Annotated in this window: 108 protein-coding genes and 1 tRNA gene (1 of these 109 running past the window's edge); 54 read left to right on the top strand and 55 right to left on the bottom strand. The window is 64.2% G+C overall.

What is annotated here, in order from left to right; translation table 11 throughout:
• The 7 genes from rsmA to IE097_RS14960 all read left to right on the top strand — a co-directional run.
• Positions 1–127 carry the final stretch of a 16S rRNA (adenine(1518)-N(6)/adenine(1519)-N(6))-dimethyltransferase RsmA gene (gene rsmA, locus IE097_RS14990; protein ID WP_189461664.1) on the top strand. Its footprint begins 662 nt before the window's first position, so 127 of the gene's 789 nt are visible here — the last part of the coding sequence; the start codon falls outside the window, past its left edge; its stop codon occupies positions 125–127.
• Between the two features lie 100 nt (positions 128–227).
• Positions 228–968, top strand: a complete 741-nt coding sequence (locus IE097_RS14985; protein WP_189461663.1) for an amino acid ABC transporter ATP-binding protein — start codon at positions 228–230, stop codon at positions 966–968.
• 152 nt (positions 969–1120) lie between these two features.
• On the top strand, positions 1121–2020 hold the full coding sequence (locus tag IE097_RS14980; RefSeq protein WP_189461662.1) for a glutamate/aspartate ABC transporter substrate-binding protein: 900 nt from the start codon (positions 1121–1123) through the stop codon (positions 2018–2020).
• 109 nt (positions 2021–2129) lie between these two features.
• Positions 2130–2876, top strand: coding sequence for an amino acid ABC transporter permease (locus IE097_RS14975; protein WP_189461661.1), 747 nt, complete (start codon positions 2130–2132; stop codon positions 2874–2876).
• Position 2877: 1 nt separating this feature from the next.
• Positions 2878–3543 carry an amino acid ABC transporter permease gene (locus tag IE097_RS14970; protein WP_189461660.1) on the top strand — a complete coding sequence of 222 codons (666 nt, stop codon included), beginning with the start codon at positions 2878–2880 and terminating at the stop codon, positions 3541–3543.
• A complete protein-coding gene (locus IE097_RS14965; protein ID WP_189461659.1) occupies positions 3540–4268 on the top strand; it encodes an amino acid ABC transporter ATP-binding protein in 729 nt (242 codons plus the stop codon). Before IE097_RS14970 ends, IE097_RS14965 begins: the two co-directional genes overlap by 4 nt.
• Positions 4269–4430: 162 nt before the next feature.
• The gene (locus IE097_RS14960) at positions 4431–4664 is read left to right on the top strand and encodes a hypothetical protein (protein WP_189461658.1); all 234 of its coding nucleotides are present in this window, start codon (positions 4431–4433) and stop codon (positions 4662–4664) included.
• Between the two features lie 46 nt (positions 4665–4710).
• Here the strand turns inward: IE097_RS14960 and IE097_RS14955 are convergent, their stop codons facing one another.
• The 5 genes from IE097_RS14955 to IE097_RS14935 all read right to left on the bottom strand — a co-directional run bounded on the left by IE097_RS14955 (position 4711) and on the right by IE097_RS14935 (position 12377).
• Positions 4711–7290, bottom strand: a complete 2580-nt coding sequence (locus IE097_RS14955) for a bifunctional diguanylate cyclase/phosphodiesterase (RefSeq protein WP_189461657.1) — start codon at positions 7288–7290, stop codon at positions 4711–4713.
• A gap of 43 nt (positions 7291–7333) precedes the next feature.
• A complete protein-coding gene (gene topA / locus IE097_RS14950; protein WP_189461656.1) occupies positions 7334–9622 on the bottom strand; it encodes a type I DNA topoisomerase in 2289 nt (762 codons plus the stop codon).
• A 63-nt stretch (positions 9623–9685) separates the two neighbouring features.
• The gene (locus tag IE097_RS14945; protein ID WP_189461655.1) at positions 9686–10138 is read right to left on the bottom strand and encodes a Smg family protein; all 453 of its coding nucleotides are present in this window, start codon (positions 10136–10138) and stop codon (positions 9686–9688) included.
• Between the two features lie 30 nt (positions 10139–10168).
• The gene (gene dprA, locus IE097_RS14940) at positions 10169–11260 is read right to left on the bottom strand and encodes a DNA-processing protein DprA (RefSeq protein ID WP_189461654.1); all 1092 of its coding nucleotides are present in this window, start codon (positions 11258–11260) and stop codon (positions 10169–10171) included.
• A 58-nt stretch (positions 11261–11318) separates the two neighbouring features.
• On the bottom strand, positions 11319–12377 hold the full coding sequence (locus IE097_RS14935) for a LysM peptidoglycan-binding domain-containing protein (protein WP_189461653.1): 1059 nt from the start codon (positions 12375–12377) through the stop codon (positions 11319–11321).
• A 132-nt stretch (positions 12378–12509) separates the two neighbouring features.
• On the opposite strand from IE097_RS14935, the gene def reads away from it, so the two are divergent.
• From def to IE097_RS14880, 11 genes are all read left to right on the top strand, one after another.
• Positions 12510–13013: a peptide deformylase gene (gene def / locus IE097_RS14930; protein WP_189461652.1), complete on the top strand. Its 504-nt coding sequence runs from the start codon at positions 12510–12512 to the stop codon at positions 13011–13013.
• Positions 13014–13022: 9 nt separating this feature from the next.
• Positions 13023–13949, top strand: a complete 927-nt coding sequence (gene fmt, locus IE097_RS14925; protein WP_189461651.1) for a methionyl-tRNA formyltransferase — start codon at positions 13023–13025, stop codon at positions 13947–13949.
• Between the two features lie 97 nt (positions 13950–14046).
• Positions 14047–14904, top strand: a complete 858-nt coding sequence (gene htpX / locus IE097_RS14920; RefSeq protein WP_189461650.1) for a zinc metalloprotease HtpX — start codon at positions 14047–14049, stop codon at positions 14902–14904.
• A 94-nt stretch (positions 14905–14998) separates the two neighbouring features.
• Positions 14999–16273 carry a 16S rRNA (cytosine(967)-C(5))-methyltransferase RsmB gene (gene rsmB, locus IE097_RS14915; protein ID WP_189461649.1) on the top strand — a complete coding sequence of 425 codons (1275 nt, stop codon included), beginning with the start codon at positions 14999–15001 and terminating at the stop codon, positions 16271–16273.
• Positions 16236–16844 carry a DUF4390 domain-containing protein gene (locus IE097_RS14910; RefSeq protein WP_189461648.1) on the top strand — a complete coding sequence of 203 codons (609 nt, stop codon included), beginning with the start codon at positions 16236–16238 and terminating at the stop codon, positions 16842–16844. The genes rsmB and IE097_RS14910 overlap by 38 nt, the downstream gene beginning before the upstream one ends.
• Positions 16841–18958 (top strand): sensor histidine kinase, encoded by a 2118-nt coding sequence (locus tag IE097_RS14905; RefSeq protein WP_189461647.1) that lies wholly within the window; start codon positions 16841–16843, stop codon positions 18956–18958. The genes IE097_RS14910 and IE097_RS14905 overlap by 4 nt, the downstream gene beginning before the upstream one ends.
• Positions 18951–20252, top strand: coding sequence for a sigma-54-dependent transcriptional regulator (locus tag IE097_RS14900; RefSeq protein ID WP_189461646.1), 1302 nt, complete (start codon positions 18951–18953; stop codon positions 20250–20252). Before IE097_RS14905 ends, IE097_RS14900 begins: the two co-directional genes overlap by 8 nt.
• 92 nt (positions 20253–20344) lie before the next feature.
• On the top strand, positions 20345–21721 hold the full coding sequence (gene trkA / locus IE097_RS14895; protein WP_189461645.1) for a Trk system potassium transporter TrkA: 1377 nt from the start codon (positions 20345–20347) through the stop codon (positions 21719–21721).
• A gap of 38 nt (positions 21722–21759) precedes the next feature.
• The gene (locus tag IE097_RS14890) at positions 21760–23247 is read left to right on the top strand and encodes a TrkH family potassium uptake protein (RefSeq protein ID WP_189461644.1); all 1488 of its coding nucleotides are present in this window, start codon (positions 21760–21762) and stop codon (positions 23245–23247) included.
• An 88-nt stretch (positions 23248–23335) separates the two neighbouring features.
• Positions 23336–23536, top strand: a complete 201-nt coding sequence (locus IE097_RS14885) for a hypothetical protein (protein WP_189461643.1) — start codon at positions 23336–23338, stop codon at positions 23534–23536.
• Positions 23537–23575: 39 nt separating this feature from the next.
• Positions 23576–24211, top strand: a complete 636-nt coding sequence (locus IE097_RS14880; RefSeq protein ID WP_189461642.1) for a LysE family translocator — start codon at positions 23576–23578, stop codon at positions 24209–24211.
• A gap of 33 nt (positions 24212–24244) precedes the next feature.
• Here the strand turns inward: IE097_RS14880 and IE097_RS14875 are convergent, their stop codons facing one another.
• Complete coding sequence (locus tag IE097_RS14875; protein WP_229797608.1) at positions 24245–25219, bottom strand: GGDEF domain-containing protein; 975 nt, start codon at positions 25217–25219, stop codon at positions 24245–24247.
• A 92-nt stretch (positions 25220–25311) separates the two neighbouring features.
• Here IE097_RS14875 and mpl point away from each other — a divergent pair, with 92 nt between their 5' ends.
• On the top strand, positions 25312–26685 hold the full coding sequence (mpl, locus tag IE097_RS14870) for a UDP-N-acetylmuramate:L-alanyl-gamma-D-glutamyl-meso-diaminopimelate ligase (protein WP_189461640.1): 1374 nt from the start codon (positions 25312–25314) through the stop codon (positions 26683–26685).
• A 69-nt stretch (positions 26686–26754) separates the two neighbouring features.
• Positions 26755–27453, top strand: coding sequence for a hypothetical protein (locus IE097_RS14865; protein WP_189461639.1), 699 nt, complete (start codon positions 26755–26757; stop codon positions 27451–27453).
• Between the two features lie 4 nt (positions 27454–27457).
• Here IE097_RS14865 and murB read toward each other — a convergent pair whose 3' ends face one another.
• The 6 genes from murB to ppc form a co-directional block, all read right to left on the bottom strand.
• On the bottom strand, positions 27458–28486 hold the full coding sequence (gene murB, locus IE097_RS14860) for a UDP-N-acetylmuramate dehydrogenase (RefSeq protein WP_189461638.1): 1029 nt from the start codon (positions 28484–28486) through the stop codon (positions 27458–27460).
• Between the two features lie 100 nt (positions 28487–28586).
• Entirely contained in the window at positions 28587–30194 is a 1608-nt protein-coding gene (locus IE097_RS14855; protein ID WP_189461808.1) for a carbohydrate-binding protein, read from the bottom strand.
• Positions 30195–30502: 308 nt separating this feature from the next.
• Positions 30503–32134: a chitinase gene (locus tag IE097_RS14850; RefSeq protein WP_189461637.1), complete on the bottom strand. Its 1632-nt coding sequence runs from the start codon at positions 32132–32134 to the stop codon at positions 30503–30505.
• A 113-nt stretch (positions 32135–32247) separates the two neighbouring features.
• On the bottom strand, positions 32248–34269 hold the full coding sequence (locus IE097_RS14845) for a glycosyl hydrolase family 18 protein (protein WP_189461636.1): 2022 nt from the start codon (positions 34267–34269) through the stop codon (positions 32248–32250).
• Positions 34270–34897: 628 nt separating this feature from the next.
• On the bottom strand, positions 34898–35386 hold the full coding sequence (locus IE097_RS14840; RefSeq protein ID WP_189461635.1) for a hypothetical protein: 489 nt from the start codon (positions 35384–35386) through the stop codon (positions 34898–34900).
• A 28-nt stretch (positions 35387–35414) separates the two neighbouring features.
• On the bottom strand, positions 35415–38177 hold the full coding sequence (gene ppc, locus IE097_RS14835) for a phosphoenolpyruvate carboxylase (RefSeq protein WP_189461634.1): 2763 nt from the start codon (positions 38175–38177) through the stop codon (positions 35415–35417).
• Positions 38178–38284: 107 nt separating this feature from the next.
• On the opposite strand from ppc, the gene IE097_RS14830 reads away from it, so the two are divergent.
• Complete coding sequence (locus IE097_RS14830) at positions 38285–39121, top strand: PhzF family phenazine biosynthesis protein (RefSeq protein WP_189461633.1); 837 nt, start codon at positions 38285–38287, stop codon at positions 39119–39121.
• Between the two features lie 116 nt (positions 39122–39237).
• On the opposite strand, the gene IE097_RS14825 is transcribed toward IE097_RS14830, so the two are convergent.
• From IE097_RS14825 to IE097_RS14795, 7 genes are all read right to left on the bottom strand, one after another.
• Complete coding sequence (locus tag IE097_RS14825) at positions 39238–40872, bottom strand: response regulator (protein WP_189461632.1); 1635 nt, start codon at positions 40870–40872, stop codon at positions 39238–39240.
• 10 nt (positions 40873–40882) lie between these two features.
• Complete coding sequence (locus tag IE097_RS14820) at positions 40883–43003, bottom strand: UvrD-helicase domain-containing protein (RefSeq protein ID WP_189461631.1); 2121 nt, start codon at positions 43001–43003, stop codon at positions 40883–40885.
• 119 nt (positions 43004–43122) lie between these two features.
• Complete coding sequence (locus tag IE097_RS14815; RefSeq protein ID WP_189461630.1) at positions 43123–43446, bottom strand: H-NS histone family protein; 324 nt, start codon at positions 43444–43446, stop codon at positions 43123–43125.
• Positions 43447–43573: 127 nt separating this feature from the next.
• On the bottom strand, positions 43574–44944 hold the full coding sequence (locus tag IE097_RS14810) for a TolC family outer membrane protein (RefSeq protein WP_189461629.1): 1371 nt from the start codon (positions 44942–44944) through the stop codon (positions 43574–43576).
• Between the two features lie 8 nt (positions 44945–44952).
• A complete protein-coding gene (locus IE097_RS14805; protein WP_189461628.1) occupies positions 44953–48060 on the bottom strand; it encodes an efflux RND transporter permease subunit in 3108 nt (1035 codons plus the stop codon).
• Positions 48057–49193, bottom strand: a complete 1137-nt coding sequence (locus tag IE097_RS14800) for an efflux RND transporter periplasmic adaptor subunit (protein ID WP_189461627.1) — start codon at positions 49191–49193, stop codon at positions 48057–48059. The genes IE097_RS14805 and IE097_RS14800 overlap by 4 nt, the downstream gene beginning before the upstream one ends.
• Positions 49186–49842 carry a TetR/AcrR family transcriptional regulator gene (locus tag IE097_RS14795; protein ID WP_189461626.1) on the bottom strand — a complete coding sequence of 219 codons (657 nt, stop codon included), beginning with the start codon at positions 49840–49842 and terminating at the stop codon, positions 49186–49188. The genes IE097_RS14800 and IE097_RS14795 overlap by 8 nt, the downstream gene beginning before the upstream one ends.
• Before the next feature lie 159 nt (positions 49843–50001).
• Between IE097_RS14795 and argB the strand changes: the two genes are divergently transcribed.
• The 3 genes from argB (at position 50002) to IE097_RS14780 (ending at position 52134) form a co-directional block, all read left to right on the top strand.
• Positions 50002–50880, top strand: a complete 879-nt coding sequence (gene argB / locus IE097_RS14790) for an acetylglutamate kinase (RefSeq protein ID WP_189461625.1) — start codon at positions 50002–50004, stop codon at positions 50878–50880.
• A gap of 138 nt (positions 50881–51018) precedes the next feature.
• Entirely contained in the window at positions 51019–51450 is a 432-nt protein-coding gene (locus tag IE097_RS14785; RefSeq protein WP_189461624.1) for a CBS domain-containing protein, read from the top strand.
• A gap of 30 nt (positions 51451–51480) precedes the next feature.
• Positions 51481–52134, top strand: coding sequence for a pyrimidine 5'-nucleotidase (locus IE097_RS14780; protein WP_229797607.1), 654 nt, complete (start codon positions 51481–51483; stop codon positions 52132–52134).
• A 52-nt stretch (positions 52135–52186) separates the two neighbouring features.
• On the opposite strand, the gene IE097_RS14775 is transcribed toward IE097_RS14780, so the two are convergent.
• The 9 genes from IE097_RS14775 to IE097_RS14735 form a co-directional block, all read right to left on the bottom strand.
• On the bottom strand, positions 52187–54076 hold the full coding sequence (locus IE097_RS14775; RefSeq protein ID WP_189461623.1) for a potassium transporter Kup: 1890 nt from the start codon (positions 54074–54076) through the stop codon (positions 52187–52189).
• Between the two features lie 43 nt (positions 54077–54119).
• Positions 54120–54689 (bottom strand): 1,6-anhydro-N-acetylmuramyl-L-alanine amidase AmpD, encoded by a 570-nt coding sequence (gene ampD, locus IE097_RS14770; RefSeq protein WP_189461622.1) that lies wholly within the window; start codon positions 54687–54689, stop codon positions 54120–54122.
• Positions 54686–56044: a sigma-54-dependent transcriptional regulator gene (locus IE097_RS14765; RefSeq protein WP_189461621.1), complete on the bottom strand. Its 1359-nt coding sequence runs from the start codon at positions 56042–56044 to the stop codon at positions 54686–54688. The genes ampD and IE097_RS14765 overlap by 4 nt, the downstream gene beginning before the upstream one ends.
• Positions 56025–57608 (bottom strand): sensor histidine kinase, encoded by a 1584-nt coding sequence (locus tag IE097_RS14760; RefSeq protein ID WP_189461620.1) that lies wholly within the window; start codon positions 57606–57608, stop codon positions 56025–56027. Before IE097_RS14760 ends, IE097_RS14765 begins: the two co-directional genes overlap by 20 nt.
• Before the next feature lie 38 nt (positions 57609–57646).
• Positions 57647–58147 carry an RNA pyrophosphohydrolase gene (locus IE097_RS14755; protein ID WP_189461619.1) on the bottom strand — a complete coding sequence of 167 codons (501 nt, stop codon included), beginning with the start codon at positions 58145–58147 and terminating at the stop codon, positions 57647–57649.
• 152 nt (positions 58148–58299) lie between these two features.
• A complete protein-coding gene (locus tag IE097_RS14750) occupies positions 58300–59088 on the bottom strand; it encodes a fused MFS/spermidine synthase (RefSeq protein WP_189461618.1) in 789 nt (262 codons plus the stop codon).
• Positions 59088–60032, bottom strand: a complete 945-nt coding sequence (gene ttcA / locus IE097_RS14745; RefSeq protein WP_189461617.1) for a tRNA 2-thiocytidine(32) synthetase TtcA — start codon at positions 60030–60032, stop codon at positions 59088–59090. Before ttcA ends, IE097_RS14750 begins: the two co-directional genes overlap by 1 nt.
• A 121-nt stretch (positions 60033–60153) precedes the next feature.
• Positions 60154–60588, bottom strand: coding sequence for a GNAT family N-acetyltransferase (locus tag IE097_RS14740; RefSeq protein WP_189461616.1), 435 nt, complete (start codon positions 60586–60588; stop codon positions 60154–60156).
• Between the two features lie 91 nt (positions 60589–60679).
• Entirely contained in the window at positions 60680–61420 is a 741-nt protein-coding gene (locus IE097_RS14735; protein WP_189461615.1) for a pteridine reductase, read from the bottom strand.
• Positions 61421–61501: 81 nt separating this feature from the next.
• On the opposite strand from IE097_RS14735, the gene IE097_RS14730 reads away from it, so the two are divergent.
• From IE097_RS14730 to IE097_RS14650, 17 genes are all read left to right on the top strand, one after another.
• Positions 61502–62680, top strand: a complete 1179-nt coding sequence (locus IE097_RS14730) for a class I SAM-dependent methyltransferase (protein ID WP_189461614.1) — start codon at positions 61502–61504, stop codon at positions 62678–62680.
• A 44-nt stretch (positions 62681–62724) separates the two neighbouring features.
• Positions 62725–62801: transfer RNA gene (locus IE097_RS14725), tRNA-Met, on the top strand.
• 232 nt (positions 62802–63033) lie between these two features.
• Positions 63034–63570 carry a YfaZ family outer membrane protein gene (locus IE097_RS14720; RefSeq protein WP_189461613.1) on the top strand — a complete coding sequence of 179 codons (537 nt, stop codon included), beginning with the start codon at positions 63034–63036 and terminating at the stop codon, positions 63568–63570.
• 100 nt (positions 63571–63670) lie between these two features.
• Entirely contained in the window at positions 63671–63937 is a 267-nt protein-coding gene (locus tag IE097_RS14715) for a GlsB/YeaQ/YmgE family stress response membrane protein (RefSeq protein ID WP_189461612.1), read from the top strand.
• 31 nt (positions 63938–63968) lie between these two features.
• Positions 63969–64181 (top strand): hypothetical protein, encoded by a 213-nt coding sequence (locus IE097_RS14710; RefSeq protein ID WP_189461611.1) that lies wholly within the window; start codon positions 63969–63971, stop codon positions 64179–64181.
• Between the two features lie 111 nt (positions 64182–64292).
• Positions 64293–64661, top strand: coding sequence for a hypothetical protein (locus IE097_RS14705; protein ID WP_189461610.1), 369 nt, complete (start codon positions 64293–64295; stop codon positions 64659–64661).
• A complete protein-coding gene (gene miaB, locus IE097_RS14700; protein ID WP_189461609.1) occupies positions 64658–66010 on the top strand; it encodes a tRNA (N6-isopentenyl adenosine(37)-C2)-methylthiotransferase MiaB in 1353 nt (450 codons plus the stop codon). Before IE097_RS14705 ends, miaB begins: the two co-directional genes overlap by 4 nt.
• 70 nt (positions 66011–66080) lie before the next feature.
• On the top strand, positions 66081–66380 hold the full coding sequence (locus IE097_RS14695; protein ID WP_189461608.1) for a hypothetical protein: 300 nt from the start codon (positions 66081–66083) through the stop codon (positions 66378–66380).
• A 16-nt stretch (positions 66381–66396) separates the two neighbouring features.
• A complete protein-coding gene (locus tag IE097_RS14690; protein ID WP_189461607.1) occupies positions 66397–67017 on the top strand; it encodes a UPF0149 family protein in 621 nt (206 codons plus the stop codon).
• A gap of 1 nt (position 67018) precedes the next feature.
• On the top strand, positions 67019–67441 hold the full coding sequence (locus IE097_RS14685; protein WP_189461606.1) for an EamA family transporter: 423 nt from the start codon (positions 67019–67021) through the stop codon (positions 67439–67441).
• A 25-nt stretch (positions 67442–67466) separates the two neighbouring features.
• Positions 67467–68483 (top strand): PhoH family protein, encoded by a 1017-nt coding sequence (locus IE097_RS14680; protein ID WP_189461605.1) that lies wholly within the window; start codon positions 67467–67469, stop codon positions 68481–68483.
• A gap of 41 nt (positions 68484–68524) precedes the next feature.
• Positions 68525–69304, top strand: a complete 780-nt coding sequence (locus IE097_RS14675) for a hypothetical protein (protein ID WP_189461604.1) — start codon at positions 68525–68527, stop codon at positions 69302–69304.
• A gap of 32 nt (positions 69305–69336) precedes the next feature.
• The gene (ybeY, locus tag IE097_RS14670) at positions 69337–69810 is read left to right on the top strand and encodes an rRNA maturation RNase YbeY (RefSeq protein ID WP_189461603.1); all 474 of its coding nucleotides are present in this window, start codon (positions 69337–69339) and stop codon (positions 69808–69810) included.
• Between the two features lie 8 nt (positions 69811–69818).
• The gene (locus IE097_RS14665; protein WP_189461602.1) at positions 69819–70676 is read left to right on the top strand and encodes a CorC family transporter; all 858 of its coding nucleotides are present in this window, start codon (positions 69819–69821) and stop codon (positions 70674–70676) included.
• Positions 70676–72160, top strand: coding sequence for an apolipoprotein N-acyltransferase (gene lnt, locus IE097_RS14660; protein ID WP_229797606.1), 1485 nt, complete (start codon positions 70676–70678; stop codon positions 72158–72160). Before IE097_RS14665 ends, lnt begins: the two co-directional genes overlap by 1 nt.
• 361 nt (positions 72161–72521) lie before the next feature.
• A complete protein-coding gene (locus tag IE097_RS14655) occupies positions 72522–73859 on the top strand; it encodes a sigma-54 dependent transcriptional regulator (protein WP_189461601.1) in 1338 nt (445 codons plus the stop codon).
• Positions 73860–73932: 73 nt separating this feature from the next.
• The gene (locus IE097_RS14650; RefSeq protein WP_189461600.1) at positions 73933–75414 is read left to right on the top strand and encodes a hypothetical protein; all 1482 of its coding nucleotides are present in this window, start codon (positions 73933–73935) and stop codon (positions 75412–75414) included.
• A gap of 66 nt (positions 75415–75480) precedes the next feature.
• On the opposite strand, the gene IE097_RS14645 is transcribed toward IE097_RS14650, so the two are convergent.
• The 9 genes from IE097_RS14645 to IE097_RS14605 all read right to left on the bottom strand — a co-directional run bounded on the left by IE097_RS14645 (position 75481) and on the right by IE097_RS14605 (position 81046).
• Positions 75481–76164, bottom strand: a complete 684-nt coding sequence (locus IE097_RS14645; protein ID WP_189461599.1) for a hypothetical protein — start codon at positions 76162–76164, stop codon at positions 75481–75483.
• 156 nt (positions 76165–76320) lie between these two features.
• The gene (locus tag IE097_RS14640) at positions 76321–77022 is read right to left on the bottom strand and encodes a C39 family peptidase (RefSeq protein ID WP_189461598.1); all 702 of its coding nucleotides are present in this window, start codon (positions 77020–77022) and stop codon (positions 76321–76323) included.
• A 44-nt stretch (positions 77023–77066) separates the two neighbouring features.
• Complete coding sequence (locus tag IE097_RS14635) at positions 77067–77450, bottom strand: carbon storage regulator (protein WP_189461597.1); 384 nt, start codon at positions 77448–77450, stop codon at positions 77067–77069.
• Between the two features lie 89 nt (positions 77451–77539).
• A complete protein-coding gene (locus IE097_RS14630; protein ID WP_189461596.1) occupies positions 77540–77821 on the bottom strand; it encodes a hypothetical protein in 282 nt (93 codons plus the stop codon).
• 146 nt (positions 77822–77967) lie between these two features.
• Positions 77968–78762 (bottom strand): hypothetical protein, encoded by a 795-nt coding sequence (locus IE097_RS14625; protein WP_189461595.1) that lies wholly within the window; start codon positions 78760–78762, stop codon positions 77968–77970.
• Between the two features lie 400 nt (positions 78763–79162).
• Positions 79163–79723 carry an RDD family protein gene (locus IE097_RS14620; protein ID WP_189461594.1) on the bottom strand — a complete coding sequence of 187 codons (561 nt, stop codon included), beginning with the start codon at positions 79721–79723 and terminating at the stop codon, positions 79163–79165.
• 1 nt (position 79724) lies between these two features.
• Positions 79725–80111, bottom strand: a complete 387-nt coding sequence (locus tag IE097_RS14615; protein WP_189461593.1) for a DUF3106 domain-containing protein — start codon at positions 80109–80111, stop codon at positions 79725–79727.
• Entirely contained in the window at positions 80090–80461 is a 372-nt protein-coding gene (locus IE097_RS14610; RefSeq protein ID WP_189461592.1) for a DUF3619 family protein, read from the bottom strand. The genes IE097_RS14615 and IE097_RS14610 overlap by 22 nt, the downstream gene beginning before the upstream one ends.
• Positions 80462–80476: 15 nt before the next feature.
• The gene (locus tag IE097_RS14605; RefSeq protein ID WP_189461797.1) at positions 80477–81046 is read right to left on the bottom strand and encodes an RNA polymerase sigma factor; all 570 of its coding nucleotides are present in this window, start codon (positions 81044–81046) and stop codon (positions 80477–80479) included.
• Positions 81047–81471: 425 nt separating this feature from the next.
• Here IE097_RS14605 and ilvB point away from each other — a divergent pair, with 425 nt between their 5' ends.
• From ilvB to ilvC, 3 genes are all read left to right on the top strand, one after another.
• Complete coding sequence (ilvB, locus tag IE097_RS14600) at positions 81472–83238, top strand: biosynthetic-type acetolactate synthase large subunit (protein ID WP_189461591.1); 1767 nt, start codon at positions 81472–81474, stop codon at positions 83236–83238.
• Between the two features lie 12 nt (positions 83239–83250).
• Entirely contained in the window at positions 83251–83742 is a 492-nt protein-coding gene (ilvN, locus tag IE097_RS14595) for an acetolactate synthase small subunit (protein ID WP_189461590.1), read from the top strand.
• Between the two features lie 80 nt (positions 83743–83822).
• The gene (ilvC, locus tag IE097_RS14590) at positions 83823–84839 is read left to right on the top strand and encodes a ketol-acid reductoisomerase (RefSeq protein ID WP_189461796.1); all 1017 of its coding nucleotides are present in this window, start codon (positions 83823–83825) and stop codon (positions 84837–84839) included.
• An 89-nt stretch (positions 84840–84928) separates the two neighbouring features.
• Here the strand turns inward: ilvC and IE097_RS14585 are convergent, their stop codons facing one another.
• The gene (locus tag IE097_RS14585) at positions 84929–85891 is read right to left on the bottom strand and encodes a hypothetical protein (RefSeq protein WP_189461589.1); all 963 of its coding nucleotides are present in this window, start codon (positions 85889–85891) and stop codon (positions 84929–84931) included.
• Positions 85892–86392: 501 nt separating this feature from the next.
• On the opposite strand from IE097_RS14585, the gene bcaP reads away from it, so the two are divergent.
• The 3 genes from bcaP (at position 86393) to IE097_RS14570 (ending at position 90750) form a co-directional block, all read left to right on the top strand.
• Complete coding sequence (bcaP, locus tag IE097_RS14580; RefSeq protein ID WP_189461588.1) at positions 86393–87790, top strand: branched-chain amino acid transporter BcaP; 1398 nt, start codon at positions 86393–86395, stop codon at positions 87788–87790.
• Between the two features lie 209 nt (positions 87791–87999).
• On the top strand, positions 88000–89316 hold the full coding sequence (locus IE097_RS14575) for a transporter (RefSeq protein WP_189461587.1): 1317 nt from the start codon (positions 88000–88002) through the stop codon (positions 89314–89316).
• A 33-nt stretch (positions 89317–89349) separates the two neighbouring features.
• Positions 89350–90750, top strand: a complete 1401-nt coding sequence (locus IE097_RS14570; RefSeq protein WP_189461586.1) for a sigma-54 dependent transcriptional regulator — start codon at positions 89350–89352, stop codon at positions 90748–90750.
• 13 nt (positions 90751–90763) lie between these two features.
• Here the strand turns inward: IE097_RS14570 and IE097_RS14565 are convergent, their stop codons facing one another.
• The 3 genes from IE097_RS14565 to IE097_RS14555 are packed head-to-tail and all read right to left on the bottom strand — an operon-like array spanning position 90764 to position 93106.
• Entirely contained in the window at positions 90764–91456 is a 693-nt protein-coding gene (locus tag IE097_RS14565) for a hypothetical protein (protein WP_189461585.1), read from the bottom strand.
• A gap of 27 nt (positions 91457–91483) precedes the next feature.
• Complete coding sequence (locus IE097_RS14560; RefSeq protein WP_189461584.1) at positions 91484–92164, bottom strand: C39 family peptidase; 681 nt, start codon at positions 92162–92164, stop codon at positions 91484–91486.
• 54 nt (positions 92165–92218) lie between these two features.
• Positions 92219–93106: a FapB/FapC family functional amyloid domain-containing protein gene (locus IE097_RS14555; RefSeq protein WP_189461583.1), complete on the bottom strand. Its 888-nt coding sequence runs from the start codon at positions 93104–93106 to the stop codon at positions 92219–92221.
• 580 nt (positions 93107–93686) lie between these two features.
• On the opposite strand from IE097_RS14555, the gene IE097_RS14550 reads away from it, so the two are divergent.
• Positions 93687–94436, top strand: coding sequence for a pentapeptide repeat-containing protein (locus IE097_RS14550; RefSeq protein WP_189461582.1), 750 nt, complete (start codon positions 93687–93689; stop codon positions 94434–94436).
• 89 nt (positions 94437–94525) lie between these two features.
• Here the strand turns inward: IE097_RS14550 and IE097_RS14545 are convergent, their stop codons facing one another.
• The 4 genes from IE097_RS14545 to asd all read right to left on the bottom strand — a co-directional run bounded on the left by IE097_RS14545 (position 94526) and on the right by asd (position 97759).
• A complete protein-coding gene (locus IE097_RS14545) occupies positions 94526–95410 on the bottom strand; it encodes a FapB/FapC family functional amyloid domain-containing protein (protein WP_189461581.1) in 885 nt (294 codons plus the stop codon).
• A 69-nt stretch (positions 95411–95479) separates the two neighbouring features.
• On the bottom strand, positions 95480–96100 hold the full coding sequence (locus IE097_RS14540) for a FapB/FapC family functional amyloid domain-containing protein (RefSeq protein WP_189461580.1): 621 nt from the start codon (positions 96098–96100) through the stop codon (positions 95480–95482).
• 27 nt (positions 96101–96127) lie between these two features.
• Positions 96128–96580 carry a FapA family amyloid fibril periplasmic chaperone gene (locus tag IE097_RS14535; RefSeq protein ID WP_189461579.1) on the bottom strand — a complete coding sequence of 151 codons (453 nt, stop codon included), beginning with the start codon at positions 96578–96580 and terminating at the stop codon, positions 96128–96130.
• A 330-nt stretch (positions 96581–96910) separates the two neighbouring features.
• Positions 96911–97759 carry an archaetidylserine decarboxylase gene (gene asd / locus IE097_RS14530; RefSeq protein WP_189461578.1) on the bottom strand — a complete coding sequence of 283 codons (849 nt, stop codon included), beginning with the start codon at positions 97757–97759 and terminating at the stop codon, positions 96911–96913.
• A gap of 162 nt (positions 97760–97921) precedes the next feature.
• Here asd and pssA point away from each other — a divergent pair, with 162 nt between their 5' ends.
• A complete protein-coding gene (gene pssA, locus IE097_RS14525) occupies positions 97922–98686 on the top strand; it encodes a CDP-diacylglycerol--serine O-phosphatidyltransferase (protein ID WP_229797605.1) in 765 nt (254 codons plus the stop codon).
• A gap of 131 nt (positions 98687–98817) precedes the next feature.
• Positions 98818–100617, top strand: coding sequence for a 2-isopropylmalate synthase (locus IE097_RS14520; protein ID WP_189461576.1), 1800 nt, complete (start codon positions 98818–98820; stop codon positions 100615–100617).
• Between the two features lie 233 nt (positions 100618–100850).
• Here IE097_RS14520 and ppk2 read toward each other — a convergent pair whose 3' ends face one another.
• The 3 genes from ppk2 to wrbA all read right to left on the bottom strand — a co-directional run bounded on the left by ppk2 (position 100851) and on the right by wrbA (position 102786).
• Complete coding sequence (gene ppk2, locus IE097_RS14515) at positions 100851–101666, bottom strand: polyphosphate kinase 2 (protein ID WP_189461575.1); 816 nt, start codon at positions 101664–101666, stop codon at positions 100851–100853.
• 146 nt (positions 101667–101812) lie between these two features.
• Positions 101813–102190 carry a DUF2069 domain-containing protein gene (locus IE097_RS14510; RefSeq protein ID WP_189461574.1) on the bottom strand — a complete coding sequence of 126 codons (378 nt, stop codon included), beginning with the start codon at positions 102188–102190 and terminating at the stop codon, positions 101813–101815.
• Complete coding sequence (gene wrbA, locus IE097_RS14505) at positions 102187–102786, bottom strand: NAD(P)H:quinone oxidoreductase (RefSeq protein WP_189461573.1); 600 nt, start codon at positions 102784–102786, stop codon at positions 102187–102189. Before wrbA ends, IE097_RS14510 begins: the two co-directional genes overlap by 4 nt.
• Before the next feature lie 59 nt (positions 102787–102845).
• On the opposite strand from wrbA, the gene IE097_RS14500 reads away from it, so the two are divergent.
• Complete coding sequence (locus IE097_RS14500; protein ID WP_189461572.1) at positions 102846–104042, top strand: YihY family inner membrane protein; 1197 nt, start codon at positions 102846–102848, stop codon at positions 104040–104042.
• A 48-nt stretch (positions 104043–104090) separates the two neighbouring features.
• Here IE097_RS14500 and aroB read toward each other — a convergent pair whose 3' ends face one another.
• From aroB to IE097_RS14465, 7 genes are read right to left on the bottom strand one after another with little or no spacing between them, the layout of a single operon-like run.
• Entirely contained in the window at positions 104091–105173 is a 1083-nt protein-coding gene (gene aroB, locus IE097_RS14495) for a 3-dehydroquinate synthase (protein WP_189461571.1), read from the bottom strand.
• On the bottom strand, positions 105166–105702 hold the full coding sequence (locus IE097_RS14490) for a shikimate kinase (protein ID WP_189461570.1): 537 nt from the start codon (positions 105700–105702) through the stop codon (positions 105166–105168). Before IE097_RS14490 ends, aroB begins: the two co-directional genes overlap by 8 nt.
• A gap of 49 nt (positions 105703–105751) precedes the next feature.
• A complete protein-coding gene (locus IE097_RS14485) occupies positions 105752–107818 on the bottom strand; it encodes a type IV pilus secretin PilQ (protein WP_189461569.1) in 2067 nt (688 codons plus the stop codon).
• On the bottom strand, positions 107815–108339 hold the full coding sequence (locus IE097_RS14480; RefSeq protein ID WP_189461568.1) for a pilus assembly protein PilP: 525 nt from the start codon (positions 108337–108339) through the stop codon (positions 107815–107817). The genes IE097_RS14485 and IE097_RS14480 overlap by 4 nt, the downstream gene beginning before the upstream one ends.
• A 14-nt stretch (positions 108340–108353) precedes the next feature.
• Positions 108354–108986, bottom strand: a complete 633-nt coding sequence (locus IE097_RS14475; protein WP_189461567.1) for a type IV pilus inner membrane component PilO — start codon at positions 108984–108986, stop codon at positions 108354–108356.
• A gap of 10 nt (positions 108987–108996) precedes the next feature.
• Positions 108997–109587 (bottom strand): PilN domain-containing protein, encoded by a 591-nt coding sequence (locus IE097_RS14470; RefSeq protein ID WP_189461566.1) that lies wholly within the window; start codon positions 109585–109587, stop codon positions 108997–108999.
• Entirely contained in the window at positions 109584–110660 is a 1077-nt protein-coding gene (locus tag IE097_RS14465; RefSeq protein WP_229797604.1) for a pilus assembly protein PilM, read from the bottom strand. The genes IE097_RS14470 and IE097_RS14465 overlap by 4 nt, the downstream gene beginning before the upstream one ends.
• A gap of 168 nt (positions 110661–110828) precedes the next feature.
• Between IE097_RS14465 and IE097_RS14460 the strand changes: the two genes are divergently transcribed.
• From IE097_RS14460 to IE097_RS14450, 3 genes are read left to right on the top strand one after another with little or no spacing between them, the layout of a single operon-like run.
• Positions 110829–113141, top strand: a complete 2313-nt coding sequence (locus IE097_RS14460) for a penicillin-binding protein 1A (RefSeq protein ID WP_189461565.1) — start codon at positions 110829–110831, stop codon at positions 113139–113141.
• Between the two features lie 10 nt (positions 113142–113151).
• Positions 113152–113757: a nucleotidyltransferase family protein gene (locus tag IE097_RS14455; RefSeq protein WP_189461564.1), complete on the top strand. Its 606-nt coding sequence runs from the start codon at positions 113152–113154 to the stop codon at positions 113755–113757.
• Positions 113758–113760: 3 nt separating this feature from the next.
• Positions 113761–115194: an NAD(P)H-hydrate dehydratase gene (locus tag IE097_RS14450; RefSeq protein WP_189461563.1), complete on the top strand. Its 1434-nt coding sequence runs from the start codon at positions 113761–113763 to the stop codon at positions 115192–115194.
• Positions 115195–115343 lie beyond the last annotated feature (149 nt).

Genomic DNA, 115343 nt, shown 5'->3' with positions numbered 1-115343 from the left:
CAACAACCTCAAGGGCATCGCCGACGACGCGCAGCTGGCCGCGGCCGGCATCGAGCCTGGCTGGCGCCCCGAGAACGTGAACGTCGGCCAGTACGTCGCGCTCGCCAACCTGCTGGCCGCCTGCTGATCGGCGGCCATCGATCGCAAAGTGCCAGCAATGCCCTTGCCCGCCGGGTCAGGGTGGTTACACAATTGCCAGCAAGAACCCCCTACCAGACAGCCTTTCCATGATCCGATTTTCCAGCGTCAACAAGTGGTACGGCCGCGATCACCATGTCCTCAAGAACATCAATCTCGAGGTCAAGCAGGGCGAAGTCGTCGTCGTCTGCGGCCCGTCCGGGTCGGGCAAGTCGACGCTGATCCGCACGATCAACCAGCTCGAGCCGATCAACGACGGCGAAATCAACGTCGGCGGCGTCATCGTCAACAACCCGAAGACCGACATCAACAAACTGCGCGCCGACGTCGGCTTCGTTTTCCAGCACTTCAACCTCTACCCGCATCTGTCGGTGCTCGACAACATCACGCTCGCACCGATGCAGGTCAAGAAAATGAGCCGCGAGGCTGCAGAACAGCTGGCCATGGAGCTGCTTGAACGCGTCGGACTCGCCAACAAGAAGCACGCCTATCCGGCCAACCTCTCCGGCGGCCAGCAACAGCGCGTCGCCATCGCGCGCGGCCTGGCGATGCAGCCCAAGGTCATGCTGTTCGACGAACCGACCTCGGCCCTCGATCCGGAAATGATCGGTGAAGTCCTCGCGGTCATGCAGCAACTGGCGGAGTCGGGCATGACGATGATGGTCGTCACCCACGAGATGGGCTTTGCCCGCGAAGTCGCCGACCGGGTGCTGTTTCTCGCCGAAGGCGAGATTCTCGAGGACACCACGCCGGAAGCCTTTTTCACCGCGCCGCAAACCGATCGGGCCAGACAGTTCCTGCGGCAGATACTGTCGCCAATGCACGGCTAAGGCCGGAAAAAGCCGCCTGCGGGCGGCTTTTTTCATGGGGAAATTTTCCCGTTCACCCAAGGTTGTAAGCCAGGGTTTTCACCAAGCGCAGCATTCCGGCGCGGCACCTATACTCGGTTTGTGTGAAAAAACACGCTATGGAGATTTCCCACATGAAGAAACTGCTGCCGTTGTGTTTGGCCATGTCCGCCGTTTTCGCCACCTCCGCCCAGGCCGAGGAGCTGACCGGTACGCTGAAGAAGATCAAGGAAACCGGCACCATCGTCATCGGCCACCGCGACTCGTCGATTCCGTTCTCCTACCTCGACGCCAGCCAGAAGCCGGTCGGTTACTCGATGGATCTGTCGGCCAAGATCGTCGATGCGGTGAAAAAAGAGCTGAAGATGCCGAGCCTTGTAGTCCGCTACAACCTCGTCACCTCGCAGACGCGGATTCCGCTGGTCCAGAACGGCACGGTTGACGTCGAGTGCGGCTCGACCACCAACAATCTCGAACGCCAGAAGCAGGTTGCCTTCTCGGTCGGCATCTTCGAGATCGGTACCCGCCTGCTGGTGAAGAAGACCTCGGGCATCAAGGACTTCGCCGACCTCGCCGGCAAGAACGTCGTCACTACCGCCGGCACCACGTCCGAGCGGCTCATCAAGAAGATGAACGACGAGAAGAAGCTCAACATGAACATCATCAGCGCCAAGGACCACGGCGAGTCCTTCCTGATGCTGGAGTCGGGCCGTGCGGTCGCGTTCATGATGGACGACGCACTGCTGGCCGGTGAAATGGCCAAGGCCAAGGCACCGAACGACTGGACCATCGTCGGCAAGCCGCAATCGTACGAAGTCTACGGCTGCATGCTGCGCAAGGACGACGCCCAGTTCAAGAAGCTGGTCGACACCGCGCTGAGCAACACCTACAAGTCCGGCGAAATCAACACCATCTACAAGCGCTGGTTCCAGAGCCCGGTCCCGCCGAAGGGCCTGAACCTGAACTTCCCGATGAGCGACGAGCTGCAGGAACTGATCGCCAAGCCGACCGACAAGTCCGCCGAGCAGATGTAAGCGCAGGTTGTACCGGAACGAAGCCGGCCGTGGCAAAACGCGGCCTGCCGATTGAATCGAGCAGGCCGTCGTTGCGGCCGGCTTCTTGTTTGATAGGGGGAACCCCGAGATGCATTACAACTGGGACTGGGGCGTATTTTTCCATTCCACCGGCATCGGCAGCGAAATCTATCTGGACTGGTTCGTCAAAGGCCTCGGATGGACGATCGCGCTGTCGCTGGCCGGCTGGGTGATCGCGCTGCTGCTGGGCACCGTGCTCGGCGTGATGCGCACGCTGCCGGGCAAGGTATTGCCCAGGATCGCAGCCGTCTACGTCGAAATTTTCCGCAACATTCCGCTGCTGGTGCAGCTGTTCGTCTGGTATTTCATCGTGCCCGACCTGTTGCCCGAAGGATTGCAGACCTGGTTCAAGCAGGACCTGAACCCGGCCACCAGCGCGTTCATCAGCGTGGTGCTCTGTCTGGGGCTGTTTACTGCTGCCCGCGTCTGTGAACAGGTCCGGACCGGCATCCAGGCACTGCCGAAAGGCCAGACCAACGCCGCCTACGCACTGGGCCTGCGCATACCGCAGATCTACAAGGAAGTGCTGCTGCCGCAGGCGTTCCGCATCATCATTCCGCCGCTCACCAGCGAATTCCTGAACATCTTCAAGAACTCGTCGGTCGCGTCGCTGATCGGCCTGATGGAGCTGCTGGCGCAGACCAAGCAGACGGCGGAGTTCACCGCCAACCTGTTCGAGGCATTCACGCTGGCAACGATCATCTATTTCGTGCTCAACATGGGCCTGATGCTGTTCATGCGCTGGGTTGAAAAGCGCGTGCGCGTGCCGGGACTGATCGCGCTGGGAGGCAAGTAAGATGGACTTCTCTTCGCTCGTCACGGCGATGCCCGGCTTGGTCTCCGGCATGATGCTGACGCTGAAGCTGCTGGTGCTCGCCATCGTCGGCGGCGTCGCCCTCGGTACGCTGCTGGCACTGGCACGGTTGTCGCACAACAAGCTGCTGTCGAACCTTGCCGGTTTCTACGTCAACTACTTCCGCTCGATTCCGCTGCTGCTGGTCATCACCTGGTTCTACTTCGTGGTGCCCTTCATCATCGGCTGGCTGACCGGCACCAACGAACCGATCGGTGCGTTCTACTCGTGTCTGGTCGCGTTCATGATGTTCGAAGCGGCGTACTACTGCGAAATCGTCCGCGCCGGCATCCAGTCGATCTCGCGTGGCCAGGTCAATGCCGCCTACGCACTGGGCATGACCTACAGCCAGACGATGCGGCTGGTGATCCTGCCGCAGGCCTTCCGCAAGATGACGCCGCTGCTGCTGCAGCAGTCGATCATCCTGTTCCAGGATACCTCGCTCGTGTATGCCGTCGGCCTGATGGACTTCCTGAACAGCGCACGTTCGGCCGGTGACATCGTCGGCGAGCTGCATCAGTTCCTGCTGTTTGCCGGTCTGGTTTATTTCATCATCAGTTTTGGCGCCTCCACCCTGGTGAAGCGCCTGCAAAAGAGGTTGACCGTATGATTTCGATCAAGAACGTCAGCAAGTGGTACGGCGACTTCCAAGTCCTGACCGATTGCACCACCGAAGTCAGCAAGGGCGAAGTCGTCGTGGTCTGCGGCCCGTCGGGCTCGGGCAAATCGACGCTGATCAAGTGCGTCAACGGGCTGGAACCGTTCCAGTCCGGCGACATCATCGTCGACGGCATCTCGGTCGGTTCGCCCAAGACCGACCTGCCCAAGCTGCGCTCGCGCGTCGGCATGGTGTTCCAGCACTTCGAACTGTTCCCGCACCTGTCGATTACGGACAACCTCGCACTGGCGCAGATCAAGGTCCTCGGTCGCAAGGAAGACGAAGCCAAGAAGAAGGGTCTGGCCCTGCTCGACCGTGTCGGCCTGTCGGCGCATGCAGCCAAGTTCCCGGGCCAGCTCTCGGGCGGCCAGCAGCAACGCGTAGCCATCGCCCGCGCGCTGGCGATGGACCCGATCGCGATGCTGTTCGACGAGCCGACCTCCGCCCTCGACCCGGAAATGATCAACGAAGTGCTCGACGTGATGGTGCAACTGGCTCACGAAGGCATGACGATGATGTGCGTGACCCACGAAATGGGTTTTGCGCGCAAGGTCGCCAACCGGGTGATCTTCATGGACAAGGGCGCCATCGTCGAAGACGCCAACAAGGACGAATTCTTCGGCAGCCCGCGCAGTGAGCGTGCCCAGGCTTTCCTGTCGAAAATCCTGCAGCATTGAGTCCGACGCACCGCAGCATCCAGGGCCGCCTTGCGCGGCCTTTTGTTTGCTCACCGCAAATTGATCAATTTGTTAATTGTTGCATTTACCAACATACATGCACGGCATAAGATGACTCCATCGACACCGGGAATCAACGTCCGGTGAAACAAGGAGAACACCATGCACACCACGTTCAAGCTTGCCGTTGCCACCAGCCTGCTCGCCCTTGCCCAGTTCGCCAGCGCCGGCGCCATGCCGATGCAGCAGAACGAGCAGTTGCACCCGGCCTGGCAACCGCAGGCTCACGCAACGGTACAATCCGCACCATCGAGCCGATCGATGTACGCCACTCATGGCCAGCTGCAGAACAAGCAGCTGCACGAACTGGCCGGTCCGGGCTCGATGGCCGGCTAAGCGCCATGCCGCACAAGAAAAAACCGGGCCTCGCCCGGTTTTCATTTCAGACCTTGTTGGCCAGCCCGAGTCGCATCCACAGCTCGGCGACACCGGCCGGAACCGGCTCGCTGAAGTGGAAGCCCTGCAGGTACTCGACCCCCAAGCCCTGCAGATAGCGCGCCGCGTCGAGGCTCTCGACGCCTTCCACCACCAGATCGAGCCCCAGCCCCTGGCCGAACTGGACGATGGCCTGCATCACCCGCCGCCCTGCTTCGGTATGCAAGCGCTGGGTGAAGGACACGTCGACCTTCAGTAGCTGCGCCTGCATCTCGTGCAACTGCGCCAGCGACGAATAGCCGGTCCCGAAGTCATCGATGGCAATCTGGAAACCCGCACTGGCCAGCTGGCGCAGATGCTTGAGCTGGCGGGCGTAGTCGTTGAGCGCTGCCGACTCGGTGATCTCGATGATCACGTCGTGGGGCCGCAACCGGTAGGCGGCAAGCCGCTCGACCAGCAGCGAGACGAACACCGGCGAGAACAGCTGGCTGCGCGAAATGTTCAGCATCAGCTTCTGCGCCAAACCGGCGTCGCGCCAGGCGCGCAGCTGCGGAAACGCCTGCTGCATCACCAGACTGGACAGCTCCTGGATCAGGCCGACCTTTTCGGCCATCGGCACGAACAGCTCGGGGCTGATCCAGCCGTTCTTGTCGTCCTGCCAGCGTGCCAGTGCCTCGACGGCAATCACGCTGCCGTCGCGCGCCGACACCACCGGCTGGTAGAACACGCCCAGCCGCTCGCTACGGATCGCCGCGGACAGCCGCGACTGCAGCGCCACGTGCTCGCGACCGAGCGCCTTCAGGTGCAGGATGTCGCCGTAGAAACAGACGTTGTTCCGCCCGGCATGCTTGGCGTGATACATCGTGTGGTCGGCCGCCGACAGCAGCTCTTCACCGGATTCGGCGTTGTCCGGAAACACTGCAAAGCCGCAACTCACCGACGGATGCGCCTCGAGTCCGTCAAGCATCACGGCCTCGCGCGCCGCGTTGCGCAGGCGTTCGGCCATCGCGCGGATCTGCTGCGGATCGGCCAGGTCGGGCATCAGCACGACGAATTCGTCGCCGCCCCAGCGCGCCAGCAGGTCCTGCTCCCGCAGCACCGCCGACAAGCGGGTCGCCAGACTGGCGAGCAACTGGTCGCCAACACGGTGGCCGAAGGCATCGTTGATCTGCTTGAAGTGGTCGAGGTCAATGAAGCCCAGCGCAACCTTGCGGTGCGTGTGTCTCGCGTGCGTGATCGCCTGCGCGAGCGCGTCGTCGAGCATCAGCCGGTTCGGCAGCCGGGTCAGGTCGTCGTACAGCGCCAGCCGGCTGATCTGCTGCTGGTTGAGCTGCATCTCGGTGACATCGCGCAACACCCCGCGCAGGGTCGCTGCGCGATCGGCCGCCGCAGGCAGCGGCAGCAGACAGGCCTCGACCCAGATCAGCTCGCCGCTCTCGCGGTACAGCCGGAAACGCAGCGTCGTCGACTCGGCATTGGCGCTGGCCAGTGCGGCCTGCACCGCCGCGAGGTCGTGATCATGAACCCAGTGCAGCAGTGGCGCGCCGAGATCGGCATCGAGTGCGCGCGGATCGAGTCCGCGCAGCCGCGCCCACGCCGCGCTGGCGCGGACCAGCAAACCGCCCCTGGACAGATCGATGACCGCCTCGCCCAGCACCTGCAGCGTGTCGCCCAGAGCCTGCTGCTGCAATGCACCGAGCCGGCTGGCGCTGACATCGCGCAACAGCACCAGTACGCTGCCTTGCGCAGGACGCATCCGCCCTTCGAACCAGACGGGTCCGTGCAGGCCATCCAGCCGGCATTCGACCGTTGCGGATGCACCACCCAGCACCGACGGCAGTTTTGCCGCCAGCAGCGTGGCCAGTTCGGGCGGCAGGACCTGCGCAGGCAACCGCCCTTCCAGCGCAGCCGCATGCGGTAGCACCGGATGGCCGGACCAGGCGCGCACGATGGTTCCTTGTGCCGAAAGCTCGAACACCATATCGTCGGTTGCGCCGACCAGGGCCGCCAGCCGGTCGCGCTCTGCACGCAAGGCGGCGTCGACGTCGACGCGCACCAGGCCCTGCGACAACTGGCGCCCGAGCATCGTCAGCAGCGTCAGTTCATCGTGACTGCGTACCCGCCCCTCGTCCTCGTCGAAAAAGGCCAGCAGGCCGAATGCTTCACCGCGATCGAGCAAGGGCAGCGTGACTATCCGGCGTGCGCCGATGCCGGCCAGCAGCATCTGCTCCGGCATCGGCAATTCGAGCAACGAACGCTGCAGCAACATGCCCACCGCCAGCGTATCGGCAAGCAGCGGATAGTCGGCCAGCGGCAGCGTCGCGAGCGGGATCAGCGACAGGCCGGCGCCTTTGGCCATCGTGCTCGCTTCGAGATGCACACGCGCACCGTGATGGCGGAACAGACAGACGAGATCGGACTGGCTGGCGTCGGCCAGCGCCTCGACCAGCGCATTCGGATCCGGCGCGTCGAAGCCGGCAAACTGTGCGACAACACGGTCGAAGGCGTCGAAATAGGCCTGCTGGCGGGCAAACGGCTCGGTCAGCGGAGAGCGGGCGGCCGGCGACCAATCGGAGGAACGGGGCATGGGGATTCCATTGAAACACCCGGCCTGGGCCGGGTGTCTGTCATCATTCCTTCGGAGCCGGCGGCTCGATCACTTCGGACCAGCCGCATTCCTTCTGCGGGCATTTCTTCTCGACACCGCGCCGCTTGGTCGTCTTGATCGTCAGCACCGGCCAGTGGCACTGCGGGCAGGCCTCGGCGATCGGCGGATCCCAGGTCGCGTAATTGCAGTCCGGATAGGTGCTGCACGAATAGAACAGCTTGCCGTAGCGGCTCTTCTTTTCCTTCAGCGTGCCCTTGTGGCACTGCGGGCACTCGACCCCGGTGTCCTTCGGCGGTTCCAGCGGCTCGATGTGCTTGCACTTCGGATAGGCCGAGCAACCGATGAACTTGCCGTAGCGGCCCATCTTGATGTGCAGCGGGCTGTCGCACTTCGGGCAAGTCCGGTCCGGCACCACTTCGGGCTCGACCGGTGCCGCATCGGCATCGTCACCGAGATTGCGGGTGTAGTCGCACTCGGGATACGTGGTGCAGCCGATGAAACGCCCGCGCTTGCCCAGCCGGATTGCCAGCTTGTTGCCGCACTTCGGGCAGTCTTCGTCGAGCTCTTCCTGCGTCACTTCCTTGCGCGACAGACTCTGCTTTTCTTCGACCGTGCTATGGAAGCGCTTCCAGAAATCGTCGAGTACCGGCACCCACTCGCGCGAACCGTTGGAGATTTCGTCGAGCTGGTCTTCGAGCTTGGCGGTGAAGTTGTAGTCGACGTACTGGGTGAAGTGGTCGGTCAGGAACTTGTTGACCACCTCGCCGGTGTCGGTCGGAATGAAGCGCTTCTTGTCGAGATCGACGTACTCGCGATCCTTCAGCGTCTTGATGATCGACGCATATGTCGACGGACGGCCGATGCCGAACTCTTCCAGCGCCTTCACCAGCGAGGCTTCGGAGTAGCGCGGCGGCGGCTGGGTAAAGTGCTGCTCGCCGGCGAGCTTGTCGACCGGCAATACCTCGCCTTCTTCGAGCGGCGGCAGGCGCGCTTCGTCCTCGTCGTCCTCGACGTCGTCCTGGTCTTCCTGGTACACGGCGATGAAGCCCGGGAACACCAGCGTCTGACCCGAGGCACGGAACACCGCCTGCGCGCCGACCTCGATGTCGACGCCGACGGTATCGAACTTGGCCGGCGTCATCTGGCACGCCAGCGTGCGTTTCCAGATCATCTGGTAGAGCTTGAACTGGTCCAGGCTGAGGAAGGCCTTGACCGAGTCGGGCGTGCGCGCGATCGACGTCGGTCGCACGGCCTCGTGCGCTTCCTGCGCGTTCTTGGACTTGTTCTTGTAGACGATGGCGTCCTTCGGCAGATAGTCCTTGTCGAAGTTGTCGCCGATGTAGCCGCGGATGTCTTCCAGCGCTTCGTTCGACAGCGCCACCGCGTCGGTACGCATATAGGTGATCAGACCGACGGTCTCGCCGCCGAGGTTGATCCCTTCGTACAGCTGCTGCGCGGTACGCATGACGCGATCGGTCGTCATGCCGAGCTTGCGCACGCCTTCCTGTTGCAGCGTCGACGTCGTGAACGGTGCAGCCGGACTGCGGGATTTCTTCTTCTTCTCGACCTTGGCGACCCGCGCGTCCGCGCCGTTCAGCGCCGCGAGGATGTCGGCCTGCGTCGCTTCGTCGGGAATGTCGAACTGCTCGAGCTTCTTGCCCTGCCACTGCGACAGCCGCGCACCGAACTTCTGCCGGCCCTTGTGGCTGTCGAGATGGATGGTCCAGTATTCCTGCGCGGTGAAGGCGCGGATTTCGATCTCGCGCTCGCAGATCAGCCGCAGTGCCGGACTCTGTACCCGGCCGGCCGACAGCCCCGAGCGCACCTTGCGCCACAACAGCGGCGACAGGTTGAAACCGACCAGATAGTCGAGCGCGCTGCGCGCCTGCTGCGCGTTGACGAGGTTGCTGTCGATGTCGCGCGGGTGTTCGATCGCGGCCTTGACCGCCGATTCGGTGATTTCGTGGAACACGACCCGCTTGAACGTCTTGGCCGGGTCCAGCAGCTTCTTGCCCTTGAGGATCTCCATGATGTGCCAGGAGATCGCTTCACCTTCGCGGTCCGGGTCGGATGCGAGGTAGACGTTGTCCGCCTCTTTCACCGCCGCACAGATCGCGTCGACGTGCTTCTTGTTCTTGTCGATCACCTGATACTTCATCTTGAAGTCGTGTTCGGTGTCGACCGAGCCGTCCTTGCGCACCAGACCGCGGACGTGACCGTAGGAGGCGAGGATCTGGAAATCCTTGCCGAGGTACTTTTGCAACGTCTTCGCCTTGGAGGGCGACTCGACGATCAACAGATTGGCGGGCATGGCGGCCGATGCTCAAAAAAGTGGCGGATATTAGACCCGGTGTGCCGGGGTGGCAAGCGAGGCTTAATGCAGCGTCGCGCCGTCGCGACCGAAGAGGATCTCCTCGATCAGGAGGTTAGACAGTTCATCGCGTTTGCGCCAGACGACCATCAGCACGATCAGTTTGAGCCGGTCGGCCTCGACTTCGCCCGATTCGTCGCGCAGGACGCGGTCGAGCACCAGCTCGCGCTCTTCCGGTGACAAGACCCGCGACGCTTCCAGCGAATGCCAGTAGACGATCGCATCGTCGCCGAGCTTGTTCGATTCGATCGGATGCAGCATCCGCGGCCCGTCGATCGACAGGGCGGCATAAGCACCAGCATCGAGCGTGGACAGTTCGGACAGCCAGGCCAGCGCCTCGCGGATTTCGTCGTCGTCGAAACCGGCACCGGACAGCCGGCGGGCCAGCTGCGACATGTCCGGTTCGCCGTCGGCGTCGTAGTACTGCTGAAAGAGGTAGGCGAGAACGTCGAGCATGCAATCCATCTGGGGCCGTTGCCGCACGATTCAAGCCAGCCGCTGGTAGCGGCCGCCCGGCAATGCTGCGACCCGGCCGGTCAATTCCAAGCCGAGCAGAATCGCGCACAGGCGCTCGACCGTCAAGCCGCTTCGTACCACCAGCGTGTCGAGATCGGCCGGATCGTGGCCGAGCGCATCGAGCACCGACGCATCGCTCTCCGGTACAGCGGCCGCCGGTACAGGGCGCACCGGTGGCGCAAGGCGGGCCTGCCAGTCGAGCTCGTCGAGCACGTCGTCGGCCGACTCGACCAGCTTGGCGCCATCCTTGATCAACCGGTGGCAGCCACGCGCCTGCGGCGAGTGGATCGAGCCGGGGATGGCAAACACCTCGCGCCCGAGCTCGACGGCCTGCTTTGCGGTAATCAGCGAGCCGCTGCCGAGTGCGGCCTCGACGACGAGTACGCCGTGCGACAGCGCCGCAATCAGGCGATTGCGACGCGGAAAATGCTCGGCTTTGGGCGGCGTACCGAGGGCAAACTCGGAAACGATCAAGCCCGCCTCGGCGATCCGGTGGGCCAGCGCGCGGTTGCTCGCCGGATAGACCCGGTCGAGTCCGGTACCGACAACGGCGATCGTGCTCCCGGCGCCGGCCAGCCCTCCTTCGTGCGCGGCGGCATCAATGCCTGCCGCCAGACCGCTGACAATGCCGAGCCCGGATGCCGACATCGCTTCGGCAAACGCACCGGCATTCGCCAGGCCTTGCGGCGTCGCGCCACGACTGCCGACAACGCCCAGCATCGGGCGCCCCAGCAGCTCGGCACGTCCTTTCAGATAAAGCAGCACCGGCGGATCCGGCAGGTCGAGCAGACGCTGCGGGTACGCCTGCTCGCCAAGCGTGACGATGGCAGCACCGGGCGCGTCCAGCCACGCCAGCGTCGCGTCGAGCTGTGGCGGGGATGCTGCAGCCGTCAGCCAGGCCGGCAGCACGCCGGACGGCAGGATCTCGCGCAATTCGGCCTCGGAGGCCCCCAGCGCCCGTGCCGGCTCGCCGAACGCGCGCAACAGTGCCAGTTGCCGGCGCGGGCCGACACCGGGCACGGCCGTGAAACGCAGCCAGTCAACGAGGTCAGGATCGGCCATCACGACTCCCAAATGAAACGGCCGCGCAATGCGCGGCCGTAGCGTCCATCACGCGTGCTCAGCTCGGCGATTTCACGTCGTCACCGACGTTGACCGGCAGGGTGCTGTCGAGCAGCAGTCCGTAGCTGAATTTCGGGAACACGCGGTAGACGAAGACATTACCGCTCTTTTCCGGCGGGGTGACACGATCCGGCTCGGCACTGCTTTCCTTGGCGATCGGCCGTTCACGCTTGTAGGTATTCAGCACGGTGCCGATGTCGACGCCGGCCTCGCTGCCGCGGTTGATCACCACCGTCGTGTACTGGCCGGCCTCGGCCACGCCGCCGTACGCCGATACCACTCGACCGCTCAGAGGCTGCAACGGCGCGTGCGGTGCGTAGTTGATGAACGGCACGTCGGTGGCACGGATCAGCCGGCTCCCGACGCCGATTTCCTCCCGGGTGCTGACGACACGCAGTGTCGCTACGTCGCCTTCCTTGTCCATGCGCACGTCACCAAGATAATCGACCTGGTAACCGATCACGCGCTTGCGGTCCGGATCGTCCGGATCGATCAGCGGCTGGCCCGGGCGGAAGGCCTGCCAGGTATCGCCCGCTTGTCCCTGGAGGTCGACGGCATAAATCCGGTCGCCACTGGCAAACATGACCCGCGAATCCGGCCCCGCAGCCACGCGCGGCGCCGCCTTGAACGCCTCGGGCTCGATCACCAGCGGCTTGTTCAGGAAGGGCTCGATCGCCGCGTACGGAATGCTCGGTGCGGCACCGTTTTCATCGATCTGGGTCGAACGGATTCGCGGCCCGACCTTGATCACGCCACGGTTGGCCACCTTGTCGCTCTTGAGCAGCTTCAGCCTCGGCGTATCGCCGGAACGGTCGAGGATGACCACGTCACCGGGGTAGATCCAGTGCGGGTTCTTGATCTCGTCCTTGTTCAGCTTCCAGATTTCGGGCCAGCGCCACGGCTGCTTGAGGAAATGACCCGAAATGGCCCACAGCGTATCGCCCTTGACCACCACATAGCGCTCCGGCGCGTCGTTCTGCAGCGCCAGCGTATCGGCGTGCGCCGAACCAATGCCGGCGCTGACGGCCAAAAGTAGCGATATAATCGTTTTACGCATGGTGGCGCTCGTCTCTGTTTAGTTTGAATCCGCCAACGGATTCTTTATTAAGCGATATGTAATGCCGGGCGATTGCCCTGAAAGCCAAACCCAATCGATTCTGCATACAAACTTTTTCAGCTGCAAGCAATCATGGCCATTCTGAATATTCTGCACTACCCGGATGAACGCCTGCATACCGTCGCCAAACCGGTCACCGTTTTTGACGAACATTTGCAACAGTTCGTCGCCGATATGGCCGAGACGATGTACGCGGCACCAGGCATCGGCCTTGCCGCAACGCAGGTCGACGTGCACCAGCGCATCGTCGTCATCGACCTGTCGGAAACCAAGGACGAATTGCTCGTCCTGATCAACCCGGAAATCACCGAGATGGACGGCAAGACACGCTACGAGGAAGGCTGCCTGTCGGTACCGGGGATTTACGAAGAAGTCGAACGTGCCGAGCGCATCAAGGTGCGGGCCCAGCGCGTAAATGGCGAGCAATTCGAATTCGATGCCGACGAGTTGCTGGCGATTTGCGTTCAGCACGAACTCGACCATCTGAACGGCAAGGTTTTCGTCGAAAAACTCTCCCGGCTCAAGCTCGACCGCATTATCCAGAAACTGAAAAAAAACCAGCGCAAGACGCTGTAACGGACCCGAATGAAGATCGCATTTGCCGGCACGCCGGACTTTGCCGCCAGCGCGCTGCGTGCGCTGATCGCCGCCGGCCACGAGGTCGTGCTGGTGCTGAGCCAGCCGGACCGCCCGTCCGGCCGGGGCATGAAACTCACGCCGTCGCCGGTCAAGCAGGTCGCGCTCGAGCACGACCTGCCGGTCTACCAGCCGGAAAAGCTGCGCACGCCGGAGCAGCAGGCACCGCTGCAGGATCTCGGCATCGACGTGATGGTCGTTGCCGCCTACGGCCTGATCCTGCCACAGGCAGTGCTCGACCTGCCGCGGCTGGGCTGCCTCAACATCCACGCCTCGTTGCTGCCGCGCTGGCGCGGCGCCGCGCCGATCCAGCGCGCCATCCTCGCCGGTGACACCGAAACCGGCATCACCATCATGCAGATGGACGCCGGACTCGATACCGGCGACATGCTCAGCGTCCACGTGACACCGATCGCCGCCGACGACAACGCGCATACGCTGCACGACAAGCTGGCCGTGCAAGGCGCCGATGCCATCGTCGCCGCGCTGGCCGACCTGCCGTCACTGCAGGCCGCACGCCGGGTACAGCCGCAGGACGGCGTCACCTACGCCGAGAAGCTGCAGAAGGACGAATCGCGCATCGACTGGCAACGGTCTGCAACCGAGCTTGACCGGATGATCCGCGCGTTCAACCCCTTTCCGTCGGCGCAGACGACGCTCGACGGTGCCGCGCTGAAAATCTGGGCCGCACACCCGGTCGACGCCCAAGGCGCCGCCGGTACGGTGCAGTCGGCCGACCGCCGCGGCATCGTCGTTGCCTGCGGTACCGGCGCGCTGGCGCTGACGACGCTGCAACTGGCCGGCGGCAAGCGGCTCGACGCGACCGCATTCCTCGCCGGCCGGCCGCTGACAGCGGGAATCGTACTCGGCGATTGAATTTTCCGCCGCCGCCGCAATCACATCTGCAGCAGGGCAGTACAGCCGCACCGTACTGCCCGTCACCACGCCCCTTACCTTTGCGAGACTTCACGATATGAACAATTGGCTCAAGACGACCATCCTGATGGCCGCCATCATGGCGCTGTTTGTTTTCATCGGCGGCCTCATCGGCGGCAAGAGCGGCATGATGATGGCGCTGCTGTTCGGCGGCGCGATGAACGTGTTCGCCTACTGGAATTCCGACAAGATGGTGCTGAAGATGTACAACGCCCATCAGGTCGATGCCCGGACCGCACCGGAACTCTACGGCATGGTGCAGGAGCTGGCGCAGCGCGCCGGCCTGCCGATGCCCAAGGTCTACGTGATCGACGAGGACCAGCCGAATGCCTTCGCCACCGGCCGCAATCCGGAAAACGCCGCCGTGGCCGCGACCACCGGCATCATGCGCGTGCTGTCGTACCGCGAACTGCGCGGCGTGATGGCGCATGAACTGGCGCACGTCCAGCACCGCGATATCCTGATCTCGACGATCTCGGCGACGATGGCCGGTGCCATCTCGGCGCTGGCCAACTTTGCGATGTTCTTCGGCGGGCGCGACGAAAACGGCCGTTCGATCAACCCGATCGTCGGCATCCTGCTGGCCATCCTCGCCCCGCTGGCGGCCAGCGTGATCCAGATGGCGATCTCGCGTTCGCGCGAATTCGCCGCCGACGCCGGTGGCGCCCGCATCAGCGGCGACCCGCAGGCACTGGCCGACGCGCTGCAAAAAATCGAGGCCTACGCCCGCGGCATTCCGATGCACGCCGCCGAAGCCCATCCGGAAACCGCGCAGATGATGATCATGAATCCGCTCACCGGCGGGGGCCTGTCCGACCTGTTCCGCACCCACCCGCAGACCGCGGACCGCGTCGCCCGGCTGAGCGCGATGGCCCGCGGCCAGCTGCCGTACTGATACCCCGCGCCGGATCGCGCGGCCGACGCCAGCCACCGACTGCATGGCGGCGCGTTCGGCCCGCGCTCCGGCGCCCCCCATAGCGGAACCCGATATGTACGCCACCCAGAAATACGCCACCCGCATCCTGACCGCCGTCCTCGGCGGCAAGACGCTGACCGATGCACTCGCCGAAGTCTGGCGTGCCGATCCCGAGCTCAAGCCGCAGCAGCGCGGCGCGATCCAGGACGTGAGTTACGGCGCATTGCGCCAGCTCGGCCTGCTCAACACCATGCTCGACACCCTGCTGTCCAAACCGGTACACGAAGTCGAACTGCGCGCCCTGCTGCTCGTCGGCATCTACCAGCTCAACTTCACCCGGGCCGCGCCGTACACCGTTGTCGATCACGCGGTGAAGGTCGCCGCACACACCGGCACCGGCCAGGGCAAAGGGCTCGTCAACGCCATCCTGCGCAATTTCCTGCGCCGCCGCGACGAACTGCTCAAGGACGCCCGGCGCACCGATGCCGGCCACTGGTCGCACCCGGACTGGTGGATTGCGGCGATGCGCAAGGCTTACCCGAGTGCGTGGCGCAGCGTGCTGGAGCAGTCCAACCAGCATCCGCCGATGACCTTGCGCGTCAATCGTCGCCAGGGTGACGTCGATAGCTATCTGGCCGAACTGGCCGCCGTCGGCCTCGAAGCCCGCGCGCTCGACGACACGGCGATCCTGCTCGCGCATCCGGTCGGCGTCGACAAACTGCCCGGCTTTTTCGACGGCCGCGTGTCGGTACAGGACTGGGGCGCACAACATGCCGCGCGGCTGCTCGACGCCCAGCCCGGCATGCGCGTACTCGACGCCTGCGCCGCACCGGGCGGCAAGACCGGCCACCTGCTCGAGCTCGCCGACCTCGAGCTGACCGCGATCGACGTCGACGGCCAACGACTGGCGCGCGTCGATGACAACCTCAGGCGTCTCGGCCTCAAGGCCACGCTCAGGGCCGGCGATGCGGCGGTGCCAAAGATCTGGTGGGACGGTAAGCCGTTCGATCGCATTCTGGCCGACGTGCCGTGCTCGGCCACCGGCGTCGCCCGCCGCCACCCCGACATCAAGTGGTTGCGTCGATACAACGACTTTGTTACTTTTTCACAACAACAGCGGCAGATGCTCGACGCGCTCTGGCCGCTCTTGGCGCCTGGCGGCAAACTCGTCTACGCTACTTGCTCGATTTTTCCGGCCGAGAACGGCGCACAGGCCGACGCCTTTGCGGCTCGCCATCCGGATGCCGAGCGACTGCCGCTGAGCGAAGGCCTTCCCGTCGATGGCCAGCTGTTGCCGACCCCCGAGCACGATGGCTTCTACTACGCGCTTTTCCGCAAACGTCCTTAATGTCGTCTTCGCGCTGCTGATGTGGCTCGCTGCCGGCGCCGTGCTCGGCGAAGGCAGCAACATCCGCGCCCAATCCGCCGGCGCGAACTACGGCAACAACCGGATCGAACTGTCGGCGCGGTTTGCGGTGTCGCTCAATCCGACGCTGGAAAGCGCCCTGACCAACGGCGTCTCGCTGCCCTTCGTTTACGAATTCCAGCTGACCCGGCCACGCGGCTATGCGCTGTACCGCCAGGTTGCCGACTGGTTCTCGCCGACCGCCGAGCTCGGCTACCGGCTGTCCTACCACGCGATCTCGCGCCAGTACCGGCTGCACCTCGGCAGCTATTACCGCAGTTTTGCCACGCTCGACGACGCGCTGTCCGCGCTCGGTGTCGTCAAGGGCTGGGGCGTACTCGCCGACACATCGATCGCCGACGACAAGAGCGACTTCGCCGGCCGAGTGCGGCTGCGCCTCGACCTGTCGCAGATGCCCAAACCGTTCCAACTGTCGACGCTCGGTCAGGGCGACTGGAAACTCGAATCGGCGTGGATCGATGTCGTCCCGAGCCGTGACGAGGCGCGCGAATGAGGCGGCTGCTGCTGATCCTCGCGTCGATCGCGACGATCCTCGTCTTCCTGCTCGCAACCGCATCGGGCAACACCTCGGCGTTCTCGCAGTACTACTCCGAGCTGCTGACGCTGAACGGCATCCTGCTGTTCGGCCTGATCGTCGTTGTCGGTGCCCGCCTGTGGCAGCTGATCAAGCGGGTACGCGCCAAGGTATTCGGCTCGCGGCTGACGCTGCGGCTGGTGCTGTCTTTCTCGCTGGTCGCGGTCCTGCCGGGCACGCTGGTCTACACCCTGTCGGTGCAGTTCCTCAACCGCTCGATCGAGAACTGGTTCAACGTCCGCGTCGACAACGCGCTCGACCGCGGCCTCAATCTCGGCCACAACGCCATCGATTACCAGCTGACCGACCTCGTCCGCAAGGCAAGGGTGATTTCGCTCGATGTCCACGACGAAACCGGCTCGGAACTGTTCTCGCGTCTGACCCGGCTGCGCGAACAGGTCGGCGTGCAGGAGATTTCGCTGTTCGACGAGCAGGGCAATACGGTGGCGCACATCGGCAACGAAAATGCCGGACTGTTCCCGAACCTGCCCGACAGGGCGCTGCTCAAACGCGCGCTGCGCGATCCGGTGCGGCAGATCGAATCGACCGCCGACCAGGGGCTGATGATGCGCACGCTGGTCGCGATGCACGGATCCGGCTTCGGCGAGCGCGCGCGCATCCTGCAACTGATGCAGCCGGTACCCAGACAGCTGGCCGACGACGCCGAACTCGTCGAAACCGTGCGTGCCGACTACAAGCAGCTGTCGCAGGCAAGGCAGGGACTCAAGCTCATTTTCAGCCTGACGCTGACGCTGGCACTGCTGATGGCACTGCTGGGCGCGCTGGCGCTGGCGATGTATCTGTCCGACAAGCTCTCGGCGCCGTTGTCGGTGCTTGCCGAAGCCACACGGGCGGTCGCATCGGGCGACCTGAGCCGGCGGCAGCCGGTGATCAGCCGCGACGAACTCGGCATCCTGACCCATTCGTTCAACCGGATGACCCGGCAACTGGCCGAAGCCCGCACCTCGCTCGAAAAACAGGAGGCGGCACAGGCCGCCGGCAAGGTCTATCTTGAAGGCATTCTCGGCTCGCTGTCGGCCGGCGTGCTGTCGTTCGACCGCGACTGGCAGCTGGCATCGAACAACCAGAGCGCCCTGCGCATCCTCGGCGTCGATCCGGTCCGCGTCGGCCCGATGCCGCTGCAAGACTGGCCGGAATGTTACCCGGCACTGGCCGGCTTCTGCGACGAGGTCGCGCGCGGCTTCGACAGCGACGAAGAACACTGGCAGCGCCAGGTCGAGATTGCCGACCAGAAGCGCGTCCTCAACGTTCGCGGCACGCACCTGATGCTCGGCGACGAGGACAGCGGCTATCTGGTCGTGTTCGACGATGTGACGGACCTGCTGTCGGCGCAACGCGATGCCGCCTGGGGCGAAGTCGCCCGCCGGCTGGCGCACGAGATCAAGAATCCGCTGACGCCGATCCAGCTGGCCGCCGAGCGGATGGAATTCAAACTGGCCGACAAGCTCGATACCGCCGGGGCCGAGCTGCTGTCGAAGAACACGCAGACCATCGTCAAGCAGGTGGCCGCCCTCAAACAGATGGTCGACGCGTTCCGCGACTACGCACGCAAGCCGACCGGCAAGAAAAAAACGCTGGATCTGCAGCAGCTGCTGGCCGAAGTGCTGGTACTGTACGAGGCGGCGCCGCTGACCCGCATCGACAACGCCCATGAACCGATGATGATCATGGGCGATGCGACCCAGTTGCGCCAGGTCATCCACAACCTGCTGCAAAACGCGCAGGATGCGATCGAGGCTTGCGAAACCCGGCAGATTTGCGTGAAAACCGAAAAAGCCGATAAATTTGTTCGACTAACAGTAGAAGACAGCGGTTCAGGCTTCCCCGGCGATTTGCTGCCGAGGATTTTCGAGCCCTACGTGACCACCAAACAGAAGGGCACGGGGCTCGGATTGGCCATCGTCAAGAAGCTCATCGAAGAGCATCATGGCCGGATCACGGCCGGAAACCGCGACAGCGGCGGCGCGTTCGTCAGGATCGAACTGCCGCTCACGGAGGAAACAAGTGGGTAGTCAGGATATTTTGGTCGTCGACGACGAGGTTGGCATTCGCGAACTCTTGTCCGAGATTCTGCAGGACGAAGGCTATAGCGTCGCCGTGGCGGAAAACGCCGAGGCAGCACGCAAGCTGAGGAACCAGGCGCAGCCGCGACTGGTGTTGCTCGACATCTGGATGCCGGATACCGACGGCGTGACACTGCTGAAGGAATGGGCACGCAACGGGCAACTGACCATGCCGGTGGTGATGATGTCGGGTCATGCGACCATCGACACCGCGGTCGAAGCCACGCGCATCGGTGCGCTCGACTTCCTCGAAAAGCCGATCGGCCTGCAGAAGCTGCTCGCGACGGTCAAGCGTGCGCTGTCGCAACCGGTCGAAGCCAGCAAGCCGCTGCCGACGCTGGCCCGCCTCGGCGAAGCCGAAGTCGTGCGCGAGCTCAACCGCGCACTCGATACGGCCCGCGGCCAGACCTCGCCGGTGCTGCTCGTCGGCGCGCCGGGCGTCGGTTTCGAAATCTGCGCCCGCTACCTTGCTGCGCCGAACCAGCCCTTTGTCGCGCCGCTGTCGAACGAAGACATCGCCATCGCACCGCTCGAGCTCGTCAACAAGGCGACCGGCGGCACGCTGTTCCTGCGCGATATCGCCTATCTCGACCGCCGCGCCCAGGCCGGGCTGCGCACCCTGCTCGGCAAGCTCGAAAAGCAGAAGGTCCGGCTCGTTTCGGCATCGAGCAAGCCGCTCGACCAGCTCGCCGGCCAGCTCGATCCGGAACTGCTGAATGCGCTGTCCCAACTGATCGTGCCGGTTCCGCGCCTCAAGGACCACCGCGAGGATATCGCCCGTCTGGCCGAAAACCTGCTGGCCGAAACGGTCAACACCAACAAGCTGGGGCCGCGCCGCTTCAGCCAGGCTGCGCTGCAGCTGCTGGCGCAACAGGACTGGCCGGGCAACCTCGACGAACTCGCCAACGTCGTCAAGAGCCTGGCGCTGACCAGCCGTGACGGCGAGATCGACATCACGCCGGTCTCGCGCATCCTGTCGCAGTTCGCGCCGGGTGGCGAAAGCGTCGTCGCGCTCCCGCAGACGGCACCACCGCCGCTGCCGATGCTCGACCTTGCCCTGCCCCTGCGTGAAGCGCGCGACCAGTTCGAGAAGTACTATCTCGAGCGCCACATCGAGCTGTCCGGCGGCAACATGAGTCGCGTCGCCGAGAAAATCGGCCTCGAGCGCACCCACCTGTACCGCAAGCTCAAGTCGCTCGGCATCCAGATGCCGAAGAAGAACCGGCCCGTCAGCGAAAGCTGAGCCCGGCGCAGCACGCATCGGGGTCGGGTAAACGCCCCTGAACCGAACGCAGCCGCTCGCGGCTGCGTTCGGCATTTCAGCCAAGGAAGAACGTGTCGAACATCCTCATCCTCGGAGCCGGTCGCGTCGGCGCCTCGGTCGCCGAACAGCTGGTGCAGGAGCACTACCACGTCACCATCGTCGACGAGCATGCCGCCAATCTCAAGGGGCTGCAGGACCGGCTCGACCTGCGCACCCTGGTCGGCAATGCCGCCAGCCCGGCGATCCTCGAAGCCGCCGGCGCACGCGATGCCGACCTGCTGCTCGCGGTGACACCGAGCGACGAGGTCAACATGGTCGCGTGCAAGATCGCCCACGAGCTCTTCAACGTGCCGACCCGGCTCGCCCGGGTACGCAATCCCGACATCCTCGCCCGGCCCGAACTGTTCGAGCACGGCGCGTTTGCCATCGATCACGTGATCACGCCGGCACAGATCGTCACCGACTATCTGGTCAGCCTGGTCGAGACGCCCGAAGCCCTGCAGGTCCTCGACTTCGCCGACGGCAAGGCGCAGATGGTCGTCGTCCGCGTCGAGGCCGATGCGCACATGGTCGGCAGGACGCTCTCCGGCCTGTGCCAGTTGCTGCCCAACGTCGACAGTCGTGTCGTCGGCATCTACCGTCGCAACCGTTACATCCGCCCCGACGGCGACAGCGTGCTCGAGGTCGGCGACGAGGTCTTCGTCCTTGCGGCCGGCCAGCACATGCGCAAGGTGATCCGCGAGCTGCACGGCGAGGAGCGCAAGATCCGCCGGATCATGATCGCCGGTGGCGGCAACGTCGGCTTCCGCCTGGCGCAGGCGCTGCAGCACGACTACCAGATCAAGCTGATCGAATCGAATCGCGAACGCGCCGCCTGGCTTGCCGAAGCACTGCCCGAGACCCTGGTCCTGTCCGGCGATGCGACCGACGAGACGCTGTTCGACGCCGAACAGATCGACCGCACCGACCTCTATCTGGCGCTGACCAGCGACGACGAGGACAACATCATGTCGGGCCTCCTGGCCAAGCAGATGGGCGCACGCAAGGTCATCGCCATCATCAACCGTTCCCGCTACGTCGGCCTCCTGCAAGGCAGCCGGATCGACGTCGCACTGTCGCCGGCGCAGGCGACGATCGGCTCGCTGCTGGCGCGGGTACGGCGCGGTGACATCGTCTCGGTGCACAGCCTGCGCCGCGGCGCGGCCGAAGCGCTGGAAATCATCGCCCACGGCAAGCGCGCGACGTCGCGCGTCGTCGGCCGGCGCATCGAGGAGTTGAACCTGCCCGCCGGGCTGTACATTGCCGCCGTGATCCGCGGCGACGAGGTGCTGATGGCGCACCACGACACGATGATCGAGGCCGAAGACCGCGTGATCGTCTTTGTCGACAAGAAGCGCGGCATCCGCGAGGTCGAGCAGCTGTTTGCCGTCAAGCTGGGGTTCCTCTGATGCGCCGCCGGACCCGGACCGCCCAGGGGCCGGCCCTGATGGCACTGCCCGCCGGCATTACCGCGGCGCTGCGCGTACTGCCGGTCGTCAACGTACTGGCCAAGATCGCGCTGCTGTTCTCGTTCACGATGCTGGTACCGATCGGTGCCTCGCTGTACTTCGGCGATGCCGCGCTGTGGCACTTCATCGACGCCTTGGCCGGACTGACGACGCTGAGTCTGATCACCATCGCGCTGACGCGGCGGTTCCGGCGCGAGTTGAAGGTAAGGGACGGCTTCGTTCTCGTCGTCGGCCTGTGGACACTGCTGCCGGCCGTGGCGATGGTGCCGCTGATTTTCCAGATGCCGGGCATCCGGCTGTCGGTCGCCTATTTCGAGGCGCTGTCGGCACTGACGACCACCGGCGCCACCGCGCTGTCCGGGCTCGAGCACCTGCCCGAGTCGATCAACCTCTGGCGCCACCAGCTCAACTGGATCGGCGGCCTCGGGATCATCGTGCTCGCGGTCGCCATCCTGCCGATGCTTGGCGTCGGCGGCATGCAGCTGTTCAAGGCCGAAACGCCGGGGCCGATCAAGGATGCCAAGCTCACCCCGCGCATCCGCGAAACCGCGCGCAACCTGTGGCTGATCTATGCGGCGCTGACCGTCGCCTGTGCGCTGATGCTGCGCTACGTCGGCGGCATGCGCTGGTTCGATGCGGTCTGCCATGCGCTGTCGGCGATGAGCCTCGGCGGCTTTTCGACCTATGACAACAGCGTCGGCCAGTTCGACTCGCCGGTGGTCGAGGCGATCCTGATCGGCTTCATGCTGATCGCCGCCACCAACTTCGCCACCCACTACCTTGCGCTGACCAACCGCAGCCTGAGGCAATACTGGCGCGATTCGGAATTCAAGGCGATGGTGCTGCTGCTGGGCTTCAGCACCCTCGGCCTCGCCGGCTATCTGGTCTGGCAGCATACCTATGCCGATTACCTGACCAGTCTGCGCATGGTGCTGTTCAACCTCGTGTCGATTTCCACCGGCAGCGGCTACGCCAGCACCGACTTCGGTCAATGGCCGATCTTCGTCCCGCTGTGGATGCTGTTCCTGTCCGGCGTCGCCGCGTGCTCCGGGTCGACCGGCGGCGGCATCAAGATGATCCGTACCATCATCCTCGTCCGCGGGGCCAGCCGGCAGTTCACCACGCTGCTGCATCCGAATGCGGTACGGCCCTTGCGCGTCAACGGCATGGGCATCCCCGACCCGGTGGTCTTCGCCGTACTCGGCTTCATCTTCCTGTACTTCATGAGCGCCGTGGTGCTGACCTTCGCGCTGCTCGCGACCGGGCTCGATTTCGTCTCGAGTTTTTCGGCGGTTCTGGCCTGCCTCAACAACGCGGGTCCCGGCCTCGGGGTGATCGGGCCTGCGTCGAACTACGGCGTACTCGAGGACGTCCAGTTGTGGCTGTGCTCGCTGGCGATGCTGCTCGGCCGGCTGGAGGTGTTTTCGGTGCTGGTACTGTTCACCCCGGCCTTCTGGCGCAACTGAGTGCATCCGATGCCGCATGCCGACCGTATGTGGTGACAGGGACGCAATGCGGCAGCCGCCGCAAGGCGGTTCCCTTCGGAGAACGACCATGCGCACCCTGAAGACACTGGCGGCAGCACTTGCACTGACCCTCGGCCTCGGCACGATCGCCTGGGCCGCTGACGATGGTTCGGACCACGGCAGCGGTCTCGCCCAGAGCAACTGGCTGCAGAAACAAGCTGGCCCCGGCAGCAATTCCGGCGGCGGCATGAGCGGAGGTGGCATGGGTGGTGGCATGGGCGGCCGCTAACGCCAACCGCGGTGACGGGGACGTCGATATACTCGCGGTATGGACGTCTTCATCACCGGCTTTCTGCTGTCGCTCTCGCTGTGTCTGGACATCGGCATCGTCAATGTGGCGATGATCGACTCGAGCCTCAAGCACGGCATGCGCTCCGGTCTGCTCGTCGGCCTCGGCTCCTGCTTCGGCGATCTGGTCTACGCGATTCTCTCGCTCGTCGGCATGAGCCTGCTGCTGCAGTTCAAGGCGGTGCAGTGGATCACCTGGCTGGTCGGCGGCACGCTGCTGCTCTGGCTGGCGGTGAAGATGGCACGCGAAGCGTGGCGCGCGGCCAGGCAGCCTGCGCAGGTGGCCGGGAGCGCCGTTCGGCCGCGTTCGCGCCAGCTGTTCAACCGCGGCCTGATGCTGGCGCTGGCATCCCCGTCGTCGATCCTGTGGTTCGCCGCGGTCGGTGGTGCACTGATCGCCAATGCCACCGACGGCAGCGCCGGATCGGCGGTGCGTTTCCTTTGCGGTTTCTTTGCCGGCGGTCTGGCCTGGAGCAGTTTCATCGTCGCAACGGCCCACCATGGCGGCAGGACGCTTGGCCCGCGCTTCATCCAGGGCTGCCACCTCGTTTCGGCGGCGCTGTATCTCTACTTTGCCGTACTGGTGCTCGGCAACGGCGCGCGCACGCTGCTCTAGCGCCGAATGTGGACGCCGATGGCACCAGACCGGTCAGGCAGAGGCGATCTCGGTCCGGCTCTTGCCGGCGTTCTTGGCCCGATACAGCGCCTCGTCGGCGCGCAGCAGCAAGGCACGGCCGTTTTCATCGGGCTGCAGTTCGGCAATGCCGGTCGAAAAGCTCACCTCGACACGCTGGCCCTTGTGCACGAACGGCGTACGGCCTGCGACCGTACGTAGCCGGTCGATGACATAGCTGGCGCCGTTGATGTCGGTATCGGCCAGCAGGATCAGGAACTCCTCGCCGCCGTAGCGGACCAGCAGGTCGCTTTCGCGCAGCACTACCCGAGTCAGGTTGGCGACATGGATCAGCACCTGATCGCCGATCAGATGGCCGTGCTGGTCGTTGATCTGCTTGAAGTCGTCGAGATCGAAAATCACCGCCGTCAGCCGCTGGCCGTTGCGTTGCGCCAGTTTCACCTCGCGCGCCAGATGATGGTCGAGCCCCTGGCGGTTGAACGTCCCGGTCAGCGCGTCCTGTTCAAGCATCTTGCGGTTGAACGCCAGATCCTGTTCGATGTGGCGCACCGAATCGCGGATCGACTGCAGGTCGCTGTGGGATGCCGATACGGTCGAATGGATCGAGTTCGTCGAATTGATGACGCGGTCGAGCAGATCCGCCAGCGTGCTGTGCGTTTCCTCGACGCTGGCCCGCCGTTCGACATGCGCGGCATGTGCGTGCTGCAGCCGGCCAAGGCTGACCAGCATCGCGCTGCGCTCGCCGTCGAGCGTGTCGATCAGTTGCTGCATCGCCTCGCTGGCTTCGCCCACCGCTTCGTCGACCTGGCACAGCACCTGCCAGGCCTGCTGCAAATCTTCCGGCGCCTTGGTCTGTGGCGACTTGATCGTGACGATCGCGTTGTAGAATTGCGCATAATTGTCCGGCGTCGGCGGCAAACCGCGCTCGGCCAGGCGTTTCAGCGCAATCCGGGCAACTTCGACCGGGCTCTCCGGCGAGGTCATGCTCATGTTCTTTTTGGCTTTTTTTGTTCAGGTGGGCGACGGAATTGTACGCGAACAGCCTCAAGTCGTGCCAACCGTCAATCCCCTTAGGGCTATCCATGCATATTCACATTCTGGGCATCTGCGGCACCTTCATGGGTGGCGTCGCCGCACTCGCGCGCGCCGCCGGTCACACGGTCACGGGATGCGATGCCGGCGTCTATCCGCCCATGTCCACCCAGCTCGAAGCGCTCGGCATCGCGCTGATCGAGGGCTGGGACGCCTCGCAACTGAGTCTGGGCGCCGACCTGTATGTCGTCGGCAACGTCGTCAAGCGCGGCAATCCGCTGATGGAAGCCATCCTCGACGCCGGCCTGCCCTACACCAGCGGCCCGGAATGGCTGCGCGACCACATCCTCGCCGACAAATGGGTCCTCGCCGTTGCCGGCACCCACGGCAAGACCACGACCAGCGGCATGCTCGCGTGGATCCTTGAAGATGCCGGCCTTGCACCGGGATTCCTGGTCGGCGGCGTGCCGGAGAACTTCGGCATCTCGGCCCGGCTGCCCGGCCGGCCGGCACAGGACCCGGCCAGCACCTCGCCGTTCTTCGTCATCGAAGCAGACGAATATGACACGGCGTTTTTCGACAAGCGCAGCAAGTTCGTCCATTACCGGCCGCGCACGGCGATCCTCAACAATCTGGAATTCGATCACGCGGACATCTTTGCCGATCTCGCCGCCATCGAGACGCAGTTCCATCATCTGGTGCGCACCGTTCCGGGCAACGGCCGGCTGATCGTCAACGGCCGCGAAGCCAGTCTGGACCGCGTCCTCGAACGCGGCTGCTGGACACCGGCCGAACGCTTCGGCGTCGACGCCGGCTGGGCGATCGGCGCCGTCCATGCCGACGGCTTCGACGTGCTGCTCGACGGTGAACTGCAGGGCCGGCTGGTCTGGTCACTGCTCGGCGAACACAATGCCCTGAACGCGCTCGCGGCCATCGCCGCGGCCCGCCATGTCGGCGTCACCCCCGACGTGGCGATCGATGCACTGTCGCGGTTCCGGAACGTCAAACGGCGGATGGAAATCAAGGGCGAAGCCGGCGGGGTCACCGTCTACGACGATTTCGCCCACCACCCCACCGCCATCGCGACCACCATTGCCGGCCTGCGCCACAAGGTCGGCAAGGCACGGATCCTGGCGGTGCTCGAGCCGCGCTCGAACACGATGAAGCTCGGCACGATGAAGGCCGCCCTGCCCGGCTCGCTCGCCGACGCCGATGCGGTGTTCTGCTACAACGCCAACCTCGGCTGGGATCCGGCCGAGGCACTGGCGCCACTCGGCGCCAAGGCGCGGACCTTCACCGATCTCGACGCCCTGGTTCGGGCTGTCGCGCTGGCCGCCAAGCCGGGCGATCAGGTGCTGGTGATGAGCAATGGCGGTTTCGGCGGCGTGCACGGCAAGCTGCTCGCGGCACTGGGCGGAGTGTGAACGGGTTCTCTTGTCATCGCCGGATCGGGCCACTTAAGCTCGGTCGATATGATGACAGGAGAAACATGCATGAAACGATGGCTCGCCCCGGTGGTGGCATTCGGTTTGCTGGCCAGTCCGTTTGCTGCCGCCGACGATGACGGTGCCCGCTACTGGAGCAGTGGCGGACGCGGCGAAGGCTATTGCGAAATCCGTCAGCGCGTCGACGACCGCGTGGTGCTCGAGCTGCGCGGCAATGACGTCCGCGTGCGCACGCTCGGCGGCGAGCACTTCCCGCTGGGACAGGTACGCTGTTCCGGCCCGCTGCCGGACAATCCCAGGGATTTTCGCGTCGAACTGCGCAGCGGTCGTGGTCACCTGACCCGCGCCGACCCGCCGAGCGGCCGTCGCCCGGCGCAGATCGAACTGTTCGACCCGCGCTCGAGCAACGCGCTCTACATCGTCGACATCCGCTGGCGCGACGATCGCTGGTCCGGAGATGACGATGACCACGACAGCAACAAGGTGGTCAAGCGTTGCCAGAGTGCGGTGCAGGACGAGTTTGCCCGCCGCAACTATGGCGACGGCAAGCTGCGCTTCCGCGGCCAGCCACAGCTCGACCGCAACGGCAATGAAGTGCGGGTGTTCGGCAGCGGCGAAGCGCGCAACCGCAACGACGAGCGCGACCTGCGCTACCAGTGCATGCTGGACCGGCGCTCGGGCCGGGTCCGCTCCGCCGACTACTGGTACGACGGCGGCGCGCTGCGTTCGGTCACGCCGCAGCGTTAGGCGCTTACCACCAGACCGGTTCGGGTTCGATCGGCACGCCGAAGCAGTCCCGGACGCCGGACTGGACCGCGGCGGTCAGCGCAGCCACATCGGCACGTTGCGCGCCGCCGTGGTTGACCAGGACCAGCGCCTGCTTCTCGTACATGCCGACCGGGCCGAGGCAGCGCCCCTTCCAGCCGGCCTGCTCGATCAGCCAGCCGGCCGCCAGCTTGTAGCAACCGTCCGGCATCGGATACGACACCAGCTTCGGATGCGCGGCAACGAGCGCGTCGCGCAGCACTGCCGGGACGATCGGGTTCTTGAAAAAGCTGCCGGCGTTGCCGATCACGGCCGGGTCGGGCAGCTTGCGCTGCCGGACGTTGATCACCGCCTGCGCCACGCCGGCCGGCGTACGCGGCAGACCGGCACCGACCAGCTCGGCTTCGATGTCGCCATAGCCGGTATGCAGCGCCGCGGCCTTGCTCAGCTTGAACACCACCTCGCCGATCAGCCAGCGACCGGCCTCTTCCTGCTTGAACACGCTGTCGCGGTAGGCAAAACGGCAATCGGCATGCGTGAACACCCGCGCACTGCCGTCGGCGAGCCGGTAGGCCGTCAGTTCGACCAAGGAGTCCTTGACCTCGACACCGTAGGCGCCGATGTTCTGTACCGGCGCGGCGCCGACGGACCCGGGAATCAGCGCCAGATTTTCGAGTCCGCCCCAGCCCTGCGCCAGCGTCCACATCACGAAGTCGTGCCAGACCTCGCCGGCACCGGCGGCAACGTAGACCGCATCGCCATCCTCGGCGAGCACGCGACGCCCCTGGATGCCGACCTGCAGGACCAGGCCGTCGACGACATCGGGCAGCACCAGATTGCTGCCGCCGCCGAGCACGTGTTTGGGCATTGCCGCCAGCAGCGTGTCACCGGCGATCCCGGCCAGTTGCGCCGGATCGGCGATCGTCAGCAGCCGGCTGGCGCGAGCCGGCAGGCGCAACGTGTTGTACGGGCTGAGGTCGACGTCGGTCCGGACGTCCGAACTGGAAATGGCCATGATGACTCCGCGAAAGCGCAATTATCGCCGATGCGGGGACGAGGCCAACAGATAAAAAAACCGGGGCCCTCAGGCCCCGGCTGCTCAGCGCATGTCCGGCTTAAAAGTTGCCGAAGATCCTGCTGAAGTCCCACTGCTGCTGCACGATGCCGCTGCACTGCCAGTTGGCGGCGGTGTTGCCGGCGCAGTTGCCGTTGTCACGGCCGAGCGACCAGAACGCCAGCCGGCCCATGCCCTGCTGCACGGCAAAGTCGCGCACCAGTTGCGCATCGGCCAGCGTGAACACCTCGGTCGGATTGTCGTTCTGGCCGATCATCGCCGTCGCACCGATCATCGCCCAGTACTGCGCATCGGTCTTGCCCGGCCACAGCGTCTTGAGCTGCGAGAACACGCCCTGCAGTGCCGACACCGAGCGCGCGCCCATCTGGTTGCCGGAGACACCGTCGTAGTAGTCCATGATCATCGGATTGACGATGGCCACCTCGACGCCGGCGTTTTTGGCCGACTGCAGCACGTACAGGTCGGCCGAAGCGAAGCCGGTCACCGGATGGACACCGAGCGTGAACGACACCGTCAGCGACTTGCCCCTGGCCTTGAAGTTGTCCTGCAGGATCTTCAAGGCGGCGCTGCGGCGGTCGACGACGGCCGGCTCGAGGTTGTTGTAGACGTCGCCCGCTTCCGGATCAAGGTCGAGATGGTCGACGCCGAACTTGTCGAGCTGCGCCTGATAGACCGCGGCAAGACTGGCGGCATCGCTGCAGCGGCGTGCGAGGTCGTTCGCGTTCCAGCCGCCGCTGGAGATGATCACGTCGCCGCCCAGTGCCCGCAGGCCCTGCACCTTGGACAGGATCGTGCCCTCGTCGGACGGCCAGGTGCCGGCGCAACCACCGTTCGAGTTGTAGAACGCCAGCGTGATGTATTTCTGTCCGGTGGCCTGCGACCAGCCGATCGGATCGAAGCTGCCGCTGACGTCGACATACGGTGCAAACCTGAACTTGCCCGAGACCGGGGTCGGGGTCGGGGTCGGGGTCGGGGTCGGGGTCGGGGTCGGCGTCGGGGTCGGGGTCGGCGTCGGCGTCGGCGTCGGCGTCGGGGTCGGGGTCGGGGTCGGGGTCGGGGTCGGGGTCGGCGTCGGCGTCGGCGTCGGCGTCGGCGTCGGCGTTACCGAACCGCAAGGACCGAGGTCTTTCCACGGGCCCCACTGATCGGCACCGGGCACGTCACTCGCACTGGCCCACCACTTTGCCTCCCAGTTCCTGCCCTTGTAGGAGACCGTGCCACTGCTCTGCCCTTGCCAGGCCGGATAGCACGATGTCGGTGCCGGCGTCGGTGCGGGGGTCGGGGTCGGGGTCGGGGTCGGGGTCGGGGTCGGGGTCGGGGTCGGGGTCGGGGTCGGGGTCGGCGTCGGCGTCGGCGTCGGCGTCGGCGTCGGCGTCGGCGTCGGCGTCGGCGTCGGCGTCGGCGTCGGCGTTGCACCAGTGTCGACACCCAGGTCCTGCCACAGGGTCGGTGTTGTCGACGGGGTCCAGCCCGCGCCGACATAGGCGGTATGCGTGGTCAGCGCCTTGTAGTCATGTCCCTGGTAGTAAACGATGGTACCGGCAGCGTAGGTATTGCCCTCGGTCCAGGCCGGATAGGCGGCATAAGCCTGCACCATCGCCAGTGCAGCCGGCATCGCCGCCAATGCAAAACGGTTGAAACGCAACATCGTGTTCACCCTCCTTTTTTGCGTGGGCAAGGCCGTACGACGTCGTCGCGGCAACGGCTGCGCGCGCCTGCACAGTCCGGAACGGCCATGCAGGATGAACGGCCGGACGGCCGCCCAGCAAACGGAAAAACGGAAACGCCATCGGATGCCGCAGGCCGGGACGACATCGAGTCCGGACACGGCCCCCTGACTTCAGCCGGAGCGCGTCACCGCCTGACGGCGGAAAACGGGCAGCGCGCGTGCCGGCACACGGATCCTTCAGGCAAAAAAAAACCGGCCACACACAGTGCGGCCGGTTTGACTGACGCTTACGGCAGCGCCTTCAGGGCAGCCTTGGCCGGCACCGAGAAGTTGTAACCGTCGTGCTTGTCCCAGTTGATCGACCAGGTCATCACGCCACGGTAGTCCGGCAGTGCGGCAGCCGGCTTGATCGTGTCGCAACCGATGATCTGGGTCAGGCAAGTCAGCGCATTCTTGACGGTTGCCGAGGTGACGAAACCGCGACCGGCCGACTGGCTGCCGCTCGGCACACCGAACGCCACCTGATCCGCACGCAGCCCCTTGAAGACGAACGAGCCGGTGCCGTAGTTCGTGGTGAAGCCGTTGATCAGCATCAGCGAACCACCGACCAGTGCATCGACGGTCCCTTCGTTCAGCGTACGGCCGTCGGTATAGGTGAAGCCGCCGTTGTTGTAGTACTGGACGTGGATCACGGTCAGGTCGTCACGCAGGCCGTCGATGATCGGCAGGTAGGCGCCCCAGATGCTGCCGTACGAGACGTAGCCACCCTGGACGTACGGGTGCTCCGGCGCCATCGACAGGTAGAAGTTCGAACCGACCTTGGCCTTCAGCTGCTTCACGGCCTTGACCAGGTTGGCCTGGATCGGTGCGCCGCTGGAAACGCCGCTGCCGCTTTCGAGGTCGAGGTCGATACCGTCGAGGCCGTACTTGGTGATGATGCCGTACAGGCTGTTGACGAAGTTGGTGACGTCGCTGTCGTTGTTCAGCGTCACCGAGCCGTCCTGACCGCCGAGCGACAGGATCACCTTCTTGCCCTTGGCACGCTTGGCGGCGATGTCGGCGATGAACTGCGCTTCGGTACCGGCAGCCGGATCCAGATGGAAGGCGACGGTGCCCGCGCCGGCGTTTTCGCCGAACGACAGAACGATCACGTCCCAGTCATCCGACACTTGGCTGATCGGGAAGGTCTTGCCCGACGGATTCTCGAAGTTGTGCCAGTAACCGACCAGGGCATGCTTGGGCAGCGAACCGGACGGGGTCGGGGTCGGAACAGGCGTCGGAGTCGGGGTCGGAACCGGCGTCGGAACCGGCGTCGGCGCCGGAGTCGGGGTCGGAACCGGCGTCGGAGCCGGGGTCGGCGCCGGAGTCGGGGTCGGAACCGGCGTCGGAGCCGGCGTCGGGGTCGGAGCCGGGGTCGGGCTCACCGGGCCGCAAACGCCCAGATCGTTCCACGGCTTGCCGTCACCGGTATTGCTCGACGGCACGTCGCCCTGTGTCCACCACTTGGCCGAATAGGTGTGGCCGTTGTAGCTGACGGTGGCGCCGCCGTTGTAGGCCGTGCCGGCAGCCCAGGCGGCGGCGGTGCAGCCTGCCGACGGGGTCGGAGCCGGCGTGGGTGCCGGCGTCGGAGCGGGCGTCGGCGCCGGTGTGGGAGCCGGCGTCGGCGCGGGCGTCGGAGCCGGGCTCGGCGTACCGGTGCTGGCACCGACCAGCTTCCACAGCGTCGGGCTGGCCGCCGGGTTCCAGTTCGCACCGACATAGGCGGTATGGGTCACCAGCGCCTGATAGTCGTTGCCGCTGTACGACACGTAGGTGCCGGCGGTATAGGTCTGGCCTTCCTGCCAGGCCGGATAAGCGGCGTAGGCATGCACGGCGAAGAGCGCAGCCGGAATGGCCGCGAGCGCAAAGCGATTGAACATTCACTTCTCCTCACTACTTTTTTCAGCACCCTGTGTCGGTGCCTGTAAAAAGGCCCCCCCGTGCAAACGGGAGGGCCCAGGGGTCACCTACTCATGCGAGTCGGCTCACAGACTTACTGGTTCATCTTGGCCATGGCCGAGGTCAGCTCGCCGTCGGTGGTATCGCCATCCGATTCCCACGCAAAGACGCCGCCCAGACCCTTGCTCTTGGCATAGTCGACCTTGTTCTGGATGTCGGTCGGGGTGTCGTAGCTCCACCAGTTGGTACCGTCGAACTTGTACGACTGCTTGGTCACCGGGTGGTAACGCAGCGTACCGGCAGCGTTCTTCAGCACCTTGTAGTCCTCGATACCGGCTTCGTACGTACCCTTGGCAGCACCGGTAGCGGTCTGGTACAGGCCGTCACCGTTCGGGCCGGCCTTCACACCGGTCCAGCCACGGCCGTAGAACGGGATGCCGAGGTGCAGCTTCTTCGCCGGGGCGCCTGCAGCCAGCAGCGCGTTGACAGCGCTGTCGGTGTTGTAGGTCGAACCCAGGCCCGGCTTGCCGGTCTTCGGATCAAGGTAGTTCGGGCTGGCCGGGTCGGCGTACAGATGCGCCTGGAAGTCGGTCGGACCCTGCGCAGCCCAAGCGCCGTTGTAGTCGTACGACATGATGTTGATCCAGTCCAGATACTGGCTGTACTGGGCCGGTTCGGTCATCGCGATCTTGTCGCTGCCTGCACCGATGGCGACGGTCAGCAGGTACTTCTTGCCGTTGGTCGTGCCGTAGGCGTCGAGCTGTTCACGGAACTCCTTGAGCAGCAAGGTGAAGTTCTGCTTGTCGGCATCGGACACGGTGTTGGTGCCCACGCCCTGAACGCCCGGGAATTCCCAGTCGATATCGATACCGTCGAACACGCCGGCGCCGGTGCCTGCACCACCCGAGTTCGAGCCCGAGTCGTACTTCAGGTTGCCCTTGATGTACTGGTCGATGCACGACGACACCAGTGCCTTGCGGCCTGCGTCGGTAGCTGCAGCTGCCGAGAACCACTTGGACCAGGTCCAGCCGCCCAGCGAAATCAGCGTCTTCAGTTGCGGGTTCTTCGCCTTCAGCTTCTTCAGCTGGTTGAAGTTGCCCTTCAGGCTACCGACACCATCGGCACCCCACGCATCGGCCACACCGTCGACCGACTCGGCAGCCGAGAAGCCCTTGTTGTAGGCCGCCCACGAGTCGCCGCCGTCGCCGTTGCCGGACTCGGTGCGGGTGATGCTGGCGTCGCACTTATAGGTACCGTCGGCTTGCTTGAAGATGTTGCCGAACGAGTAGTTCAGGAAGGTCAGTTTGGCAGCCTGGCCGCTGGTCTGGACGTTCTTCAGGAAGAAGGCGCGACCGTAGATCGACCATTCGGCGAAGTACGAACCCACTTGCTTGCTGCCGCTCGGGGTCGGAGCCGGGGTCGGAGCCGGGGTCGGAGCCGGGGTCGGAGCCGGGGTCGGTGCAGGCGTCGGAGCCGGGGTCGGGGTCGGAGCCGGGGTCGGTGCAGGCGTCGGTGCAGGCGTCGGTGCAGGCGTCGGTGCAGGCGTCGGTGCAGGCGTCGGTGCAGGCGTCGGAGCCGGGGTCGGCGTGCCGGTGGTGCAGGCGCCGAGGTCGGTCCACGGCTGGCCTTCGCCGGTGCTGCTCGACGGTACGTTGCCTTGCGTCCACCACTTGGCCTGATAGTTGCGGCCGTTGTAGCTCACCAGAGCGTTGCCGTTGTAGGCAGTGCTGGCGTTCCAGGCTGCGGCGGTGCAGCTGCCGGCCGGGGTCGGAGCCGGGGTCGGAGCAGGCGTCGGCGCCGGGGTCGGAGCCGGGGTCGGAGCCGGGGTCGGAGCCGGCGTCGGCGCCGGGGTCGGAGCAGGCGTCGGCGCCGGGGTCGGCGTGCCGGTGCTGGCGCCGATCAGCTTCCACAGCGTCGGGCTGGCAGCCGGGTTCCAGTTGGTACCGACATAGGCGGTATGGGTCACCAGCGCCTGATAGTCGTTACCGAGGTACGACACATAAGTGCCAGCGGTGTAGGTATTACCTTCGGCCCACGCCGGATATGCTGCATGAGCCTGGACAGCGAACAGCGCGGCCGGAATGGCTGCGAGGGCAAAGCGATTGAATTGCGACATTAGAAGCGTCTCCATCCTCTTATGATTTGGCGTTATTCACGCGCATCCACTGGTCATATCGATCGTCTTTATTGAGTCAGTTTTTTGTCAGACTTTTCGATATCACCAAGCTGCAAACGCTCACCTTGGGGTGTAGTCGCTTGCGGTGTGGTTCATTAGCGGGGAGCGGGGAACCAAAGTCAATATCCAAGCCGGGGGCCGTTTATCGGCCGGATAGACGTCATTTCGGGTGTGTAGTGGTTCGCTACCAGAACCGAGGACGACCTTCATGTTGCAACGCAATAATTTTGCCGAAACTTCACGAAATCCGCACATAACCTGCATATTCGCTTGCACTGCACCGCAACATGTGAAATATCTGATGTAGGTTTTTGATGCAGCACGATGTAGTTAGTCGCCAAGAAACTACAGACAACGTTGCAGGCACCACAGCATCGCCGTACCGTTTCCGGAACGCTTCGACGACGATGCAGACAATGTCACTGTCTCAAACCGTACAAACAAAAAACAAGCACGTAAGAGTTAGTGCAATGCGGGGAAAATCCACCGTGCTTCAGACGGTCTTGTCTGACGGACAAGCGGTAGAAACTGGTATTACACAGTGGATCGCAATGGCATCGCGCCATCGTCAAGGACGGTTACCCAGATCCCAGCGGGCGCAGTACCACTTGGTCTGGCGGTTGGCGAGACCGACCAGCACGCTGCCGGTGGCGGAGAGGAAGCGCGGATAAGGCCCGGGCAACGGTGTGAAGCGCATGCCGAGCCTGTCCTCGAGCCGAGCCCGGACGGCATCGACCGGCTGGGGGATCAGCGCCCCGACCATCAGCGCACCACTCTCGGGCGGATTGGTGAACACTTCTTTGGCCAGCACGCCAGCGAGGTCCGCGTTCTGTGCATCGAACCAGTCGGCCCCGCCCCAGCTGCGCAGCGGCTTGCCGAGATGGCGACGGAAGTAGTCCTGCCAGTAGCCGGTCGACCATTCACCGCGACACGACAGTGCCGCTTCGAGACGGTCACCGAAATGCGACGGCAGGGGCGCGCCCTTGGCCGCCAGCGCCGGCAGGCATGAAAAAACCGCCATGCACAGCGGGGCGACAAAACGCGCGAGCCGTGTCATGGCGGTTTTCGTTCCGGGCGGAAGCGCGTCAGCCGCTGTTGCGCAGGCCGGCAGCGATACCGTTGATGGTCAGGTGGACCGCGTGCTGCACGTCCTCGCTCTCGTCACCGGCGCGCAGGCGCTTGAGCAGCTCGACCTGCAGATGGTTGAGCGGATCGAGATACGGCAGGCGGTTGTCGAGGCTGCGCGACAGCATCGGATTGTCCGCCAGCAGCTCCTCGTGCTCGGTGATCGCCTTGACGACGTCGACCGCGCGCTGCCATTCGGCCTTGATCCGCCCGAAAATGCGGCGGGCCAGGTCCTGGTCGTTGACGAGTTCCGAGTAACGCGCGGCAATGGCGATGTCCGACTTCGCCAGCACCATTTCCATATTGGAAATCGTCGAGGTGAAGAACGGCCAGTCGCGGTACAGCTTGCGCAGCGTCTCGAGCCCCGGCTCGCCGGCGGTGTCGAGGTATTCGGTGACGGCGGTGCCGAAGCCGTACCAGCCCGGCAGCATCAGCCGGCACTGCGACCACGAGAACACCCACGGAATCGCGCGCAGGTCGCCGATCGAGTTGGTCGCCTTGCGGGCGGCCGGACGCGAACCGATGTTCAGGCTCGGGATTTCGCCGATCGGCGTGGCTTCGCGGAAGTAGGTGACGAAGTCCGGCGTCGCGAACACCAGATCGCGGTAGGCGCGGTAGGCGCGTGCCGACAGGTCGTCCATCAGCGCCAGCGCAGCCGGATCGTCGGTCTGCTCGCCATTGTGCTTCGGCAGGCTGGCTTCCAGCGTTGCCGACACGAGGATTTCGAGGTTGCGGCGACCGACTTCACGGTCGGCGTACTTGGCGGCAATCACTTCGCCCTGCTCGGTGATGCGGATCTGGCCCGCGACCGAACCGGCCGGCTGCGCCAGGATCGCATCATGTGCCGGACCGCCGCCACGGCCGACGGTACCGCCACGGCCATGGAACAGGCGCATCTTGAAACCGGCCGCATCGAAGACCTTGACCAGCGTCTGTTCGGCCTTGTAGAGCTCCCAGTTCGACGTCAGGTAGCCGCCGTCCTTGTTCGAGTCCGAATAGCCGAGCATCACTTCCTGCACGCCGTTGCGGCAGCCCAGCATCTGGCGCCACTGCGGAATCGCGAACAGCTCGGTCATGATCTCGCCGCAGATGCGCAGGTCGGGAATCGTTTCGAACAGCGGAATGATGTTGATCTTGGCTACCGTCGTCGGCGCCAGCTGCACCAGGCCGACTTCGTTCAGCAGCACCGCGACTTCGAGGATGTCCGACACCGACTCGCAGTTCGAGATGATGTAGTTCGGCAGCACCGCCTCGCCGTAGCGCGACTGGATTTCCTCGGCGGCACGGTAGATGTCGATTTCCTTCTGCGTCTCGGCCGTGTACTCGATGTACGGGCAGATCAGCGGACGCGGGCTGGCCAGTTCGCGCAGCAGCACGACGCGGCGGCTGGCCTCGTCGAGCTTCAGGTAGTCCTCGAGTCCGGCCTTTTCGAACAGCTCGGCGATCACCTTGTCGTGGATGCCCGAGTTCTGGCGCATGTCGACCGGCGCCAAATGGAAACCGAACACGCTGACCGCGCGCTGCAGCCGGCGCAGGCGGCCCTGGCTGAGCTTGGCCGCACCGTGCGCCTTGAGCGAGTTGGCGATCACCGACAGGTCGGCGGCCAGCTCCTGCGCGCACTTGTAGGGCTCGGCGCGCACCACGTCGTGCAGCGTCTGGTGGAAGGTGCCGATCTTGACCGCGGTTGCGAAAATCCGCGCACCGACATGCGACACCGCCAGCCGGTACGGTTCCTCGCCCTTGTGGGCGATGTCGTCGGGGCTCGCCTTGTCGGCCAGCTGCTGCAGCGTCGAATCGACCTGGACAAGGCGGGTCGACATCGAGAGCTCGCCTTCGAGCTTCTGGCACTGCTGATAGTAATAGTCGAGCGCAACGCCGGACTGACGCGACACGGCGTAGCGCATCACGTCGGCGGTCACGAACGGGTTGCCGTCGCGGTCGCCGCCGATCCAGCTGCCGACCTGGAGGAAGTTCGGCAGTTCGACCTTCTTGCCGGTCAGCGCCGCGAGCTTGTCCTCGAGGTCGAGGATCAGCCGCGGAACTTCATGCAGGAAGGAATTGCGGAAATACGTCGTGCCGTTCTCGATTTCGTCCTGCACGCGCAGCTTGACCGTGCGGATCTCGCGCGTCTGCCACAGCGTGATCAGCACGCGTTCGAGTGCGTCCTGATTCGCCTGCAGCTCCTCCGGCGTCATCGCATTGCGGTCGCGCTCGGCCAGCAGTTCACCGACGGCGCGGTGACATTCGAGGATGGTCTTGCGCTTCACCTCGGTCGGGTGCGCGGTCAGCACCGGCACGATGAGCGTTTCGTTCAGCAGCGAGAGGATTTCGGCCGGCTTGACGTCGCGCGCGCCGAGGCTCTCGATCGCCGCTGCGATGCTGCCGCGCTGCGGCGCGGAACCGGCGATCTTGTGCGCCCGGCGACGCCGATTGTGGTGCAGATCTTCTGCTATATTCGAAAGGTGGGAGAAAGAACTGAAGCCGCGGACCAAGGCCATCGCATCGGCCAGATCCAGCGCCGACAGTGCTCTCGCCAGCGCCTGACCGGCCGCCGGGTCATGCCCCTGTACGTATTTGAGCGCCAACTCGCGGATCGCTTCAATCTGCTCGGCGGCAGCGTTTCCGGTTTGTTCACGAATGGTATCGGCCAGCACGCGGGACAGGAGGTCCAAATCGCGCGCAAGCGGCAGGTCTTTCTCGGCAATCGGTTCTAGTACGGACATGGGCGGCTCGGCAGCGGCTATTTATAGGCAAAATGTTCCCCATTGTAGCAACAAGTCGCCGCAACAGAAGCCCTTAGCCACCGCTTTGCCCCATCGGAGCGCCTTCCTTGCAATACCATTTTTTCCTGATCAACGGTTTTGCCGAGCGCCGCGCCTCCGGCGCCCCTGTGGCGGTCTTCTTGGTCGATACCCTGCCCGACGAAGCGGTGATGCGGCAACTGGCCTACCAGTTGAACCAGCCCGAGGCGGTGTTCGTCACCGCCAACGGTGATGCGATCCGCAGTGTGGCGCCGCAGTTTGCACTGCCCTTCTCGGGACTGGCCCAACTCGCCGCCGCCGCCGTCCTGCACCAGCAGACCGGCCGCTGTCCGGACAGCCTGCCGGGACGCTACGGCCCGATCCGGCTTTCGCATGACGACCATACCTACTGGTTCCGGGCCTGGGCCAACCGCACGCAGCCGGCGGCGGCCGGCACGATGGAGCTCGCCAGCGCGCTCGGCGTCGACGCCAGGGACATCGCCGCACAGGCGCTGACGGTCGACACCGGACTGGCGCAACTGATGGTACCGCTGCGCTCGCGGCAAGCCGTACTGCAGGCTGCACCGCATCCGGCCTTGTTGGCGCAGGTCGCCGGCAACGGTCAGCATATCGCCCAGGCGGCGCTGTGGCACCGCGACGGCGACATCGTGATGCTGCGTTTTTTCAGCAGCGATTCGTTCAGCGTGTACGAGGACTTCGGCGCCGGTGGCGCCGTCGCCAATCTGGGCGGCTGGCTGCTGGCGACCGGCGACGACGCGCCCTGTCGGCTCAAGATCGAGCAGGGGCACACGATCCACCGTCCGAATACCCGGCTGTCGGTCCTGCATCTGCAGATCGGTACCGATCGGGCCATCGGCGTCGGGGGGCGGTTCTGGCTCGTCGGCGAAGGCAAGGTCGAGCTCTGAGCCGGCGTCACGCGGCAGCCTGAAACGGCAAGCAACCGCCCGACCCTGCAATGCCTGCAGGCGATTCAAAAAGTCGTTGCAAGGCAAGCGCGTGCCCGTCGTGTTGCACCTGCCGTTCAGGTTTCGCTACCGTGTCCGGCGTCGATACCGAAGCGGCGTTGCGTTCGCAGCCAGACTTCCTGCAGCTGCCGTGCACGGCCGTTGCCCGGCTCGATCCGCATCACCCGTTGCACGCAGGTCTGGGCAATCTGCATGTAGCCGGCATCCCAGCCCATCCGGTTGACGCAGGTCAGCAGCGCATTGGCGGCGTTGAGCAACACGCCGACATTGCCCGGCAGCCGGTCGAGCGCGGCAATGAAGCGTTCGGCCGCGCCGCGCAGATCCCCTTCCTGGGCGGCACGCACCGCCTCGTTGTTCAGCTCGACGATATCGCGCGCAGCTTCCTGGATCAGTGCCGCACCGGCTTCCGGACGGCCCATGTCGGCATAGAGCGTTTCGACGCCCGCGACGATTTCGGCATCGTCATGACGATTGCTCAGTGCCCGGCGTACCAGCTTCTCCGCATCGCCGCCATCTCCGAGTGCCACGCAGGCCTGCGCCGCCTCGAGCAGCGCGCCGGCCGGTGCGTCGTCACGTGCCGCCAGCCGCGTGGCCGCGCCGGCGATCAGCTTGCGTGCCTTGTCCTTTTCGCCACTGTGGATGAAGGTCGTTCCCTCGATCATCTCGGCCACCGCCTGCGCCACGTCGTCGCCGCGGAAATCGTGCATCAACTGCGCCGCAGTCCGTCGTGCCGCACCGATGTCGCCCTGCGCCAGCTGAACCCGGGCGAGTTCGCCGTACAGCGCCGGATCGCGCCAGAAGGACCCGCGGTTGAGCTGAACCGCCTGACTCAGCGCCGCCTGCGCGACGTCGAGCACGCCGTTGCGCTGCGCCAGACGCCCGCGGGCCCGCTGGCGACGGGCGACGAGCGGCGAGCGTGCCACCGCCTGTTCGAGTACCACTTGCGCGGCTTCGGTCTCGCCCTGCGCACTCAGGGTGCGGGCGAGCCCGTCGTAGGCATCCATCACCAGCTCGTGCTCGGTCTTGACCCGCTCGAACAGCAACCGCGCCTCGTCGTACTGCTTGAGTGCGAACAGCGATCGCGCCAGCCCCATCTGCGCCCACGGCCAGTCGCCGTCGGCAAGCTGTTCGCGGTAGAAGTCGCGCGCCATCGTGTGCTCGCCGAGCAACCCGAGCAGCCGGCCCTTGTGCCGCAGCAGGTCCGGCCGTTCGGCCGGCGTCGCGTTCGACAGCTCGGCATTGCAGGCGGCAATCGCCGCAAGGTAATCACCGGCCCGACTGGCGTCGTCGATCGCCCGCAACTGACGCTTGCGGGCAATGGCGCGCGCCAGACGCTGGAGCAGGTCGCTGCTGGAAAACGGCTTCAGCAGATAGGCATCCGGCGTCAGCTCGGCAGCACTCATCACCTGGGCCAGCCGCCGCTCGCCGGTCACGATCATGAACACGCACGAGGGCTTGAGCAGCTGCTGGGTCTGGCAGGCCTCGAAGAAATGCAGCCCGTCGAATGACTGGCCGAGGTCGTACTCGCACAGCACGATGTCGTACGGCGTCTGCTTGAGCTTGGTGAACGCGTCACCGGTCCGTGCCGCGTAATCGACATCGCCGGCACCGGCCTCGAGCAGGCCGCGCGCCAGCATGGCCCTCGCCTCGGAGGCCGGTTCGATCACGAGGGCACGGCTGGCTTGACTCATCGGCGGCAACTCAGTCGGTCAATGGTTCGAGTTTGGCATATGCAACGGCCAGCCACTTGACGCCGTGCTCGCGGAAATTGACCTGGACGTTGCCGCCCGCTCCACCTTCGTGATCCACGACAACGCCGATCCCGAACTTCGGGTGTTTCACGTTCATGCCGATCGCCAGTCCGTGATCCGGCGTGGACTTGCGCGCCGGCGCCGTTACGACGGCCGCCTGCGGCGCGTAGCCGCGGTTGAGGAAGTGCAGCAGGTCCTGCGGAATCTCGTTGAGAAAGCGGCTGGCGACCGCATAGCGGGTCTGGCCGTGCAGCATCCGGCTCTGCGCCAGCGTCAGGTACAGGCGTCGCCGCGCGCGCGTGATCGCCACATACATCAGCCGACGCTCCTCCTCCAGCCCCTTCGGGTCGCCGGCACTGTTGTCGTGCGGAAACAGGCCCTCCTCGATTCCGGTCAGGAACACCGAGTGAAACTCGAGCCCCTTGGCCGAGTGCACCGTCATCAGCTGGACCGCCGCCTCGCCGGCACCGGCCTCGCGCTCGCCGCCCTCGAGACTGGCATTGGCGAGGAAGGCCGCGATGTCGTTTTCGTCCTCGGTGACGAAGGCAGCTGCCGCGCTGACGAGTTCGCCGAGGTTGGCGAGGCGCTCCTCGCCGTCCTTGTCGTTGCGGTAGTGCTCGCCCAGACCCGACTGCTCGATCACCAGCGACACGAGTTCGGGCAGCGCCAGACCTTCGCCGTCACGCCGCATCGCATCGACCAGATGCACGAAGCGGCCGACCGCCGCCGCACTGCGGCCGGCGCCGCCGGAGCAGGCCGCCTGCCACAGGCTGGTACCAGTGACGCGCGCGGTTTCCTGCAGGGTTTCGATGGTGCGGTTGCCGATGCCCCGGGTCGGGAAATTGATGATGCGCAGCAAGGCGTTGTCGTCGTCGGCATTGGCGATCAATCGCAGATACGCCAGCGCATGCTTGACCTCCTGCCGCTCGTAAAAGCGCAAACCGCCATAGACGCGATACGGAACGCCGGCCTGCACCAGCGCATGCTCGATCGCGCGCGATTGCGCATTCGAGCGATACAGCACGGCAATTTCATCGGCCTCGATCCCGTCGCGGGTCAGCTGACCGATTTCATCGACGACAAAATCGGCTTCCTCGAAATCACTGGCGGCCTCGAAAACGCGAATCCGTTCGCCGCCGGCTTCCGAGGTCCACAAGGTCTTGCCCAGCCGCTCGCGGTTATTGGCGATGACGGCGTTGGCCGCATCGAGGATATTGCCGTGAGAGCGGTAATTCTGTTCGAGCCGGATCACGTGGCGGACCGCATAATCCTTCTGGAAGTCGAACATATTGCCGACATTGGCACCACGGAACGCATAGATCGACTGGTCGTCGTCGCCGACGGCGAAAATCGCGTTATCGGGGCCGGCCAGCAGCTTCAGCCAGGCGTATTGCAGCCGGTTGGTATCCTGGAATTCATCGACCAGAATCTGCCGGAATCGCGAGCGGTAATGTTCGCGTAAAGATGCATTGCGATCGAGCAGCTCGTAGCACGCCAGCAGCAATTCGGCAAAATCGACGACACCCTCGCGACGGCATTGCGTTTCGTACTCGGCGTAGATGGCCCGCAATGTGCGCGAGTAATCGTCCCATGCCTCGGCGACACCGGCGCGCAGGCCGTTTTCCTTCTGGCCGTTGATGTAGTTCTGCACCGTCTTGGGCGGGTAGCGCTCGTCGTCGATCGCCAGCGCCTTGAGCACGCGCTTGATTGCCGCAAGCTGGTCGGCCGAATCGAGGATCGCAAACGTCGCCGGGAGGCCCGCATCGCGATGGTGCAGGCGCAGCATGCGGTTGCACAGGCCGTGGAAGGTCCCGATCCACAGGCCGCGCGGGTTGAGCGGCAGCATGGCGGTCAGCCGCGCCAGCATTTCCTTGGCGGCCTTGTTGGTGAAGGTCACCGCCAGTACCCCGGCCGGACTCAGCTGGCCGGTCGACAGCAACCAGGCGATGCGCGTCGTCAGTACCCGGGTCTTGCCGCTGCCGGCACCGGCCAGGATCAGCGCATGCGCCATCGGCAGTTCGACCGCGGCGGCCTGTTCGGGGTTGAGGGACTCGGTCAGTGGATGCGCCATGAGAAAACAGCCCGGGCAAAACGGCGATTGTACCGGTTCTGCCGGCAACGCTCGAATGCCGCTGGACATGAAAAAAGGCAGCGCGAGGCTGCCTTATTCCAGAGCGTCCATCCGGAGGATCAGACGCGCAGATCGTCGAGCGATTTGCCGGCGGCGAGCCAGTCGATCGCCCATTGCGGCTTGCGGCCGCGGCCCGACCAGGTCTGGCTCGGGTCATTCGGATTGGCAAACTGCGGCTTGCCGGCAACGGCCACTTTCTTGCCGAGCTTTTTGGCAACTTCGACGCCAAGCACTTCGTTCAGCGAGAAACCCTTGGCGGCGGCCAGATTCTGGATTTCGACCAGCAGATCGTGCTTGTCGGTCACCTTGCGGTTTTCGATTTCGACGGCGATCTTCTTTTGCAGTTCATACAGCTGCGGCAGGCTGAAGCCGGACAGTTCCATCAGTCGCTCCTTGTTCGGGGGTGTAATGACGATATGTCATATTTCCCGATCAATTATGCACAGCCATTCCGGGCATTACAAGCAAACTGCGAATCCAATTCCGGCCACGCCATCAATAAGAATATGCTTATTGAGTTCCTGACAATCCATTTCGCAAGACCGGATTGGAATCCAGCCAGCGGTTGATATCCTGCAATTGCGCCTCGTCCAGCGCACCCACCGCCGCCGCCAGCTGCAAACGCGCGAAGAGATACTGATAACGCGTCACCACCAGATTGAAACGGGTCTGGTAATAATTCTGTTCGGCATTGAGTACGTCGACCGTGGTCCGCACACCGACATCGCGACCGAGTTTGGTCGATTCGAGCGACGATTTCGCGGAGACTTCGGCCTGTTCGAGCGCCCTCACCTGCGCGGCCCCGTTCTGCACGCCAAGGAAAGCCTGCTTGGTCGACTGCGCCGCATCGCGGCGCGTTGCCTCGAGGGTCTGGCGCTGCTGCTCTTCGAGCGCGATCGCTTCGCGGAACTGCGAGCTGCGGTTGCCGCCGGTGAACAGCGGGATCGACAGCTGAAGACCAATCAATCCGTTGCTGGTGCGGTCCGTGCCAGTGCCGCCCCTCGCCAGTCCGTCGCCGGCCCAGTCACTGCCGTAGCTGGCAACAAGGTCGAGCGTCGGCGCGGTCGATACCCGGTAGCGATCGATCTGGCGCGTGGCGATATCGAGGCCCAGCTTCTGGCCGGCGATGGCCAGACTGCCGGTGTCGGCCCGGACGAGCCAGTCGGCCATCGAGTTCGGTTGCGGTGGCGACGGTTCGAGCTGGGTCGAAATCTTCGCCAGCACGGTCGGATCCTGATTGGTCAGCTGGGTGAAGGCGTTGCGTTTGACCTCGAGATCGTTCTGCGCGTTGATCTCGGTTGCGATGATCGAGTCGTAGCGCGCCTGCGCTTCGTGCGTATCGGTAATCGTTGCAGTGCCGACCTCGAACGATTTCTTCGCTTGTGCCAGTTGCTGGGCGACGGCGGCCTTCTGTGCGGCCGAAAACCGCACCGCTTCTTCTGCCGCAATGACTTCGAAGTATGCCTTGGCGACGCGCAGGATCAAATCCTGCTCGGCCGAGCGAAACTGCACTTCAGCCTGATCGGCCTGCTTCTTCAACTGATCGCTGCCGACAAAGGCATCGGCGCGATAAATCGGTTGTGCTGCGGTGACCTTGAGCCCGTACTGATTGCCGTGCATATCGTAGTTCGGGTTCAGCAGCGTCGCCTGCCCGGCCTGGTAATCGGTCGATGCAACACCTGCATTGCCGCTCAACGTTACCTGCGGCAGCAGCAAGGCGTTACCCTGATTGGTTTTTTCACGCCCGGCGGTCAGTGCCGAACGCGATGCGGCGAACGCTGCGTCGTAGCCGCGCGCGGCACGCCAGGCATCCATCAGGTCGGTTGCGCCCGCCAGCGGCGCGACACCAAGCAGCGCCGCGGCCATCCATACTCGTTTCATCGTTATTCTCATTGTTGTGAGGTACCCAAGCCGGTCGCCGATTCCGGCGGTCCGATCCGGAACCACGCGGCATACAGCGCAGGCAGGAACAGCAGCGTCAGCACCGTGGCGACGAACAGACCGCCCATGATGGCGATCGCCATCGGTCCCCAGAAGGTATCGCGTGTCAGCGGAATCATCGCCAGGATGGCCGCCGCCGCGGTCAGCATGATCGGCCGGAAACGCCGTACGGCCGACTCGATGATGGCGGTCCACGCCGGATGACCATGGTGGATGTCCTGCTCGATCTGGTCCATCAGGATCACCGAATTGCGCATAATCATGCCAGACAGCGCGATCACGCCCAAAGTCGCGACGAAGCCGTACGGTGCCTGGAACAACAGCAGCGCGATCGCCACGCCGATCAGGCCGAGCGGGGCGGTCAGCAGCACCATGATCATCCGCTGGATGCTCTGCAGCTGGATCATCAGCAAGGTCATGACCACGATCAGCATCAGCGGCATCACCGCGCCGATCGAATCCTCGCCGATCTTCGACGCTTCGAGCGTGCCGCCGACCTCGATGTGGTAGCCGGCCGGCAGCCCTGCCTCGATTTTGGCGATCTCCGGTTGCAGCGCCTTGGCGATGTCGGGGGCCTGCGCACCGTTGACGTCGGCCCGCACCGACAGCGTCGGCACCCTGTTGCGGCGCCAGATCAGGCTTTCCTCGGCTTCGAGTACCACGTCGCCGAGCTGCGACAACGGCACGCTGCGGCCCGAGGCGAGCTTGACCGGCAGGTCGCGGATCGCCGTCAGCGAGGTGCGCTCGTTCGGCACCAGCCGGGCGACGACGTCGATCAGTTCGTTGTTCTCGCGATACTGCGTCGCCGTGACGCCGGACACCGCCAGTTGCAGGTACTGCGCCAGCTGTTGCGTCGTCAGCCCCGCTTCGCGCAGCTTGTCCTGATCGGCATGGATCCGCAGCACCTTGACCTTCTCGCCCCAGTCGAAGTGCACCTCGCGGGCGTGCGGATTGGCGCGCATGGCCGCGGCGACCCGCTCGCCGATCCGGCGCAGTTCGCCGACGTCCTCGCCGGACACGCGGAACTGCAGCGGGTAACCGACCGGCGGGCCGTTCTCGAGCCGGGTCACCCGGCCGCGGACCTGGGCGAAGTCGTTGGCGAACAGCGTGCTGACGAGCTTGAACACGTTCTCGCGCACCTTCTCGCCCTTGGTCATCACCGTCAGCTGGGCGAAGTTGAGGTTGGGCATCTGCTCGTCGAGCGGCAGGTAGTAGCGCGGCGAGCCGACGCCGACGTAAGTCGTGACGCTTTCGACGTCCGGGTCCTTCATCAGGATGGCCTCGAGCTTCTTCGCCTCGGCCTCGGTCGCCTGGTACGACGCCGCGTACGGCAGCCACAGGTCGACCATCAGCTCGGGCCGGCTCGATGCCGGGAAGAACTGCTTCGGGATCAGCGTGGCGAACACGACGATGGCGGCAATGAAGGCCGCCGCAGTCGCGGCGATCGTCGTCTTGCTCCAGGTGATGCACCACGTCACCAGCGCGCGGAACGACCGGTAGAAGCGGCCCTGATAGACGTCGTGGTCCTCGTGCTTCGGCGTTTCGGGCAGTAACCTGAAGCCGATGTAGGGCGTGAACACCACCGCGACGATCCACGACAGGATCAGCGCGATGCCGACGACGGCGAAGATCGAGAACGTGTACTCGCCGGCGTTGGACTTGGCGAGCCCGACCGGCAGGAAGCCGGCGGCGGTGATCAGCGTGCCGGTCAGCATCGGCATGGCCGTGCTGGTGTACGCGAAGGTCGCCGCGCGGAAACGGTCCCAGCCCTGTTCGAGCTTCAGCGCCATCATCTCGACCGCAATGATCGCATCGTCGACCAGCAGGCCGAGCGCGATCACCAGCGCGCCGAGCGAGATCCGCTGCAGGTCGATGCCGGCGGCGAACATGCCGAGGAAGGTCAGTGCCAGCACCAGCGGAATCGACAGCGCGACGACGATGCCGGTACGCCAGCCCAGACTCAGGAAGCTCACCGCCAGCACGATCAGCACCGCTTCGCCGAGCGAATGCATGAAGATCTTCACCGCGCCCTTCACCACCGCCGGCTGGTCCGACACGGCGTGGAACTCGACGCCGACCGGCAGGCTGGCCTTGACCTTGGCCAGCGTCGCGTCGATCTGCTCGCCCATGCGCAGCACGTCGCCGCCGTGTCGCATCGACACGCCGAGGCCGATCGCCGGCTGACCCTGATAGCGCATCTTCAGCGTCGGCGGGTCGATGGTCGCGCGGTAGACGCTGGCGATGTCGCCGAGGCGGAAGCGCTTGCCCTGCACGTCGACAACGGTGTCGCGCACCCTGGCCACGGCGTCGTAGTTGCCGGTGACGCGCACGAACACGCGCTCCTCCTGCCCTTCGACAACCCCGGCCGGGGTCAGTGCATTGGTCGCGGCCAGCACCTGGTTGATCTGGAACGGCGAGACGCCCAGCGCCGCGAGCTTGGCCGCCGAGTACTCGACGTAGATCTTCTGGTCCTGCGTGCCGATCAGCGTGACCTTGTTGACGTCCTTGATCCGCAGCAGCTCGGTGCGCACGTCCTCGACGTAGTCCTTCAGCTCCGGCATCGAAAAACCGTCGCTGGTGAACGCGTACAGATTGCCGTAGGTCTCGCCGAACTCGTCGTTGAAGAACGGTCCGACCACGCCCTGCGGCAGCGTCGCCTGGATGTCGCCGATGCGTTTCCTGACCTGGTACCACGCGTCGTCGACCGCCTTGCCGCGGATCGCCTCCTGCAGGCTGACGATGATCAGCGTCTCGCCGGCACGCGAATAGCTCTTGGTGTAGTCGACGGCGCCGATGCCCTGCAGCGCCTTTTCGAGCGGATCGGTCAGCTGCTTTTCGACTTCGCCGGCCGATGCGCCGGGCCAGAACCCCCGCACGACCATCGCCTTGAAGGTGAACTCGGGGTCCTCCTTCTGGCCGAGCTTGGTGTACGCGAGCACGCCGGCCAGCGACAGCACGATGATCAGGTACAGCACCAGCGACTGGTGCCGCAGCGCCCACGCCGACAGGTTGAAACGGCCGGCGTGCGTCGCCGGATCGAAATCCTGTTCGTTCATGCGCCGGCTCCCGTGTCAGCCGCCTTGCCGGCCGGCGTGGCCAGCGGTTTGACCGGCTGGCCTTCGCGCAACAGATGCACGCCGGCGGTGACGATGGTTTCACCGGCCTTGACGCCGGAGACCAGCACCGCGGTATCGGTCACCGTCAGCACCTTGACGGGCAAGGCGTGGACGCGGCCCGCCCTGGTATCGAGCCGCCAGACCTGCTGCTTGCCGGTTTCGCCGAACAGCGCCGTCAGCGGCAACCGGATCTGGCCGCCGGCAACCGCCGTATCGGGCGCCGCCAGCCGCACGCTGGCGGTCATGCCGAGGCCCAGTTGCGGCACCTGCTCGTCAAACACCACGCGGGCGGCATAGGTGCGCGCCTGCGGGTCGGCCGCGGCCGAAATCTCGCTGACGTGGCCGTTGAACTCCTTGCCCGGCAGCGCCCAGAGGCGGATCTTCACCTTGTCGCCGAGCCGGACCTTGCCGTGCAGGTTCTCCGGCACGTCGAGGCCGACTTCACGCACGCCGTCGCGCGCCAGCGTCACGATCGGCGTCCCGGCCGCCACCACCTGGCCGGGCTCGGCGCTGACGCGCGTCACCGCACCGTCGGCATCGGCCTGCAGCGTGGCATACGCGGCCTGATTGCTCGCCAGCTGCCTTTGGGCCTCGGCCTGCTTCAGCGATTCGCTGGCGGCGTCAAAGGTCGCCTTGCGCGTATCGACTTCGGCCTGACTGACGAACTTCTGCGCAAACAGTGCCTTGCTGCGCTCGTAGTCCATCTTCACCTTGACCAGCTGCGCACGGGCCGACGCCGCCTGTGCATCGGCGGCGGCCGCATTCAGTGCCGCATCCTGCGGATCGATCCGCGCGATCACGTCGCCCTTCTTCACCACCGCACCGATGTCGACGCGCCGCTCGATCACCTTGCCGCCGATGCGGAACCCCAGCGGGGTTTCGACATGAGCACGCACCGTGCCGGTCAGTTCGGCACCGGGCAGTGCCGCGTCGGCACCGGCAGTGACGACGCGGACCGGCCGGACTTCCTCCTGCGGTCTGGCGTCGTCCTTGCACGCCGCCAGCAGGGCGACAACGATCAGCGCGCTCGCCAGTCTGAGCGGGCGCGGCACGGGGGCGATACGGTCAAGCATGGTCGGAGACCTCGGAACGGGTTGAATCGGGATGCGGATACAGGCCGTGCAGCATCAGGTCGAGCAGGGTGTCGAGATAGCGGACCGGATCCAGCTGGGCGTGCCCGCACGGCATGTAGCGCGACAGCATGGCCATCACCACCGGTGCGCACAGCACGTGCAGGGCATACTCGACATCGATGGCGCGGAATTCGCCGCTGGCGATGCCCGCCTCGATCACCTGGCGGAAAATCGCTTCGCCACGCGCGACGAACTGCTCGTTGTACAGCTGTGCAACCTCGGGGAAGTTGCCGGCTTCGGCCACCATCAGCTTGGGCAAGGCCGACAGCCGCGTCTCGCCCATGCTCTGCCACCAGACGTGGACGACACAGCGCAACCGCTCGGACGCGCTGCCGGAAAACCCGTTGAACAGCGCTTCGGCCTCGTCGAGAGCCGGCAGCAGCAGCTCGCTGATCAGCGCCTTGAATATCTCTTCCTTGCCGGCGAAATACAGATAAGGCGTACCGCGGGTGACGCCGGCACGCTTGGCGATCTCGTCGATCCGCGTCGCGGCATAGCCCTTCTCGGCAAAGAGTTCGAGTGCCGCCTCGAGGATCTCGTGCGGCCGGGCCTCCTTGCGGCGCGACCAGCGCTTGGGACAGAGGTTCATGGCATCAGTAATAAATGAATATTCATTTAATTATTGAATGCCATCCGGGTAAAGGTCAATCCCGGCGCGGTACATGTTGTTGCGTAGACGAGGCGCCGGCGCCGGCGCCATTTTTGCTAGAATCGCCGACGTTATCGCACGCCCTTGCCAGGAGCCGTCATGCCCACGATTTCCCCGCTGGAAAAGGCCGAGATCCTCTCGGAAGCCCTCCCCTACATCCAGGCCTTTTTCGACAAGACCATCGTCATCAAGTACGGCGGCAACGCCATGATCGACGAAGAGCTCAAGGAAGGCTTCGCATCCGACGTGGTGCTGCTCAAGCTGGTCGGCATGAACCCGGTCGTCGTCCACGGCGGCGGTCCGCAGATCAACGAGCTGCTCGACCGCATCGGCAAGAAGGGCGAGTTCATCCAGGGCATGCGCGTCACCGACGCCGAAACCATGGACGTGGTCGAAATGGTGCTCGGCGGCCACGTGAACAAGGAAATCGTCTCGCTGATCAACAAGCACGGCGGCAAGGCCGTCGGCCTGACCGGTCAGGACGGCCACTTCATCAAGGCACACAAGCTCTACCTGAAGGACGACGCCGGTGCCGGCACCGTCGACATCGGTCAGGTCGGCGAGATCGAAAGCATCGACGCGACCATCGTGTCGCACCTCGACGCTGCCGACTTCATTCCGGTGATCGCACCGATCGGTGTCGACAGCAAGGGCGAGAGCTACAACATCAATGCCGACCTCGTCGCCGGCAAGCTGGCCGAAACGCTGAAGGCCGAAAAGCTGATCCTGATGACCAATACCCCCGGGGTACTCGACAAGCAGGGCCAGCTGCTGACCGGGCTGACCGCGACCAAGATCGACGCGCTGTTTGCCGACGGCACGATCTCGGGCGGCATGCTGCCGAAGATCTCGTCGGCGCTCGATGCCGCCAAGAACGGCGTCAACTCGGTGCACATCATCGACGGCCGCGTGAAACACGCCTTGCTGCTGGAAGTGCTGACCAGCCAGGGCGTCGGCACGATGATCCGCGCCAACTGAGCGGCGCAGTCGTCACCAGACCACGACCCCGGCACGCCGGGGTCGTTTCGCATGACCCGGTGGCTTGCAAGTCGACGGCGGCTGACTAGATTGGAATTGACCGCGGCAACAGCGGTTGACTCGACTTCAGGAGCCACGATGAAAAACGCCCGCCACATCCTCGCCGAAAAGAAGATTTCCGGCACACTCTCGATCGCGCCGGACGCGACCGTCTACCAGGCGCTGCAACTGCTCGCCGAAATGAATATCGGTGCCCTGCTGGTCATGGACGGCGATAAACTCGTCGGCATGTTTTCCGAGCGCGACTACGCGCGCAAGGTCGTGCTGATGGGCAAGACGTCGGCCGGCACACCGGTATCCGACATCATGACGCGCAAGCTCATCTGTGTGACGCCCAAGGCCACCGTCGACGAATGCATGGCGCTGATCACCGAAAAGCGCATCCGCCACCTGCCGGTCCTCGAGGACGACAAGGTGCTCGGCGTACTGTCGATCGGCGACCTCGTGCGCGAGACCATCGCCGACCAGCAGTTCACCATCGACCAGCTGGTCTACTACATCCACCGTTGATCCGACCCGGCGGCAGCCGGGTTTCTTCCGATGCCGCTACCCCGCAAACCGATCTGGCTGTTCGACCTCGACAACACGCTGCACGACGCCAACCGCCACGCCTTTCCGACCATCGATGCCGCGATGACCGGCTTCATCGCCGACGCGCTGCAGCTCTCCGAAAACGACGCCTCGGCATTGCGGCTTGCCTACTGGCACCGCTACGGCGCAACCCTGCTCGGGCTGATCCGCCATCACCCGCATGTCGATCCGCAACGCTTTCTGGCCCACAGCCACCCGCTCGACGTCCTCACCGGCCGCGTCCATCCCGTACCGGGGCTCAAGCGCACGCTGGCCAGGCTGCCAGGGCGCAAATACCTGTTCACCAACGGGCCGCATGACTACGCCGAAGCGATGCTGGCCGCGCTCGGCATCGACCGCTGTTTCGACGGCCTCTTCGCGATCGAATCGGCCGGCTACAGCCCCAAACCGCAGTTGCGCGGCTACCGGGCCCTGCTGCGGCAATGGCGGCTCGATCCGCGCCGCTGCATCCTGGTCGAGGACACGGCCGCCAATCTCCGGCCGGCGCGCCAACTCGGCATGGCCACCGTACTGATCCGCAAGGGCACGCCGCGCAGCAGCTGGGCCGACTGGCAGATTCCGCATCTCGCCGCGCTGGCCGATCGCTGGTCACGGCAGCGCTGAAACGGCAACGGCGACCCGCAGGTCGCCGTTGTCTCCGTCGATAGGGGCCCGGTCAGAGCTCGACCTGCGTTCCCATCTCCACCACGCGGTTCGGCGGAATCTTGAAGAATTGCGTGGCCCGGGTAGCGTTCCGGTTCATCAACGAGAAGATCTTGCGGCGCCAGAAGCTCATTGCCGGGTACTTCGCTTCGACGATGGTTTCGCGCGACAGGAAGAACGACGTCTGCATCGGATCGAAATGCAGTTCGGCCTGCAGTGCTTCGACCTGCGCCAGCACCTCGGGCACGCTCTGATCCTCCTTGAAGCCGTAAGTGGCGATGATCTGGAAGAAGGTATCGCCCAGGCGGCGCACGATCACGCGCTCGCGCTTCGACACGAACGGAATGTCGGCGGTCTTGATGCTCAGGAACACCACCTGCTCGTGCAGCACCTTGTTGTGCTTGAGGTTGTGCAGCAGCGCATGCGGCACCGAATCGGTACTCGCGGTCATGAACACCGCCACGCCCTCGACCCGGGTCGGCGGCGACGACTCGAGGCTTTCGACGAAGCCTTCGAGCGGCAGCTCGCCTGCGAGCAGGCGTTCGTACAGCAGCGCACGCCCGCGCTTCCACGTCATCATCAGCGTGAAGGCGACGAGACCGATCAGCAACGGGAACCAGCCGCCCTCGGCGATTTTCAGCACGTTGGCCGAGAACAGCAGCGAGTCGATCACCAGCAGCACGACCAGCGCGCCGCAGACCAGCCATTTGCGCCAGCCGCTGAAGATGTGGCCGAACACCGCAAAGGCGAGGATGGTCGTGATCAGCATCGTGCACACCACGGCAAAGCCGTAGGCCGACGCCAGCGCGCCGGAGGAGCGGAAGCCCAGCACCAGCAGGATCACCGCCACCAGCAGAAACCAGTTGATCCCCGGCATGTAGATCTGGCCCTTCTCGGTTTCCGAGGTGTGCTGGATGTCCATGCGCGGGCTGAAACCGAGGTGGACCGCCTGATTGGTCATCGAGTACGCGCCCGAGATCACCGCCTGCGACGCGATCACCGTCGCAATCGTGGCCAGCACCACCAGCGGCACCAGCCCCCAGCCCGGCGCGAGCAGGAAGAACGGATTCTTGATGGTGGTCGGATCGGCGAGCAGCAGCGCCCCCTGACCGAAGTAGTTCAGCGTCAGCGCCGGCAGCACCAGCGAGAACCACGCCCGGCTGATCGCCGGACGGCCGAAGTGGCCCATGTCGGCGTACAGCGCTTCGGCACCGGTCAGCGCCAGCACGACGGCGCCGAGCAGCACGAAGGCCTGCTTCGGATTGTCGACCACAAACTGCAGTGCGTAGTACGGATTCAACGCATGCAGCACCGTCGGGTTCTGGACGATCTGCCAGCCGCCGAGTACGCCGAGCACCGAAAACCACAGCAGCATCACCGGGCCGAACAGCTTGCCGACCGAGGCGGTGCCGTGGCGCTGCATCGCGAACAGGCCGACCAGCACGGCAATGGTGATCGGAATGATGTAGGGGTCGAAGGTGTGCGAGACGATGCCGATGCCCTCGAGCGCCGACAGCACCGAAATCGCCGGGGTGATCATGCTGTCGCCGTAGAACAGTGCCGCACCGAATATCCCCAGCGCGGTGAGGATCATCGCGCGGCGGCTGCCGGTTTTCATCTGCCGCAGTGCCAGCGCCAGCAAGGCGAGAATCCCGCCTTCGCCACGGTTGTCGGCACGCAGCACGATGATCACGTACTTGAGCGACACCACCAGCATCAGGCCCCAGAAGATCAGCGACAGCATGCCGAAGACGTTTTCGGCATTGATCGGCAACGGAATGTGGCCATTCAGGCATTCGCGCAATGTGTAGAGCGGACTGGTGCCGATATCGCCGTAAACGACGCCGAGCGCCGCAAGCATGAGACCGCTCTGCTTCGACTGCTCGTGTGTTGCACTACCCATGGAACACCCCTGGAAATTGGCCGCCGATTATAGCGCCGCCGCCTTACTCGGCAAGCAGGTCCGCCTTGAGCTGTGGCAAGGCTGCATGAATTCGCTGCCAGTCGAAATACGGTCCCGGATCGGTCTTGCGCAACGGTGCGATGTCGCAATGGCCGACCACCTCCCTCAAAGGATGGCGCAGCCGCAGTGCCGAAGCCAGCCGGATCAGCGCATCGTACTGAATGTCCTCGAACGGCACGAGGTCACTGCCTTCGAGCTCGACGCCGATCGACACGTCGTTGCAGCCGGGCCGGTCGCGCCACATCGAGACACCGGCATGCCAGGCACGCGCCACCGTCGGCACGAACTGCAGGAGCTCGCCGTTGCGGCGGATGAAGAAGTGGGCCGACACGCGCAGCGTCGCCAGCGCGTCGTAGCCCGGTGCGGCCAGTGGATCGATGCGGTTGGTAAACAGCCGCAGCACGTGGTCGCCACGAAAGCGGCCCGCCGGCAGGCTGATGTTGTGCACCACCAGCAGGGAAATCCCGATACCATCCGGCCGCGCATCGCAGTTCGGACTGGGCACGACCGTCGCCGCATCGCACCAGCCGGCTTCGTCGATCTGCCAGCTCATGCCTCGCCCTTGCCGGCCAGCCCGAGCCGGTCCATCCGGTAGCGCAGACTGCGGAAGGTCACGCCGAGCAGACGCGCCGCCTGGGTGCGGTTGCCGTTGGTCTTTTCGATGGTTTCAAGAATCGCCTGCTTCTCGAGCCGGTCCAGATAGCCCTGCAGGCCGCCTTCCGCCGCATCGCCCAGCGCGACATCGTCGCGGTCGAGCTGCAGATCGCACGGCGTGATCGTGGTGCCGTCGGACAGCGCCAGCGCGCGCTCGAGCATGTTTTCGAGTTCGCGCACGTTGCCCGGAAAGTGGTAACGCAACAGCGCTGCCAGTGCTTCGGCTGCAAACTCCGGCACCTCGACGCCGTTGTTCGACGCCAGCCGCGCCAGGATGTGCCGCGCCAGCAGCACGATGTCGTCGCCCATCTCCCGCAGCGGCGGCATTTTCAGCTCGATCACGTTGAGCCGGTAATAGAGGTCCAACCGGAATCGGCCCGCTTCGACGCAGTCGGCCAGATTCTGGTGCGTGGCCGAAATCAGTCGCACATCGACGGGTTCCTCGACCGTACTGCCGACCTTGCGGACCTTGCGCTCCTGGATCACGCGCAGCAGCTTGACCTGCATCGCCAGCGGCAGGTCGGCGACTTCGTCGAGGAACAGCGTGCCGCCGCTCGCGGCCTGGAAAAAGCCGTCGCGGTCGCTGTCGGCGCCGGTGAATGCCCCCTTGCGGTAACCGAAGAACTCGCTCTCGACCAGATTCTCCGGAATCGCACCGCAGTTGACCGCAATGAAGGGCTTGTCGGCCCGTGCCGACTCGCCGTGGATCAGCCGCGCCGCACGCTCCTTGCCGCTGCCCGACTCACCCGTCACGTAGACCGGTGCCTGGCTCCGGGCCAGCCTGGCAACCAGTTCGAGTACCTGACGGATCGCCGCCGATTCGCCCAGCAGCGGCCGCTCGCCATCGACCCGGACCGGCTCGGCCGGATCGTCGTCGAGCCGCAACGCGGATTTCACCAGCGTGCGCAGCTGGTCGAGCGACACCGGCTTGGCCAGATAGTCGAACGCGCCGGCCTTGAGCGCGGCGACGGCGTTGTCGGTACTGCCGTAAGCGGTGATCACTGCCGCCGGCACGTCCAGCCGCGCCGACTGGATGTGCCGGATCAGGTCCAGCCCCTCACCGTCGGGCATCCGCATGTCGGTCAGCAGCAGGTCGTAGTTGCGCGAATCGAGCAGTGCCCGCGCCGACGCGACATTGTTGGCCTTGTCGACGTCGAGGCCGAGTTTGACCAGCGTCAGTTCGAGCAGGTCGGCAAGATCGACCTCGTCGTCGACGACGAGGACGCGGCGATGGTTACGGGGTTTCCTGGCCATTGTTCATTCCGAACACGATACGAAAGCGCACACCGGCATCCGGCGGCTGCGGGACATACTCGAGCCGCGCCGCGTTGGCGGCGCAGATCTCGCGGGCAATATACAGCCCGAGCCCGGTGCCCTTGGACTCGGTGGTAAAAAACGGCTCGAACAGTTGCGTCAGCGCATCGCGCGCCACCGGCGGCCCGTCGTTGTCGACATTGAGCTGCCAGTGGCCGTCGTCGAGCACCACGCTGACGACCAGACTGTCCTGTCGCTTGCTGCAGTAGCGCCAGCCGTTGCGCAACAGGTTCCACAGCACCTGGTGCAGATGACCCGGATCGAAACGGATCGTGGCGTCGTCGGGGCAGACGATGATGATGGCGACGGCAATCTGTTCGGTCTGCCGGAACGCCTCGACGAAGGCCGACAGCCATGGTCCGAGCACCACGGGCCGCATGTCGACGCGGTCGCGGCGGTTGAGTTCGAGCACGTCCTTGACCATCCGCTCGAGCCGGCGGGTGTTGTCGCCGATGATGCGCGTCAGTTTCTGCATCAGCAGGTTGTCGCCGGCCTCTTCCTTGAGCAACTGGCCGGCATGACTGATCGCACCGAGTGGATTGCGGATCTCGTGTGCCAGATTCGCCGTCAGCCGGCCGAGCGCGGCAAGCTTGAGTTGCTGGGCTTCGCGCCGCAGCCGGTCCATGTCCTCGAGGTAAACGAGCACGCTGCCTTGCGGATCGGGACCGAGCGGTACGAAGCGGGGCCGCAAGGTCTTGTACGCCCCTTCCAGCTGCAGCAGGGCCGTCGGCGCAACCGGATCGCGGCGCCAGACCTTCAGCGCCTGCGCCAGCACCGGCAAGGCCCCGATCGCCTGACCGGCGACCAGCGGCACATCGATCAGCCGTTGCGCCTGGGCGTTGAACTGGCGCAGCTGGTCGTGCGCATCGACGACCATGACGCCGTCGGAGACGTCCTGCAGGATGCGCGCGTTGAGCTGGCCGAGATTCTCGAGGTCGACGCCGCGTTGCAGCGCCAGCGCCTCGCTTTCGCGCGCAAAACCGGCCAGCCGGTGTGCCAGCCAGGCGACCGCGAAGCACGCCACGCACAGCAGGGCCGGGACGAAGAAGTCGTCGGTTCCCGCCAGACCGAGCCAAAGCTGCAGAAGCTGTTCGCCGAGCAGCGCCAGACTGGCGATCGCGGCATGGAACAGCGTCATCCGGCCACGCGAAATCAGCCCGGCCGCAGCCAGATACGGCAGCAGCAGGATGCCCAGACCGCTCTTGATCCCGCCCAGAAGATGCATCAGCGCGACCAGGAACACGATGTCGGTCACCGCCTGCACCGACAGCTGGATCTGGAAGGCCGGACGGCGGCGGTAGATGCCGATGCCGAACAGCACCGAGAGCACCACATCGGTCAGCGCCAGACCGACGAAGGCATCGTAGCCCTCGCCCGAACGCGCCAGCCACGCGCGCCAGCTGATGCTGGCGAACAGCGCCAGCGCGGCCAGCAAGCGGAAGCCGTTGAACAGCGCCAGCGAGCGCCAGTGCGCTTCGGACGGAAAAACGCCGCGGCCGCTCATGCGGTCCGCGGCGTCGGCAGCCGTTTTGCCATGGTCATCTAGTGGGATATCCGCCGGGTCGATTCGCTGCTGCCGATGAAGCGCACCAGCTCGGACAACGCGGCCTCGTAGACGCCACGCTTGAAGTCGATCACGGCTTCCAGCGGCGACCAGTAGTCGCTCCAGCGCCAGGCATCGAACTCCGGATGCGTGGTCTTGCGCAGGCACACGTCGGAATCGCGGCCCACCAGCCGCAACAGGAACCAGATCTGCTTCTGGCCCTTGTAGGTTCCACGCCATTCGCGTCGAACCCAGTGGGTCGGCACATCGTACTTCAACCAGTCACGGGTACGGCCGAGGATCTGCACATGCTCGGGTGCGAGCCCCGTTTCCTCCATCAGTTCACGGAACATGGCCTCTTCCGGGGATTCGCCCTGCTTGATGCCGCCCTGCGGAAACTGCCAGGAATGCTCGCGCACGCGCTTGCCCCAGAACACCTGGTTTTGACGGTTGATGATGATGATGCCGACGTTCGGGCGATAGCCGTCACGGTCGAGCATAGTCTTACCTTTTAAACTTCTGTTACCACCGATTTTTCCACATCCGGCGTCCCTTGGGAACGCCCCCGGCATCGCAGACGGTCCGCGGGCAAGCAAACTCTGCGCCTGCCGGCTTGCGCCCCTGAAAAACGGCGGATGCGTTCCTTCCAGTATCAGACGAAAAGCTTGCGGTCGTTGTGCGGATTCAGCCGCGCCAGATCGGTGACGAACTCGCCAAATTCAAGGCCGTAAGCCGATTCGAGTCCGGCGGCACGCTGCGCCAGTTGCTCCCAGCGCGGCTCGCCCAGCCCCTTCCTGAAGCCGAAGGCGATGACGTTGCCTTTCTGCCGGGCCGGCAGCAGCAGCAAATGGCCGTCGAAGATGTCGGACAGCCGCTCGCAGTACTGCTGGAAACGCTTGTCGGAGCCCCAGAGATTGACCGCCAGCACACCGTCGTCGGTCAGCCGGTCGCGGCAGGCGGCGAAGAACTCGGTCGTTGCCAGCGGCGGCGCGATGCCGGTCGCCGAATACGCGTCCATGACGATGAAATCGCAGCTGTCTTCGCCCATGCCGACGAGGTGGGCCGCGCCGTCGCCTGCGATCACCTCGAGTCGTTCATCATCGGCGGGCAGGCCGAACATCGACCGCGCCACCGCGATCACCTGCGGGTGCAGTTCGATGCAGGTGATCCGCGTCTCGGGCAGCCTGGCGTACGCCCACTTGGCGATCGAGCCGCCACCGAGGCCGATCAGCAGCATGGTCTTCGGCACCGGCACGAACAGCAGCGCACCGAACACGCAGCGCGAGTACGCCAGTACCAGTTCGAGCGGATCGCTGATCCGCATCGCGCTCTGGGTATCGTCGTGACCGAAGTGCAGCTTGCGGACGCCGAACTCTTCGGAAATGTCGATCACCAGATCGTCGTCGGGCCGGCTGGAGAAACGCTTGGAGCGGAACAGCATCAATGGTCCCCGCAACCGCCAGCATCGGCCGGCTTGCTGGCGAGGATGTTGATCGTGTTCGGCTCGCTGAAGGTCTCGCGATCGAAGGCCTTGTCGCCGTCGGCACGCGCAACGCCGTCGGCCTTCGCGCCGACGAAGTCGTACAGACTGGTGTCGGCCAGATGGCTCGGCACGACGTTCTGGAGCGCACGGAACATCGACTCGATCCGCCCCGGGAAGCGCTTGTCCCAGTCGGCGATCATGTCGCCGACCACCGCACGCTGCAGGTTCGGCTGCGAACCGCAGAGATTGCACGGAATGATCGGGAAACCCTTGGCCTCGGAATAACGGACGATGTCCTTCTCGCGGCAGTACGCCAGCGGCCGGATCACCACGTGCTTGCCGTCGTCGGACACCAGCTTCGGCGGCATCGCCTTGAGCTTGCCGCCGTAGAACATGTTCAGGAACAGCGTTTCGAGGATGTCCTCGCGGTGGTGGCCCAGCGCGACCTTGCTCGCACCCAGTTCGTCGGCCACGCGGTAGAGGATGCCGCGACGCAGGCGCGAGCACAGGCTGCAGGTCGTCTTGCCCTCGGGCACCAGCTTCTTGACGATCGAGTACGTGTCTTCCTCGATGATGCGGTAATCGACGCCAATGCTTTTCAGGTAGTCGGGCAGCACGTGTTCTGGAAAGCCCGGCTGCTTCTGGTCGAGGTTGACCGCGACGATCGAAAAATCGATCGGTGCCGATCTCTGCAACCCGAGCAGGATGTCGAGCATCGTGTAGCTGTCCTTGCCTCCCGAAAGACAGACCATGATCTTGTCGCCCGGCTCGATCATGTTGAAATCGTTGATCGCGTCGCCGACGGCGTGGCGCAGCCACTTGGTCAGCTTGTTGACGTTGAGCTGGGCCTTCTTTTCGGCGTCGGCCACGGCAGTGGCTTCGGTGCTGGTGTGCTGGGTCATGATCCGAATGCCGACGGGGCGCATCGCGCCCCGTCGTAGATGATTGAATTGACGGCGATTTTACCGCACTCCGCCGGCTGCTGCGAGCGGCTGCGCCGTGCCATGCTGCCGCTCGGCCGGCTCAGCCGCCCTGCAGCGACTTCTTCATGAAAAAGTAGCGATGCCCGGGCGGATAGTCGTCGAGTTCGCCGAACACCGTGTAGCCCTGTTTTTCATAGAAGCCGCGCGCCTGGAAACTCGCCGTCTCCAGGCGGGCCAGACGGATGCCGGCCGCGCGGGCGTGGTCCTCCAGCGCCTGCATCACCCGGCCGCCCAGCCCCTGATGCCGCCGGCTATCGTCGACCCAGACGTTTTCGACGGTCAGACAATCCAGTCCGTAGTAACCCGTCGCGCCGGCAATCAACCGCCCCTCGTCATCGCGGATCACCGCGCTGGCCGGCGTAAACGAGTACGCACCGAGCACCGCCTCGTTGAACGCACGCAAGGTGGTCGCGATTTCGTCCGCCACCGCCTGCCGGTGTGCGTCGCCACCGAGCAATTCGACTTCGCCACTCATGAAGGGCCCCGTTTTTCAAAGCGGCCATGAAGCCACAAGCGGCCCGGCATGCCAATCGCATCGTGCGGCTACCGCCGTGACGGCCCTGCGCCTACAACACCACGCTGCGCCCGCCGTCGACCGGCAGCACCACGCCGGTCAGGTACGGTGCGTCGAGCAGGAAGGCGATCGCCTGCGCCAGATCGTCCGGCGTACCGGTGCGGCCCAGCGGAATCGTGCCCAGGATGCGCTCGCGTTCGGCCGCATCGAACACCTCGCCACCGTCGGGCCAGAGGTTGGCGCCAGGCGCGACGGCATTGACGCGGACCTTCGGCGCCAACTCCCGCGCCAGCCCACGCGTCATCGCCACCAGCCCGGCCTTGGCGACCGTATACAGCATCAGCCCCGGATGCGGCCGATCGGCATGGATGTCGGCAATGCTGACGATGCAGCCGCCGGTTTGCGCCAGCGCGGGCGCCGCCGCCTGCGCGAGGAACAACGGCGCTTTCAGGTTGGAACCGACCAGTTCGTCCCACGCCGTCTCGGTAAACCCCCCCACCGGGGTCGGATAGAACGCCGAGGCATTGTTGACCACCGCGTCAAGCCGGCCGAACGCGGTCAGCGCCGCGGCAACCAGCTCGGGCAGACGCGCCACGTCGAGCAGATCGAGCTGCACCGGCAACGCCGAACCGTCCCGCGCAGCATTCAGTTCGGTCGCCAGCGCCGTGGCCGCGGCGGCGTTGCTGCGGTAGTGGATCACCACCCGCCAGCCCCTTGCGTGCAGATACCGCACCAGCCCGGCACCGACGCGCCGGGCGGCACCGGTGATCAGCACCACCCTCTCCTGACTCATTGCCTCTCCCCGGGCACGGCGACGAGACGCCACCGCTGCCTTTACAATCATCGTTTGTCTTGCCGGAATTCTGCTGTCGTCATGAATACACCGCAACTCCCCGCCCCTGGCGCGGACGCCGCCGCCGCCAGCGCCGCACTGGTCGGGCGCATCCAGGAAGCCCTGCTCGCTGCCGGCGGCTGGCTGCCGTTCAGCGATTACATGCGGCTGGCGCTGTACAGCCCGGGGCTCGGCTACTACTCGGGCGGCGCAGCCAAGTTCGGTGCCGAGGGCGACTTCACCACCGCGCCGGAGCTGTCACCGCTGTTCGGCGCCTGCATCGCCGACACTGCCGCCGCAGTCCTCGCCGCGCTGGCCGAACAGGGCCGGCACGGTGACGTGCTCGAATTCGGCGCCGGCACCGGCAAACTCGCCGCCCAACTGCTGCTCGGCCTCGAACGACTCGGCCGGCTGCCGGCCCGCTACAGCGTCGTCGACCTGTCGGGCGAGCTGCGCGAACGCCAGCGCGCCACGATCGCCACCAGCGCACCGCATCTGCTCGACCGTGTCGAATGGCTCGATGCACTGCCCGAAACATTCACCGGTTTCGTCGTCGGCAACGAAGTCCTCGACGCGATGCCGTGCGCGCTCGTCCACCGCGACGCCGCCGGCCGGCTGTTCGAGCGTGGCGTCGTCCGGCAGGACGGCGCACTGGGCTGGCAGGACCGGCCGTTGACGGCGGGCCCGCTGCATGCGCTCGCCACTGCGCTCGAGCTGCCGAATGGCTACACCACCGAAATCCAGCCGGAAATGCACGCCTTTGTCCGCAGTGTCGCCGGCATGCTCTCGACCGGTGCGGTGCTGTGGCTCGACTACGGCTTTGCCCACGCCGAGTACTACCACCCGGAACGGCATATGGGCACGCTGATCGGCCACTACCGCCACCACACCGTGCACGACCCGTTCTTCTGGCCCGGCCTGACCGACCTGACCTGTCACGTCGACTTCTCGGCCGTCTACCGAGAGGCCGACGCCGCCGGCCTGGCGCTGGAAGGTTACGCGCCGCAGGCGCAGTACCTGCTCGGCGCCGGACTGCTGGACAAGCTCGCGGCGCTCGGCCCCGACCATCCCGGTTATCTGGCGCAGGTTGCTGCCGTGCAGAAACTCACCAGCCCGGCGGAAATGGGTGACCTGTTCAAGGCCATTGCCTTCAGCAAAGACCTGCCACTGGACGCGCTGTTGCCGGGCTTTGACGGTCGCGACGACTCGCACAAGCTTTAGCGCTTGACAGCCGTCGCCGATCACGCCATTATCTCGCCTCTCATGGCTATGTAGCTCAGTCGGTTAGAGCACAGCACTCATAATGCTGGGGTCACAGGTTCGAGTCCCGTCATAGCCACCAGATACGCTTCCAAGGGCAACCGAGGAAGTTCAGAAACCCCCGAAAGCTTTGGCTCTCGGGGGTTTTTGTTTTCCCCCTCCGCACATGCGGCAACGCGGCCATGACGCGGGCACAACTGGTTGCACACAACAACCTGAGTGATTTTTTACCAAGCGTAAATCCTCCCGCCCGGGGCGCTCGGGCCGCTCGCTACACTGGCCGCCCATTTGCCGACCAGCCCGGAGCAGCACGCATGAAAAAGCCACTTATCGCCGTCACCCTCGGCGCCGCCCTCGTCAGCGCCGGCGCATCGGCCGCCGGCATGTCGGTGATTGCGGGCGAGGACTACATCGCTGCGTCGGCCGACATCAACAAGGCCGGGCTGGGCTTCACCGCCGACTGGACCCACAACGACGACAAGGGCGATGCGGCAGGCATCGGCATCGGGGTTGGCGTACCGCTGGGCAAGGCGCTGCTGACGCTGGGCGGCAAGGTGATGTACCTCGACCCGCAGAACGCCACCACCGGCTACGCCGGCGCCATCGGCGGCGGCATCTCGGTGCCGCTCGGCGAGCGTTTCGTCGTCTACGGCGAAGGCTATTACTCGCCGGACTCGCTCTCCAACGGCATCCAGTCGTACACCGAAGCCAAGGCTGGCGTGCGCTTCAACATCACCAAGAACCTCGGTGCCGACGTCGGCTACAAGTACGTCAACATCGATTCGAAGGACGGCCAGCCTTCGGCCGAACTGGCCAACGGCGTCTACGCCGGCGTCGCCCTGAAGTTCTGACCCCGCGCCATCCCGGCCCGCCTCGGCGGGCCTTTTCGTTTGGTTGCCAGCCGACAACGGTCTACGCTGAAAGCACCACAACCAAACCGGAACGATCATCATGGGCTGGATCATTGCAATCATCGTCGGGGCGCTGATCGGCTGGCTTGCCAGCAAGGTCATGGGCACCGACTCGCAGCAGGGCGCGATCGCCAACATCATCGTCGGTATCGTCGGTTCGGCGCTGGGCCGCTGGGTCTTCGGCGACCTGCTCGGCATCGGTTCGGCCCAGTCGGCGGGCGGCTTCTCGCTGGCCGGCCTTGCATTCGGCATTCTCGGCGCGGTGGTGCTGATCTGGGTGCTCAAGCTGGTCGGCGTATTCAAGTAAGCCGGACCACACGGACCCTACAGGGCCTGCGATGAGCGACGTGCTGCCCTTCCCCGGGCACGAGCCGCGCCACCGGCTCAAGGTCCAGATCACGATCGAACTCGAGCTCACCTCGTCGCAGGACGCGACGGAGCTCGAGGACGCACTCACCGATCTGGACTACACGCTGGGCTTTGTCGACGAACACTACACCGACGACGAGTCGGTCTTCACCTGCAAGGTCCGCGTCGTCGAACACGGCTAGCGCGACGACTGTCGGACAAAGCCGGATTTCGGCCCGATCCGGCCCCGACCTGCTTTCAGATCAAGCACTTGCTTGATACCATACCCGGTTTACATCCTGCCGGTTGCCTCCATGCGCCTCGCTGCCCTGCTGCTCGTTGCCGTTGCCGGTTCGGCGTTTGCCCAGCGCATGCTGCCGCCCGCCGGCCAGCTCGGCGAACTCGAAGCCTACAGCCCGATGCAGAGCGTCAAGATCGACGGCGAGGTCTACCGCACCGCGCCGGGTCTGCGCATCTACAACGCCGCCGGTGCGCTGCTGGTCCCGCAACAGGTCCTGCAGATGCCCAAGGACTCGAAGGTCTGGTACCAGATCGAAAAGAGTACCGGCTTCGCCTGGCGCATCTGGTTCCTCGGCAACGAGGAATACGCCAACCTCAAACAGCGTTTCGAGAAGCCCAGCTTCGTGACCGCCACCGAACCTCAGTTAAGAACGCAAGAATGAGCAAGAAAGTATTCATCAAGACCTTCGGCTGCCAGATGAACGAGTACGACTCGGACAAGATGGTGGACCTCCTGAACGCCACCGACGGCCTGACCAAGACCGACTCCCCGGAAGACGCCGACGTCATCCTGTTCAACACCTGTAGCGTGCGCGAAAAGGCGCAGGAGAAGGTGTTCTCCGACCTCGGCCGGATCAAGGAGCTCAAGCTCAAGAACCCGAACCTCGTCATCGGCGTCGGCGGCTGTGTCGCGTCGCAGGAAGGCGAGGAAATCGTCAAGCGCGCACCGTACGTCGACGTCGTCTTCGGCCCGCAGACGCTGCACCGGCTGCCCGAGCTGATCGCGCAGAAACGCGCCACCGGCACCAGCCAGGTCGACATCAGCTTCCCCGAGATCGAAAAGTTCGACCACCTGCCGCCCGCGCAGGTCGACGGCGCCACGGCCTTCGTGTCGATCATGGAGGGCTGCTCGAAGTTCTGCTCGTTCTGCATCGTGCCGTACACGCGCGGCCAGGAAGTCAGCCGGCCGTTCGAGGACGTGCTCGCCGAAGTCGCCGGGCTGGCGCAGCAGGGCGTCAAGGAAGTGACGCTGCTGGGCCAGAACGTCAACGCCTATCGCGGCAAGGTGCTCGATGGTGACGACGACGAGATCGCCGATTTCGCCACCCTGCTCGAATACGTGCACGAAATCCCCGGTATCGAGCGCATCCGCTACACGACGAGCCACCCGCGCGAGATGACCCAGCGCATCGTCGACTGCTACCGCACGCTGCCCAAGCTGGTGTCGCACCTGCATCTGCCGGTGCAGGCCGGCTCGGACCGCACGCTGGTGAACATGAAGCGCGGCTACACCACACTCGAATACAAGAGTCTGGTGCGCAAGCTGCGCGAAGCGCGGCCGGACATCTGCCTGTCGAGCGACTTCATCGTCGGCTTCCCCGGCGAGACCGACGACGACTTCGAACGCACGATGAAGCTGATCGAGGACGTGCGTTTCGACGCCAGCTTCAGCTTCATCTACAGCATGCGCCCGGGCACGCCGGCCGCCGACCTGCCCGACGACGTGCCACAGGACGTGAAGACCAAACGGCTGATGCGCCTGCAAGCCCGCATCGAGGAGCTGGCGCAGGAAGTGAACCAGGCGATGGTCGGCACCGTACAGCGTGTGCTGATCGAAGGCATTTCGAAGAAGGACCCGAACGAGCTGGCCGGCCGCACCGACAACAACCGCATCGTCAACTTCGTCGGCCAGCCGCGGCTGATCGGCCAGTTTGCCGAGGTTTACGTGACCAAATCGTTCTCGCACAGCCTCAAGGGCGAGATCGTCACGCACGAGACCGCCGCCCTCTGATCAGGGTGCCGATCGAAGTCAGCATCCACGCAGGCTATGCTGCAGACAGTCTCCTTGATGGAGTATCGTCATGCACATCCGGCTGTGCGCGGTGCGCTTCCTCAAACGCCATCCGCTGGCCACGCTGGCGCTGATGGCCGTCAGCTTCATCGGTTTCGGCGCGGTGTCGGTCAATCTGGTAATGCTGCTGTCGGCCAATCTGAACCTGCTCTGGCAGCACGGCTGGCTGGCCGTGATGAATGGCGCAATCGAGCAACTGGCCGAACTGTTGCTCCACGGCGTGCTGGCCCTGTTGCTCTACCTTGTTTTCAAACTGTGCGAGAAACTGCTAGTCGAAAAACTCAGCAACACCTCGGACCCTCATTCCTAGCGAGCACTGCATCCGCATGAAATTCAAACCCGAACCGCCACTGTCCGACGCCGAACTCGACGAACTCGCGGCCTTTCTCGAGTCCGATGCCACCGGTGACGAGTGCATGGACCTGTCGATGCTGCACGGCTTCCTCACCGCCATCCGCGTCGGCCCGCGCGAACCCGAACCGGCTGCATGGCTGGCACAGGTCTGGGGCGAACAGGGACAGACGCCGAAGTTCGCATCGGCGGCACAACAGACCCGCATCGAGGACCTGATCCTGCGTTACTACAACCAGCTCGGCGACGAACTGGTCGGCGACATGCCGGCGTTCACACCGCTGGTCTACGTCGACGAGGAGACCGGCACCGACATCGTCCAGCAGTGGTGCTACGGTTTCATGCTCGGTACGGCCATGGCGCCCGAGGCGTGGCAACCGGCAATGGACGACGACGAAATCGCCCAGTTGCTGGCGCCGATCTTCGACTGTGCCGACGACGAAGCGCGCGAGGCGATGACGGCCGATGGCGACAACCTCGCCGAATTCGAACACGAGCTGGCCGCGGCGCTGCCGGACATCATTCCGGTGCTGCGCGCATTCTGGCTGGCTCGGCTCGAGGCCGCGGCGCCGCGCAGCGGCCACCGCCGCCACTGACATGCCGGGCTGGATCGGCTATGCGCTCGGTTCGGCCCTGTTCGCCGGCGTGGTCGCCGTGTCGGCCAAGGCCGGACTGGCACGCGTCAGCGGTGATCTGGCACTGGCAGTCCGGACTGCGGTGATCTTCGGTCTGGTGGCCGTCCACGCCACCACCTTCGGCTACTGGCGCGAAGCCGGACGGCTGTCCGGACGCGACTGGGCACTGCTGCTGTTTTCCGGGGCCGCGACCATGGCGTCGTGGCTGTGTTACTACCGTGCGGTCAAGCTCGGCCCGGTGTCCGGTGTCGCGCTGGTCGACAAATCCAGCGTGCTGATCACGCTGCTGCTGGCCTTCACCCTGCTCGGCGAGCCGCTGACGTGGCGCATTGCGCTGGGCGCCACGCTGATGATCGCCGGCTTTCTCGTCCTGACGCTCAAGTAGCGCCATCCAGCCTTCAGGAACCGCTTTGCATACCGACAAGATTTCCTTCCAGCCCGTCGACAACGCCCGCCTCGCCAACCTGTGCGGCGTGCTCGACGAGAACCTCAAGCAGATCGAAACCGCGCTCGACGTCAACATCGTCCGCCGCGACGCGCACTTCCGTGTCTCGGGCGAAGCACCGCAGGTGCGGACCGCGCTCGACGCGCTCGAATACTTCTACTTTCAGGCCACCGAAGCGCTGGACATCGACACGGTCCAGCTCGGCCTGATCGAAATGAGCCGCACGCCGGCCGACTTCCCGGCCGGCCCGGACGCGCCGCAACTGAAAACCCGCCGCGCCGACCTCAAGGGACGCACGCCGGGGCAAAACCTGTATCTGAAGGCAATTCAGGAGCACGACATCACCTTCGGCATCGGCCCTGCCGGCACCGGCAAGACCTATCTGGCGGTCGCCAGCGCCGTCGACGCGCTCGAACGCGATGCGGTCAAACGGCTGGTGCTGGTGCGTCCGGCCGTCGAAGCCGGCGAGAAGCTCGGCTTCCTGCCCGGCGATCTGGTGCAGAAGGTCGACCCCTATCTGCGGCCGCTGTACGACGCGCTGTACGACCTGATGGGCTTCGACAAGGTGACGCGGATGTTCGAAAAGGGCGTGATCGAGATCGCCCCGCTGGCCTTCATGCGCGGCCGCACGCTGAACCACTCGTTCGTGATCCTCGACGAAGCGCAGAACAGCTCGCCCGAGCAGATGAAGATGTTCCTGACCCGGATCGGCTTCGGCTCCAAGGCTGTGATCACCGGCGACCCGACCCAGACCGACCTGCCGAAGAACCAGAAGTCCGGTCTCGTCGACGCGCAGGACGTACTCAAGGGCGTACGCGGCATCGGCATCCACCACTTCACCAGCGCCGACGTCGTCCGCCATCCGCTGGTGCAAAAGATCGTCGATGCCTACGAGCGTGCCGCCAAGCAGCGCGAACAGGAAGCCGCGCAGAAGAAGGCCGAACGGGAAGCCGCTGCACGAAATAACGGCGTACAAGGGTGATCAGACCGGCCCTGAACCGTCGGGGCACACTGGCATTCCTGATGCTGGCGGCACTGGGTCTCGCACCGGTGTACGCGACGCCCTATGCCGGTGAAACGGTTGCGGTTCCGCATGCATTGCCGCTCGGGCAACATCTCCCCGACGACGCCATCGCTGCCGCGTCGGTTGCAGCCACCGGCTGTCGTCGCGTCAGCCTCAACGGCTACCCGACGCCACCATGCCTGTACGCCTACACCGCCGATCAGTCCCTGTACATGTGGTTCAATCCGGGGCAGACCAGCGAACACCGCCTGGCAATCACCTCCTGGTATGGTGAAAACCGGCTCGGCCCGCTTCGATTGTTCGCCGATCGTGCCGCCCAACTGAGCCTGACGACCACGGGAGTCCGGGGTACCGGCGTCCAACAGCGCCTGTGGCTGGTTTTCGACGCGAACGCGGGTCAGTGCAGGCCATTGCTGCTGGAAACGCTGTCTGCTCACCAGTGGGTCATGGCCGATGCCGATTACGAACTCCACGTTCTGCCCCACCTGCATCCGGGTCGAATCCCCCGCATCGAGATCGGCTATCAGCTGCATCGCGTACCGGTGGACGGCAAGCGCCGCAGCGTCATCAACCGCTGGCGCGACACCTTGGTGTGGACGCCCTCCCAACAGCGTTTTGCACTGGCCAGCCGCCACGGCCACCCCTACCTGCCTGCCACGGCCGAAATCGATGCCACACGTGCCCGGATCGGACCGCTTTCTTGTGATGACTTCGGCGTAAATGGCAAAGCCTGGGAAGCAACACCGATCATGGGTGTGCTTGACGGACTGCTTCCCTGAACTTCCACCCACTCTGACACTCGGAATCTGATATGAGCCGACGCCTGAAACTGGCGCTGCAAGTCGCTACCGACGCCACCGGCCTGCCCGGCAAGGCGCAACTGAAAACCTGGATCGAGGCCGCACTGCGCCCCGGCGTGAAGACGGCCGAAGTCACCGTGCGCGTTGTCGATACCGACGAGGGTCAGCAACTGAACCGCGACTACCGCGGCAAGGACTACGCGACCAATGTGCTGACCTTCACCTTCGACGACGACATGCCGGTGATCGAGGGCATGCCGCTGCTGGGCGATCTGGTGCTGTGCGCACCGGTCGTCGAGCGCGAGGCGCAGGAACAGGGAAAACCGCTCGAAGCGCACTATTGTCACCTGATCGTTCATGGCGCGTTGCATCTGCAGGGATACGACCACATCGACGAGACCGAGGCCGACGAAATGGAGGCGCTTGAAACGCAAATCGTCACAACGCTCGGGTATGATGACCCGTATCGTACCGACACGGAGTAGCAGCAAACATGGACGACCCCTCGTCCCCCAGTCACAAACCAAGCTGGCTGGAACGACTGACGCATTTCCTGCTGCGGGAACCTGAGAACCGCGGCGAACTCGTAGAAATTCTCCATTCGGCCTTCGAGCGCCACCTGCTCGACGCCGATGCACTCGGCATGATCGAAGGCGTGCTCAACGTCGGCGACATGCAGGTCCGCGACGTGATGGTGCCGCGCAGCCAGATGGACGTGATCGACATCAGCCAGCCGCCGGCCGCCTTCATCCCCTTCGTCATCGACACCGCGCACTCGCGCTTTCCGGTCATCGACGGCAACAAGGACCACGTCCTCGGCATCCTGCTCGCCAAGGATCTGCTGCGCTACTACGCCAGTGACGAGGACTTCGACGTCCGCGACATGCTGCGCCCTGCGGTGTTCATTCCCGAGGCCAAGCGGTTGAACGTGCTGCTCAAGGATTTCCGCAACAACCGCAACCACATGGCCATCGTGGTCGACGAATACGGCGGCGTCGCCGGTCTCGTGACGATCGAGGACGTGATGGAGCAGATCGTCGGCGATATTGAGGACGAATACGATTACGACGAAACCGAGGACAACATCGTCGTCGACCGTCGTGGCTACTGGCGCGTCAAGGGACTGACCGAGATCGCCGACCTCAACGACGAAATCGGCAGCCGTTTCTCCGATGCCGAATTCGATACCGTCGCCGGACTCGTTACCCAGCATTTCGGCCATGTCCCCAAGCGGGGTGAAGTCGTCGAGTTCGATGGCTTCCGTTTCCAGATCGTCCGCGCCGACAGCCGTCGCGTGCACTCGGTGCTGATCGAGAAGCGTCCGTTGCCGATCGAAGAAGATACCCGCTGATGCAAAAACCTGCCGGTCTGGTACTGCTGGCCGCCTTCGGGGCGGCCAGCGTGTTTTCGTTCGCACCGCTCTACCTCGGCGCGCTGATGCCACTGTCGCTGGCCGGCTGGCTCTGGGGCATCAGCCGTACGCGGACGGCGCGCGGTGCCCTGCTGGCCGGCTACGCCTGGGGACTCGGCTACTTTGTCGCCAACGTCTACTGGATCTACATCAGCCTGCACACTTTTGGCGGGATGCCGGGCTGGATGGCGGCAGGCTGCGTCGTGCTGTTCGGCGCCTATCTGGCGCTGTTTCCGGCGCTGGCTGCCTATCTGGGGCGGCGCCTGCCCTGTCCCGAACCGCTCCGTCTGCCGCTGTTGTTGCCGACATTGTTCTGCGCCACCGAATGGCTGCGCGGCACGCTGTTCACCGGCTTCCCGTGGGCCGAGATCGGCACGTCGCAGATTCCGGCGTGGCCGCTGGCCGGCTATGCACCGGTGCTGGGAAGCTATGGTGTCGGCTGGCTACTACAGGCCGGTACCGGCCTGCTGCTGGCGCAATGGCGTGCTCCGCTTCGTTGGGCAGCCGTGACGGCGCTCTGGCTGGCCGGCTGGGGACTGCTGCACGTCGAATGGACCACACCGGTCGGCCGGCCGGTCAACGTGAGCCTGGCGCAAAGCAATATCGCGCAGGACATGAAGTGGGACGCCGCGCATTACGTCGACAACCTTCGCGTCAACCTCCAGCAGGTCCAGCGGGCCAAGGGCGACATCATCGTGCTGCCCGAAACAGCGATTCCGGCCTTTCTGAGCGACGTACCGCCGTGGTACCTCGACACCCTGCGCAGTGCAGCCGGGCGCCGGGCGCTGGTGCTTGGCGTGCCGCTGCAGGGCAAGGCCGCCAACGAGTACTACAACGGCGCGATGGTGCTCACCGATCCGGGCCAGCCGGTTTACAAAAAACAGCACCTGGTGCCTTTCGGCGAGTTCGTTCCCGTGCCCTGGCTGTTCGGCTGGATGTACCGCTTCCTCGACATGCCGCTGTCGGGCTTCTCACGCGGCGCGGTCAAGCAGGCACCATTCGTCATCGGACCGACCCGCCTCGCGGCCAACATCTGCTACGAGGACGTCTTCGGAAGCGAAATCGCCCAAGCCCTGCCTGAAGCAACGATGCTGGTGAACTTCAGCAATCTGGCCTGGTTCGACGGCTCATGGGCCGCCGAACAGCAGTTGCAGATGTCCCAGGCACGCGCGCTGGAAACCGGCCGCTACATGCTGCGTTCGACCAACACCGGCGCCACCGCCATCGTCGATGCCCAAGGCCGGGTTCAGGCGAGGCTGCCGCAACGACAGCGCGCCATTCTGGAAGGACAAGCAGTCAACCGGACCGGACTGACGCCTTACGGTCGCTGGCAGAACACACCGATTCTGCTGATCTGGCTGCTGGTGACGTTGTCCTTGGTGTGCGCAGGAATTCGCCGCCAACACCCATCGAAATCTTTCTAGATAAGAAAGTATATTGCTTACCCGTTTGGCGTAATTTTTTTAGCCACCCCGCCGGCCTCCATCCGGGTTTTTTCGCAAACCACCAGACACACGGCAAGGCGGCCACACCCCCGCCTGCCGCTCGTCGCTCAGCCGGCAGAATCCAACGGCGCGTCCGGCTATTTCCTTGATTTAACAGGGTTGCTCACCCATTCTTGGGTACATCCAGTTAGCAATAAGCACCTGGAGTCGCATCGCAGTCCAGGCCGGCAATGACGGTGCATCGCCACACCGTGATTGCGGCATGCCAGCATGTCTCACCCCGCGAGGGCGATGAATAGCTTACATACTGCGTATGAAATCCGGGACAAGGGAGATCACGGTGAACTCGCGTGCCCTGCTGCTTTACAGCAGCGAGCCGGAACGCACTAGTCCGGCGCCGCTGCCCGACCTCATCCCCGGCTGGCAGTGGTCCATTGCAACGACCCCGGCCTGCGCCCACCAGCAGATCCACAACCACAATGTCCGGGTCGGCGTGATTCATCTGCCCCCCAGCCTCCCGGTCGCCTTCGACCAGCTTGAAACACTCACCGCCAGCCATCCGCAGATCGAATGGATCGTTGCCGCGTCCCCGGACGTGCTGAGCGAGACCGACGTCGGTCGCTTCATCGCCAGCACCTGCTTCGACTATCACACGCTGCCGGCCGATCCGGACCGGCTTGCAGTCACCCTCGGCCACGCCTGGGGGCGTGCGCAGATGCGCGAACGCTGCCGTGACACCAGCCGTCCCGGACAGTTCGGCATGGTCGGTGAGTCGGCGCCGATGCTTCGGCTGTACGGCAACCTGGAAAAAATCAGCAACAGCGATGCCCCGGTGCTGGTTCAGGGGGAAAGCGGCACCGGCAAGGAACTCGTTGCCCGGGCCATCCATCGTCATTCCTCCCGGGCGCAGCAACCCTATATTGCGGTGAACTGCGGCGCGATTCCGGTCAATCTGATCCAGTCGGAACTGTTCGGCTACGAGAAAGGCGCGTTTACCGGTGCCAACCAGCGCAAGATCGGCCTGATCGAATCGGCCAACGGCGGAACCGTCTTCCTCGACGAGATCGGCGATCTGCCGTTCGAGTCGCAGGTGATGCTGCTCCGCTTCCTTCAGGAACACTGCATCGAACGGGTGGGCGGACATACGCCGATCAACGTCGACGTCCGCGTGATCGCGGCGACGCACGTCAACCTCGAGCTGGCCGTTGCTGCGCGCAGCTTCCGTGAAGACCTGTTCTATCGTCTCAACGTCTTGCGCGTCACCGTCCCGCCGCTACGCGAGCGGCTAGAGGATGTCGACCTGTTGGCCGACTGGTGCTTCGAAGTCTTCGCCAGCGAAAAAAACGCTCACGTCCAGGGCTTCAGCCTGCGCGCCAAGCAGGCAATGTCACGCTACGGCTGGCCCGGCAACGTCCGCGAACTGATCAACCGGGTACGTCGCGCCATGGTCATGAGCGAAAGCCGGCTGATCACGGCGGAAGACCTGCTGCTCGATGCACCGAGCAGCGATACCCCCGCCAGCGCCTCGCTCGAAGAGGCGCGCGATCAGGTCGAACGCGACCTGATCGAGCATGCATTGCAGATCAACAAACAAAACATTACCGAAACCGCCCGCCAGCTCGGGCTGTCCCGCTCGACGCTCTACCGTTTGATCAACAAGCTCGAACTCAAACAGTAAGCCGGCCGGCGATGCCCCCGGGACTCGCCGGGGCAGGGTCTAGCCGCTTCGATCCTTTGGAGAGGAGAACACGATGCGTCATCGACTCAAACCCATCGCGCTGGCCGGCCTGACCGTCGGCCTGTCGCTGGCCGGGACCGGCTACGCGGCCGAGGCCACAGAGGCCGCCACACCGGATGCCACCGCCGCAGTGAGCGAAGCCGCGCCGGCCGTCGAAGCAGCGCCATCCGTTGCCGACGCGCCGCCTGCTGCACCGGTCGTCGATGCCGTACCGGTTGTCGACACCCAACCGCCGCCGGCACAGGTCGCCGAATCGGCCGTTCCGCAGCAGGTTCAGGCCGAGACCGCCGCCGAGCCCCCCCCCGCCGGCGACCCGATGCCGGCCGCCGAACCGGCCACAACCGCCGCCATCGCGCCCGAGCCGGCACCGGTGACTGAACCGGTGCCGCCGGTCCAGACCGCCGCCGAAGCCCCGGCAGTCGCGGCGACCGACACACCGGCCGAGGCACCACCGCCTGCACCGCAGGCCGCTGCCGCCGCCGAACCGCCGGTGACCAAGCCCTCGCAGCAACCGACCATGACACTGCAGGAGGCCGCGGAAATCCTCGCGCCTGGCGTACTGACGCCCAAGGGCACCTTCGTCCTGGACCCGTCGATCCAGTACTCGTACACCAACGGCAGTCGCGTGGCCCTGGTCGGCTACACGGTGATTCCTGCGGTCACGGTCGGGCTGATCGACATCCGCCAGGAAAACCGGTCCAGCTGGACCGCCGCGCTGACCGGCCGTTACGGCCTGACCAACCGGGCCGAAATCGAAGTACGCGTACCTTATGTCTATTCGTCCGACGAATCCCTCGATCGCCCCTTCCTGAGCGGATCGATCGACCCGGAAGTGTTCAACACCAAGGGCAACGGCATCAGTGACGTCGAACTGGCAATGCGTTATCAGCTCAACCAGCCGCCCGCGGGCAGCCCCTACTACGTCGCAGCGCTGCGGGCCAAGTCGGACACCGGCAAAGGCACGTTCGACGTGCCCTACGACATCAAGACCGGCCTGCCGACCGAACTGCCGACCGGTTCGGGCTTCTGGGGGCTGCAGGGCACGCTGTCGGCGATCGTACCGTCGGATCCGGCCGTGTTTTTCGGCAGCTTCAGCTACATGTGGAACATCAAGAGCAACGTCAACAAGATCATCGCCTATCGCGTGCCGGAAACCGACGGCACCGGTGCCATCCTGCCGAACCAGTTCACCATCAAGGAAGAACACATCGGCGAAGTCGACCCGGGTGATGTCTACGAGCTCGCCTTCGGCATGGGCTTCGGCATCAACGAACGAGCCTCGTTCAGCCTGGCCTACGATCACAGCTTCATCACCAAGACCAAGATCAATGGCGAGATTCCGACCGGCTCGACCAACGTGCAGGTCGGTATCCTGCAACTGGGCTGGTCGTACCGGATCAATGCCAGTACCACGGCCAACCTGACCTTGGGCGTCGGCACCACCGATTACTCACCGGACGTGCAGCTGAGCTTCCGCCTGCCGATCACCTTCTGACGCATGCCAAAGCAAAGGGGCCGGCAATCCGCCGGCCCCTTTTCATTGCAATGTCACGCCGTCCGATCAACGAATACCGCGAACCAGCCCGGTGTTCAACGATTCGAGCACCCGGTTGCCCAGCGCCTGGGTAAACGAACTGGTCGAGACGCTCACTACGGTGCTCGATTGAATCAGGCGGTTGTTCGCCGAGTTCTGGACCACCTGCACCGGCATCAGGTTGTTCGGCACGTTGATCAGCGTCACCGCAGTGGATGCCGGCGACGCAGGATTCGCGCCGACGCTGATCGCGGCACCACTGGGCAGCGGCACCACCACCTGCGCCACGCCAGCCGCCGAGGCACCCGAAGACGACGTTACCGGCAAGCCGCCGGCCGCCAGCGCGGTCGTCACCGATGCGGAAATGCCGTCCGCCGAGGGAACATTGCTCCATTTGAACGTCGTCGCAGCAAGCACCTGACCGTCGATGGAAATGGTCCGCTCGATGGCAAACGCCACCGACAGCCCGCTGCCGACGTCGGCGCCCGCACGGATTTCGGTCAGCCGGGACGGATCGATGCGGTCGGCGTCGGCCAGCACGATGCGGTCGGAATCCGCGGCCGAACCCGCAGGTACTGCGACCTCGGGTACGGCCGCGAGTGCGGTGCTGGCCGTCAGCGGCAAAGCGGCAGGATCGGGGCTCTGCAACGATGCCTGAGCGGGATCGACGCCGGCGGCAGGCACGGGTGCTTCGAGCTGCGGCAGGGCCATGGTCTGCCCGGTCTCCGGCGCGAATCCTTCGGCCCAGCCACATTGGGCTACAACGGTGAGGATGCAAAGTGTGGCGGTGCGGAGCCGGGTTGGTACATGTTTCATAAGGAGAACCCCATTGCGATGTACTGTGCCGAGGCCGCCCGACTTCGCGCGCTAGAAACGGAAGTCGTTGGGGCCTGGCAAATTCAGGCTGAAGTTCGCCAGATTGGGGTTGAACAGGCCCGTCGCTGCCGGACCCTTGGTCACTGCCCCCCAGTCGGCCACAGTGTTGAACCCTTTCTGTCCAACACTCTTGTTGTTGAGGATCAGAAACGCGATCTGTCCCCACATCTTTTCAAACGCCGGACGGGTATACGATCTCACCCCGACGGCCGGGTCACCGACGAGCACCCACTCGTCGGAAATGCCCTTGATCACCACGAAGTGCTTGTACCCCCCCAGGTCCAGCACCACGATGGCGGGAACACCGATGGCCGCAAGATCATCCAGTGACATCTTGAAGCCGTTCGCCTCGAATCCCTGGCTTTCCAGATACGCTTTCATGTCCGCCATCGAGAAGCCGTACTTCTGGATCAGCTCCTGATTGCCATGTGCGTACATCCCCTTGAACACTTGGGTCTCGTCGGTTGGAAAACCGTAGTGGTAATGCAGCAGCGTCGCCAACGCCGCCGATCCACAACTGAAGTCGTATTTCTGCCGCACCGTATTGAGAAAGGCCTTCTCCTTGAAGGTCGTCACGTTGACCTGATAGCTGTCGAACGGGCCGGCAACGACCTGCATCGGCGCCGCACAAACCGCTTGCCCGACGCCGCCAAGCGCCAGCCCGATCAAACCCGGCCAAGTCATCCACCGCATGAATGCCTCCGTCTCTCGCCGTCCCCACCGCTGACTATTGCTGCCTACTGCACCGCGACGTTCAGGATGGTCGAATTCTGGATCATCACCGAGTTGCCGGTGTTCTGGATCACCGTGCCGATCCCGTTCATCCCCGCCAGCGCACCGGCTCCGAGGGTGTTGGCGCCCGACGCCACGTTTTCCAGCGCACTGACCACACTGCCGGTCTGCGCTGCAATGTTGGCCGAAGTCATCGTTTCTTTCAGTTGCACGCCAGCGGTCCCGGCCGTGCCCTGCTGTGCGGCCAGATCGTCGACGACGGCGAAGGTCGCCGGCAGTACCAGCCTGTCCTGTGTGCCGGCCTGCAAACCGTCTTCTGGCGCAGCGGCCCAAGTGCTGCTTGCAGCCATCAGCACCCACAGTACCGCGATCGTAGTCGTTGCCTTCATCACAACCCCCGTGCTGCAAGGACTGCCACCCGAAGTGGTCGGCCCCGTTGTCCCGTTACAACCTCAGTACCCGCACATCCGCGGCGTGCCTAACGCGTCTGCAGCTGAATCTGGAGATTGGCGCCGACACTGATCTGTTGCTGGATCAGCGCGTTGTTGCCGGTGTTGGCCGACACCACGCCCAGACCGTTTATGTTGATGCCGCTGATGTCGGTATTGCCCGAGGTCATGACCGGAATGGCCAGTTGCGGCCCTGCGGCGACACCATTCGACGCGCTGACCGTCCCCAGCTGATTGACGTTGATCGAATTCGTATCGATATCGATCCGGTTGTTTTCCACTTTGGCCACCGGCGATTCGGCCATTGCCATGGCAGACACCAAGGCCAAGCAAAGTGCAAAGCTGCGCATTGAATCCTCCTGCCGGTCGGCAATCGCGCTGCGGCCATTGCCTTCGAGGTCAACCGGCCAGGGCCATCCGGCCCCGGCCGTACGCATGTCAACTCAAGCCATTGCCCTTACGGCAGGATGCTGGCGTTGATTTGCACGTTGTTTTGTTGCTGTTGCAGCGAACCGAGGCCGGCGTTGTTTTGCAGTGCGCCAACACCGTTCACCGAAACGCCCTGCAGGTTGGCTGCACCCGAGGTCAGCGACACGACCGACAGGCCGGCACCGGCACCACCTTCAGCATTGCTGCCAGCGCCACCGCCGACACCAGCGCCACCACCTGCGCCCAAGCCGAGCAGCGCGCCAAGGCCAACACCAACACCGGTACCGTTACCGCCGCCGGCGCCGCTGCCTGCATCCCCGCCACCGCTCTTGTTGCTCGAGCCCATGACCGGGAAGGCCAGTGCTGCGCCGTACTGGTCTGCTTCGATCTTGTTCTTGTTGATCGAAGTGGTGATGGTGGTTGTGGTGGTGTTGAACGAATCGATCGTCTTGTTGGACGTATTGCCGACATCCTTCCAAGACGCTGCCGTACCGCCAGTCGTCGCCGACACGCTACCAAAAGCGGCGGCGCTGTTGGCCGAGTTGTCGCTGTTGGTCTTCGTCTTCACGTCGATGTCGGTATCGTTCTTCGTGTAGTTCTTGGTGTACGACTTGGTTTCGTTGTCGCTGTTGGTCTTGGTGATCGTGGTGGTCTTGGTCTTGTCGTGCGAATCGTTCGACACGGCAACGCTGCCATCATCCGCAGCAGCACTGTGCGCAAACGGTACTTGCGCCGTATTGTTCGAATTGTCGTTCAGGAAAGCCCATGCGCCGGAAGCACCGAAGGCCATCGTCAGTCCAGCGATGATTGCTAGCTTTTTCATCACATTATCTCCTCAGACACGTGATCCCTTACGGGAAGAGTGCGCCCGATCCGTCGGGCACAGTCTTGACATTGCAACAGCCATGCCAGAGGCAGGAATTAATCACAACAACATGAATAAAAAGGACTTTTTTATTTGACGGCGAAGATTCGAACCGAAAGTCCGCGAATGGGGCTGTTTCAATTGTGAAACAGCACGGACCAGTGCCCAGCCGCCATCCCGCGGAAAAACTCAGTCGCAGCCTTGCGTTGCGACTGATCCGAAGAGGCCGGTTAAAAATGTTTCATTGTTGATACACGCCGGAACGGCGGAACAACGGGGCACATGCTGACGTCGACCGCGGCTGTTGTTGCCGACGGACGGCGTCCGGACCGGGGTACAACCAGGGCCCTGAATCGGATCAGCGCTTGACCGCGTGGCCGCGTGGCGGTGTCCGGACGATGCGGGTACCGGCAACACGGTCCTGCAGCAGCAGCCCCTCGCGGTCGAACCATGCCCAGACAAACGGCGCCATCAGCCAGGCGCAACTCGTCCACGCCCAAGGCAACCAGGCACGATCGTGCCAGGCCAGCGCCCAGAGCGGTGCGCACGGCAGATAGCAGATGGCGGCGGCAACAAACCGCACCACCAGCGCAGGCCAGGCCGGCCGGCCGCCGGCGAGACCGTCGAGGCGCAAACGCCAGGTCTTCATCGCCAGCGTCTGCCCCCCCCGCCGCCAGCACAGCGTGAAGTAGCCGAAAACGGCAATCACCAGCACCGCGAAGTTCAATGCCCGCAAGCCCGCACTGGCCGACACGGCAGTCACCGCAGCACCGGTCAGCAGCTGGAAACCCAGCTGATACAGGACCTGGACCAGCAGCACCACCGGAATCAGCAGCAGCAGCTCATACCACCAGGCAAAGCAGCGCCGCCACCAGCCAGCCAGCGGTGGCCTATCGATCTGCAAATCAGGTGCGTTCAAATCAGTGTCCACGTCGGTGAGCCGCCGGCGCCGATGCCGTGGCACTGGCCGCATGGCGGGCCTGCGCCAGCCGCTGACGTTCGGCCGGGGGCAGCGATTGCCATTTGCGATAGTTGTCGCGCGCCCTGGCACGCTGTTCCGGCGTCAGTTGGGCCCATTCACTCAGACGGGCGCGCAGGCGGGCCTGCTGCTCGGGCGGCATGGTCGGATACTGTTCGGCCAGCTTGGCCAGACGGTCACGCCGGTGCGCCGGCATGCTTGACCACTCCTGGGCATACGGTGCCAGCAGCGCCTGCGACTGCGGCGGCAGACTCTGCCAACTCGACGCAGCCCAGGCGGGCAATGCACTCAGCAACAGCAGCAGACTCAGCGTGATTCGGCGTGCCATGTATCGAAATTTCCGTTGACGAGCACATCCAGCGGGATGTCGTCGGTCAGCATTTGTTTGTCGAACGCGAACTCGGCTTCGCGCTGATGCCAGAACCAGCCGGAGCCGGCCATCAGTACGACCCCCAGGGCGGCGGCCGCAATCAGCGTCCGGGCATGGCCGTGTTCGGCCAGCCAGGTTCCGGCCGAGGTGATCCAGCCACGCAGCGTGCCGTGATGCGCATGCGCCAGCGCATTGCGACGGGCTTCGGCAAGGCGTTGCGTCGCCTTCGGTGACAACGGTGCGTCGGCAAGCCGGCGCAGCAGTTGCACCTTGCGTTCCGGGTCGGAGGGGGGAGTCGTTGCGGTCATGGGTTCACCCTCGAATCAATCGGCCTGCCAGTGCACGCCGTGCTGGCCCAGCCAGGCGGCCAGCGCATGCGTGGCGCGCGAACAATGGGTCTTGACGCTGCCATCGGAACAGCCCATCACGGCGGCGGTTTCGGCAACGTCGAACTCCTCCCAGTAACGCAGCAGAAACGCCTCGCGTTGACGTGGCGGCAGGCGCGTCAATCCTTCCTCGATCAAGGCCATTACCCGTGCCTGATCGTGGATCGCTTCGGGACTGGGCGATACCGGCTGGTTCGGCAGCCAGTCGAGCGGATCGCTGGCATCGGCATCGGCGTCATCGGGCTGGAAGCTCGACAGCAACACCGTCCACCAGCTGCGGGTCTTCTGCCGCCGGTAATGGTCACGGATCGCGTTCTGGAGGATGCGCTGGAACAGCAGCGGCAGTTCGGCCGCGGGCTTGCCGGCATAGCGCTCGGCCAGCCGCAGCATCGCGTCCTGCACCAGATCGAGCGCGACGTCCTCGTTCTGCGTCGCGAACATCGCCTGCCTGAATGCGCGTTTTTCGACCTCGGCCAGGAAGGCGGCGAGTTCAGCCTGCGTCGCCAGAGCCTTCTCCTCGGAACCGGGTTGAAACCAGCGGCGATGCTAGCAAAGCACCGTTGACGAAGCCAGAAAAACTTGCCAAGGGCAGATCGATCCGCTAACGTCACACGTTCACCCAATCCAGATCAGCGTCGGTCGCCGAAGCGGCAATCGACGCACCGAATGGCACCGCCCGCGCAACACACCGCAGTCGTCCCCAACTCGGGCCACAAGCCCGATCCAAGGCGGCCCGCCCGGTAAAAGAACTCGGATTTGCGGCATGGCCGATTGTCCCGGACCTCGGAGCGACGCACTACCGCGCGCCGCACCAGCGCCGTCAGCATGCCCGCTGACGACTCACCTGGCCCGAAGACTAAGCGTGTCGACAAGTTCAACCCTGGATGGCAGGAGCTATCTAAAACATTTCACTTCGTTGTGAGGGTGATCCCATGGAAATCTCAGGCGCTGAGATCGTCACCCGCTGTCTGCAGGAAGAAGGCGTTGAATTCGTCTTCGGCTACCCGGGCGGCGCGGTTCTGGAAATCTACGACGCAATCTTCAAGCAAGATCAATTCAAGCACGTGCTCGTCCGGCACGAGCAGGCCGCGGTGCATGCCGCCGACGCCTACTCGCGTTCGAGCAACAAGGTCGGTGTGGCGCTCGTCACCTCCGGCCCCGGTGCCACCAACGCCATCACCGGCATCGCCACCGCCTACATGGACTCGATCCCGATGGTCGTCCTGTCGGGTCAGGTCGGCACGCCGGTGATCGGTTCGGACGCGTTCCAGGAAGTCGACATGGTCGGCTGCTCGCGTCCGATCGTGAAACACAACTTCCTCGTGAAGGACGTGCGCGACCTCGCCGCCACCTTCAAGAAGGCGTTCTACATTGCCGCCACCGGTCGCCCCGGTCCGGTCGTCATCGACATCCCCAAGGATGTGACGATGACCAAGTGCGTGTTCGAATACCCGAAATCGGTGTCGATCCGCAGCTACAACCCGCCGACCAAGGGTCATCCGGGCCAGATCAAGAAAGCCGCGCAGCTCTTGAGCGAGGCCAAGCGCCCGTTCATCTACGTCGGCGGTGGTGCAGTCCAGGGCGGCGCCGGTGACCTCGTCACCGAGCTCGTCAAGCACCTGAACGTGCCGTGTACCAATACATTGATGGGCCTCGGTGCGCTCGACGGGACCGATCCGAACTTCGTCGGCATGCTCGGCATGCACGGCACCTACGAAGCCAACCTGGCGATGCAGTACTGCGACGTGCTGATCGCGATCGGCGCGCGCTTCGACGACCGCGTCATCTCGGTGCCGAGCCAGTTCCTGTCGAACCCGAAGAAGATCGTCCACATCGACGTCGATCCGAGTTCGATCGCCAAGCGCGTCAAGGTCGACGTGCCCATCGTCGGTGACGTCAGGCACGTGCTGACCGACCTGATCGCAGTGCTGAAGGAAACCGGCCTCAAGCCGAATCCCGATGCGCTCGGCCAGTGGTGGAAGCAGATCGACGAATGGCGCAAGCCGAACTGCCTGCTGTACACGCCGTCGACCGAGGTCATCAAGCCGCAGCACGTGATCGAGACGCTGTGGAAGGTCACCAACGGCGAAGCCATCGTCACGTCCGACGTCGGCCAGCACCAGATGTGGGCGGCGCAGTACTACAAGTTCCGTCGCCCCAAGCAGTGGATCAACTCCGGTGGCCTCGGCACCATGGGCTTCGGCCTGCCGGCCGCCATGGGCGCGCAGCTCGCCAACCCGGATGCGCAGGTGGCCTGCGTGACCGGCGAAGGCTCGATCCAGATGAACATCCAGGAGCTGTCGACCTGCAAGCAGTACCACACCCCGGTGAAGGTGCTGAGCCTGAACAACCGCTACCTCGGCATGGTCCGGCAGTGGCAGGAGTTCTTCTACGGCACGCGCTACTCCGAGTCGTACATGGATGCGCTGCCCGACTTCGTGAAGATCGCCGAGGCCTACGGTCACGTCGGCTTCAAGGTCGAGAACCCGGCCGACGTCGAGCCGGTGCTGAAGGAAGCCTTCGGCCCGTCGCTGAAGGAACGGCTGGTGTTCATCGACTTCCGTACCGACCAGACCGAGAACGTGTTCCCGATGATCCAGAACGGCAAGGGCCTGAACCAGATGGACCTGCCGGCCCACATGCGCGGCATGCAGCAGGTGCCGTTCGACAACAACCGTGACTACGGCAATCTCGCTTAAGGAGGAACGAACATGCGACACATTCTTTCCATCCTGATCGAGAACGAAGCCGGCGCGCTGTCGCGCGTCACCGGGCTGTTTTCGGCACGCGGCTACAACATCGACTCGCTGACGGTGCAAACCACCGAAGACGCGACGCTCTCACGCATGACGATCGTCACCCACGGTTCGGACGACGTGATCGAGCAGATCACCAAACAGCTCAACAAGCTGATCGAGGTGGTCAAGGTGATCGACCTGAACGAGGCCGAGCACATCGAGCGCGAGCTGATGCTGATCAAGGTGCGCGCCACCGGCAAGGACCGCGACGAGATGAAGCGGATGGCGGAAATCTTCCGCGGCCGCATCATCGACGTGACCGAAAAGAGCTACACGATCGAACTGACCGGTGCCGGCGACAAGCTCGACGCCTTCATCAAGGCGATCGACCCGGCAGTGATCCTTGAAACCGTCCGTACCGGAGCCTCGGGCATCGGCCGCGGCGAGCGCATCCTGCGCGTCTGAAACCATTTGCGTGAGGCGTGCGGGCCGGACGATCCGCCTGGCGCCTCGCCCCCAATCTCACAGGAGTGAATCTCATGGCACTGAACGTTTTTTACGACAAAGATTGTGACATCTCGATCATCCGCGGCAAGAAAGTCGCGATCATCGGCTACGGCTCGCAAGGCCACGCCCATGCCTGCAACCTGAAGGATTCGGGCGTGGACGTCACCGTCGGCCTGCGCGCCGGTTCGGCGACCGTGAAGAAAGCCGAAGCCCACGGCCTGAAGGTCACCGACGTGAAGACCGCCGTTGCCGGCGCCGACGTGGTCATGATCCTGACCCCGGACGAATTCCAGTCGCAGCTGTACAAGAACGAGATCGAGCCGAACATCAAGCAGGGCGCCACGCTGGCGTTCGCACACGGCTTCGCGATCCATTACAACCAGGTCGTGCCGCGCAAGGATCTGGACGTGATCATGGTCGCGCCGAAGGCCCCGGGCCACACCGTGCGCTCCGAGTTCGTCCGTGGCGGCGGCGTGCCCGACCTGATCGCGATCTTCCAGGATGCATCGGGCAAGGCCAAGCAGACCGCCCTGTCGTACGCTTCGGGCGTCGGCGGCGGCCGTACCGGCATCATCGAAACCACCTTCAAGGACGAAACCGAAACCGACCTGTTCGGCGAACAGGCCGTGCTGTGCGGTGGCGCCGTCGAGCTGGTGAAGATGGGTTACGAAACCCTGGTCGAAGCGGGCTACGAGCCGGAAATGGCCTACTTCGAGTGCCTGCACGAGCTGAAGCTGATCGTCGACCTGATGTTCGAAGGCGGCATCGCCAACATGAACTACTCGATCTCCAACAATGCCGAATACGGTGAATACGTGACCGGCCCGAAGGTGATCAACGAGGAATCGCGCAAGGCCATGCGCCAGGCGCTGAAGAACATCCAGACCGGCGAATACGCCAAGCAGTTCATTCTGGAAGGCCAGACCAACTACGCATCGATGACCGCAGCCCGTCGCAACAACGCGGCACACGGCATCGAAGTCGTCGGCGCCAAGCTGCGCGCGATGATGCCGTGGATCCAGGCCAACAAGATCGTCGACCAGTCGAAGAACTGATCCGGATTCGACGCATCACCCGAAACGGCCAGCCTTCGCTGGCCGTTTTTTTCGCTGTGCAACCGGTCAGGGCCCGTCGGTCCTGCCGGCTAGTCCGCGCCGTTAAACAGCCCCGAAATCGACGCGGGCATCCTGAGCTTGAAGCTGTGCGGGTCAAACCTGACCAGCCCGACAACGGTGCGTCTGGCCCCCGATTCTTCGACCTCGGCCTGTGCAACCAGCGCATCGACGAGGCTGCCTGGCTGCGGCTTGAGCGTGTAACTCACCGTCTTGCGCTCGCACGGCGTTGCCGGCTCCGGCGCTTCGTCCGGTTCATTGGCCGCAACCACCATACTTGCACCCGCCTCCGTTTCCGGCGTCACCGGCCGGGAGGCCTCCGGCAAGGACTGCTTGCAGATGCCCGAGTTGTCGAAACGGAGCGGCAAGGCCCCGGAATATACAATCCGCTCGCGCTTTGCATCGAGTACGAACAGGTCCCGCGACGACAGCTGGGCCGATTCCTCGGAGCCTTCGCCGTAGTCATAGTCCAGTTGCCAGCCGTACAGCCCCTTGCCGGGACGGAAAAGGCTCACCTCCACGCGTTGCACCGGCAACGGATTCCTGATGCTGCCGCTCGTACTCCAGTACTGGAGCGTTTCCGCGTTCTTGCCACGCATGTCGACCACGAAGTAGCGGTACTGGATGGTGCCCAGAAGCTCGACATCGTCGCCAAGCACCTGCCCGGCGACGCCCAGCAACAGGCGTGGCGTGCCGTCGAGGTCGACCTGCGTTTCACTGAGTACATGCATCACAAAGGTCGCCCGCTCGTCGCGATAGAGCCACCCTTCGTTTTCGTCGGAATACGCACCGTATTCGTTCTGCATCACCGCAGCGACGGCGTCGCGGGCGTTCCGGTCGGGCTGGCTGCGATATACCGCGACGCCCAGCAGGATCACGCCCAGCACGGCAACCGCAGCGCCGGTCAGACCCCATTTGAGTGCGCGCCATCGCCGCTGGCGTCGCGGGGTGGACGCTTGTGCGGCGGGGTCGGGCTGCTTGCCGGAATTTTCCATGACATCCATCGCGAAAACAGGGTCCGCAATTCTACCAACATCACAGATTACTTACAAAAAACAACAGCTGGCACAAAGAAATTCAGGACAGACATCGTGCGCGCCGGCACTGCCGGCGCTTTGGGCCACGACTCCCCGATACTGCAAGCAATTGCATCGGTGACGGGCACCTGCCCTTGAAAACCTTCATCTGAAAGCCCCCGCCCGGATGAGGACAGATCTGCGATCAACGGCTTTCTCCTGGCTGCACCGGTCTTTCTCCGACGCTGACCAGTACAGTTAGACCGACAAACGGGCATAACACCCTCGGGAAATCACCAATGTCCGCGCTTACGGCGCAGGCATAGAGTCCGCCGATCCGTCCTCCGACCGACCTCGCAGCGCCTGCCTATCCGGCCGCGTATTGCGCCACGGTCCAGCTGACCCTACCGGGTTTCTGCCAAGTGTTCCCGTCCACCGGGCCACGGCCCGCAGCCGTCGCCCTTGCAGAAGTCGCCCGTCATGAGTCTTTTCCGTACCAAAAACATCGATGCGCTGATCGCATCCACCGCCAACAGTGCCGGCGGCCTCAAGCGCGTGCTCGGTCCCGTCGACCTTGTCCTCATGGGCATCGGCGCCATCATCGGCACCGGCATCTTCGTCCTCACCGGCACCGGTGCACTGACCGCCGGCCCGGCACTGACACTGTCCTTCGTCGTCGCGGCCATGGCCTGCGGCTTTGCCGCGCTGTGCTATGCCGAATTCGCCTCGGCGATTCCGGTGTCGGGCTCGGTCTACACCTATTCCTACGCCACGCTCGGTGAAATCGTCGCCTGGATGATCGGCTGGGACCTGATGCTCGAGTACGGCCTGGCCGCGTCGGCGGTCTCGGTCGGCTGGTCCGGCTACTTCCAGTCGCTGATCGGCGGCTTCGGCATTCACCTGCCGACGCTGCTGACCGCCGCACCGGGCGCCGTACCCGGCGAAACCACACTGTTCAACCTGCCGGCCTTCGTCATCATGCTGGCGATCACCGCCTTACTGTCGATCGGCGTGCAGGGCTTTGCCAAGCTGAACAACCTGATGGTGGCGATCAAGGTCGGCATCGTGCTGCTGTTCATCGTCGTCGGTGCCGGTTACGTCAAACCGGCCAACTGGGCACCGTTCATGCCGTTCGGTTTCTCCGGCGTCTTCAGCGCAGCGGCGCTGGTGTTCTTCGCCTTCATCGGCTTCGACGCGGTCACCTCGGCAGCCGAGGAAGTGAAGAACCCGAAACGCGACCTGCCGATCGGCATCATCGGCTCGCTGGCGGTCTGCACCATCCTGTACGTGGTCGTCTCGGCCATCATGACCGGCATCGTGCCGTATCCGAAGTTCGCCGGGATCGACCACCCGGTCTCGCTGGCGCTGCAGTACGCCGGCCAGAACTGGGTTGCCGGCTTTATCGACCTCGGCGCCATCCTCGGGATGACCACGGTGATTCTGGTGATGGCTTACGGCCAGAGCCGCGTAATCTTTGCGATGAGCCGCGACGGTCTGCTGCCACCGGTGCTGTCGAAGGTCCACCCGCGCTTTTCGACACCGTTCGTCACCACCTGGCTGATCGGTATCGTGTTTTCGCTGTTTGCCGCACTGGTCCCGCTGAACGTGCTGGCGGAGCTGATCAACATCGGCACGCTGGCGGCCTTCACGCTGATTTCGGTGGCGGTGCTGGTGCTGCGCAAGACCAAGCCGGATCTGCATCGCGCTTTCAGGTGCCCGGGCGTCCCGGGCGTACCGCTGCTGGCCGTCGGTTTCTGCGTGTTCCTGATGCTCAACCTGCAATCCATCACCTGGATGGCGTTCGGCATCTGGTTGAGCATCGGTTTCGTCGTCTACTTCGCCTACGCCCGGAAACGCTCGTTGCTGCATCCGCGCTGAACCGGTTCGCACCTGTCAACAGCCACCCAATGGGTGGCTGTTTTACATTCACGGAAAGTAACGCTGGTTTTTATCCTGAGAAAGAACTGCTATAGAGAGAAGAAAGGGACCAGCCAATTTCACGCAACCATAGCGTGATCCATCAGCCACCTGCACCGGTGTTGGTGATCCACGTGTCCCTCGGTCGCCCCCCTCGCTCAGGAACGCTTATGGACCAACGTATCTGCACCGTCCCGCTCACGGTCATGGCGCTGTCGTGTCATGTTGCAATGGCGGCGCCCACGGCAAGCCAGCAATCCCAGATCGAACAACTGAAAAAGGCCAACAAGGCCCAGGCCGACAAGCTTTCCTCCCTGGAAAAGCAGATTGCCTCGCTGCAGAAAATGGTCGGCGATTTGAACGACAAACTGACGGGCACCGTTGCCGCTGCGCCGGCAGTCAAACCCGCTGCCGCCGGTACCGCCGCCCCCGCAGTCGCTGCGGCCACCACGACCGCCGCCGTTGCACCGCCCCGACCGGTGCTGCCGCCCCTTCCGCCAGCGCCCGACTCCAAGACATCCGGCGATGCACCGAAAAGCGTCGAAGACATCTACCAGACCGCCAGCGGCTTCAACTCGAGCAGCCGCTACTCCATCGAAACCGGTCTGACCTACAGCCACTACGACACCCGCGAACTCAAACTCAACGGGTTCCTGGCGCTGGATTCGATCTTCCTCGGCAACATCAACCTCGATCGCACCAAGCAGGACACCTACACGCTGGACGTGACCGGCCGCTACTCCCCCTCCCCGCGCTGGCAGTTCGAGCTCAGTGCACCGCTGGTGGCACGGAATGCCGACTACTTTTCCGGTGGTGCCGGTGGCGCCGGCACCTCGGTCTCCGAAGGCAACGTCTCGCGCTCGCCGCGGCTGGGCGACGTCAGCTTCGGCGTCGCCTACAAGCTGATGCAGGAAACCCTCGACTGGCCGGACACGACCGTCAGCCTCAACGTCCGCGCACCGACCGGCAAATCACCGTACGGGATCAAGCTCAAGGAAGTGGAGAACAGCAACGGCAACCTGATGATTCCGACCGAGCTGCCAACCGGCAACGGTGCCTGGGGAACGACGGCAGGCATCGCCGTGGTCAAGACCGTCGACCCCGCGGTGATCTTCGCCAACTTCGGCTACACCTACTACTTCAAGAACAGCTACGACGACATCAGCTCCAACGTCGACACGACCCAGCCGGGCGAAGTCCAGCAGGGCAGCAGCTTCCAGTTTGGCGCCGGCACCGCTTTTGCGCTGAATGAAAAACTCAGCCTCGGGCTGTCGTACTCGCAGCAACTGGTCAGCAAGAGCCGCGTCCGCTCCCAGGGCGGTCCCTGGAGCGAAGTCACCGGCAGCGATGCCAACGTCGCCAACTTCAACGTCGGCATGACCTACGCGGTGAACAAGAACCTGTCGATCATTCCCAACCTCGCCATCGGCCTGACGCCTGAGGCGGCCAACTACGCCGTTTCGGTCAAGATGCCGTACAACTTCTGACGCTCGGCCTGCGCAGCGCAGCGGAGAAGCAAGATGAGCATTGCAGACAAGTTCCTGTTCCAGGTGGGCGGCAGCATCAAGGAGCCCTGGCATTCGGTGCTGAGTGCGTCCGGCTGGCAGGTCATGCATATCCCCGACGCCCAGCGCCTGGCCAGCGTCCGTCATGTCGGCAACGCCACGGCCGGGTTGATCTACGCCGACGAACACTTGCTGAACAAGCTGGCCAAACTGGCGCCGCAATTTGCCAAACACGATCTGGCCTGGATCCTGCTGGTCGAACAGCGTCTGCTCGGCAGCCCGGCGGTCGCCCGCTTCATCGACGAGTTCTGCTACGACTATCACAGCCTGCCGGTGAATCCCGGCGTGCTGATCGTCACGCTCGGGCGCGCCCACGGCATGGTGACGCTGCACCGCAGCCAACAGGCCAACGAGGACGAAGTCCAGAGCGAAATCATCGGTGAGCATCCGAGCATCCAGCGCATCCGGCGCGACATCCGCAAGATTGCTCCGACCGATGTCAACGTGCTGATCAGTGGCGAATCGGGCACCGGCAAGGAGCTGATCGCCCGGGCGCTGCACCAGCAGTCGCCGCGTACCGATGCGCCGTTTGTGGCGGTCAATTGCGGCAGCCTGCCGGCCAACCTCGTCCAGTCGGAACTGTTCGGCCACGAGCGCGGCGCGTTCACCGGCGCATCGGAAAAGCGCATCGGCCGGATCGAAGCCGCCAACAAGGGGACGCTCTTTCTCGACGAAATCGGCGACATGACCTTCGACACCCAGGTCAATCTGCTGCGTTTCCTGCAGGAAGGCATCATCGATCGTGTGGGTGGCAACACGCCGATAGCGGTCAATGCCCGGGTGATCTCGGCAACGCATGTCGATCTGCCGAAGGCGATCGCGCTCGGCCGTTTCCGCGAAGACCTGTTCTACCGGCTCAATGTCTGTCGCCTGCATCTGCCGCCGCTGCGCGAACGGCACAGCGATATCCTGCCGATCGCCCACTACCTGCTGGACTTCCACGCCGGCCGGCTGGGCGTGACCCGCAAGCGGCTCTCGACCGAGACCGGCCGCGCCATGGTCAATTATTCATGGCCCGGCAACGTACGCGAGCTGACCAACCGGATTTGCCAGGGCCTCGTCATGGCCAGCGGCCGCAACATCAAGCCGCAGGACATGGGCCTGAATCCGAGCGCGCCGTCGGAGGGCCGAACGCTGGAAAAGGTACGCAAGGAGGCGGAACGCGACGCGGTGCGCATGGCGCTGGCGCTGCACAACGGCAGCAACGTCAAGGCTGCGCAGGAGCTCGGGGTGTCCCGGGCGACATTCTACCGGTTGATGCAGCGCCATCTCGGCGTTCCCGTGCCGGCAGACGGCGCGGAAGTCCTCGGCGCAGCCGCCGAGGGCGAAAGCGGCGCGGAAAACGCGGACCAGTAGGCCCGCGCCGATTTCAGCGCAGCCCCTGGGTCAGCGACGGAATCCAGTTGTCGCCATTGCCGCGGCCGATGGCTCCCGGCTTCAATCCGACTATGATCTGCATCGCATTGCTCACCGACATGCCGCTGCCCTTGATTTGCGATGCCTGGGACAGCTTGCCGCCCCCGATCGACTGCGAAGCAACACCGGCCAGCCCGCCACTCACCGACAATGTCAGCGCTTCACCGGTGTCCGAAACCAGCGTCGGTACGATCTGCCAGCCTTCGGCCGCCGACGGGGCAATCTTGACGTCGCCTTCCGCCAGATGGATCTGCGCCAGGTTGCTTGCCACATTGCCGCTACCGGCAACCTGGTTCACCTGCGACACCCCTTTCACGTCGACCGGTGACGCATTGGTCGCCCCCACACTCGCGGCATTGCCCGCCGTATTGTTCAGCTGGTAGCGCGTCACCGTCGCCTGCCGGTCAGGGCCGACATCCAGTGCAATTGCCCCGCCAACCCGCGAACCGTCCGGCCGGGTCCAGACCGAGGCCAGCTGCACTCCGAAATGCAGGACCTCGCCGGCGTTGATGTAGCGCCCACGCAGTTCGGCCAGGCTCTGGTCATCCAGCGCCGAAAAGGCCAGCGGGCTGGCGGAAGTGGGCGCGGCAAACAGCGGCGCCATTGCCGAAGCAGCCACGAGTCCCAACCAGTAACGCTTGTCCATAGTGCCCTCGCTTTCCGATCGCGATGATCAGAAGAAGTCGCTGTGCATGAATCCGTATTCGATCAGGTCCGCAGTCGGTACCGGCTGCGCGGCATTGACGCCGGCCCGGGCCGACAAGCGCGGCGTGATCCGCACCAGCGGGTTGTCCACCCGGTAACCGTGTCCGACCACGGCCAGCAACACGCCGCTCCATTGCGGCACGAATTCGTCCATGCTGATTTCGCGGTTGCCCACTGACGGGTCGGCAACGTAGACCGTGGTCGCCGTCGCCTTGCGTATCACCACAAAATGCTTGTAGCCGTTGGTATCCAGCAGCGTGATCGCCGGAATCTTCAACGCCTGCAGCGCTTCCGGCTGCAGTTTGTACCCCTTGCTGCGAAACCCCAGCGCTTCGACATAACGCTTCATGTCCAGCATCGAGAAGCCCAGCTTGCGTACGGTTTCTTCGTTGGTTTCGCTGATCATGCCCTTCAGTACCACCTCTTCCGGCGCATCCAGCCCGTAGGCGTAGCGCAGGATCGTTGCCAGCGTCGCTGCGCCGCAACTGAAATCGGTTTTCTGCTCGACCACGTTGTTGAAGCGGATTTCCCGCAGGCTCTTGGCCCGCAGCTGCGGCCGCACGTCACCGGTGAACCCAGGGATCGGCATGTCGGCAGCGCCAGCCAGCGTTGCGGACATCAGCAGCAATGCAATCAGCGGTGTTTTCATGATGAGCAGAATGCGGAGGAGTTGCCTCCTCCGCATTCCATCCTCCTTGAGCGCTTATTGGTAAGCCGATGCGATCGAGAGGGTGTTGACTTGCTGGTTGCCGATACCGGCTGCCGAGTTCACCCCGATGTTGCCTGCCACGGCGATGACGGAAGCGTTGATGCCGGACAGGTTGTCGAGGAACACGCCTTGCAGCGTGTCGTTGTGGTCGCTCAGTTGCAGGCCACCGGTGTTGGCGACAGCCAGTGCACCGTGGTTGACCGATGCGATCGCGGTGTAGTTGCCTTGCTGGTTGCCCACACCGGCAGCCGAGTTGACGCCACCGTTACCGGCAAAGCCGATCACGCTGCCGTTGACACCCGATGCGGTGCTCGGCAGGACCGGGACGAGGCTGAACACCAGGGTATCGTTCAGCTCGCTGTTTTGCTCGTAGGTAACGTCAGCCGAAGCCACACCGACGGCAGGCACGCCAAGGTTGATCGGCGGCAGCGGCGGCAGTTGAATGGTAATGCCGCCGACGGTGGCACCGCTGTTGGTGGTGGCGATGGCCAGCGAGTTGGACTGCTGGTTGCCGTTGCCGGCGGCATCGTTCAGGCCCATGTTGCCGAGCACGCCGATACCGGACAGGTTCACGCCGGACGCCGAGGTACCGACGATGAGGCTGTTGTTGTCGATGCTCTTTTGCACCGGGTCAACCTTGGCGTCGGCAGCCGTCGTACCCGCAACCAGTGCGCCGCCCGCCACACCGACGCCGACGGCGTGCACGCTGACCGAGGTATCGCTGTTGACCGAGGTATTGACCATGAAGTCGGCCGTGCCGGTGACATCGGCGATCAGCGACAGTTTCAGTGCGGCATCCAGATCCAGATCGGCTTCGGCCATGGCCACGCCCGACATGGTTGCAAGGGCCAGCGCGACAGCGGTGAGTTTCAGGGTTTTCATTTCGCTTCTCCTCAGAACAAGTAAATTTGCTTGATTGCACTGCTCGGGTCCGCAAGCGGACAGGGTTACGTCAAGAAAACGGATGGGCACGATTTGCTGTACTGCATGGCTGTTGGCCACCTGATCGCTTCTACGTCGAACCTCAACATCCGACGCCCCAATCGTGAAATCCGCGGAAGCCCGAACCGGAAACGCCTTAACAACATGTGCCTTGGTAACGGCAGTGGGGGGGCGCTACGGTCGGTACTGGGTTTTCACTTGTCGCTATCCATGCAGGCGCCGTGCCAGACAAACTAAAGTTATGATTAATATGGATTTTTTCTTTACGCCCTTACGGCGATTTCCTGTTTTGAATCAGATCTGAGACGCTTATGAGGGCTGAGAAAGCGATCTGCCAGGTCCGCCCCCGAAACCCCTGACGGTTTCGGGACAAAACAGCGAGAACCCAACATTCATGCGCCTTCGACGGGAACGGGGTCGCCCCGGAACCGCCAAAACTGTCTCAACGATGAAATGGCGGGCGTGTGCCCACAGGCCGAAGGCAAAGAAGGAGTGCTGGAGACGCGCAAGCGGATGCGGCGTGGCGTGGCGTGGCGTGGCGTGGCGTGGCGTGGCGTGGCGTGGCGTGGCGTGGCGTGGCGTGGCGTGGCGTGGCGTGGCGTGGCGTGGCGTGGCGTGGCGTGGCGTGGCGTGGCGTGGCGTGGCGTGGCGTGGCGTGGCGTGGCGTGGCGTGGCGTGGCGTGGCGTGGCGTGGCGTGGCGTGGCGTGGCGTGGCGTGGCGTGGCGTGGCGTGGCGTGGCGTGGCGTGGCGTGGCGTGGCGTGGCGTGGCGTGGCGTGGCGTGGCGTGGCGTGGCGTGGCGTGGCGTGGCGTGGCGTGGCGTGGCGTGGCGTGGCGTGGCGTGGCGTGGCGTGGCGTGGCGTGGCGTGGCGTGGCGTGGCGTGGCGTGGCGTGGCGTGGCGTGGCGTGGCGTGGCGTGGCGTGGCGTGGCGTGGCGTGGCGTGGCGTGGCGTGGCGTGGCGTGGCGTGGCGTGGCGTGGCGTGGCGTGGCGTGGCGTGGCGTGGCGTGGCGTGGCGTGGCGTGGCGTGGCGTGGCGTGGCGTGGCGTGGCGTGGCGTGGCGTGGCGTGGCGTGGCGTGGCGTGGCGTGGCGTGGCGTGGCGTGGCGTGGCGTGGCGTGGCGTGGCGTGGCGTGGCGTGGCGTGGCGTGGCGTGGCGTGCAGCAGTATGTTCCGGCACGGTGCCACCCACCAATCGTGTCCGCCCGGTGTTTCCGGGATTTCGACGGGCGAACCGCATGCCATGACGACCGCCAGCCAGGACCGATGCTGACGGTCAGCAGGCCTGACGACGGAAATCAAAACGAACAGACGTGACAAAGCGGAAGACCGAAGCCCTCCGCTTTGCCGGGAACGCGAGACTTACTGATAAGCCGACGCGATCGAGAGGGTGTTGACTTGCTGGTTGCCGATACCGGCAGCCGAGTTCACCCCGATATTGCCGGCCACGGCGATAACGGATGCGTTGATGCCGGACAGGTTGTCGAGGAATGCGCCTTGCAGCGTGTCGTTGTGGTCGCTCAGCTGCAGGCCGCCGGTATTGGCGACAGCCAGCGCACCATGGTTGACCGACGCGATGGCGGTGTAGTTGCCCTGCTGGTTGCCCACACCGGCCGACGAGTTCACGCCGCCGTTACCGGCGAAGCCGATCACGCTGCCGGTCACGCCGGCCGCCGTCGTCGGCAGCACGGTGAAGCCGAACACGTAGGCATCATTCAGCTCGCTGTTCTGCTCGTAGTTCACGTCAGCCGTTGCCACGCCGATGGCAGGCACACCAAGGTTGATCGGTGGCAGCGGCGGCAGTTGAATGGTAATGCCGCCAACGGTAGCACCGCTGTTGGTGGTGGCAATCGCCAGCGAGTTGGCCTGCTGGTTGCCGTTGCCGGCGGTGGCGTTCAGCCCCATGTTGCCGAGCACGCCGAGACCGGACAGGTTGACGCCGGCGGCCGAGGTACCGACGACCAGGCTGTTGTTGTCGATGCTCTTCTGTACCGAGTTGACCTTGGCATCTGCCGCGGTGGTACCGAGCACCGCGGCGCCGCCCAGCACGCCGACACCGACGGCATGGACACTGACCGAGGTGTCACTGTTGTTGAAGGTGTTGACCATCAGATCGGCAGTGCCGGTGACGTCCCCGATGAGCGACAGCGCGAAAGCGGCGTCGAAATCCAGATCGGCTTCGGCAAAGGCCATGCTCGACATGCCTGCAAAAGCCAGTGCGACTGCGGTGAGTTTCAGGGTTTTCATTTTGCTGCTCCTCAATACTTGATAAAAGTACTTCCCGGATACAACCCGATGACCTGTTTGCAGGCCTTTTTATAAACCGGGCGGATGCGAGAACTGCACCGCAAGCGCGTTGCTTGTCACGTTGCCGTTCCCTGCCACCTGGTTGATCTGCACCACCCCCGAGGCGCCCAGAAAAGCGCCGGAGTCGATTCCGACCTGCTGTACCGACGTCGCCTCGCCCAGCACCTGCTGCAGGGGATTGGCTGCGTTGCCCGCCAGCAGACTGTCGTCGGCGTGCGAAACCTCGAACGAGGTGGCCACGCCGGTCTTTGCCCCCATGGCCACACCGAGCAGGTTGGCACTGACGTTGCCCCGGCCGGCCTGCTGGTTGACACCGAGCACGCCGTTGAATCCCGCAAAGGCCGCACCGCCGATGTGCGCCGTCTGAACGCTGCCGATCGCGGGCTTTTCTACCGTCCCCTGCACCGCCCCGCCCTTGACCACCGCGACGGCCGTGCCGTCGGGATTGACCGCAATCGCCCGCAGGTTGGCTGCCTGGTTGTACTCCCCGGCACTCACGTTCACCGACAGCACGCCCTGTGCACCGATGCCGCTATCGCTGATCAAGGCGGTATCCACTGCGTGGGCCGCTGCCGACACCCCCAGTGCGGTGCAGGCAAGCAGCAACGGAATACTCGGCATCCGGTTCATCGCGGTTCTCCTTGTGCTGCCCACGCATCAGCGGGCCAGAATCGGCGACATGGCGTTCACCACCGTGTTGCCGATCCCGCCCACGAAGCCGCCACTGCCGGTAGAACGCCCGGCTCCGCTCGGCGCGGCGCCGGCGGCGTTGCCAAGTGCGACAGCGCTCTGTCCTGCGGCCATCGCGGTGGCGCCGCCGGCCTGCGTTGGCATCTGGCCGGCACGCATGTCGCCCAGCAGCGCGTCGTCGCTACTGCCCATGCCGACGATGGATTGCGTCTGGGCCGTGACCGTGGCCGCCGGCGACACCTGCACTTCGATCACTTTCGGTGATTTGGGACTGTCAGCACGAAAAGCCGTGCGCGGTGCCACATGGCGTTGAACCAGAATGGTGCCGTCTTCCGCCATGACCGGCTGGACGCTGCCGCCAGCCAGTGCCAGCACCAGAGCGGAACGGCGCAACAAGGTCCCGAGAGGAGGAAGAAACATGATCGACTCCGGCACATTCGCATGCCGGATGGAATGCAGGCTGTGTGCCAGATCGATCTATCCATATGATTTTCAAGGGAAATGCAAAATCACGCAGGAGACCGGAAACCTGAAATGCATCAGCGATGAGACAGATTTCCCGGTGTTGCTTCCGGAATGGCGGCGTCGCCGGTCCGCCACCGTCCGTGGGCGGATACGCATGCGGAAAAACGAACAGGAATGCGGGTCAGCGGGTTCCACCGAAGCGGCGGAACCGTCAAAAGCGTCTCAGAACTGAGCGCAGGACGGGCAAGGCACCGGTCCTGATGGCGGACCGGTGCGGTGATGCAGTCAGTCGCGGTAGTCGGCCATCGCCTCGCCGAGCCGCACCGGTGCGGCCGGTGACCAGCCGTCGGCAAATTGCAGGCCCGGCTGCGGGAACAGCAGGACGACGGTCGAGCCGAGCAGGAAGCGGCCCATTTCCTCGCCACGCCTGAGCGAGATCTGCTGGTCGTGATAGTCCCAGCGACGTACCGCCTTGTCGCGCGGCGGGTTGACGAGGCCGTGCCAGACGGTGGCCATGCTGCCGACGATGGTCGCGCCGACCAGCACCAGGACGAAGCGACCGTGTTCGCCCTCGAACTCGCACACCACCCGTTCGTTGCGGGCAAACAGCCCCGGCACGTGGCGCGCGGTGGCCGGATTGACCGAGAACAGCTCGCCCGGCACGTAGACCATCTGCAGCAGACGGCCATCGCACGGCATGTGGATGCGGTGGTAGTCCTTCGGGCTCAGGTAGATCGTCGCGAAGCTGCCGTTGTCGAAACGGCTGGCCAGCGCCGTGTCACCGCCGACGAGTGCGGTGGTCGAATAGCCGTGGCCTTTGGCCTGGAAGATCTGGTCCTGCGCGATCGGGCCAAACTGGGAGATGGCGCCGTCGACCGGACACACCAGCGGCGACGCCGCCAGCGGCCGGACACCCGGCTTGAGCGCACGGGTAAAGAAGTCGTTGAAGCTGGCGTAACGGGCGATGTCCGGTTCGGCGGCTTCGTGCATGTTCACGCCGTACTTGGCGACGAAACGGCGGATGATCCACGTCGTCACCTTGCCGCGCGCCGGTGTAGCAACCCAGCCGGCGAACACGGTCAGCGCCAGTTTGGGCAAGGCGTACTGCAGCAGGACTTTCAGGCGTTCGGGCACGCAGCGCTCCGGATTTCGTCAAACCGGCAATTGTAGCGCAAGAGTCGCGGCACCCGCAGTGCCGCACGGCAGCAGCGCGCTCCCCGGACCGGGGCGTACCGTATTAAACTCTGCGTCATGCCATATCCGCGGCGGACCACGCCGCGACAACCAGAGGACACAATGACCCCGAATACCAAAAGTCCGATGAACCTGCGCCGCCAGAGCATTTACCTGCTGCCCAACCTGTTCACGCTGGGCGCCCTGTTCGCCGGTTTCTACGCCATCGTCCAGGCGATGAACAACCGCTTCGAACACGCTGCGGTGGCCATCTTCGTCGCGATGATCCTCGACGGTCTCGACGGCCGCGTCGCCCGGCTGACGCATACCCAGTCGGAATTCGGCGCCCAGCTCGACAGCCTCTCGGACATGGTCAGTTTCGGCGTCGCACCGGCGCTGGTCGCGTACGAGTGGATGCTCAAGGACTACGGCAAGACCGGCTGGATCATCGCCTTCGTCTACTGCGCCTGCGCGGCGCTGCGGCTGGCGCGCTTCAACGTCAACATCGGCGTGGTCGACAAGCGCTGGTTCCAGGGCCTTGCCAGTCCGGCCGCCGCCGGCATCGTTGCCGGGCTGGTGTGGAACGTGCACGAATTCTCCGAGGAAATCGAACCGCTGACCCACCTGCTGCCCTTCGTCGCGATGGCGTTCACGCTGCTCGCCGGCCTGTCGATGGTCGTCAACGTGCGGTTCTGGAGCTTCAAGGAGTTCAACGTCCGCAAGACCGTGCCCTTCTACGCGATGCTGATCATGGTCCTGGTGCTGATCGTGCTCGCCGCCAAGCCGGCGCTGGCGCTGTTCCTGTTTTTCGTCGGCTACGGCGTCTCCGGCTACCTGTACTGGCTGTGGCAGTTGCTGCGCCGGAACAAGCTGCACCCGCCACAGTAATCGGACACAACGTCCGACAACAACACCAAAAGCGCCCTGAGGGGCGCTTTTTCTTTGTCTGATCGTCGAAAAATCTTTGACACAACGTCCAAACAGTCGTAACTTGGCAGCTCAACCCTGAGGAGAACAGCGTGCAATTGGACATCGACCGTCTGATCGCCGAATTCGGCGGCCCTGGTCCGCTGGCAGAAGCGCTCAATATCGCCTTCCCGGACGAGCCGGTATCGCGTGCGGCGATCTACAAATGGCGCGAACGCGGCACGCTGCCGCTCTCCCAGCTCAACAAGCTCGCGCAGCTCGCTGCCAGCCGCGGGCACCAATTCAACATCCAGTCTTATCTTGCCGGCACCCAGCCGGCGTCGATCACTTGGGGAGAACCGGCCATGGGCGAGCGTTTGTACATTTTCGACACGACCTTGCGCGATGGCGAACAGTCGCCGGGCGCATCGATGACCCGTGAAGAAAAGATCCGCGTGGCCCGGCAGCTGGAAAAACTCGGCGTCGACATCATCGAAGCCGGCTTTGCCGCCGCCAGCCCCGGCGACGCCGAATCGATTCGCGCCATTGCCGAAGTCGTCCGGGAGTCGACCGTCTGTTCACTGGCGCGCGCGAACGAACGCGACGTGCGCGCCGCCGGTGAGGCCATCCGCCCTGCCGCGAAGGGCCGCATCCATACCTTCATCGCGACCAGCCCGATCCACATGGAGAAGAAGCTGCGCATGAGCCCGGACGAGGTCGTTGCAGCGGCAGTCAAGGCGGTGAAGATCGCCGGTGAATACACCGCCGACATCGAGTTCTCGGCCGAAGACGCCCTGCGCAGCGACATCGACTTCCTTGCACGCATTTTTGGCGAAGTCATCAAGGCCGGCGCCAGGACCATCAACGTCCCCGACACCGTCGGTTACGCCGTTCCGCAACTGACCGAACGCTTCTTCCGCGAGCTGATTGCCAAGACACCGGGCGGCGACAGCGTGATCTGGTCGGCCCACTGCCACGACGACCTCGGCATGGCCGTCGCCAACTCGCTCGCCGCGGTCATGGGCGGCGCGCGTCAGGTCGAATGCACGATCAACGGGCTCGGCGAGCGTGCCGGCAATGCCAGCCTCGAGGAAATCGTCATGGCGGTGAAAACCCGCCACGACATCTTCGGCGTAGAGACCCGCGTCGATGCGACGCAGATCGTCCCGACGTCCAAGCTCGTTTCGACCGTGACCGGCTATCCGGTACAGCCGAACAAGGCCATCGTCGGCGCCAATGCGTTCTCGCACGAGTCGGGCATCCACCAGGACGGCGTGCTCAAGCACCGCGAAACCTACGAAATCATGAGCGCTGAATCGGTCGGCTGGGCCACCAACCGGCTGACGCTGGGCAAGCTCTCGGGCCGCAATGCCTTCAAGACCAAGCTGGGTGAACTCGGCATCGTGCTCGACAGCGAAGAAGCGCTCAACGCTGCATTCGCCCGTTTCAAGGAGCTGGCCGACAAGAAGCGCGAGATTTTCGACGAAGACCTGCACGCGCTGGTGTCGGACGAGCTGATCGCCATCGAGCAGGAAACCTACCGCCTGACCTCGCTGAAGGTGGTCTCGGAAACCGGCGAAACCCCGGTGGCCAATCTGGTGATGACCGAAGCCGGCCAGGAGCGTCGTGCCGACGCCGAAGGCGACGGTCCGGTCGACGCCGTGTTCAAGGCCATCGAGTCGCTGGTGGTCACCGGTGCCGAGCTGCAACTGTATTCGGTCAACGCGATCACCCAGGGCACCGACAGCCAGGGCGAAGTGACGGTACGCCTGAGCCGCGACGGTCGCGTCGTCAACGGCCAGGGCGCCGACACCGACATTCTGGTCGCCAGCGCCAAGGCCTACATCTCGGCAGCCAACAAGCTCATGAACAAGAACGTGCGCGTCAATCCGCAGATTGGCGAAACGGTATGAATCGCACCGCAACGCGCCGGGCGTGGCGCACTGCGGTTCCGGTAACGCAATTCAGGCAGTAAACCACCGAGACGGGCGTTCCACGAGAACGTGAACCGTGTGGTGCAACCCACGCACCACGAGCCAGCGCACTCTTTCGCGAACCGCGGACGGGGCGGACGAGGGACCGGCGGCAGCAGTAAAAAACCCGATCGACGCAGGCCACGTCGACCGGGTTTTGTTTTGTCCGCCGCTCAGAACGGTTCGGCGACGAAGCGGAACGGATAGTTGCTGCTGTCGCGCGTTTTGACCTTGCGCTTGGGCAGCTTCACCTCGTCGCGCGGCAGCGTCTCGTACGGCACATGATCGAGAATGTGGCGGATCACGTTGAGCCGCACCCGCTTCTTGTCCTCGGAGCGCGCGACAAACCACGGCGCCCACGAGGTATCGGTAGCGGCAAACATGTCGTCGCGCGCCTGCGTGTAGTCATCCCAGCGGTCGTAGGACTTCACGTCCATCGGCGACAGTTTCCAGATCTTGCGCGGATCGTCGATGCGGTCGCGCAGTCGCCGCTCCTGCTCCTCCGGGCTGACTTCGAGCCAGTACTTGAGCAGGATGATGCCGGATTCGACGATCGCGCGTTCGGCCAGCGGCGTCGACTCGAGGAACTTCTCGACCTGCTCGGTACTGCAGAAGCCCATCACGCGTTCGACACCGGCGCGGTTGTACCAGCTGCGGTCAAAGATGACGATTTCGCCGGCCGCCGGCAGATGCTGCATGTAGCGCTGGAAATACATCTGGCTTTTCTCGCGCTCGGTCGGCGCCGGCAGTGCCACGACACGGAAGATGCGCGGACTGACGCGCTCGGTGAGCGCCTTGATGGTCCCGCCCTTGCCGGCACCGTCCCGGCCCTCGAAGACGATGCAAACCTTGAGTCCCTTGGCGACAACCCACTGCTGCAGCTTCACCAGCTCGCCGTGCAGATGCTTGAGTTCCTTGGTGTAGGCCTTGTTGCCGAGTGCGTCGACGGGCGCAGCGGGACTGCGGACTTCCTTGTTCTTTTTGCTCATGGCGGCTCCTCCGGGTGGATGCGGTGTACGCAGTACGCACATGTATCGCACAAGGCCGACGGGCTTGTCGATAAAAACACGGAAGCCGAAAGCAAAATACCCAATGCAACGTAAGCATTCGGCCGAAGCCGGCTCTGGCGACGGGCCTAGCCTGCGGGCCGATTCAGCGACGGACGACTCCAGTAGGAGTAACACACCACGGCGGCAAACACCCAGACCGACAGCACGATTTCCACGCCGGCGAGCACCTGCGACAGCCCCGAATCCGACCAAGCGCGCATGACGCCTTCGACGAACCACGGCAGGATGAACATGCTGCACCATTGATAGGTATAGCGCCGGCCCTTGAGCAGCCCCGGCAGCGGTGCCAGCAGCAGCACGGCCTTGAACGCCAGCAACGATCCGCCGGCGCGCAGCGGCGCCAGCCACAGCTCCCAGGCCAGGCACAGCGCAATCAGCGCGGCCAGTCCCGTGATCGCCGCCCATTCGGCACGGCGGCGCCAGCGTGCAAGATCAAGGTTCATTGCGCACCCGCCAGCTTCAGGGCCACTTCGGCAAGGCGTTTGCCCTGCGCGATGGCCAGCAGTTTTTCCGCCTCCGAGATCGGAGCGCGGCTCTCCGGTCCGGCAACATGGCTGGCACCGTACGGCGTGCCGCCCGACGTTGTCGTCGAAAGGACGGGTTCGCTGTACGGCAGGCCGACGATGAGCATGCCGTGATGCAGCAATGGCAGCATCATCGACAGCAGCGTCGACTCGTTGCCGCCGTGCATCGAGCCGGTGCTGGTGAACACGCTCGCCGGCTTGCCGGCCAGCGTGCCACCGAGCCAGTCGCTGATCGTACCGTCGAGGAAGTACTTGAGCGGTGCCGCCATGTTGCCGAAGCGCGTCGGGCTGCCGAGCGCGAGCCCGATGCATTCGTCCAGGTCCCTGAGTTCGACGTACGGCGCACCGCTGTCCGGAATCGCCGCCTCGACCGCTTCGCAGACCGCCGAAACCCGCGGCACCGTACGCAGGCGCGCCTGCACGCCGGGCACGGATTCGATGCCGCGCGCGATCAGCTGCGCCAGCTGGCGCGTCGCGCCATGGGTCGAGTAATAGAGGACGAGAACGTCGCGCATGGCGGCTCCGGATTGAGGGGTGCGGTATTATAAAACGATTGAAACCCCGACTCCGACCGATGCGCCGACCTTTTCCGCGCCTGAACGAACTGACCGACTGGCGACGGCTTTCGGGCTTTGCCCGCTTCGTGGCCCAGCGCCTTGTCGCCGACCGGTGCATGCAGACCGCCGGCAGCCTCGCGTATACGACGATGCTGGCGATCGTGCCGCTGTTCACCATCGCGCTGACGCTGTTCTCGGCCTTCCCGATGTTCAGCGCCTACAGCGGCCGCTTCCGCGCCTTCATCCTGTCGAATCTGGTCCCCGACACCGGCGGCCGTGTCGTCGGCACCTATATGCGCCAGTTTTCCGACAATGCCGAGAAGCTGACCGCACTGGGCATGGTCGCGCTGGCCATCACCGCGTTGCTGCTGGTGTTCACGATCGAGAAGACGCTGAACCAGATCTGGGGCGTGCAAAAGCCGCGCCGGCTGCTGTCGCGCACGCTGATCTACTGGGCCGCGCTGACGCTGGGGCCGCTGGTGCTCGGCATCAGCCTGTCGCTGACTTCGTGGATTTCGCACGGGCTGGGCGCGACCTCGCTGTTTGCCGTTGCCCCGGTCGCACTGACCTTCGTCTCGCTGGCACTGCTCTACATGGCGGTGCCGAACTGCTACGTGCCGCACGCGCATGCGCTGACGGCGGCAGCGGTCACGACGGTGCTGCTCGAGTTGATGAAGAAACTGTTCGGCCTCTACATCCAGCAGTTCGGCGCGTACAAGCTGTTGTACGGCGCCTTCGCGGCCTTTCCGATCTTCCTGCTCTGGCTCTACCTGTGCTGGGTGATCGTGCTCGGCGGCGCCGTCCTGTCGGCCTCGCTGTCGTACTGGCACGGCGACGGCTGGCGCTGGGGCCGGCACCACGGTACGCGCTTCGAGCAGGCGGTGCGCATCCTGCTGACGCTCGCGCAGGCGCACGGCAACGGCGAGGTGCTGCACATCGATACCTTGCGCCGGCGCGTCGGGCTCGGCCTCGACGCCACACAGGCCTTGCTGGAAAGGATGTCGCTGCGCAACTGGGTCGAAGCGACCCGCGAGGGTGAATGGCTGATTGCGGTCGCCATCGAGCGGATCACCCTGCTCGACATCTACGAACAGGTGGTCACGCCGCTGACCGCCGAGGTCGAGGCCGGACTGGAGCCGACGGTCACCGCATTGCGCCAGCCGCTGACGGCAACGCTCGCCGACTACATTGCCTCGCTGGACGGGCAGAAATGACAAACCCGCCGAATCGGGCGGGTTTGTACACGAAAGAACGCGGCTTTCTCAAGCCGCGCAACCGGCTTTCAACGCGGCCCGGATCGTTTCGGTCTGCAGCTCGCCGATGTAGGACTGACCGAGCTTTTCCAGCAGGATGAACTTGATCCTGCCGGCGTCGACCTTCTTGTCCTGCGCCATCAGATCGAGATAGCGCTCCGCACCGAGCGCGGGCGACTCCACCGGCAACCCCGCCTTGGCGATCAGTGCCTTGATCCGTGCCAGTTCGGCATCATTGATCTGGCCGAGTTCGCGCGATGCCAGCGCCGCCAGCACCATGCCGGCCGCCACGGCCTCGCCGTGCAGCCAGGCGCCGTAGCCGAGCCCGGCTTCGATCGCATGCCCGAAGGTGTGACCGAGATTGAGCAGCGCACGCTGGCCGTTTTCCCGCTCGTCGGCAGCGACGATGCGCGCCTTGTTCTGGCAGCAGCGTTCGACCACGTAGCCAAGGGCATCGACATCGCGCGACATGACCGCGTCGATATGGGCCTCAAGCCACTCGAAGAACGCCAGGTCGTCGATCAGCCCGTACTTGATCACCTCGGCCATGCCGGCCGAGAACTCGCGTGCCGGCAGCGTATCGAGCGTCGCCAGATCGGCGAGTACCAGACGCGGCTGGTAAAACGCACCGATCATGTTCTTGCCGAGCGGGTGGTTGATCGCTGTCTTGCCGCCGACCGACGAATCGACCTGCGCCAGCAGCGTCGTCGGGATCTGGATGAAGGGCACACCGCGCTGGTACACCGCTGCAGCGAAGCCGGTCATGTCACCGATCACGCCACCACCAAGTGCGATCAGCGTCGTCTTGCGCTCGCAACGCGCCGACAGCAGGCCGTCGAAAATGAGGTTCAGCGTTTCCCAGGTCTTGAAGCGCTCGCCGTCGGGCAGCACGATCGTATGAACCTGGACACCAGCTGCCTCAAACAGGACCTGCAACGGCTGCAAGTAGAGCGGCGCCACCGTTTCGTTGCTGACAATCGCGACGCGCTGTTGCGGAAGCTGTTCGACAATGGCGGCCACGTTGTCCAGCAACGCGCGGCCGATGCGAATGTCGTAGGGGGCGTGATCGAGTTCGACGCGGACGTTACGCATTGAGTTTTTTTTCCAGTTCGCGCAGCAGTCGCTGCGTCAGCGATTGGACGGTCTGGCTGCTGGTGTCGATGACGAGGTCGGCGAGTTCGCGGTAGATCGGATCGCGGACTTCGAACAGTTCCTGCAACTTCTGGCGCGGATTCTCGGTCTGCAGCAGTGGCCGGTTTTTGTCGTGCGAGGTTCGCGCGAACAGATCGTCGACGCTGGCACGCAAATAGATGACGAAACCGTTGCGGCGCAGGCAGTCACGATTGTCCGGGTTGAGCACGGCGCCACCACCGGTGGCAAGCACGATGCCCTGCAAGGCACTCAGTTCGGCAATCATCGCCGCTTCGCGCTTGCGGAAGCCTTCCTCGCCTTCGAGCTCGAAGATCATCGGGATACGCGCGCCGCTGCGTGCAGTGATCTCGTGATCGGAGTCGTAAAACGTCTTGTCGGTCGCACGCGCCAAGGTGCGACCCACCGTCGTCTTGCCGGCGCCCATCAGGCCGACCAGAAAAAAATTGCCTGGCAGTTTCATGCCAGGCATTGTACCGAAACGCCCGCCGCAAGCCCATGGCTGCGGCGGGAGATGCGCCTTAGCGCAACGTCAGATTCGAATCGACGATCTTCGGCGTGATGAAGATCAGCAGTTCGCGCCTCTGGTCCTTGGTTTCGGTATTGCGGAACAAGTAACCAAATCCTGGAATGTCGCCCAGCAACGGAATTTTGGTCACATCTTTGGAGGTATCCTGGACGTAGATCCCGCCAATCACCACCGTGCCACCGTTCTCGACCAGTACTTTCGTCTGAACCTGCTTGGTATCGATGGCAGGGCCGGCAATCGTATCCTGACCGCGGCTGTCCTTGTTGACCTTGACGTCCATGATCACGTTGCCGTCCGGTGTGATCTGTGGTGTCACTCTCAGCGACAGCGTTGCTTTCTTGAACGAAACCGACGTCGCGCCGTTCGGTGCGGTTTCGGTGTACGGAATCTCCTGACCATCCTCGATCACCGCCTCGACCTGATCGGCGGTCACAAGACGCGGGCTCGAGACGATCTTGCCCTTGCCATCAGCTTCAAGCGCAGAAAGCTCCAATCCAAGCAGCCCATCCTTGCCGGCAATCAGCATTGCGATCGAACCAGCGCTCATGCCATTGATTGCCCTTGCCGGTAGATTGACCGGAGATACGTCGCCAGCAATCGCAGGAATCGGATATTCCTTGCCGTCCGAACCCGTCACCTTCTTGGTCGTCAGCGCTCCACCTCCGGTCACGTCTCCTTTCACGCCCAAAGCACTCCACTTGACCCCGAGGTTGCGGCTGAATCCGTCTGTCGCCTCGACGATTCGCGCCTCGATCATGACTTGACGCACGGCGATGTCGATCTTACCGATCAGCTCACGGATCTGGTCGAGCTTGGACGGAATGTCCTGGATGATCAGCGTGTTGGTCCGCGGGTCGATCACCGCACTGCCGCGCGGCGAAAGAATCTTTTGCTTGTCGTCCTTGAGGATCTTCTCGAACGCGTCGGCCTTGTGGTACTTGAGGCTGAAATACTCGGTCCGGGTCGGTTCAAGTTCGGCGATCTGCTTCTTCGACTCGAGCTCCTGCTTTTCCTTTGCGGCCAGTTCGTCACGCGGCGCAATCCACAGCACGTTGCCGCTACGACGCTGATCCAGCCCCTTGGCCTGCAGGATGATGTCGAGTGCCTGGTCCCACGGTACGTCCTTCAGACGCAGTGTCAGGTTGCCGTTGACCGTGTCGCTGGTGATGATGTTGAGGCCGGTGAACTCGGCAATTACCTGCAGCACGGTCCGGATTTCGACACTCTGGAAGTTCAGCGACAGCTTCTCGCCCTTGTAGTTGGGCTTGAGGTTGGCCAGCTTGTTGCTGTTGCTGGTGTCACGGACTTCAACGATGAAGCGGTTTTCGGTCTGGTAGGCCGAGTACTCCCACACGCCCTTGGGCTGGATGACCATCTTGGTCTGGTTGCCCTGGGTATAGGTATCGACCTTCTGCACCGGCGTACCGAAATCGGCCACGTCCATGCTGCGCTCAAGGTTCTTCGGCAGCGCCGCCTTGTTGAACTCGACGACCAGCGTCTGCCCCTGCTGACGGATGTCGATGCCCACGTTCGGGCTGGACAGGTCGACGATGATCTTGCCTTCGCCGGTATTGCCGCGCCGGAAATCGACGTTCTGGATGCTGTCCGCACCACTGCCTGCCTTGGTCGGCGCGAACTGCGTCGCCTTCTGTTTCGCGACCGCACCGCCCTGCGCACCGTCGACGGTCACCAGCAGCGTATTGCCGTTGGCTTCGGTCTGGTACGACGCCGGTTTCTGCAGGTTCAGGACCATACGGGTCCGGCCGTTGCCTTCGGCCAGATTGATCAGCCGCAATGCGCTGCCGTTGACCTGGATGGAGCTCTTTTCGAACTGGTTGCCGGTGTTGGCGAAGTCGAGCGCGATCCGCGGTGGCGTGTTGACCGAAAAGCTGGTCGGCGTCGGCGCCGGCCCGCTGAACGTCAGCTTGATCACCTGCTTTTCGGCCGACAGGTTGCTCACCTCGACATTGGTGATGTTGTTGTCGGCCGCAAACGCGACCGTTGCCACCAGCGCGCAGCACAGCGCCCACAGTCGCTGCAGCATCATGGTTCTCTTCATTTTTTCTGCTCCGCGTCATCCAGGGTCAGCGCGGTTTCCCGTTCGACCCAATCTCCCCCGCTATCCTCGACAATTTCCTTGAGCTTGACCTCCGCCTCGGAAATCCCCGTCACCATCCCGAAATTCTGTCCCATGTAGCTGCCGGGTTTGACTCGGTACAGATTACCGTCGGGCGCACGAATCAGCGCCTGAATCACCTTGCCCTGTTGCAGCGTGCCCACCATGCGCAGCTTTTCCAGGTCGTAGTTCTCCAGCACTTCACGTGGCCGGTTCATGTTCGGCGCCAGGCCGGAATTGTTCGAGCGCTTGGCCACCTCCATCTTGGACGGACGGAATGGGTCGACCAGCGAGAAGCCGTCGTAGGTGAACGGCGTATACGGCTTGACCTCGGGCAGGGGTTCGACCTTGCCGCGCAAGCCGTCCGACTGCTCCTTCATCCACGCCTTCAGATCGCTGTTCTCTTCCCCGAAGCAGCCGGTCAGGCCCAAGGCCGCCAGCATCAGCACGATCGTTCTTTTCATGTGTGCCCCTGAGCCTAGCGTTTCTTCTTCTTCGCGTCGGCTTCCGCCTGGCGAATCGCCTGCAACTCGGCGTCATCGAGCGAGCGATAAGTCTTGGCGACGGCCTGCATCACCAGCGTGTCGCTGTCCTTGCCGTTGCTCAGCTGGATGTTGCCGAGCGTGACGATGCGCGAGAGCTGTGCAACGTCACTGACGAAGGCGGCGAGATCGTGGAAGCTGCCGACAATGCGGATGTCGATCGGCAATTCGGCCAGCTCGGCCGTCTTGACCTCGGTTCCCGGCTTGAACAGTTCGAACTGCAGTCCGCGCCCGACCCCGGCCTGGTTGACTTCGGTCAGAAGCGTTTCCATTTCGGACTTGTTCGGCAACTGCTTGAGCAAGGCGCCGAACGACTGCTGGATTTCCAGCAGCTGCTGCCGGTAGGCCTCAAGGTTGACCGCTTTCTTCTTCTTGTCGAGGAATTCGGTCTTCAGTTGCTCTTCCTTGGCCCGGCCGTCGTCGAGCGTCTGCATCTGGTCGCTCCAGACGTAGAGGTAGCCGACGCCGATCACCACGGCGAACACGATGGCCAGCAGACCGAACTGGGCCGCGGCCGGCCAGTCACCGATGTTCTTCGGATCGAGATTGCGTATTTCGTCGAGCGTCATCCCTGCCCCCTCATGCTCGCGGTGCAGCGGCCGGCCGCGATGCGGCCGGTTCGTCGCCGCCGCTGCGGGTGATCTTGATATTCAGCGTGAACTCCGACAGGCGCTGGTTGCCGACCTGCGCCGACTTCACCTCGATCAGCAACGGCTGCTCGAAGGTTTCGGAGTCGTTCAGATTGCGCATCAGCGTCGATACCCGGGCGTTCGACTGCGCGTAACCGAGCAGCACCAGCGTATCGCCATTCTGCTTCACGTCTTTCAGGTAGATGCCTTCGGGCGTCTGTCGTACCAGCTGATCCATCACATGGACGGTCTCGGCACGATTCGACTGCAGCCGCTCGACGACCTTCTTGCGGTCAAGCAAGGCCTGGCGTTCCGACTTGAGTTTCTCGATTTCGGCGATCTCGCGGTCGAGCTTGGCATTCTCTTCGGTGATGAAGCGGTTGCGCTCTTCCTGCGTATCGATACGGGCATTGAAGAACGCATAGCCGGCGACGACAACGCCGATGGCCGCGAGGAAGCTCGCGCCCAGCATGCCGACGTAGCGGCGCTGGCGCGCGGTGCGTTTCTGCTCGCGGTGGGGAAGCAGGTTAATCCGGATCATGACGGGTCAAACCTCCGCATCGCCAGGCCGCAGGCGATCAACAACGAGGGCGCATCGAGCTGGATCTGCTTGCCGCGGATCTTGCCGGTCGCCATACCGAAAAAGGGATTCGCCCGCATGGTGCTGGGCACCTGGGCACGGCTGGACACCGCCTCGTCGAGACCGTGAATGGCACTGCAACCGCCGGCGAGCAGGATGTGGTCGACCGAGTTGTAATTGCTCGACGTGTAGAAAAACTGCAGCGAGCGGGAAATTTCCAGCGCCAGCGTATCGATGAAGGGCTGCAATACTTCCGGCTCGTAGTTGTCCGGAAGGCCACCGGTCTTCTTGGCCTGCTCGGCCTCGTCCGACGACATGCCGAACTTGCGCTGGATTTCCTGCGTCAGCTGGTTGCCGGCATAAGCCTGGTCCCGGCTGTAGATCGACTGGCCATCCTTGAAGATGTTCATGTGCATCGCCGTTGCACCGATGTCGACGACGGCGACAATCTGGTTCTCGCCGTGCCCCGGCAGTTGCGGGCGCATCAGTTCGAACGCGGCCTGCGTCGCATAGGACTCGACGTCGACCACCACGGCCTTGAGCGCAGCAGCTTCGATCACCGCGACACGCTCGTCGACCTTTTCCTTCTTGGCGGCAGCGATCAGCACTTCCTCTTCCTCGGGTACCGCAGCGGACGGGCCGAGTTGCTGGAAGTCGAGGTTCACCTCGTCCAGCGAGAACGGAATATACTGATTCGCCTCCATTTCGACCTGGGTTTCAAGCTCGCGCTCGGACAACCCGGCAGGGACGAGGATTTTTTTGCTGATCACGGCGGCGGCCGGCAAGGCAATCGCAACGTTCTTGATACGGGAATCCAGATGGCGCCAGGCACGGCGTACCGCTTCACCAACGACGTCCAGATTGGCGATGTTGCCGTCGCTGACGGCATCCTTCGGCAAGGGCTCGATGACGTAGCGTTCCAGGCTGAAGCTGCGGCCCGCCTGGCTCAGTTCGACCATCTTCACGGCCGACGAGCTGATGTCCACCCCGATCAGCGGCGGCGCCTTTGGCTTGAGAAAGTCGAGATTCAACACGTGTTTTCCCTTTTAAAATAGGAAATTAGCGTAATTTCATGTAATTCTAATTTTTGATGCTATCAGTCGATTCTTACGACTGTAAAGTTACCGTGAACGGCCGCTTTATTTTTGCAACAATCGGGCTTTAGCGTAAATTACCCAAGCCAAATACTTGATTAAACGACAATGACAAAACGAATTTTGCTGATCGTTGCCGGTGCGTTAATCGGCCTGATTCTGGTGACGGCCGGTCTTGTTTTCTTTGCCGTGGTGATCACGTATCCGCGCCTGCCCGCACTGAATGCCCTGACGGACTACCAGCCCAAAATCCCGCTGCGGGTTTATACCTCAGATCGCGTGCTGATTGGCGAATTTGGTGAAGAGCGACGCGCCTTCACCCCGATCGACCAGGTCCCGCAATTGATGAAACAGGCATTGCTCGCGGCCGAGGACGAACGCTTCTATCAACACGGTGGCATCGACTACATCGGCGTCGGCCGGGCCATGCTCGGCAACCTGATCTCCGGCCAGTCACGGTCAGGTGCCAGCACCATCACCATGCAGGTGGCCCGCAACTTCTATCTGTCCAACGAGAAAACTTTCACCCGAAAATTCAACGAAGCCTTACTTTCGTTCAAGATCGAGCACAATCTCTCCAAGGACCAAATCCTCGAGCTTTACATCAATCAGATTTATCTCGGACAGAGAGCTTACGGATTTGCTTCGGCAGCACAGACGTATTTCGGCAAGGACTTGAAGTCGCTGAGCATTGCGCAATACGCAATGCTTGCCGGCCTGCCCAAGGCTCCCTCGGCATACAACCCGGTCGTCAACCCGAAACGGGCGGCGCTGCGTCAGCAATATGTGTTGCGCAGAATGCACGAACTTCGCTTCATCACCGACCAGCAGTATCAGGAAGCGCTACAGGCACCACTCGAGCTCAAGCGCGGCAGCCTCCAGTACGCCGTGCATGCCGAGTATGTTGCCGAGATGGCCCGGCAGATGATGGTCGACCGCTACAAGGACGATGCCTATACCCAGGGCTTTTCGGTCTACACCACGCTGAACAGCCAGCAACAGACCGACGGATATCAGGCGCTGCGCGAAGGTCTGCTCGACTATGACGTCCGCCACGGTTACCGCGGCCCTGAAGGTTTCATCGACGAGTCGCTGCTGGCCAGCGGCAACGACGAGGCACTCGATGAGGCCCTGGCCGACACCCCCGACTACGACGAGTTGCGCGCAGCGGTTGTACTCGCCGCGTCACCGCAGTCGGTGTCGGTCTATCTGAAAGGTGGCGAGAAACTGCAGATCGGCGCCGATGGGCTGTCGTTCGCGCGCGCCGCGCTGTCAGCCAAGAACACACCGGCCAACCGGATTCGCCCCGGCGCGATCATTCGCGTCAAACAGGGACCGAAGGGCTGGCAGATCAGCCAGCTGCCACAGGTCGAGGGCGCATTCGTCGCCATGGATCCGCAGAACGGCGCGATCCGCTCGCTGGTGGGCGGTTTTGACTTCAACCGCAGCCACTTCAATCACGTCACTCAGGCAATGCGGCAGCCGGGCTCGAGCTTCAAGCCCTTCATCTACTCGTCGGCGCTCGAACGTGGCGTGACCCCGGCAACCCTGATCAACGATGCACCATTGGTCATCAATCCGGAACAGGTCGGCGGCCAGAAGTGGGAGCCTCAGAACGACGATGGCAAGTATCTGGGCATGATGACGGTGCGCAATGCGTTGACGCTGTCGCGCAACCTGGTCTCGATTCGCATTCTGCAATCCATCGGCGCCCAGTATGCACAGCAGTACCTGCCGCGCTTCGGCCTCAACCCCAAGGATCACCCGGCCTACCTGACCATGGCGCTCGGCGCCGGCAGCGTTACACCGCTGCAGATGGCCGAGGGCTACTCGGTCTTTGCCAACACCGGCTACCGGGTACATTCGTATTTCATCGACCGGATCGAGGACAGTCGTGGTCGCGTTCTGGCGCAGACGCAACCCGAGGTCGCCGGCCAGAATGCCAAGCGCACCATCGACGCCCGCAACGCCTTCGTCATGAGCAGCATGCTGCACGACGTCGTCCGCTACGGGACCGCGTCGCGGGCCAACAAGGCCCTCGGCCGGCCCGACCTCTCGGGCAAGACCGGTACGACCAACGACATGCGCGACGCCTGGTTTGCAGGCTATCAGCCGACGCTGGTCGCGATTACCTGGGTCGGCTTCGACCAGCCCAAATCGCTCGGGGCCGGCGAGTACGGCGGGCGACTGGCCTTGCCGATCTGGATCAACTTCATGAGCAAGGCACTGCGCAACGTTCCGGTGTACGATTACCCTGTACCCGAGGGCATCGTCACGCAGACCATCGACACCAGTCGTGGCCCGCAGACCGAGTACTTCTACAGCGAGTACACGCACACCAATCCGGAACTCGGACTCGGTGGCGGGGATGGCGGCGCTGCAGCGCAACCGATCGACGAGATCAAGGACCTGCTGTTCTAGGAGGCACACCATGCCGAGGAACGCCTTGTCCGAGCGACACATGGCGGCGCACCGGGCACAAATCGCCCACCGTGCCGCCAAGTTGATCGCCGAGGATCACCTGCACGATTTTGCGTTGGCCAAAAAGAAAGCCGCGCGCCAGCTTGGCTTGGACGACCAGGCCTTGCTGCCTTCCAATCAGGAAGTCGAAAGTGCCTTAGCGAGCTACCGCGCAATCTACCAGCCGCAGCACGCCGGGCATTTGCAGGCGCTGAGACTCGCGGCAGCCGAGGTGATGCGACAGCTTGAACCGTTCACCCCCTACCTCACCGGTTCGGTACTCTCCGGTGTGGCCGGGCCGCATTCGGACATCAACCTGATTGCCTATGTCGATGATCCGAAAAGCGTCGAACTGTACCTGCTCAACCGGGGCATCGAGTATCGCCCGGTCGAGACCAGCCTGCGTCACGACGACTACCCGACGCTGCAGTTCGACCATGACGGCATTGCGATCCGCCTGTCGGTGCGTCCCCGAAATGCCGAGCGTGCACAAGTCCGCGGAGAAGAACGTGCCCGCCTCGAACAGCTGCGTCGCCTGATCGACGATGCCAGACAGCTGGCGGCTTTCAACCTCTAGTCGATGACGCCGCTTTACCTGTCCGGGGCGCTGAGAAAGCTCGAAGCTGATCACACAGGCGACAACCCGTCCTTGATGGCACTCGCCGGCGCGGCGATCGCGGATTGGCTGCTCGAACGTTACCGCGGTTGCCGGTTCGGACTGCTGATTGGTCCCGGCAACAACGGGGGGGACGCACTGGTCAGCACCCGACACTTGCTGGACGCGGGCCAAGCAGTGCATTGCATCGTCCCGCGACAGCGGTCCTCGGGCTCGCCGCAGGATGCCGCGCTGTTGGCAACGCCTGGGTTGCAGGTCTCACGGACCGCCGAACTGGCGGATTGCGATGTCATTGTCGACGGACTGTTCGGCTTGGGCTTGCGGACGCTCGATCAGTCAATGATTGACTGGCTCCTCTCGGTCGATGCCTTGGGCAAGCCTGTCATCGCCATCGACGTACCCAGCGGACTCGATGCCGACCGCGGCATTCCGAAGCCCTATGCGCTTCGTGCAACACACACCCTGAGCATGCTCGGCCTCAAGCCCGGCTACTACACGGCAGAAGGTCGCGATTTCTGCGGAGAAATCCATGATTTCGCGCTCTTGCCCCACACAGCACCACGTCCAGCTGCAGATGCACAGCTGATCGATGGACGCCCCTCCTGCACACAGCTTGTCCGCAGGCACGCAAGTCACAAGGGTACGCACGGAACGCTGGCCATCTTTGGCGGCAGCACCGGCATGACCGGGGCAGCCTTGCTGGCCGGCCGAATGGCGGTCAGGGCGGGGGCCGGCAAGGTTCAACTCGGAGTACTGGATCAAACGCTGGGCGTCGACCCATTGCAGCCTGAGCTGATGATTCGGTCGGCCACCGAGTTGCAGGCTGATCCCGGTCTCGATCTGGCGGTCATCGGCCCCGGCCTGGGGCAAAGCGCTGCGGCAAGTTCACTGCTTGAACACCTTTTGAAAAGCACGCTGCCGCTGCTCCTCGATGCCGATGCGCTCAATCTGGTGGCTGCCAAGCCCGAAACGCGGCAGCTGCTCCGCGAGCGTACAGCCCCCTCACTCATCACCCCCCATCCCGCCGAAGCCGGCCGCTTACTGGGCCTGAGCACACAATCCATCCAGATCGACCGACTGGATGCCGCCAAGCGCCTGGGTGAACAGCTGAATACTTCAGTGCTGCTGAAAGGGTCGGGAACGATCTGCGCCGACGCGGCCGGACTCAGCATCAATGCCAGCGGCAACGGCGCGCTGGGTTCAGCCGGACAAGGCGATCTGCTCAGCGGGCTGATTGCCGCGCTGTGGGTTCAAGGCATGCCTGCGATCGACGCAGCCCGGCTCGGCGCCTTCGTCCACGGACAAGCTGCCGATGAATGGCGGGCAAGCAACCCCAACGGGCTTGGACTCTGTGCCAGCGAGCTGATCGATCCGATTCGTCACCTATTGAACCAGTAATTTCGTCCCAGTAATTTCGTTCAGCTCGGTTCATGACGACGGAAAGTCACATCCGATTACAACACGCAAAGCAAAAACCCCCTGCAGCATGGCTGCAGGGGGTTTGCATGGGGAGTCTGGCGATGACCTACTTTCACACGGGAACCCGC

Origin of the sequence: Jeongeupia chitinilytica, from assembly GCF_014652315.1 — a bacterium.
Taxonomy (GTDB): Bacteria; Pseudomonadota; Gammaproteobacteria; order Burkholderiales; family Chitinibacteraceae; genus Jeongeupia; species Jeongeupia chitinilytica.
The sequence above is the reverse complement of the archived record's forward strand: the minus strand, read 5'-3'. Positions and strand labels throughout refer to the sequence as shown.

Coding starts and splice junctions, on each gene's coding strand:
- IE097_RS14985 (WP_189461663.1), top strand. CDS start 228: ATGATCCGATTTTCCAGCGTCAACAAGTGGTACGGCCGCGATCACCAT.
- IE097_RS14980 (WP_189461662.1), top strand. CDS start 1,121: ATGAAGAAACTGCTGCCGTTGTGTTTGGCCATGTCCGCCGTTTTCGCC.
- IE097_RS14975 (WP_189461661.1), top strand. CDS start 2,130: ATGCATTACAACTGGGACTGGGGCGTATTTTTCCATTCCACCGGCATC.
- IE097_RS14970 (WP_189461660.1), top strand. CDS start 2,878: ATGGACTTCTCTTCGCTCGTCACGGCGATGCCCGGCTTGGTCTCCGGC.
- IE097_RS14965 (WP_189461659.1), top strand. CDS start 3,540: ATGATTTCGATCAAGAACGTCAGCAAGTGGTACGGCGACTTCCAAGTC.
- IE097_RS14960 (WP_189461658.1), top strand. CDS start 4,431: ATGCACACCACGTTCAAGCTTGCCGTTGCCACCAGCCTGCTCGCCCTT.
- IE097_RS14955 (WP_189461657.1), bottom strand. CDS start 7,290: ATGCCCCGTTCCTCCGATTGGTCGCCGGCCGCCCGCTCTCCGCTGACC.
- topA (WP_189461656.1), bottom strand. CDS start 9,622: ATGCCCGCCAATCTGTTGATCGTCGAGTCGCCCTCCAAGGCGAAGACG.
- IE097_RS14945 (WP_189461655.1), bottom strand. CDS start 10,138: ATGCTCGACGTTCTCGCCTACCTCTTTCAGCAGTACTACGACGCCGAC.
- dprA (WP_189461654.1), bottom strand. CDS start 11,260: ATGGCCGATCCTGACCTCGTTGACTGGCTGCGTTTCACGGCCGTGCCC.
- IE097_RS14935 (WP_189461653.1), bottom strand. CDS start 12,377: ATGCGTAAAACGATTATATCGCTACTTTTGGCCGTCAGCGCCGGCATT.
- def (WP_189461652.1), top strand. CDS start 12,510: ATGGCCATTCTGAATATTCTGCACTACCCGGATGAACGCCTGCATACC.
- fmt (WP_189461651.1), top strand. CDS start 13,023: ATGAAGATCGCATTTGCCGGCACGCCGGACTTTGCCGCCAGCGCGCTG.
- htpX (WP_189461650.1), top strand. CDS start 14,047: ATGAACAATTGGCTCAAGACGACCATCCTGATGGCCGCCATCATGGCG.
- rsmB (WP_189461649.1), top strand. CDS start 14,999: ATGTACGCCACCCAGAAATACGCCACCCGCATCCTGACCGCCGTCCTC.
- IE097_RS14910 (WP_189461648.1), top strand. CDS start 16,236: ATGGCTTCTACTACGCGCTTTTCCGCAAACGTCCTTAATGTCGTCTTC.
- IE097_RS14905 (WP_189461647.1), top strand. CDS start 16,841: ATGAGGCGGCTGCTGCTGATCCTCGCGTCGATCGCGACGATCCTCGTC.
- IE097_RS14890 (WP_189461644.1), top strand. CDS start 21,760: ATGGCACTGCCCGCCGGCATTACCGCGGCGCTGCGCGTACTGCCGGTC.
- IE097_RS14885 (WP_189461643.1), top strand. CDS start 23,336: ATGCGCACCCTGAAGACACTGGCGGCAGCACTTGCACTGACCCTCGGC.
- IE097_RS14880 (WP_189461642.1), top strand. CDS start 23,576: ATGGACGTCTTCATCACCGGCTTTCTGCTGTCGCTCTCGCTGTGTCTG.
- IE097_RS14875 (WP_229797608.1), bottom strand. CDS start 25,219: ATGAGCATGACCTCGCCGGAGAGCCCGGTCGAAGTTGCCCGGATTGCG.
- mpl (WP_189461640.1), top strand. CDS start 25,312: ATGCATATTCACATTCTGGGCATCTGCGGCACCTTCATGGGTGGCGTC.
- IE097_RS14865 (WP_189461639.1), top strand. CDS start 26,755: ATGAAACGATGGCTCGCCCCGGTGGTGGCATTCGGTTTGCTGGCCAGT.
- murB (WP_189461638.1), bottom strand. CDS start 28,486: ATGGCCATTTCCAGTTCGGACGTCCGGACCGACGTCGACCTCAGCCCG.
- IE097_RS14855 (WP_189461808.1), bottom strand. CDS start 30,194: ATGTTGCGTTTCAACCGTTTTGCATTGGCGGCGATGCCGGCTGCACTG.
- IE097_RS14850 (WP_189461637.1), bottom strand. CDS start 32,134: ATGTTCAATCGCTTTGCGCTCGCGGCCATTCCGGCTGCGCTCTTCGCC.
- IE097_RS14845 (WP_189461636.1), bottom strand. CDS start 34,269: ATGTCGCAATTCAATCGCTTTGCCCTCGCAGCCATTCCGGCCGCGCTG.
- IE097_RS14840 (WP_189461635.1), bottom strand. CDS start 35,386: ATGACACGGCTCGCGCGTTTTGTCGCCCCGCTGTGCATGGCGGTTTTT.
- ppc (WP_189461634.1), bottom strand. CDS start 38,177: ATGTCCGTACTAGAACCGATTGCCGAGAAAGACCTGCCGCTTGCGCGC.
- IE097_RS14825 (WP_189461632.1), bottom strand. CDS start 40,872: ATGAGTCAAGCCAGCCGTGCCCTCGTGATCGAACCGGCCTCCGAGGCG.
- IE097_RS14820 (WP_189461631.1), bottom strand. CDS start 43,003: ATGGCGCATCCACTGACCGAGTCCCTCAACCCCGAACAGGCCGCCGCG.
- IE097_RS14815 (WP_189461630.1), bottom strand. CDS start 43,446: ATGGAACTGTCCGGCTTCAGCCTGCCGCAGCTGTATGAACTGCAAAAG.
- IE097_RS14810 (WP_189461629.1), bottom strand. CDS start 44,944: ATGAAACGAGTATGGATGGCCGCGGCGCTGCTTGGTGTCGCGCCGCTG.
- IE097_RS14805 (WP_189461628.1), bottom strand. CDS start 48,060: ATGAACGAACAGGATTTCGATCCGGCGACGCACGCCGGCCGTTTCAAC.
- IE097_RS14800 (WP_189461627.1), bottom strand. CDS start 49,193: ATGCTTGACCGTATCGCCCCCGTGCCGCGCCCGCTCAGACTGGCGAGC.
- IE097_RS14795 (WP_189461626.1), bottom strand. CDS start 49,842: ATGAACCTCTGTCCCAAGCGCTGGTCGCGCCGCAAGGAGGCCCGGCCG.
- argB (WP_189461625.1), top strand. CDS start 50,002: ATGCCCACGATTTCCCCGCTGGAAAAGGCCGAGATCCTCTCGGAAGCC.
- IE097_RS14785 (WP_189461624.1), top strand. CDS start 51,019: ATGAAAAACGCCCGCCACATCCTCGCCGAAAAGAAGATTTCCGGCACA.
- IE097_RS14780 (WP_229797607.1), top strand. CDS start 51,481: ATGCCGCTACCCCGCAAACCGATCTGGCTGTTCGACCTCGACAACACG.
- IE097_RS14775 (WP_189461623.1), bottom strand. CDS start 54,076: ATGGGTAGTGCAACACACGAGCAGTCGAAGCAGAGCGGTCTCATGCTT.
- ampD (WP_189461622.1), bottom strand. CDS start 54,689: ATGAGCTGGCAGATCGACGAAGCCGGCTGGTGCGATGCGGCGACGGTC.
- IE097_RS14765 (WP_189461621.1), bottom strand. CDS start 56,044: ATGGCCAGGAAACCCCGTAACCATCGCCGCGTCCTCGTCGTCGACGAC.
- IE097_RS14760 (WP_189461620.1), bottom strand. CDS start 57,608: ATGAGCGGCCGCGGCGTTTTTCCGTCCGAAGCGCACTGGCGCTCGCTG.
- IE097_RS14755 (WP_189461619.1), bottom strand. CDS start 58,147: ATGCTCGACCGTGACGGCTATCGCCCGAACGTCGGCATCATCATCATC.
- IE097_RS14750 (WP_189461618.1), bottom strand. CDS start 59,088: ATGCTGTTCCGCTCCAAGCGTTTCTCCAGCCGGCCCGACGACGATCTG.
- ttcA (WP_189461617.1), bottom strand. CDS start 60,032: ATGACCCAGCACACCAGCACCGAAGCCACTGCCGTGGCCGACGCCGAA.
- IE097_RS14740 (WP_189461616.1), bottom strand. CDS start 60,588: ATGAGTGGCGAAGTCGAATTGCTCGGTGGCGACGCACACCGGCAGGCG.
- IE097_RS14735 (WP_189461615.1), bottom strand. CDS start 61,420: ATGAGTCAGGAGAGGGTGGTGCTGATCACCGGTGCCGCCCGGCGCGTC.
- IE097_RS14730 (WP_189461614.1), top strand. CDS start 61,502: ATGAATACACCGCAACTCCCCGCCCCTGGCGCGGACGCCGCCGCCGCC.
- IE097_RS14720 (WP_189461613.1), top strand. CDS start 63,034: ATGAAAAAGCCACTTATCGCCGTCACCCTCGGCGCCGCCCTCGTCAGC.
- IE097_RS14715 (WP_189461612.1), top strand. CDS start 63,671: ATGGGCTGGATCATTGCAATCATCGTCGGGGCGCTGATCGGCTGGCTT.
- IE097_RS14710 (WP_189461611.1), top strand. CDS start 63,969: ATGAGCGACGTGCTGCCCTTCCCCGGGCACGAGCCGCGCCACCGGCTC.
- IE097_RS14705 (WP_189461610.1), top strand. CDS start 64,293: ATGCGCCTCGCTGCCCTGCTGCTCGTTGCCGTTGCCGGTTCGGCGTTT.
- miaB (WP_189461609.1), top strand. CDS start 64,658: ATGAGCAAGAAAGTATTCATCAAGACCTTCGGCTGCCAGATGAACGAG.
- IE097_RS14695 (WP_189461608.1), top strand. CDS start 66,081: ATGCACATCCGGCTGTGCGCGGTGCGCTTCCTCAAACGCCATCCGCTG.
- IE097_RS14690 (WP_189461607.1), top strand. CDS start 66,397: ATGAAATTCAAACCCGAACCGCCACTGTCCGACGCCGAACTCGACGAA.
- IE097_RS14685 (WP_189461606.1), top strand. CDS start 67,019: ATGCCGGGCTGGATCGGCTATGCGCTCGGTTCGGCCCTGTTCGCCGGC.
- IE097_RS14675 (WP_189461604.1), top strand. CDS start 68,525: ATGCTGGCGGCACTGGGTCTCGCACCGGTGTACGCGACGCCCTATGCC.
- ybeY (WP_189461603.1), top strand. CDS start 69,337: ATGAGCCGACGCCTGAAACTGGCGCTGCAAGTCGCTACCGACGCCACC.
- IE097_RS14665 (WP_189461602.1), top strand. CDS start 69,819: ATGGACGACCCCTCGTCCCCCAGTCACAAACCAAGCTGGCTGGAACGA.
- lnt (WP_229797606.1), top strand. CDS start 70,676: ATGCAAAAACCTGCCGGTCTGGTACTGCTGGCCGCCTTCGGGGCGGCC.
- IE097_RS14650 (WP_189461600.1), top strand. CDS start 73,933: ATGCGTCATCGACTCAAACCCATCGCGCTGGCCGGCCTGACCGTCGGC.
- IE097_RS14645 (WP_189461599.1), bottom strand. CDS start 76,164: ATGGCCCTGCCGCAGCTCGAAGCACCCGTGCCTGCCGCCGGCGTCGAT.
- IE097_RS14640 (WP_189461598.1), bottom strand. CDS start 77,022: ATGCGGTGGATGACTTGGCCGGGTTTGATCGGGCTGGCGCTTGGCGGC.
- IE097_RS14635 (WP_189461597.1), bottom strand. CDS start 77,450: ATGAAGGCAACGACTACGATCGCGGTACTGTGGGTGCTGATGGCTGCA.
- IE097_RS14630 (WP_189461596.1), bottom strand. CDS start 77,821: ATGGCAATGGCCGAATCGCCGGTGGCCAAAGTGGAAAACAACCGGATC.
- IE097_RS14625 (WP_189461595.1), bottom strand. CDS start 78,762: ATGAAAAAGCTAGCAATCATCGCTGGACTGACGATGGCCTTCGGTGCT.
- IE097_RS14615 (WP_189461593.1), bottom strand. CDS start 80,111: ATGGCACGCCGAATCACGCTGAGTCTGCTGCTGTTGCTGAGTGCATTG.
- IE097_RS14610 (WP_189461592.1), bottom strand. CDS start 80,461: ATGACCGCAACGACTCCCCCCTCCGACCCGGAACGCAAGGTGCAACTG.
- ilvB (WP_189461591.1), top strand. CDS start 81,472: ATGGAAATCTCAGGCGCTGAGATCGTCACCCGCTGTCTGCAGGAAGAA.
- ilvN (WP_189461590.1), top strand. CDS start 83,251: ATGCGACACATTCTTTCCATCCTGATCGAGAACGAAGCCGGCGCGCTG.
- IE097_RS14585 (WP_189461589.1), bottom strand. CDS start 85,891: ATGGAAAATTCCGGCAAGCAGCCCGACCCCGCCGCACAAGCGTCCACC.
- bcaP (WP_189461588.1), top strand. CDS start 86,393: ATGAGTCTTTTCCGTACCAAAAACATCGATGCGCTGATCGCATCCACC.
- IE097_RS14575 (WP_189461587.1), top strand. CDS start 88,000: ATGGACCAACGTATCTGCACCGTCCCGCTCACGGTCATGGCGCTGTCG.
- IE097_RS14570 (WP_189461586.1), top strand. CDS start 89,350: ATGAGCATTGCAGACAAGTTCCTGTTCCAGGTGGGCGGCAGCATCAAG.
- IE097_RS14565 (WP_189461585.1), bottom strand. CDS start 91,456: ATGGACAAGCGTTACTGGTTGGGACTCGTGGCTGCTTCGGCAATGGCG.
- IE097_RS14560 (WP_189461584.1), bottom strand. CDS start 92,164: ATGAAAACACCGCTGATTGCATTGCTGCTGATGTCCGCAACGCTGGCT.
- IE097_RS14555 (WP_189461583.1), bottom strand. CDS start 93,106: ATGAAAACCCTGAAACTCACCGCTGTCGCGCTGGCCCTTGCAACCATG.
- IE097_RS14545 (WP_189461581.1), bottom strand. CDS start 95,410: ATGAAAACCCTGAAACTCACCGCAGTCGCACTGGCTTTTGCAGGCATG.
- IE097_RS14540 (WP_189461580.1), bottom strand. CDS start 96,100: ATGAACCGGATGCCGAGTATTCCGTTGCTGCTTGCCTGCACCGCACTG.
- IE097_RS14535 (WP_189461579.1), bottom strand. CDS start 96,580: ATGTTTCTTCCTCCTCTCGGGACCTTGTTGCGCCGTTCCGCTCTGGTG.
- pssA (WP_229797605.1), top strand. CDS start 97,922: ATGACCCCGAATACCAAAAGTCCGATGAACCTGCGCCGCCAGAGCATT.
- ppk2 (WP_189461575.1), bottom strand. CDS start 101,666: ATGAGCAAAAAGAACAAGGAAGTCCGCAGTCCCGCTGCGCCCGTCGAC.
- IE097_RS14510 (WP_189461574.1), bottom strand. CDS start 102,190: ATGAACCTTGATCTTGCACGCTGGCGCCGCCGTGCCGAATGGGCGGCG.
- wrbA (WP_189461573.1), bottom strand. CDS start 102,786: ATGCGCGACGTTCTCGTCCTCTATTACTCGACCCATGGCGCGACGCGC.
- IE097_RS14500 (WP_189461572.1), top strand. CDS start 102,846: ATGCGCCGACCTTTTCCGCGCCTGAACGAACTGACCGACTGGCGACGG.
- aroB (WP_189461571.1), bottom strand. CDS start 105,173: ATGCGTAACGTCCGCGTCGAACTCGATCACGCCCCCTACGACATTCGC.
- IE097_RS14490 (WP_189461570.1), bottom strand. CDS start 105,702: ATGCCTGGCATGAAACTGCCAGGCAATTTTTTTCTGGTCGGCCTGATG.
- IE097_RS14485 (WP_189461569.1), bottom strand. CDS start 107,818: ATGAAGAGAACCATGATGCTGCAGCGACTGTGGGCGCTGTGCTGCGCG.
- IE097_RS14480 (WP_189461568.1), bottom strand. CDS start 108,339: ATGAAAAGAACGATCGTGCTGATGCTGGCGGCCTTGGGCCTGACCGGC.
- IE097_RS14475 (WP_189461567.1), bottom strand. CDS start 108,986: ATGACGCTCGACGAAATACGCAATCTCGATCCGAAGAACATCGGTGAC.
- IE097_RS14470 (WP_189461566.1), bottom strand. CDS start 109,587: ATGATCCGGATTAACCTGCTTCCCCACCGCGAGCAGAAACGCACCGCG.
- IE097_RS14460 (WP_189461565.1), top strand. CDS start 110,829: ATGACAAAACGAATTTTGCTGATCGTTGCCGGTGCGTTAATCGGCCTG.
- IE097_RS14455 (WP_189461564.1), top strand. CDS start 113,152: ATGCCGAGGAACGCCTTGTCCGAGCGACACATGGCGGCGCACCGGGCA.
- IE097_RS14450 (WP_189461563.1), top strand. CDS start 113,761: ATGACGCCGCTTTACCTGTCCGGGGCGCTGAGAAAGCTCGAAGCTGAT.